Source organism: Serratia sp. YC16, assembly GCF_009707615.1.
Taxonomy (GTDB): Bacteria; Pseudomonadota; Gammaproteobacteria; order Enterobacterales; family Enterobacteriaceae; genus Serratia; species Serratia surfactantfaciens.
Genome location: NZ_WLYN01000004.1, coordinates 229,057 through 342,761, shown reverse-complemented (window position 1 = coordinate 342,761; position 113,705 = coordinate 229,057). Strand labels below are relative to the sequence as shown.

The window sequence follows — 113,705 nt, the reverse complement described above, 5'->3', positions numbered from 1 at the left end:
GCGGGTTTTTCGCTTTCTGGGTTCGCGCTACCCGACCGTACAGGTTCTGATTAATAAAATGCTATCTGAATTATTAAAAATATTACTCAGCTAATAAATCTCTCGCAAAAATTCCGTTCCTCCCGTGCATATCCATTAGCCAAAAAGTGAATGCCCTCCTCATTACACGCGGAAGGTGTATTGATCATGCTCAGTCAAATGAGTAGTGGAGGAAAGAGAGGCAGAACAGCAAACGGCATTATTTACGAATAGGCCGTAGTTTTAATAAAAAATAAAGCTAAATATATTGCCTTACATAGAGTAATAACGCAGGTCTATGCACATCCCTGACCAGACAGTTTTTCACTCTGGCTGGAGAGTAGAAATGCATGGAGTTAACCGGGCTCTCCACTTGGTTGCCCTGCGGGTTAAATGCCAGTCACGATGGCCAAACGGATTGTCGGATAGAACTCGCTAGCCTGGTCGCCGTACCAGAATCTTTCGCAGCCGGCTCGAGCAATCACCCTCCCCTGGCAATCGTTGCCCTCATTAGTTAAACAAAAGGTAAACCCAAGAGTTAACGCGAACAATCCATGCCCACGGGTTTATGCAACGGGTGGGTAAAATCTTACTGTTTAGCGCGGTAATAAGGAAAAACCAGGGGAAAAATGCCAGGCTCGACTCCGGTTAACTGGCGCGCCACGCCCCAGCGGAACAAAATCAACCCATTGAATTTATTTAAAAAACAGAAATAAAAACCAATCGATTTTATAATTTCACTTCTGATTTCATATTTTCAAAAAGCACCCGGCTTCTAATATCACGTTATTTCACCTTCCCAGCGCCTATTTTAAGGCTATCCTAAGCAACAAATACCTGATCTCAGAAATGCCAGACGAACGCAGGCTGGCGCATACAGCAGAAAAACAGATGAGTACCCGAACGGTTGACCTCTTCCCCAAGGTTACTGTTTTCATGACGTGATGAATCAGGTTTATCAGATTCTTACTTAAGAATATTAATTAAATACACACGCAAGCTTTCATAGGGATTTTCATGGAAAGAAAACACCCGTAGCCTTTACCTTATGCGCTACCGAATTTTAAACGGACATTTAAAAATACGACATTTTTAACCCGTGCAATTTTTAATCACATTTAATTCGTGAAGTTTACTTATAAGAAAAAGACAGCCTGGTTGCTATGAGCCACCCCATCTGCAGCCGTATTTCTGGGTATTATTCTCATTATACTGGAGCTTATTAATGAATCAGCGTTTGGATATCATCGGTATTGGCCTTGGCCCGTCGAATCTTAGCCTGGCGGCCTTAGGGAGTGAAATAGAGGGATTTACGGGGCAATTCCTTGAACGCAAACCTCATTTCTCTTGGCATCCAGGGATGATCCTGGCGGATTGCAGCATGCAGACCAACTTTTTAAAAGATTTGGTGAGCGCAGTTGCCCCAACCAACCCCTATAGTTTTCTCAACTATCTGGTAAAAAACAGAAAGTTCTACCGATTCCTGACAACGGAACAGCGCACCGCGTCGCGTGAAGAATTCGCCGATTACCTCACCTGGGCCGCGAGCGGAATGGGATCGTTGGCGTTCAATCAAGACGTTCAGCGGGTCGAGTTTGACGATCGGGAACGCCAATTCGTGGTCACGACCTCAAATGCAGTATTCCACGCCAGACACGTAAGCATAGGTATTGGTAAGAAAATAAAGTTGCCGGACTGCGTGACGGCGCAAAACGATCGCTGTTTCCATGCCAGCGAAATGATGCTGCGCAACCCCAACCTGGCAGGCAAACGCGTGGCGATCGTCGGCGGTGGCCAGAGCGGCGCGGATCTGTTCCTGAATATTTTTAAAGGGGAATGGGGGCAGCCGGAACAACTCGACTGGATATCACGGCGCAATAATTACAACGCGCTTGATGAAGCGGCCTTTGCCAACGAATATTTCACGCCTGATTACGTCGAGAGCTTTTACTCGCTCGATAGCGCGGCCAAGCGGCATATGCTGGCCGAGCAGAAGATGACCTCAGACGGCATCACCAGCGAATCGCTGCTGGCCATTTATCGTGCCATGTACCACCGCTTCGATGTATTGCGCGAGAAATTATGGGTGCGCCTGCTGCCCAGCCGTTCGCTAACGGCCTTGAAGCACACGCTGGATAACGCCTACCAACTCGAAACGCACCATCATCTCGATCATGGCCAGGAAGCCTTCAAGGCGGACGTGGTGATCTTTGCTACCGGTTATCAATCGGCGACGCCAGAGTTCCTTGAACCTTTAGCCCACCGTTTATTGACCACTGCCGACGGCGAATACCGCATAGCCCCTGATTTTACCTTTGAGTGGGAAGGCCCTGCGGAGAACTGTTTATTCGCCATGAACGCCAGTATGCATAATCACGGCATTGCCGATCCTCAGTTGAGCCTGATGGCGTGGCGATCGGCTCGCATTCTTAATCGGGCGTTAGATCACCAGCCATTTGATCTGGGAACCACGCCGACCGCCATGCAATGGCGCAGTGAAAGCGTGTTACCCGCGCTTTAAGTCTTAATCATTGTCACTACGCTTTGATGGAATCAGGTATATGAAAAGACAAATCATTAAATTTATTACGAAGAATCTGGCCGTATTGGCCCCCGAATTCAAGGCCAGATTGCTCTACAAAAAGGCATTTGGCAAACCGTTAAACTTACAGGCGCCATCTACCTGGAATGAAAAGATCAACCACCTGAAGTTGAATGGCTATAGTCATAATGCGTTGGTGAAGCAGTGCGCGGATAAATACGCGGTAAGACAGTACATCAAAGATCAAGGGTGCGAAGAGATCCTTAATGAATTGTACTTTGCCTGTGACTCAGTAAGCGATATCCCGTGGGACTCATTGCCGGATAAGTTCGTGATCAAAGGGAATCATGGTTCCGGATATAACCTGATTTGCCAGAATAAAAAATTACTGAATATCAAGAGCGCTGCCAAATTGATCGATGGCTGGATGAGGGATGATTATTGGAAAACCTATGTAGAGCTCAACTACAAAGGAATACAAAAGAAGATCATTGGGGAGAAGTATATCGAATCGGCCAATGGCCACGGACCTGAAGACTATAAGATCTATTGCTTCCGCGGTGTGCCATACTGCACCTTGCTGTGCGTCGGCAGAGAGACTGGGTCGCCAAAATATTACTTCTTTGACAAAGATTTCAAGTTTCTGTGCTACAGCGAAGACTGCCAGGCATTAAACCAGGAACAGATAGACGCTTTCGTAAAACCTGAAGGTTACGACGAGCTGTTTGAGTATGCCGCACGCTTGTCGACGCCCTTCGAGTTTGTTCGCGTTGATTTCTACATTTCCAAAGGTCAGATCATTTTCGGCGAGCTGACCTTTACCCCTTCCGCCGGGTTGGATACGGATATCCTGCCGCCAACCGATGTTTTACTTGGCGAGATGTTGACGTTGCAACAGCACTGATTTTCAGCGGACAGCCGCTGAGGAGAAATACCGGCAGGCATTTTTGCAGCCCGCCAGCCGGTATTGCCTTAAGGATCATCGGGCCGATGATCCCGCCTGTTCCATACCGCCGTTACAGCACAGCTCCCAGCCTCCTGCCCCTCTGCCTGCCCAACACATGATTCAGGAACAATACCTCAGCCAGGCTGCATAACCGCTTGAAAAACAATGGCATTAATACATTAATAAGAATCGTTTACATATTTATAATAAAATGTTCTATATGTATAGGTAGCTATAATATAAGATACCGGAAAGTTTCCCTGGTGTTGTTGTGTGTCTTTGCCCTATTTTATAGGGCTTTTTTCACTGATATTATTGGATAACCTTGTGTTTACATGCCTTCACGCAGATTCTCTTCCTCACAAAAATCATAACCATTTCTAATTAATTTTAACCCCTCTTATTCCTGTACTCGCCAATAATAACAATGGGTTGCTATTAACTCTGCAAAGCGACTGACGGCCCGCTTGTGGGCTTCGGCCGCAATTCGCCGCCGGAATGCCCATCCAAAGGATAGGTTTTTACCGGGCGCGTACGGGTGCTAATATCGACTTTTTCCGAGGATGTTGACCTGCATGTTATTGTCTAACCGGAATTTTATTTCCGCGCTTCTGGCGCTCGCCATCGGCGTTGGGCTGCCGGGCAGCGTGCTGGCCAGGCCCGATCTGGAACGCAAGATCGGCGTTACCGTCGCCGATAGCGATTCAACGGATTACCGCTTCAGCGATCTGCGCTTCGCCTCCGCCGATGGCGAGCGGCATTATCGCATTCGTATCGCTCAGCCGCGTCAGGCGCCTGCGCCTGGTGGCTATCCAACGATTTATTTCCTCGACGGCAATGCGGTGCTAATGGAGCTGAACGCTGCCCTGCTGGCAAAACTGGCGGCGGCGAAGCGGCCACCGGTGCTGGTCATGATCGGCTATGACAACGATCTGCGCATCGATGCCGCCGGCCGTGCCTACGACTATACGCTCCCTCTGCCGGCAAGCATGAAGAAACCGCCGCGGGCCGTGGGAGGCGCAGATGCCTTCTTGCAGTTGATTGAAACGCAGATCAAACCGGCGATCGCCGCCAAAATAGCGATCGATCCGCAGCGACAAACGCTGTGGGGGCACTCCTACGGCGGGCTCTTCGTTCTGCACACGCTATTCACCCGTCCCGCCACCTTCCAGCGCTACATCGCCGTTGAGCCCTCGCTGTGGTGGGGGCAGGGTATGATCCTGCGGGAAGCGCAACAGATGATCGAACGGCGCCCGACGCTGGCGGCAAGTCTGCAATTATGGGTTGGTCTGGCGGAACGCGATCGCGCGGCACCGCCCGGCGTAAAGAACCCCGCGCTGCCGGCGGACGCGACGCATTTGCTGGCCGAACACCTGGCGCCGCTCAACGGCCTTGCCGTCGGCTACCGGGAATGGCCCGCCTTAGGGCATGGTGCCATGCTGGGCGCCACCATCGAGCCGGCGCTGCGCGGCGTCATATCAGAGGACTAAATCAGCGGATCGGCAGGTATCGGCCGCATTTTCATCTGCGACTCATATCTTCTGATAAGAAGAGTGTTTAATATCTGAGACAGAGAGTGGCCAACGTGGAATGGCTGCGGCAAAAACAAAGTGGCTCCCCCGTCGGCAAGTTAGCTTGCTCTATCCGGTGGAGCCATACAGTACTGCAGTTTTCCCGGTGGGGCCCTGGTGAGGCGCAAGATAGGAAAAGATGGTGTAAGCAGGGCATTTCAGCGTTTTAATACCGCCTGTTTCACTATTTTCTTCTCCCTGTGGCAGCTACTATAAGCGCCCTCTCACCTGGCGGAAAAGGGTGAAAACCACCCTTGAAATACATTAATGAAAGTGATATTAGAAGCGGTTAAGGCGAAAACGCCTAGTTCAGTTTTGAATAATTAAATCAGGGAATTATATTAAAAATGAATATTAATATCACCGACAAACCCAACCCGCAGGATGAAGAGTTCGTTATCGACAGTCTGTGGGCTCACAACCATAAAACCCAGCCCGTAGACATTCACCCGTTGTTCATGACCGTTACCGACGACAATCAGCAGATCGTCGGCGGCCTGGTCGCGCGCACCTGGTGGGGCGGCCTGGAAGTGCAGTATCTGTGGGTCGGCGATCAATGCCGCAAAAGCGGTTACGGCCGCCAACTGATGCAGTTGGCCGAAGAAGAAGCCCGCAAACGCGGTTGCCACATGGCCTATGTCGATACCTTCGATTTCCAGGCCAGAGGCTTCTACGAAAAACTGGGCTACCGGGTCTACGGCGAACTGGGCGATTACGCACACCGCCACACCCGCCATTACCTGGCTAAAAGCCTGTAACGCGGCCTGAGCGGCGCAGAGGTAGGTATGGGTTCCTCGCATAAAAATAATGAATCTTATTTTAAGGGTCTCATCACCATGATGGAGCACCTGAGCGAGCCCTGGGGCATCAAAGACCAGCTGTCCCGCCACCTCTATATGAACCGCGCCGCTTATCTCTATACCAATACGCCGCTGAACTTCGACGTCGCCGGTAAATATGACCACGAATTCCCCGCCGACTGGGCCGACTCCGCCGCCGACTTTATCGAGCACGATAAAATGACCGAAGCGGCGCGCGATCGGGTCACGGTCATAGAAACGCACTATTGGTACGGTAAAGACAGCCTGACGCCGTTTATCAGCGAAAAGCTGCCGGTGTACAACGACGACAAACAGGTGATTGGCGTGATCTGGAACGCCAAGCCGATGAACAGCCTGTCGCCGCTCAAGTACATCAACCAGCAAAAGCCCAGCGTATTGACCACCGAGGTCAATAACGAGCTGTTCACCCGCGCTGAACTCGATGTCATTTTCCTTATGCTGCAGCGATTTACGGTGAAAGAGATCGCCAAAATCTATAGCGTCAGCAATAAGACCATCGAAAACCGCATTTATAACATCTACCAGAAGGCCAACGTGCATACTCAGCAGCAATTTGAGGAGTACTGCAAATACGCCAACCTGGATAACTACATACCCGATCGCCTGATAACTAAAGGCATTCAGTTTATTTGAACCGCAAGGAAGATCTCACCGTGATAAAGATCGAAGATTATCCGCTCACCCGGGTGCCGCAGGATAAAAGAGTCTCATTTTTAAGCGTGGCCATCGTGCATATGGGCATGCTGACCGCGCTGGATCAGTTTATGCTCGGCGCCGTGCTCGGCAACTCCATGTCGCTGATTGACGCCTTCACCGCCATTTTCGTCGGCAGCCTGATCTTCGGCGTAGTGACCTACGGCCTGGGGCTGGCGGGCATGCGCGAAGGGATTTCCGGCAGCCTGCTGGCGCGCTGGTGCGGCTTCGGGCGCCTGGGGTCGGTACTGATCGGCGTCGTGGTGGCCGTCAGCCTGCTGGGCTGGTTCGGTATTCAAAACGCCATTTTCGCCAAGTCGCTCGACTTCGCGCTCGGCAATAAGCTGGGCTTCGGCCTGGCCGCCGGGCTCTCGGGCACGCTGCTGACCATCCTGGTGGCGTTCGGCTTCAAGGCGCTGCGCATCGCCGCTCGCATTGCCGTACCGATGTTCATCATGCTGGTGGCCTATATCTCCGTGACGGCGCTTTCCGGCCATAACCTGCAGGAGATCATCCAGCTGGCTCCGCCGGGTGAGCCACTGACCATCAGCGCCGGCATCACCATCGTTGTCGGTGGCGCCATCGTCGCCAGTCTGATGACGCCCGATCTGACCCGTTATTCCAAAAACGGCAAACACGTGCTCGGCGTCACGCTCTTCACCATCATCGCCGGCGAGTTCGTGGTGAACGGCCTGGCTATCCTCATTGCTAAAACGCTGGGCACCGCAGACGTCGTCACCATAATGTCGCAAGCGGCCGGCGGCGCGGGCCTGCTGGTGGTGGTGTTCTCTACCCTGCGCGTCAACGATCTCAACCTGTATTCTTCTTCGCTGGGCATCGTCAACGCGGTGGAAGGCATCACCGGCAAAAAGCTGAAGTACACCTACACCACACTGGTGATCGGCATTCTGGGCACCACGCTCTCGGTGCTGGGTATTCTCGACCGCTTCGTCGATTTCCTGACGGTGCTTGGCGTGGTCTTCCCGCCGATTATCGGCATCATGCTGGTGGACTATTATCTGCTGCGCAGCCACCGCAAAATCCTCGACGAGAGCCGCCGCACGGGCCAACTGCCGAACGAAACGCCGACCATCGGCTGGGCGGCGATCGTCGCCAGCATCGCCGGCGGCGCCGTTGGCCTGGCGACCGAATGGGGCGTACCGACCATCAACTCCCTGGTGGCCGCCAGCCTGCTGTATTGGGTGCTTAAACTGGCCTTCAGCCGGGCGCAAAAACCGCTGGCCTCGCAAAAGTCACTCTGATTGGCAGGCACGCGCGAATGCACTCCTCCGGTACCGGGGAGTGTTTTACGCTTGAAAATACGAATTTCAATGCAGGAGAATGAGCCGCTCGTATCGACAAACGGCTGCGGTGAGGGTCCCTGGTGTCGGTAGCAAGTATCCATCATGCTCAGAGTGTGGAAACGCCCCCTCTGAGCTTTTTATTATAAATAATCGAAGCTTCCGTGTTTTTATCGTAAAGAAAAACTTCAGCTTGCATGAACAGTAGCCCATGAAATCGGTTTTGGTCAACATAAAAGTAAACACAAAATCGGCTTTTGTGTTCACTTTTCCATAAGCAAAACCTAATCAATTGATTTACACGGTTTTATCATGTGCTCGGATAAACCGGATTACGCCGTTAACGTCAATGGGCTAACCAGCTGGAAAAAAACAATAATTACCGTAAATAATCAGTCTGTTACCCTTTAGCCGGCGCCTTTTTATCTGGACAACGCCGATGCGTAAGATATAGTGAAGCCTGCGTAATGTTTGTAAGGACAGCCAATGAAAACCACCAACGCACAGCGCAAAATCAACATCATTAAAAACATTGAATATCTGATGCGTACCCGCGGTGAAACCAAGGCTTCCTTTTCCAACCGCAGCGGCCTGACGCGCACCACCCTCTACAAAATTCTCGACGGAAGAGTGAACAACGTTCAGCAATCCACCGTTAATCGAATTTCCGATTTCTTCGGCGTCTCCTGCGAAGAGATCGAAGACTACGATCTGGAAAAACTCGAGCTGCTCAACGAAACGCTGTCCACCGAAGGCAACAAGAACCCTTCCGCCATTCCGGTGATCCCGCAGTCGCGCTACCTGGCCGTCTCGCAGCGCAAGATCGGGCAACTGGTCACCGAGTTTCCTTTGACTTATTTCTTCGGCGATGAGTCAAACATGTTGGCAATGAAAATAGAGACCGAAATTAAAGGGTCATTTATTCCCGGCGAAGTCATTATCATCAAACGTCCGCCGGTACTGATTTGCGATTCGCCTTTGCTGTATCACTCGGGAAAAAGCGGCTTCTTTGTGGTTGACGACAAAGACAGCGAAAGCATGGACAAACGCCCTCAGGACACCGTGCAATTCCTGGGTTACATCGTTGGAGAAAGGCTATAAATGGAACCGAATCAGAAGTTCAAGCTGTTGGGCTTCACCCGGCATGGCACTATCGCGGCCAATGTTATGGTATTGGCCACCGGCAAAACCATCACCATGGGGCTGAATGAACTGGCCGATAGTGAGATATCAGAAGATTTAAGCCGGCATGAGCTGCAGGCGCTGTACCGCAAACTCTATGGCGACAACAAGCAAAAAACCGCCTACGAACTCAGCGATCGCCATGAACGCTCTTGGTACGCCTATTTGATCATCACCGTTGCGCTCAGCGTGATTTATATTTTCTCAACGCTGTGCGGCGTCAAACCGATCCAAATTCCGGTGCTGAACCTCATCACGCCGCCGGCGATCTTCATCTATCCGCTCACCTTCATCCTGGTGGACATCCTCAACGAGTTCTATGGGCTGCGGCTGGCCAGACGCACCATCATCATCTCGTTTATCGCCAACCTGACCTTCGTCCTCGGCGTTTGGGTAACGACGCTGGTGCCGAGCATTCCGCAGTGGGAGTACAGCGAGACCTACAATGGCATCGTGCACAGCATCATGGCGGTGCTGGTGGCCTCGTCGGCGGCCTATCTGATCTCCGAGAACGTCAACTCCTACCTGCTTTGCAAAATCAAAGAGTTGACCAACTCCCGCTACCTGTTTGTACGCGTGATCACCAGCACCGTCGTGGCGTCGGCCATCGACAGCGTGGTGTTCTGTACGCTGGCGTTCTACAACGTGCTGAGCTGGGATATCATCAAAACCATGATCCTGTCGCAGTTCCTGATCAAGGTGGTTTACGCCCTGCTGGGCGTCGGGCCGATCTACGCCACCCGCAGTCTGTTTAACCGCTACATCAATACCGAACAAGCAAAAGGCAATGAATATGCATATCCAAAAGCAAGATAAGATCACCCATCTTGGCGCCAACTCCGATTATCCGGATCAATATGCTCCCGCATTGCTCGAAGCCTTGCCGCGCGCGCGTGGCCGCGATCTGATCGGCGTCGACGAGCGGCAGCTGCCGTTCAGCGGCTTCGATCTGTGGACCGCCTTCGAGCTGTCCTGGCTCAACGGCAAGGGCAAACCGGTGGTGGGCATCGGCGAGTTTACCTTCCCGCACTCCTCGTCGAACCTGATCGAGTCCAAGTCGTTCAAGCTGTATCTCAACAGTTTCAACCAAACGCGCTTCGACAGCGTGGAACAGGTGAGCGCCGCCATGCAGCAGGATCTGTCGCAGGCGGCCAACGGCCAGGTCACCGTCAAACTCTATCCGGGGCTGGAAGGTTATCCGGCGCAGATCGACCGCCTGCCGGGCATCAACATCGACGATTTGGACATCGCGGTTGACGACTTCACGTTCAAGCCGGAATACCTGTGCGGCGCGGCCGATCAAGGGGAACCGGTAACGGAGACGTTGTCTTCCAACCTGCTGAAGTCCAACTGCCTGGTCACCAATCAACCAGACTGGGGCAGCGTGGTTATCCGCTATGAAGGCCGCAAAATCGATCGCGAAAGCCTGCTGCGCTACCTGATCTCCTTCCGCCAGCACAATGAATTCCACGAGCAGTGCGTCGAACGTATTTTCAACGACATCAAGCAGCACTGCCGCCCGGAAAAACTCAGCGTGTTCGCGCGCTATACCCGCCGCGGTGGCCTGGATATCAACCCCTTCCGCAGCGATTTCGAAACGGCGCCGGCGCTCGGCCGCCTGATCAGACAGTAAGCGTCATCCACCAATGCTCCCGCCAGGGAGCATTGTTTTCCTCGATTTCATCTCCCTGTTATTTTTCGCCATTATCGTCGTCAGCGGCTATCTTCAAAGCACACTGACGGAGATTAACGACGCATGCCTGACCTTTCACGCAGAGACATACTGCGGGCTGCCGCCATCGGATCGGCGTTCTCGCTGCTGCCCGCTTCGATTCGCAAAGCGCTGGCCATTCCCGCCAATAATCGCACCGGCACCCTGCGCGACGTCGAACACGTGGTGATCCTGATGCAGGAGAACCGCTCTTTCGACCACTACTTCGGCACCCTGCCGGGCGTACGCGGCTTCAGCGATCGCTTTACCATCCCACTGCCCGACGGCCGCCACGTCTGGCAGCAACAGGGCGCCGAGCGGCTGGTGCTGCCCTACCACCTGGACAGCAAACGCGGTAACGCCCAGCGCGTCACCGGCACGCCGCACTCATGGGTGGATGAACAGGCCGCCTGGGACCACGGCCGCATGAGCGCCTGGCCGACCTACAAAACGCCGGCCTCGATGGGCTACTATCGCCAGCATGAGCTGCCGTTCCAGTTCGCGCTGGCCAACGCCTTCACCCTGTGCGACGCCTATCACTGCGCCATCCACGCCGGCACCAATACCAATCGGCTGTTCCACTGGACCGGCACCAACGGCCCGTCCGCCGCCGACGTGGCGGTGGTGGTCAACGAATGGGACAGCCCCGGCCCGGCAGAGATCGGCTACCAGTGGACAACCTATCCGGAACGGTTGGAGGCGAGCGGCGTCAGTTGGAAGGTGTATCAATTCCTGCCCGACAACTTTACCGACAACCCGTTGGCGGGCTTCCGCCAGTACCGCGCCGCCAGCATTCAGGTGGGCAACCCGGCGCGGCCGCCGAAAGACTTCAACGCCTTCGTGCCCTATCGCGACGAGCTCAACGCAAGCGCACCGCTATACAAAGGCAACGGCAACACCCTGCCCGCCGCCAGCGGCAACGATCTGGACGCCATGCTGGCCGGGTTCCGCGCCGACGTGCAGCAAGGCAAACTGCCGCAGGTCAGCTGGATCATCGCGCCGGCGGCCTATTCGGAACACCCCGATCCCTCCAGCCCGGTGCAGGGCGGCTGGTTCACGCAAGAGATCCTCAACGCGCTGACCGATAACCCGGAGGTATGGAGCAAAACCGTCCTGCTGGTCAACTACGACGAAAACGACGGCTTTTTCGATCACATGCCCTCGCCTTCCGCGCCGTCGCTGCGTGAAGACGGCAGCTTCGCCGGTAAATCGACGGTGCCGTTCGACACCGAGATCTTCCAGCACGTGGCGCCGCCCGGCTCGGAGGATCAGCCACCGCCGGACGGCCGCATCTATGGCCCCGGCCCGCGGGTGCCGATGCTGGTTCTGTCGCCCTGGAGCCGCGGCGGCTGGGTCAACTCGCAGGTCTTCGATCACACCTCGGTGCTGCAATTTCTGGAGAAGCGCTTTCAGGTGCATGAACCCAACATCAGCGCCTGGCGCCGCGCGGTGTGCGGCGATCTCACCTCGGCGTTCAACTTTGTCGACCCTAACGGCGAAGCATTGCCGAGCCTGCCCGCCACCAGCCGTCGCGCCGCCGACGGCCTGCGTCAACGCCAGGAGCAGCTGCCGCAGGTGCCGCTGCCGTCGCCCGCCCACCAGCGTTTGCCGCATCAACGCCGCCTGGCGCGCCCTTCTCGCGCATTGCCCTACCAGCTGCACGTCGAAGCCGCCGTCGCGGCCGAGCAGCGGCGCGTCACGCTGAATCTGTTCAATACCGGCGAGCAGGGGGCGGTGTTTCACGTTTACGATCGGCGAGATCTGGCACAGATCCCGCGCCGCTACACCGTCGAGGCCGGCAAAGCGGTCAGCGACGACTGGCAGACGGCGGATGAGTACCATCTGTGGCTGCTCGGCCCCAACGGTTTTCATCGTGAACTGCGCGGCGCCCTGAGCCGGCCGCAGCCGGAAGTGCGTTTGCGCCCGGCGGGGCGCAGCCTGCAGCTGCAGTTGAACAACCCGGGCACCGAAGCGATAGCGGTCACCCTCGAACGCTGCCCCTATACGCAGCAGGGCCCGTGGCACATCACGCTGCCAGCGGGCGGCAGCCACCAGCAAACGTTTGACGCCCGCGCCAGCGGCGGTTGGTATGACCTTACGCTGCAAAGCCCCGGCTGGCTGCGCCGCCTGGCGGGCCGGTTGGAAGACGGCGAACACAGCGTCAGCGACCCGCTGATGGGCCAGGAGTAGCCACTATCGGCATCAAGGGTGTTCAAAAAGCGAAAGGATATCGCTTATCATTGCGCTCTCGTTCCTCGCCGATTACTCAAGGATCTCCATGTCCGCTGTTCTTATCGCCAAAGCCGGCCGCTGGCTGGCCGCCTGCATTCTGCTGTTGGCCGGCGCCGCTCAGGCCGCGCCGATCGTCGTCACCGATGTCGCCGGCCGTCAGGTCACTCTGCCGCAACCGGCCAAACGCGTTATCCTGGCCGATGCCCGTGCGCTGTTGGCGCTCAATATTCTGCATCCGCAGGAACCGCTGAAAAACATCATCGCCTGGGACAACTCGCTGAAGGTCAAAGCACCGGATCTGGTGGAGGCCTACGCAAAAAAATTCCCGCAGGTCATGCAGATCCCCACCTTCGACAACCCCTACACCAGCGATTTCAGCGTAGAAAGCGCGGTGGTGCGCCAACCGGATCTGGTCATTTTCGACATCGGTCTGCTGAGCAAATTGAAGGACAGTGGCGTACTGACCCAGCTGGAAAAAGTCGGTATTCCGGTGCTGATCATCGATTTTCGCCAGCAGCCGTTGACCAACACCGTCGCCAGCATGCAGCTGCTGGGTAAAGTGTTTGATGAACAGCCCAACGCCGACGCCTTTATTCAGCTTTATCAGCAACGGCTCGACTTGGTGCGCCAACGGGTCGCCACGCTGAAACCGGAGCAGCGCCCCAGCGTCTTCATCGAACGCAGCGCCGGCATCAAAGGCGAGCAGTGCTGCAACACTTTCGGCAAAGGCAGTTTCGGGCAGTTTATCGAGACCGCCGGCGGCGACAATATCGGCAGCAAGCTGTTTTCCGACATGGGCGGTGAAGTGAACGTCGAGCAGGTGATCGGCAGCAACCCGGATTTCTATCTGCTGACCGGCGCCGACTGGAGCCGTGGTCATCGCGGCACGCTGGCGGTGCCGCTGGGCTACACCACCGATATGGCCACCAGCCAAAAGAAACTGGCGCATCTGCTGGATCGCACCGGCATTAACGTACTGAAAGCGGTGAAAGAAAAACGCGTGATGGCGATTTACCATCAATTTTACGACACGCCGCTCAACTTTATCGCCGTTGAGGCAATCGCCAAATTCCTGCACCCAGCGCTGTTTAAAGATATTGATCCGCAAGCGGATATCGAAATGGTCCACCAGAAATTCACCGCGCTGGATTACAGCGGCGTCTTCTGGCTTACGCCGCAATAATGTCCGTTCAGGGCCCACCAACCGGGCCCTGACACCCCGCCCGCGCCACATCGTTACCCGCTTAACTATCCCGTAACAATTCTATTTACTTGCCAATAATTATCATTAAGATTGTCTTTTCTAAAAAAACACATCCGGGTCTGAAACTCTTAAGGCATTATTATGTCACCTCTTTTTCGGCTTTCTTTGCTGACGGCCTCCATCGCCGTCGCACTCCCTGTCCTTGCTGCTGATAACTCATCTCAAAACGATGCCGACACCGTGACCGTCGTCGGCAACTGGCTGGACAACCCTGATACCAGTTCGGTGCTGCTTAACCATCCCGGCGCGCGCTCCATCGTCACTCAGCAGCAGATGCATGAACAGGGCGATCAAACCATCGCCGACAGCCTGCGCGGCGTGCCCGGCGTGCAGGTGCGCGACAGCAACGGCACCGGCGGCAGCGACATTTCGCTCAACGTCGGCGTGCGCGGCCTGACCTCTCGCCTTTCTCCGCGATCCACCATTCTGATGGACGGCGTTCCATTGGCGGTTGCGCCTTACGGCCAGCCTCAGCTGTCGATGGCGCCGCTGTCGATCGGCAATCTGCAATCGGTTGACGTGGTGCGCGGCGGCGGTGCGGTGCGTTACGGGCCGCAAAACGTTGGCGGCGTGATCAACTTCGTCACCCGCGACATTCCCAAACAGTTTGGCGGCACCGCCAGCGTACAGACCCAGGGCGCCAGCCACGGCGGCCTGAAAACCCTGACCAGCGCCTCGGTGGGCGGCACCGCAGATAACGGCCTCGGCGCCGAGCTGCTCTACTCCGGCCTGCACGGTCAGGGCTACCGCGACAATAACGACAACACCGACATCGACGATTTCATGCTGAAAACGCGTTATGCGTTCACCGATCGCGACGAACTGCTGGCCAATTTTCACTACTACGACGCCAAAGCCGGCATGCCGGGCGGGCTGAGCAAAGCGCAATACGCGCAGAACCCGTTCCAGTCCACGCGGCCGTGGGATCAGTTCGAAGGCCGCCGCAAGGATATGTCGTTCAAATACAAGCATCAGGAAGACGACAAACAGTTCGAAGTGCTGACCTACTTCACCGACAGCTACCGCGGCAGCAACATCGAATCGGAAGGCACCGGCAAAAACGCCGGATTGCGGCGCATGGTGTCCTATCCGCGCCACTATTCGACCTGGGCGATCGAACCGAGCTATTCACAGCTGTTTCGCTTCTGGGATATGGCGCACGAGATCACCCTCGGCTACCGCTACCTGAATGAAACCATGGATGAAAAGGCGTCGCGTTCGGCCTGGTATAACCCGGCGAACGTCGGCGCCACGCCGGATACCCCGGACTATTACCAGCACACCTCCGGCGGCACCGCAGCCAACGCGTTCTACATCGACGACACCATCAACGTCGGCAACTGGACGGTCACGCCTGGCCTGCGCTACGAAAGCATCCGCACTCACGTGGACGATTCGTTCAACAACATCAGCCGCGAGAAAAGCTACAGCGAACCGCTGCCGTCATTGAACGTGATGTATCATCTGTCCGACGCCTGGAAACTGTTCGCCAACGCCAATACTTCGTTCGGCAGCATGCAGTATTTCCAACTGACCAAAGGCGGTAACGGCAACCAGCCGGCGCCGGGGCTGACGGCGGAAAAAGCGCACACCTATGAGTTCGGCACCCGCTACGACGATACCGTGGTCAAGGCCGAGGCCACGCTGTTCTACATCGATTTCGATAACCAGCTGCAGTACATCAGCAACGACGTGGGCTGGACAAATATGGGCGCTACCAAGCACAAAGGCATCGAGCTGGCGCTCAGCTACGATCTCAGCGAGCTGAATCGCGCGCTCGACGGCGCCAGCGTCTACACCAGCTATACCTACACCAAGGCCAGCACCGACAAGGGCGATTTCGCCGGTAAAGACCTGCCGTTCTACTCGCGTCAGGTGTATACCGTCGGCACGCGCTACGCCACCGGCAACTGGGTGTGGAATCTGGACGGCTACGCGCAGTCCAAACAGCACTCGCCGGGCACCGGGCCGGAGTACATCACGCAGGAGAGCGCCGACGGCCAGTTTGGCGATATCGCCGGTTACATGGTGTGGAACATGCGCGGGGAATATAATTTCGGGCCGCAGCTGTCGAACCTGACGCTGGGTGCCGGGGTGAAAAACCTGTTCGATCAGCGCTACTTCACCCGCTCCAACGACAACAACTTCGGCAAATACGTCGGCGAACCGCGCACTTTCTTCGTGCAGGGCTCGATCGCGTTCTGATACCGAGGCCCCCAACGGGGCCTCGGTATCACCGACAGTAAAGGCGAAACAGGCGCGCCAGGTGCGCGCCCATCGGCGTCAGGGTGGTGTCCTTGCGTTGGATCAGATAAAACGTCGCCTTCGGCAGGCTCTCTTCCAGCTCGAGCGGCACCAAATGCTTGCCCAGAATCGGATCGGAGATCACGTCCACCGACAGAATGCTGACAAAATCGCTCTGCGCCACCAGGCTGGTACAGGCCATAAAGGTCTCGCAGGTCACACTGATCGACGGCGCCATGCCCAAGTCCCCGAACAGATCGTGCAATAGCCGGTAATAGCTGCCTTTCGGCGTCGGCATGGTCCAGTCGCAGTGCTGCAGCTGTTTCAGCGAGGTCGCCTCCTCCATCGGATGCCCTTTGCGCACCACCACCCGATACTCTTTTTCCATCAGCCGTTCGTACTGCAGCTCGTTATCGAGGCTGCTGGGATAGTAGGTATTGACGGTAAAATCCAGCTCGCCCTGGCGCAGTTCAGGGATCATCGACACCAGCTGCCCCTCGACGATCCGCACCTTCACGTTGGGATACTCACGGTGAAACTGGGTGACCACCTGCGGCATCACGGTGCGCGCGATGCTGCCGCCAACGCCGATATTTACCGTACCGCCCGCCAACCCCAACCGCTGCTGAATGTCTTCCTGCGCCACCCGCAGCTCTTCGAGGATCAGGCTGGCATGCTGGAAAAAGTTATCGCCGCAGTCGGTCAATACCACCCCCTGACTGCGGCGAATAAACAGCTTGGCGCCCAGCACCTCTTCCAGTTCCTGAATGGCCTTGGTCAGCGCAGGCTGGGAAAGGCGTGAGGTACGACTGGCGGCGCGGATGCTGCCCTGGCGGCTAACGTCCACAAATGCACGTAATTGGTGCAATTTTATCGAGGCTGGCATAGGCGAAAGGCGATAACCGTTATTTATCAATAGCAAGATATTGGCATCTTATTTAGCCAGATTCCATTGTGTACATTCGGAAAAAACATAATAAATAACCAAATTCTTATTTCGCTTAATTAAGCGCATTTTCTGCGCCAATAAGCGCCATTCACGGCAGTTAGTAACCAAATGCACCTTTTTCTTTGCAATAGCTTCACCGTCTGATTTCAGTTCAGAGCATAACTGCTGCCTGGAGCGATCCAGCGCGCGATAACTTATGAGATATCACTATGACTAATTCGCTTTCGATGTTGGTGGCCGATTTGTACCCGCAATTGCAGGCCTGGCGCCGCGACTTCCATCGCTATGCCGAGTCCGGCTGGTTTGAGTTCCGCACCGCCACCCTGGTGGCGGAAGAACTCGATCGGCTGGGTTATCACCTGCAGCTGGGCCGCGAGGTCATCAAGGCAGAGGCGCGCATGGGGCTGCCCTCTCCCGCCGAGCTGGAAGCGCAGGAACAGCGCGCCCGCAATCAGGGGGCGTTGGAGAAATGGCTGCCGCACTTTTCCGGCGGCTTCGCCGGCATCGTCGCAACGCTCGATACCGGCCGTCCCGGCCCTACCATCGCCTACCGCGTGGATATGGACGCCCTCGATCTCAACGAATTGCTGGAGCCCGAACATTTGCCGTTTCGTGAAGGCTTCGCCTCTTGCAACAGCGGCATGATGCATGCATGCGGTCATGACGGCCATACCACCATCGGCCTGGGGCTGGCGCACGTGTTCAAAAGCCTGGAACCCCAGCTTAGCGGCACCGTCAAACTGATCTTCCAGCCGGCGGAAGAAGGCACTCGCGGCGCTAAATCGATGGTAGAGGCCGGCGTGGTGGACGACGTCGATTTCTTCACCGCGGTGCATATCGGCACCGGCGTGCCAGCCGGTGAGCTGGTGTGCGGCAGCGACAGCTTTATGGCCACCAGCAAGCTGGACGTCACCTTTCGCGGCGTCGCCTCGCACGCCGGCGCCAAGCCGGAAGACGGTCGCAACGCGCTGCTGGCAGCGGCGCAGGCTGCGCTGGGGCTTTACGCCATCCCGCGCCACAGCGAAGGCAGCTCGCGCATCAATGTCGGCGTGCTGCAGGCCGGCACCGGCCGCAACGTGATCGCCGATCGGGCGTTTATGAAGGTAGAAACGCGCGGCGCCACCAATGAGATCAACGCGTTCGTTTATCAACAGGCGCTGAACGCCATCGAAGGTGCCGCCAGGATGCACGGCGTCGCCTGCGATATCGCGCTGATGGGCGCGGCGCAGAGCAGCAAACCGACCCAACCGTGGGTGGATTACATCCGCCGCCAGGCGCAGCAGATAACCGAGCTGGCCTCGGTGGTCGATCGCCGCGAACAGGCCGCCGGCTCAGAAGACGCCACCTACATGATGGAACGGGTGAAATCGCACGGCGGCCAGGCCTCATACGTCATTTTCGGCACCGAGCTGAGCGCCGGACACCATAACGAAAAATTTGACTTCAACGAGCAGGTGATGGTGGTGGCGGTGAAAACGCTGGCGTCGCTGGCGCTGAACCTGCCGACATTCGGGAGCGAAGCATGAGCAATCCACAACGGCAGGCATTTATCGGCGACTACATTGACCAACGCCAACCCCGCTTCAGCGCGCTGAGCGACGCGATTTGGGACCATCCGGAAACGCGCTTCAACGAGACCTATTCCGCCACGCTGCTGGCCGATGCGCTGGAGCAGGAAGGCTTTTCGGTTGAACGCGGCGTGGGCGACATCGAGACGGCGTTTATCGCCAGCTACGGCAGCGGCCACCCGGTCATCGCGCTGCTGGGCGAGTACGACGCGCTGGCCGGGCTGAGCCAGCAGGCCGGTTGCGCCACGCCGCAGCCGCTGGTGGAAAACGGCAACGGTCATGGCTGCGGCCACAACCTGCTGGGCACCGCGGCGCTGGCCGGCGCCTTCGCCGCCAAGGCGTGGATGCAGCAGAACCGGCTGACCGGCACCCTGCGCTTCTACGGCTGCCCGGGCGAAGAAGGCGGCTCCGGCAAAACCTTTATGGTGCGCGAAGGCCTGTTCGACGACGTCGACGCCGCCCTCACCTGGCACCCGGAAGGCTTCAGCGGCATGTTCAATACCAGCACGCTGGCCAACATTCAGGCGGCGTTTCACTTCAAGGGCGTCGCCGCCCATGCCGCCAACTCGCCGCACCTGGGGCGCAGCGCGCTGGACGCGGTGACGCTGATGAATACCGGCGCCAACTTCCTGCGCGAACATATCGTGCAGGAAGCGCGGCTGCACTACGCGGTCACCAACACCGGCGGCAGCTCGCCCAACGTGGTGCAGGCCGACGCCGAAGTGTTGTACCTGATCCGCGCGCCGCAGCTCGATCAGGCGCAAGACATTTACCAACGGGTGATCAACATCGCCAAGGGCGCAGCGCTGATGACTGACACCCAGATGGAGGTGCGCTTCGATAAAGCCTGCTCCAATTATGTGCCGAACCGCAGTCTGGAACGGGCGATGTATCAAAACCTGTGCGATTTCGGTCTGCCCGAGTACAGCGACGCCGAACGCCGCTTCGCCAAGGAAATCCGCCAGACGCTGAGCCGCGACGATCTGCGCAACGCCAAACTCAATATTGCCCGCACCGGCGGCGCGGCCGGGCGCGAGTGGGTGCAACTGCTGGGAGATAAGGTGCTGATGGACGAGGTCGCGCCTTATGTGGAATCCGACGACCTGCTGTACGGCTCTACCGACGTTGGCGACGTGAGCTGGGTGGCGCCGACCGCCCAATGCTTCAGTCCCTGTTTCGCACTCGGCACTCCGCTGCACACCTGGCAACTGGTGGCGCAGGGCCGCACCGCTATCGCCCATAAGGGCATGTGCCTGGCCGGCAAGGTGATGGCGGCGACCGCCATCGATCTGCTGAGCGACAGCGCCCTGCTGGCGCGCTGCCGCAGCGAGTTCGAGCGCCAACGCGCCGAACAGCCGTACCGCTGCCCAATCCCGCAGGAGGTGCAACCATCGCCATTGAAATAACATGAACAGACAGGGCCCGGGCAATCGGGCCAATAAACATAATTATAAATAAATCAAATAATAACAATCACACAACAGAGCAAACACAGAGGGTAAAATCATGAGTGAGGCCACAACGCCAATCAATAAAAGCCCCGGACGCATTTTTTACTGGGTGGAACGCATCGGCAATAAGATCCCCAATCCGTTTCTCCTGTTCGTCTATTTGATCATGGTGCTTATGCTAGCCACCGCACTGTTTTCCTGGCTCGACGTGGCGGTGAAAAACCCGGCCACCGGCGAACTCATCAAGGTAAATAACCTGATGAGCGTGGCGGGCATGCAATGGATATTCCCCAACATCATCCATAACTTCAGCAGCTTTGCGCCGCTGGGGGCTATTTTGGCGCTGGTGATAGGCGCCGGCCTGGCAGAAAAGGTCGGCCTGCTGCAGGCGCTGATGTACAAAATGGCCTCGCGCGTCAGCGCCCGCTACGCCAGCTATATGGTGCTGTTTATCGCCTTCTTCAGCCATATATCATCGGACGCCGCGCTGGTGGTGATGCCGCCGCTTGGCGCGCTGATGTTTATCGCGGTGGGCCGACACCCGATAGCCGGGCTGCTGGCGGCGATCGCCGGCGTCGCCTCCGGCTTTACCGCCAACCTGTTGATCGTCACCACCGACGTATTGCTTTCCGGCATCAGCACCGAAGCCACCAAGGCGGTGGACGGCGCGGTTCACGTCAGCGTGATCGACAACTGGTACTTTATGGCCACCTCCGTGATCGTGCTGACCATCGCCGGCGCGCTGCTCACCGACAAGTTTATCGAACCCCGACTGCCGAAGTGGCAAGGCAGCGCCGAAGACAAAATCGCAGCGCTGACCCCGCTGCAGAACCGGGGGCTAATGATGAGCGGCATCGCCGCGCTGGTGTTTATCGCCATCATCGCCGCCCTGGTGGTGCCGGAGGCCGCGCCGCTGCGCGATCCGCACACCGGTTCGGTGATCCCTTCCCCGTTCATCAAGGGCATTGTGCCGATCATCATCCTGTTCTTCTTCACCGTCGCCATTACCTATGGCGTGGTCACCAAACAGATCCGGCGGCCGGACGATATTCCCCACCACTTGCTCGATCCGATGAAAAGCATGGCGGGTTTTATCGTGATGGTGTTTCCGCTGTCGCAGTTCGTGGCGTTCTTTAACTGGAGCAACATGGGCAAGTTTATGGCCGTCGGCCTGACCGACATGCTGGAAGCCGCCGGCATGAGCGGCGCACCGGCGTTTCTCGGCCTGATGTTCCTCTCCGCCTTCCTGTGCATGTTCATCGCCAGCGGCTCGGCGATCTGGTCGATTCTGGCGCCGATCTTCGTGCCGATGTTTATGCTGCTCGGTTTTCACCCGGCATTCGCCCAGATGATCTTTCGCATCGCCGACTCTGCGGTGTTGCCGCTGGCGCCAATGTCGCCGTTCCTGCCGCTGTTCCTCGGCTTCCTGCAGCGCTACCGCAAAGACGCGCAGCTCGGCACCTATTACGTGCTGATCCTGCCCTATCCTTTGGTGTTCTTCAGCGTGTGGATTTTGCTGCTGCTGGCCTGGTATGCGCTTGGGTTGCCAATCGGCCCCGGCGTCTACCCGAAGATGGGCTAAGCCACCCCGTTATCTCGCCCCGCGCCGGTTCGCGGGGCAGACTCCCTTCCCCAGGCCAAGCAGAAAGATTGATCTTCCTCACCCTCCAAACACCTTAACGCATTATTTCATTGCCTTGCTAAACCGGTTCTTCTATTTTAGCAACCCATCTAACAAGGACAAAAACAGGGATTATGCATGATGAATCGCGTATGGGTACTGGGCGACGCCGTGATCGACCTGGTGCCGGAAAATGCCAACGGCTATCTCAAATGCCCCGGTGGCGCGCCGGCTAACGTGGCGGTAGGTATCGCCCGCCTCGGTGGCGACAGCGCCTTTATCGGCCGGGTGGGGCAAGACAGCTTCGGCGCCTTTTTGCAGCAGGTGCTAAGCGATGAAGGGGTGGATATCGGCCATATGCGGCCGGATCCCGAACATCACACCTCCACGGTCGTGGTGGATCTCGATCAGCAGGGTGAGCGTTCATTCACGTTTATGGTGCAGCCCAGCGCCGATCTGTTTTTGCAGCCCGACGATCTGCCGGTTTTCCAACAGGGGGAATGGCTGCACCTCTGCTCCATCGCGCTCTCTCAGGAACCCAGCCGCAGCGCGGCCTTTGCCGCGATGGAACGCATCCGGGCGGCCGGTGGCCGGGTCAGTTTCGATCCCAACATCCGCGAAGAGGTCTGGCGCCAGCCGGAAGCGCTGCGCCCCTGTCTGCAAAAGGCGCTGCTGCTGGCGGACGTGGTGAAACTGTCGCGCGAAGAGCTGGCTTTTATCAGCCATCTTGACGATCTGGAGAACGCCATTCGCTGGATGATGCAAACCTATCCGCTGCGCCTGCTGCTGGTAACGCTGGGCGGCGATGGCGTCTGCGTACACGATGGGCATCGTCTGCGCCATTTCCCCGCGCCGCCTGTCGTGCCGGTAGATACCACCGGCGCCGGCGATGCCTTCGTCGCCGGGCTGTTAGCGGCGCTGGCACGTCTTCACGAATTGCCGCAAGAAGCACAATGGTCGGCGATCATCGCCCAGGCTCAGGCCTGCGGCGCGCTGGCCACCACCGCCAAAGGCGCCATGACCGCCCTGCCCTGCGCCGACGAGTTGGCTGCTTTCCTGCGTTGACTCTCTGCGTCCACGGCGCTCTCCTTAGCGCCGTGGTCTTTTAGCCCACGATTTGCGTACTCGATCACAATAGCTGAATCGGGTTAGCAAACTTGATTGCCAGTCCGCTTCTCGATCGCTATCTTTCGCCTTGAAAAACCGGTTTAGCAATTTAGCAAAAAATAATAACAACCCTTCCCGGATGATAGACGATGATGAAAAAACTCAGCTATTTGGCGATAACAACAGGGCTTTTCCTCTCCGCTTCCAACGCAGCGGCCTCGAGCGGCAACAGTATCGAGGCGCGTCTCAACGCGCTGGAGCAACGTCTGGCGCAGGCGGAACGGCGCGCCACACAGGCAGAAACCCGCGCCACGGCGGCTGAACGTCGGGCGCAACAGCTGGAACAGCGCACCGCCAACACCGAAAGGCAAACCGCTCAGGTCGCGCAACGTGCCGCCGCGCCGGAAACGCAATCTCCCTCGACCGGCGCGCTGAAACTGAACGGCTTCAACGATCTGAAGCTGTACGGCGACGTGGAGTTCAATCTGGACGGCGCCAGCCGCAGCGGCCAGTTGACGTCGTTGAAAGGCAGCGATCACAAGGATTGGAAACCCGGCAACAAAGAGCGCTGGGATATCAACGGCCGCATTCTGGTGGGGCTGGACGGCTATCGCCGCAATCCGGGCGGCAACTTTTCCGGCTTCAGCGTCCAGCCGCTGGCGGACATGACCGGCAAAATGAACCTGGACGACGCAGCTTTCTTCTTCGGCAATGAAAAGAACTGGCAAACCAAAATCGGCCGCTTCGAAGCCTACGACATGTTCCCGCTGAATCAGGACACCTTCATTCAATACTCCGGCAATACCGCCAACGATCTGTACGCTGACGGCTTTGGCTATATCTATATGATGAAAGAAGGCCGTGGCCGCAGCAGCAGCGGCGGGAACCTGATGTTGAGCAAATACGCCGGGGATGTCTATTTCGAACTGAACACGCTGGTGGAAGACGGCACTTCGCTGTTCCAGGACAGCAGCTACCACGGCAATGCGCTGGACAATAAGAAAAACGTCGCCTATTTGCGCCCGGTGATCGCCTGGAAGAAAGATGCCTTCAGCATCGCGGCGGCGATGGAAAGCAACGTGGTGAATAATGCCTACGGCTATCAGGACAGCCAGGGCCGCTTCGTCGATCAATCGAAGCGCAACGGCTACGGCATGACCATGAGCTGGAACACCAACGCGGCCGATCCGGATAACGGCATGGTGGCCAACCTGAGCACCGCCTATCTGGATGCGTCAGGCGAGCAAGACTTTACCGCTGGCGTTAACGTGCTGTGGCGGCGCTTCGAACTGGGTTATATCTATGCCCATAACAACATCCAAGAGTTCAATACCGCCGGGATCGCCGCCGATATCCACAATCCGCTCAGCGAGCCGGGCAACTACGACATCCACACCGTTCATGCGTCGTATCAGATACCTAATATTATGAATATGAAGAATTTCAATGTGTATTTAGGCGCCTATGTTTCGCTGCTGGAAGCCAACGCCGAGAACAAGATCGCCAACGGCGACAACGACCAGCGTTACGGCGTGCGCGCCAGATTCAAGTATTTCTTCTGACACCGATTCACGGAATTGCGCCGCAAACTGCACGGCGACATTTTAATTTAGCAAGGGGACAACATGGACATTACCGCAACCGCCAACGCGCTGTTGCCGCTGCTCGGCGGTAAAGAGAACATCGCCAGCGCCGCCCACTGCGCCACGCGCTTACGCCTGGTGCTGGTGGACGACAGCAAGGTGGACAAAGAGGCCATCGGCAAACTGGACGGCGTCAAAGGCTGCTTCAGCAACGCTGGCCAGATCCAGGTGATCTTCGGCACCGGGCTGGTCAACAAGGTGCATGCGGAATTCATCAAGGCGGCAGGCGTCAGCGAATCCAGCAAGGCCGAAGCCGCCGATATCGCGGCGAAAAAACTCAACCCGCTGCAGCGCATCGCCCGCCTGCTGTCGAACATCTTCGTGCCAATCATCCCGGCGATCGTCGCTTCCGGTCTGTTAATGGGGCTGCTCGGCATGGTGAAAACCTACGGCTGGGCCGATGCCGACAGTGCGTTGTTCATCATGCTGGATATGTTCAGCTCGGCGGCGTTCATTATCCTGCCGATTCTGATCGGTTTCACCGCCGCACGCGAATTCGGCGGCAACCCTTATCTGGGCGCCACGCTCGGCGGCATTTTGACACATCCGGCGTTGACCAACGCCTGGGGCGTCGCCGGAGGGTTCCACACCATGAACCTCTTCGGTCTGGAAATCGCCATGATCGGCTATCAGGGCACCGTGTTCCCGGTGCTGCTGACGGTATGGTTCATGAGCCTGTTGGAAAAACGCCTGCGCAAGGTGATCCCCAACGCGCTCGATCTGATCCTGACGCCGTTCCTGACGGTGGTCATCTCAGGCTTTGTCGCCCTGCTGTTTATCGGCCCCGCCGGTCGGGCGCTGGGCGACGGCATCTCCTTCGTGCTCAGCACGCTGATTGTCCATGCGGGGTGGTTCGCCGGGCTGCTGTTCGGCGGTCTCTATTCCGCTATCGTCATCACCGGCATCCACCACAGTTTCCACGCGGTAGAGGCCGGGCTGCTCGGCAACCCCAATATCGGCGTCAACTTCCTGCTGCCGATCTGGTCGATGGCCAACATCGCTCAGGGCGGCGCCTGTCTGGCGGTTTATTTCAAAACCCGCGACGCCAAAATCAAAGCTATTGCGGTACCTTCGGCCTTTTCCGCCATGCTCGGCATCACCGAGGCGGCGCTGTTTGGCATCAACCTGCGCTTCGTGAAACCGTTTCTGGCGGCGCTGGCGGGCGGAGCGCTCGGCGGTGCCTGGGTGGTGGCCAACCATGTCGGCATGAACGCGGTCGGGCTGACGGCGATCCCCGGCATGGCGATCGTGCAGGCCAGTTCTCTGGTCAGCTATATCATTGGTCTGGCGATCGCCTTTGGCAGCGCCTTTGTCCTCTCCCTATTGCTGAAATACAAAACGGACGCGCAATGATGGAAGAACTCAGCTTAATCAAGCAGGCAATGCGGGCGTTAATGAACGGCCAGCCGCTCGCGCGGCGCGATCCGCACCGACCGGACTGGCATCTGGCACCCAGCGTTGGCCTGCTGAACGATCCCAACGGCTTTATCCAGCACAACGGCATTTATCATCTGTTTTATCAGTGGAATCCGCTGGGTTGCGATCACCGCAACAAATGCTGGGGACACTGGCAGTCAGCCGATTTACTGCATTGGGAGCACCAGCCGATCGCCCTGGCGCCCGGCGCCTGTTACGACAGCCACGGCTGTTACTCCGGCTCGGCCGTGGTGGCGGAAGACAAAATCACGCTGATCTACACTGGCAACGTGAAATTCCCAGACGGCTCACGCACCGCCTACCAATGCCTGGCTCAGGAAAGCGAGCGGGGCGAATATCGCAAACTCGGGCCGGTGCTGCCGCTGCCGGAGGGCTACAGCGGTCACGTACGCGATCCGAAAGTGTGGCGTCATCAAAATGACTGGTACATGGTGCTCGGCGCACGTGACTTGCAGGATCGCGGTAAGGTGCTGCTATGTCGTTCCAGCGATCTGCGCGACTGGCAAGCGCTGGGAGAAATCGCCGGTTCCGGCCTGAACGGTCTGAGTGAATTCGGCTACATGTGGGAGTGCCCGGATCTGTTCTCGTTGGACGGTGACGAGGTGTTGATCTGCTGCCCGCAGGGACTGACGCCGCAGCCGGAACGTTACCTCAATCGCTATCAGGCCGGTTATCTGCTCGGCAAGCTGGATTACCAGCAGGCAGCCTTCCGTCACGGCGAATTTCGCGAACTGGACGCCGGCTTCGAGTTTTATGCGCCGCAGACAACGCTGGCGGAAGATGGTCGCCGCCTGATGTTCGGCTGGATGGGCGTACCCGAACAAGATGAAGAAGCCCATCCGACGCGCCTTTACGGCTGGCTCCACACCATGACCTGCCCGCGCGAGCTGTTGCTGCAGCATGGCCGCCTCCACCAGCGCCCGGCACGCGAGCTGCAACAGCTGCGCGGCGAACCAACATGCTGGCAGGGGCGCGCCGATGACGCCCCCGTCTACGCACTGGGCGCGGCAGAGCTGCAATTAACGCCACAGGGCCCGTTCAACGCAACCTTTGGCGACGCGATGACGCTGAACTGGGACGGCGAAAGGCTGCAGCTGACGCGAGCTTCCCTGGCCGACGGCCGGCCGGAGCACCGTTACTGGCGCGGCCCGGTCACGCATCTGCAACTGCTGTTCGATCGTTCCAGCGTGGAGATTTTCATCAATCATGGCGAGGCGGTGATGAGCGCACGCTACTTCCCGGCTGGTGAGCCGCAACTGCGGCTGTGCGGGAGCGCGCCGCTGGCGTTGGAATACTGGCCGCTGACGCCATGCATGCTAGAATGACGCATCCTCCGATGACTTCAGATGGCGTCAGTGAAAAAAAATAAACGCATTACCATCAGTGACATCGCCACGCTGGCCGGGGTGTCGAAATCGACCGCCAGCCTGGTGCTGAACGGCCGCAGCAAGGAATACCGGGTGTCCGACGACACCCGCGATCGCATTCTGGCGCTGGCGCACGAACACCATTATCAGCCCAGCATCCACGCCCGCTCTTTGCGCTCCAACCGCAGCCACACGCTGGGGTTGGTCGTACCGGAGATGACCAACTACGGTTTTGCGGTGATTTCGCGCGAGCTGGAAACGCTATGCCGCGAAGCCGGGCTGCAGCTGTTGATCGCCTGCACCGATGAAAACCCAGCGCAGGAAATGATGGCGGTGAACAGTCTGGTGCAGCGGCATGTGGACGGCTTGATCGTCGCCTCCAGCCAGTTGAACGATGCCGAATACCAGAAGATCAACGCCGGGCTGCCGGTGGTGCAGATGGATCGTCTGATCGCCGGTTCCGAACTGCCGCTGGTGATCACCGATTCGGTCAACTCGACCGCCGACCTGGTGGAAAAGGTCGCGCGCCAACATCCGGACGAGATCTATTTTCTCGGCGGGCAGCCGCGCATTTCGCCGACCCGCGATCGGCTGGCCGGTTTCCAGCTTGGCCTGCAGCGCGCCGGCATAACGTGCAAACCGGAATGGATCATCAACGGCAACTATCATCCCAGCTCAGGTTACGAGATGTTCGCTCAGCTTTGCGCACAGTTGGGGCGGCCGCCCAAAGCGCTGTTTACCGCCGCCTGCGGCCTGTTGGAAGGGGTATTGCGTTATCTGACTCAACATCAGCTGATGGAGAGCGACATCCACCTGTGCAGCTTCGACGATCACTACCTGTTCGACTGCATGACGCTGAAGATCGACACCGTCGCACAGGACTGCCGGGCGTTGGCGCAATATAGCTTCGACCAAGTCACCGCACTGATCGACGAGCGGCCGCTGGAACAGAACGCGCTTTATCTGCCGGGCCGTATCCGCTGGCGCCATGCCGGTTCCCGGGCTTTGTTGGCCGGAGAGTGATATCTCTGAACCAGTAAAAAAGGGCGCCGAAGCGCCCTTTTCTGTTTCATCAGCCCGCTATTTGGCGGCGCCTTCCATGCCCACCAGCCCCACTTTCAGGTAGCCGGCTTTACGCAGGGTGTCCATCACGCTCATCAGCGTTTCATAGTCCACGCTCTTGTCCGCCTGGAAGAAGATGGTGGTTTCTTTGTTCGCCTGAGTGCGTTGATCCAGCACCGAAGTCAGCTGATCGGCATTCACCGGCTGATCGCCGACGTAGAGCTGCTTGTCGGCCTTCACCGACAGGAACACCGGTTTCTCCGGCCGCGGCTGCGGCTTGGCGGAGGAGGCCGGCAGATCGACGCGGATATCTACCGTTGCCAGCGGCGCGGCCACCATAAAGATGATCAACAGCACCAACATGACGTCGATAAACGGCGTTACGTTGATTTCATGCAGTTCGCCGCTGTCGTCCAGATCTTCATTTAAGCGCATCGCCATGACTCACCCCGCCCGCAGTTGGTGTGCGTGCTGTGAGCGCTTGGCTTCCGCCGTCGCGGCCAGATCCAAATCACGGCCCTGCAGCAGCAAGACCTGTGCCGCTACGTCGCCCACCTGGGCGCGATGGCCGCTGATGACGCGAGCGAAGATGTTGTAGATAACGACGGCAGGGATAGCCGCGACCAGACCTAGTGCGGTCGCCAACAGCGCTTCCGCGATGCCCGGCGCCACGACCGCCAGGTTGGTGGTCTGCGAATGGGCGATGCCGATGAAGCTGTTCATGATGCCCCACACGGTACCGAACAGACCGACGAACGGCGAGATGGCGCCGATGGTGGCCAGGAAACCGTTGCCGCGGCCCATGTTGCGGCTGTAGGCCGCTACGCGGCGCTCGAGGCGGAAACCGGTGCGCTCTTTGATGCCGTTGTTGTCGTTGGATTCCGCAGACAGCTCCAGCTCATTTTGCGCGTCGTTCAGCAATACCGCGCTGACGCTCTCCGGTGAGAAGTTTTGCGCCAGTTCGGAGGCTTCATCCAGAGAACGCGCTTCGGCCAGCGTCAGCTGTTCGCGGCGCAGACGGCGCTTGGCGCGCAGCAGTTCGCTGCCCTTGGAGAATAGAATGGTCCAGGTCACGATCGAGGCCAACACCAGGCCGATCATCACCGCTTTCACCACCGCGTCGGCGTGCTGATACATGCCCCAGACGGACAGGTCCATGCCGCGAGTTTCCGGTGGTTGGATCGTTGGTGCCGGGTTCACCGGCGTGATGCTCTCAGGCGCAGCGGCTGCCGGCGCAGGCGCGGTGCTCGGCGCAACGCTTTCGGTAACGGCCGGGTTGGTCGCCGGCGCGGCCTGCGCGCTGCCGGCCAGCCCCACGACCAGCACCATAGAAGCCATCAGGCTGCGGCCAAAGGCCTTGCCCCACTGCGCCCGGCCCTGACCGAACGATCCTTGATTTAAATTCTTGCCAGCCGTTTTCACGCTGTGCCTCCACCCATTACCGATCAAAATTAAGGAATAATTCAGCGTGCGATCATATCAAACCAACCGGGGATTGATAGTAGTTCTCATTATTATTTACCAAATAAACGAGAAAATTTTAGACAGCCTTGCCGCAAAGTGCCAATCCGCGTCCGTTCAGCGCTAAAAGCCCCTTTTATAGGGCGATTTCGTTACTTTTATCCCACAACGGTGCAACAAGACCACGCTGCCGAACGGCGCCTCAGCCGAGGAATGGGCTTCTCTCTTCCCACTCGGCAGAAGGATGACGCGAGAAATGCGTGACCGGCAGCCAATTATAGCCGTTTCTATATCCAGAAGTTAAAACGTCTGGATGGCTATATTAACTCATGCTAACGTAAGGGCTATCGCAAACGGGCACGTGCAGAGCAACCAGAGGTGAGCCAGGTACCATGACGTCAAAACACATCGAAACCACGCTGATCGGCGCCGGCCGCGGCAAACGCTACACCCAGGGCTCCGTCAATCCCGTTACGCAACGCGCCTCTTCCCTGGTCTTCGACTCCGTCGCCGCCAAAAAACACGCCACCGCACAGCGCGCCCACGGCGAGCTGTTTTATGGCCGACGCGGTACCCTGACCCACTTTGCGCTGCAGGATGCGATGGTGGAGCTTGAGGGCGGTGCCGGCTGCGTGCTGTACCCTTGCGGCGCGGCGGCGGTGGCCAATGCGATCCTGTCGTTCGTCGGCGCCGGCGATCACCTGCTGGTCACAGGCTCGGTGTACGAGCCGACCCAGGATTTCTGCACCCATATCCTCGGCCGCATGAACGTCAGCACCACCTATTTCGATCCGCTGATCGGCGCCGACATCGCCAATCTGATCCAACCCAATACTCGCGTGGTGTTCCTTGAGTCCCCCGGTTCCATCACCCTGGAAGTGCAGGATATCCCGGCCATGGTGCAGGCCATTCGCGCCGTGGCGCCGGACGTGGTGATCATGATCGACAACACCTGGGCGGCGGGCGTGCTGTTCAAGGCGCTGGATTTCGACATCGACATTTCTATTCAGGCCGGCACCAAGTACCTGATCGGCCATTCCGATTACATGCTCGGTACCGCCGTCGCCAACGCACGCTGTTGGGACCAACTGCGCGAGTACTCCTATCTGATGGGGCAGATGGTGGATGCCGACACCGCCTACATGGCGAGCCGCGGCCTGCGCACCCTGAGCGTGCGGCTGAAACAGCACGAACGCAGCAGCATCGAGGTAGCCAACTGGCTGGCCGCGCGGCCGGAGGTGGCGACGGTCAATCATCCGGCCCTGCCGAGCTGCAAGGGCCACGAGTTCTACCGCCGCGACTTCAGCGGCTGCAACGGACTGTTCTCTTTCGTGCTGAAGGAACGGCTGGACGATACGCAGTTGGCCGCTTACCTGGACAACTTCAGCCACTTCAGCATGGCCTACTCCTGGGGCGGCTTCGAGTCGCTGATCCTGGCCAACCAACCGGAAGAACTGGAAGCGATCCGCCCGGCGGGCGGCGTCGACTTCTCCGGCACGCTGGTGCGCTTACACATCGGCCTGGAGAACGTCGAAGACCTGATCGCCGATCTGGCCGCCGGTTTCGATCGCCTCAGTGGCGTGCGCTAAGGCGGATTCCGGTAATTTTCTTCGTCTCGTTTAATGTCGGCTTAAGCTATTAGCGGTACACTAACCGGGTAACTGTCAGATACGGTAACCGCCGCATCCTGGAGAACGTGACCCCGGGCGCAACCGGCATGCAACAGGACATAAAATGGATGTATTACGAGAGATTATTCATGCGCTTTGGCAGCAGGACTTTGTCGCCCTCGCCGATCCAAGCGTGATTTGGGTGGTTTACGCCGTGCTTTTCACCACCCTGTTTTTGGAAAACGGACTGCTGCCCGCCTCCTTCCTCCCCGGCGACAGCCTGCTGCTGCTGTCGGGTGCGCTGATCGCCAAAGGCGTGATGGGCTTTGCCCCCACTCTGCTGATTTTGACCGCCGCCGCCGGCCTCGGCTGCTGGCTGAGTTATATCCAGGGCCGCTGGCTGGGCCATACCAGCCTGGTAAAAGGCTGGCTGCTGCAGTTGCCGGCGCAATACCACCAGCGCGCGCACAGCCTGTTCAACCGCCATGGGCTGACGGCGCTGCTGATCGGCCGCTTCCTCGGTTTCGTGCGCACGCTGCTGCCAACCATGGCCGGCATTTCCGGGCTCAATAGCTCGCGCTTTCAGGTGTTCAACTGGCTGAGCGCGGCGATCTGGGTCTGTGCGCTGGTGGGCCTCGGCTACGCTTTCAGCCAAATCCCGCTGGTGAAACGCCACGAAAGTCAGGTGATGACCGGCTTGATGTTGCTGCCGCTGCTGCTGCTGTTCGTCGGCTTATTGGGCGCCATGTTGGTGATCTGGCGCAAGAAGCGCGCCGCCTCGTCTTAAGCCCGGCGCGTTATAGCGCCTTTTCGACCAGCGCCAGGCTGGGGGGCAACTTGCTCACCAGCGTATCCACCGCCAGCCGCACCTTCAGCGGCAGATGGGGCGTGTGCGGCCATACCGCATGCGCTTCAAAGGCCGCACCCGGCCGATCGCGCAGCAAACGCACCAACGCCCCGCTCAGCAGCTGTTCACGCACCAGCCAGCACGGCAGCCAGGCGATACCGAATCCTGCCGTCGCCGCATCCGCAATGGCCTGCAGGTCGTCCATCTGCAGCCGGTTGTTCGGCATCACCTCCTGCGGCTTGCCGCCTTCGTCCAGCACCCGCCAGCTGCGCCGCGCGCCGGCGCGCATGTAGGTCACCGCCTCATGCTGCGCCAACTGCTCGATGTTATGCGGTTCGCCGCGACGCTGCAGATAGGCCGGCGAGGCGCACAGCGCCATGCGGTGATCGCCGATACGCCGCGCCACCAAGCCGCTGCTGTTGGCCAGTGTACCGTTGCGAATCGCCATATCGAAACCGTCCTCAATCAGGTCCACCACCCGATCGCTGAACGACAGCTCCAACTCCAACCCAGGATGCTCGCGCGTCAGTTCGGTCAGCAGCGGCGCAATGCACATGCGGCCAAACAGCACCGGCATCGACACTCGCAGCCGGCCGCTGACCTGTCGTTTTCCCGACTCCAGCAGCGTTTCTGCGCCGCGGATCTCCTCCAGCGCCCGCAGGCAACGCTCGTAGAACAGCGCACCGTCGTCGGTCAGGCTCTGGCTGCGCGTGGTGCGATGAAACAGCCGCACCCCCAGCCGCTGCTCCAACCGGGCGATGGTTTTGCCGACCGCCGAACGCGAAAGATGCAGCCGGCTGGCCGCCACTGCAAAACTGCCCGCCTCCACGGCGATAACGAATACCGAAATGCCGCTCAACCGATCGCTCATGATTTGTCGCTCTGAAAGAAACAATCTGCGGAAATCTTATCGCCACTGGCGAACCTTTATCAACGATATTATCGGCAGGTCTGTTAATCGCTGACTTTGGAGAACATCATGACCAACACCATGCAACGCTGGACGATGAGCGCCCTGGGGCGTGAGCACCTGCAGCTGAGCGCAAGCGCCATCCCACAGCCGGGACCGCACGAAATCAGAGTGAAAGTGAAGGCTATCTCACTCAATTACCGTGACAAACTGATGATAGAAAGCGGCATGGGGCTCACGCTGCCGCAGCCGTTCACTCCTGCCTCGGACATGGCCGGCGAGGTCGATGCCATCGGTCCCGGCGTCAGCCGCTTTCAGCCCGGCGCGCGCGTCATTTCCACCTTCAGCCCCGGTTGGCTCGACGGCGAGCAAAAACCCTACGGCGATGCGCGCCGGGTGCCTTATCACACCCTCGGCGGTTTTTATCAGGGCGTGCTGGCGGAATACGTGATACTGCATGAAGATTGGCTGGTGGCGGCGCCGGCGTCGCTGGACGATGCCCAGGCCAGCACCTTGCCGTGCGCCGGGCTGACCGCCTGGTTCGCACTGGTGGAGCAAGGCAGACTGCGCGCCGGCGACTCGGTATTGGTACAAGGCACCGGCGGCGTGGCGCTGTTCGCGCTGCAGATCGCCAAAGCGCAGGGTGCCGAGGTGTATGTCACTTCCGGCAGCGACGAAAAATTGGCGCGCGCCAAGGCGCTGGGCGCCGACCACGGCATCAATCGTCTGCATGGCGACTGGGTGGAGAAGGTCTATCAGCTGACCCAGGATCGCGGCATCGACCATGTGGTGGATACCGTGGGCGGCACCAATCTCGGCAACTCGGTGCGCGCCGTGGCGGTGGGAGGACGTATCTCGGTAATCGGCATCCTGGAAGGCAGCGAAATCTCCGCCCCCGCCGGCCCATTGCTATTGAAATCCGCAGTGATTCAGGGCATCGGCGTCGGCCACCGCCGCGCGCTGGAAGACCTGGTGCGCGCCGTGGACGCCGTTAAACTGCAGCCGGTGATCGATCAGGTATACCGCTTAGATCAACTGCCCCAGGCGTTGGATCACCTCGATCGCGGGCCGTTCGGCAAGATCGTATTGACCCCATAACTCGCCGCCCGGCGGCGACTCACCCCTCCAGCAGCAGCGGGTTGGCGTCGCGCAGCCGGGCGACTTCGTCGCTCGGCGTCATGCCGAACAGCCGTTTGAACTCGCGGCTGAACTGCGACGCGCTTTCGTAGCCGACGCGGATCGCCGCGGTGCTGGCCTTCAGGCCGTCATGCACCATCAGCAGGCGCGCCTTGTGCAGCCGGTACGACTTCACATACTGCAGCGGCGAAGTGTTGGTCACCGCCTTGAAGTTGTGATGGAACGCCGACACGCTCATATTGACTTCGCCGGCCAGCTGCTCGACGTTGAGATTGTCAGCATACTGATTTTCTATGCGTCGCAGCGCCTTGGCGATCTGGCTGAAGTGGGTATGGCGATTCACCAGTTCCTGCAGCGAGGCGCCGCAGGCGCCGCGCAGCACATAGTAGAGAATCTCCCGTACGATCTGCGGCCCCAGCACCCGGGCGTCGAGCGGATTGGCCATCACGTCCAGCAGACGCTCGGTGGCGCACAGCAACTCTTCCGTCATTTCCGCCAGGTTCACCCCGTTGCTCTCCGCCCGCGGTTGCATCAGGTAGTCGTCGTCGCCGATGTCGATCAGCAAGTCCTGCAGCATTTGGGTATCGATATTGACCGCCAACCCAACCAGCGGCAGTTCCGGGCTGGCGAAGGTTTCGCATTCAAACGGCAGCGGCACCGTCATCAGCAGGTAGTTGCGCGGATCGTATTGGAACTTCTTATTGCCGCAATAACCGACCTTGTGCCCCTGAAAAACGATGACGATCCCCGGTTCATACATCACCGGCTGACGCGGACTGTGGCGATCGACATACAAAATCTTCACCCGCGGCACCGGCGACGACGTGTAGCCATTGCCGCTGGCGATAGCCATCGCCTGGCGCGCCATGCGGCCGCGCAGCGCATCGATTTCAATCACGGAAACACCCTCTTACAGTCAGAACGATTCGGCATAAATAATAATTTAAAACTCTCTATTTCTACAGCGACTTGTAGGAATAGGCAAGAACCCGACAGGAATATGCATTGTGCGTTGCCGCCCGGTTCCTGACAATACGGGCCAAACACCTTTGCGCCGCTTTGGCGCCCGCCTGACAGAAAGAGAGAAATCAGCCATGCAAAACTTCATTCTGCATACCCCAACCAAAATCCTGTTCGGCAAGGAGCAAATTGCCGACGTGGCCGGCCAGATCCCGGCGGACGCACGCATCCTGATCACCTACGGTGGCGGCAGCGTAAAGAAAAACGGCGTGCTGGATCAGGTGCATAGCGCGCTGGCCGGCCGCGACGTGCGGGAGTTCTCCGGCATCGAGCCTAACCCGACCTACGAAACGCTGATGAAAGCGGTCGAGGTGGTGAAAGCGGAAAACATCGATTTCCTGCTGGCGGTCGGCGGCGGTTCAGTGGTTGACGGCACCAAGTTCATCGCCGCCGCCGCCCGCTATACGGCCAGCAGCGACGCCTGGCACATTCTGCAAACCGTCGGCAGCCACATCACCGACGCGGTGCCGATGGGCTGCGTGCTGACGCTGCCGGCCACCGGTTCAGAATCCAACAGCGGTGCCGTGATCACTCGTAAAAGCAGCGGCGACAAGCAGCACTTCTTCTCGCCGCTGGTGCAGCCGCGCTTCGCCGTGCTGGATCCGGTGGTGACCTACTCGCTGCCGCCGCGCCAGGTAGCCAATGGCGTGGTCGACGCCTTCGTACACACCCTGGAACAGTATTTGACCTACCCGGTCGATGCCAAGGTGCAGGATCGTTTCGCCGAAGGCCTGCTGCTGACCCTGCTGGAAGACGGCCCGCGCGCGCTGGCCGAGCCGGAAAACTATGCGGTGCGCGCCAACGTGATGTGGAGCGCCACCATGGCGCTGAACGGCCTGATCGGCGCCGGCGTGCCGCAGGACTGGGCGACTCACATGCTGGGCCACGAGCTGACCGCCATGCACGATCTCGACCATGCGCAAACGCTGGCCATCGTGCTGCCTGAGCTGCTGCACGAGAAGAAAGCGCAGAAGCGCGAAAAACTGCTGCAGTACGCTGAACGCGTCTGGGGCCTGCGCGAAGGCAGCGAAGAGAGCCGCATCGACGGCGCCATCGCCGCCACCCGCGCCTTCTTCGAACAAATGGGCGTGCCGACCCGCATGGCGGATTATGGGCTCGACGGCAGCAGCATTCCGGCGCTGCTCGACAAGCTGCATCAGCACGGCATGACCGCCTTAGGCGAGCACCAGGACATCACCCTGGACGTCAGCCGCCGCATTTACGAAGCAGCTCGTTGATCGCAAAACGGCGATTTTTTGCTAGGCTTTAGTCTCCGTCTGGCATCCTGCGCCCGGCCGATCGCCGGGCGCCTCAATGCGCCGCCGATCGTTTCGTACCACCCGTCTTACCGCTCATTCGCAGGGAGAGCGGGGAGAAAGTCGCCCTCCCGTCACCGCTGAAATTAGGCTGGCAAACCCGGCAACCGCCCATTTTGCCAACTAGAATTTATCTATAGCCGTTTCGGCGCCGCAGGCGCCGCAATCCGTACACAAGGAGAAGCGCATGACAACGCAACAACCCATCATCAAACTCCACGATGGTAATCTGATGCCGCAGTTGGGTCTCGGCGTTTGGCAGGCGAGTATTGAAGAGACCACCCGCGCGGTGAGCAAAGCGCTGGAGATCGGTTACCGCTCCATCGATACCGCCGCGATCTACAAGAACGAGGAAGGCGTGGGCGCCGCGCTGCAGGCCAGCTCGCTGCCGCGCAGCGACCTGTTCATCACCACCAAGCTGTGGAACGACGATCAGGGCGATCCGCTGGCGGCGCTGGAAACCAGCCTGGAAAAACTCAAGCTGGACTATGTGGATCTGTATCTGATCCACTGGCCGCGCCCGCAGCAGGATCAATACGTCTCCGCCTGGCGCGAACTGATCAAGCTGCGCGATCAAGGCTTGGTGAAAAGCATCGGCGTGTGCAACTTCCATACGCCGCACCTACAGCGCCTGCTGGATGAAACCAACGTAGCGCCGGTGGTCAATCAGATCGAACTGCACCCGCTGCTGCAACAGCGCCAGCTGCGCGCCTGGAACGCCACCCATCACATCGCCACCGAATCCTGGAGCCCGCTGGCGCAAGGCGGCGAAGGGGTGTTCGACCAGCCGTTGATCAAGGCGCTGGCCGAAAAATACGAGAAAACGCCGGCGCAGATCGTGGTGCGCTGGCACCTGGACAGCGGCCTCATCGTGATCCCGAAATCGGTCACGCCGTCGCGCATTCGCGAAAACTTCGAGGTGTTTGATTTCAAACTCGATAAGGACGAACTGGGCGAGATCGCCAAACTGGACGTCGGCAACCGCCTCGGGCCGGATCCGGATACCCTGTAATCCCTCCCCAAGCCCTCTTCGCCGAAGAGGGCTTTTCCTTTCCGCGCATTGCTCCCTTCCATTGCCTGACGTTATGATGACAACGTCGGAGACCCCGGCCGCCGGTTAACGCCGTTAAAAAACAGACAAGCACGGAGCACCATGAAACCCTCTTTCTCACACTGGTCACGGCTGGGCATGCTTTGCTTCATGCTGGTGCTGGCGGGCTGCGCCGGCAAGAAACAGCGCGTCAGTTACGATCGCCACGCCTTTGATGGCGCCATCAAAGACGCCGCCAGCGAATACGGCGTGGACGCCAAGCTGATCACCGCCATGATCCAGGTGGAGTCCGGCTTCAACCCCGCCGCCGTCAGCAAGTCCAATGCGATCGGCCTGATGCAGCTGAAAGCCGATACCGCCGGCTGCGACGCCTATCGCTACAAAGGGAAACGCGGCTGCCCGGATGACGATGACCTGCGGGATCCTGACACCAATATCGATCTCGGCGCCGCCTATCTGGCCATCTTGCAAAAACAACAGCTTAAAGGGATCGCCAATCCCGTCACGCTGCGCTACGCCACCATCATCGCCTATGTCAACGGCACCGGCGCGCTGCTGCGCACCTTCTCCAGCAACCGTCAGCAGGCCATCGCGATGATTAACAACCTGTCGCCGGAAGCCTTTAACTGGCACGTGCGCAAATATCATCCCGCACCGCAGGCGCCGCGTCATTTGATGAAAGTGGAAGCCGCTTACGAACGGTTGTGATGAACCAAAGTAAATAAAAAGGAGAACCCGAGGGTTCTCCTTTTTGTTTGCCCGTGAGCCTGGCCGTTACGGCTTGGCCTTGCGAATCGGTTTGCGCGGCGGCCGGTTGGACGGCGTGCGCTGCCGATTGATGTCGGTGTGTTTGGTCAACGCCGGACGGGTATGGCGCTGCAGACGTTTCGCTTCGCGCTGCTCATCGATGCTCGGCGCCGGTACCAGGCAATCGCGACGGCTGCCGATCAGGTGCTTCAGCCCCATCTCTTCCAGCGCGGTGCGGATCAGCGCCCAGTTGGCCGGATCGTGGTAACGCAGCAGCGCCTTATGCAGACGACGCTGGCGATCGCCGCGCGGCACCACCACGTCTTCGCTCTTGTACCCCACCTTGCTCAGCGGGTTTTTGCCGCTGTAGTACATGGTGGTCGAGTTGGCCATCGGCGATGGATAGAAGTTCTGCACCTGATCGAGGCGGAAACGGTTCTTCTTCAGCCACAGCGCCAGGTTCACCATGTCTTCATCACGGGTGCCCGGATGCGAAGAGATGAAGTACGGGATCAGGTACTGCTCTTTGCCCGCCTGCTTCGAGTAGTGATCAAACAGCTGTTTGAAGCGATCGTAGCTGCCCATGCCCGGCTTCATCATTTTCGACAGCGGGCCTTCTTCGGTGTGCTCCGGCGCGATCTTCAGGTAGCCACCGACGTGGTGGGTCGCCAGCTCTTTGATATAGCGCGGATCTTCCACCGCCAGATCGTAACGCACCCCGGAGGCGATCAGGATCTTCTTGATGCCCTCCAGCGAACGCGCGCGGCGATACAGCTTGATGGTCGGCTCGTGGTTGGTATCCATGTAGGTGCAGATCTCCGGATACACGCACGAGGCGCGGCGGCAGGTCTGTTCGGCGCGCGGGTTGGTGCAGCGCAGCATATACATGTTGGCGGTCGGGCCGCCCAGATCGGAGATCACGCCGGTAAAGCCCGGCACCTTGTCGCGGATCTCTTCAATTTCGCGAATGATCGAATCTTCTGAACGGCTCTGGATGATGCGCCCTTCGTGCTCGGTGATCGAACAGAACGAACAGCCGCCGTAGCAGCCGCGCATGATGTTCACCGAGAAGCGGATCATGTCGTAGGCCGGAATGCGATCCTGACCATAGGACGGATGCGGCACGCGCTGATAAGGCAGGGCGAAGACACTGTCCATCTCCGGCGTGGTCAACGGGATCGCCGGCGGGTTGATCCACACATAGCGATCGCCGTGCTTTTGCATCAGCGCGCGGGCGCAGCCCGGGTTGGTTTCATGGTGCAAAATGCGCGAGGTGTGCGCATACAGCACCTTGTCGCCCTTCACTTTCTCGAAGGACGGCAGCAGCACGTAGGTCTTCTCCCACGGCTTCGGCTTGGCGGCGCGCACGGTGATCGGTTTGGCTTCCGGCTCTGCCGGCTTGGCGCCGTCGGCGCAAGGCAGGTCGTCACCGTACGGGTTTGGGATAGGCTCAATGCGACCCGGCTTGTCGAGGCGGGTGGAATCCACGCCGCTCCAGCCCGGCAGCGCTTCTTTACGCATCACCGCAGTATTGCGGATATCGTGGATATCGCCGATCTTCTCGCCGGCGGCCAGGCGATGCGCCACTTCCACCAGCGGGCGTTCACCGTTGCCGTAGATCAGCATGTCGGCCTTGGAATCCACCAGCACCGAGCGGCGCACGGTATCCGACCAGTAATCGTAGTGGGCGATGCGGCGCAGGCTGGCTTCGATGCCGCCCAGCACGATCGGCACGTCTTTGTATGCTTCTTTACAGCGCTGGCTGTAGACCAGGGTCGCGCGATCCGGGCGCTTGCCGCTGACGTTGCCGGCGGTGTAGGCGTCGTCATGGCGCAGTTTGCGATCAGCGGTGTAGCGGTTGATCATCGAGTCCATGTTGCCGGCGGTGATGCCGAAGAACAGGTTCGGTTTGCCCAGCCGCATGAAGTCTTCTTTGTTGCTCCAGTCCGGCTGCGCGATGATGCCGACGCGGAAGCCCTGCGCTTCCAGCATGCGGCCGATGATCGCCATGCCGAAGCTCGGGTGATCGACATAGGCGTCGCCGCTGATGATGATCACGTCGCAGCTGTCCCAGCCCAGTTGATCCATCTCTGCCCGCGTCATCGGTAAAAACGGCGCGGTGCCAAAACATTCGGCCCAATAGGGCTTATAGGAAAACAGTTCACGATCGGGTTGGATCAGGCTGGTGGTGCTCATTCTGCCGCTCTTTTTACAGGTTAATTAATCGCCGGGCGGCGATTATACGCACTAGTGACAAAAAGAGCATGGTTATTTCGCTAACCGTTCACTTCGAATTCATATACGTCGCTGCGGCACAAAATATCGCTGAACTCCAGCGCCTCCCCCTTGGCGTTACGGCTGGTCTGAGTGATATGCAACAGCGGTGCGCCGCACGGCACGTTCAGCAGTTCGGCGACCTCGTCGCTGCAGGACACCGCCTTCAGCAAAAAGTGTTTATCCTCTGGCACGATGCCGCGCGATTGCCATAACGCATACAGCGAGTGCTCCAGCTGCGCCGGCTCAGGCAGGAAACGCAGCGGGATATAGGTGGTTTCCAGCGAGACCGGGCTGCCGTTCAACAAGCGTAGACGCCGCAGCTTGACCACCTCATCCCCTTCCGTTAATCCCAGCGCCGCCGCGGCCTTGGCCGGCGCGCCGACCCGGGTACGCAGCAGCCAGCGGTTGCTGACGCTGCTGCCGTGACGCAGCGCCTGCGCGGTGAAGCCGCTGTCCTTATCGAGGGAATAGCCGATACGCATCGCCACGCGGGTGCCAACGCCCTGCTGCCGCGAAATCAATCCCTTCTCCTCCAGCAGTTTCATCGCTTTGCTGACGGTGACGCGCGACAGCGTCAAGCCCTCAGCCAGTTGCCGTTCCGCCGGCAAAAACGCCTCAGCCGCCAACACCTGCTGTCTGATCGCGGTTTCTATCGCCGTCGCCAGCTGAATATAGCGCGGCGCCGCCGTTCCCTGCGCCAGATGTTCACGCAACCAGGCCATAAAATCCGTCATTCGCCAACCCTCTTGTCTCGCCATTTGTCCCTGGTTCGCCGTTATCCTATCGCCGGTTCGGCGACAAAGCCCTTCACCATAACTAAAATATCGCTAATGTTTTCAGAGTGACATCACAATTTTTGCTCAATGGACTTTCATTGGATCTAGATCGCGCGTAATCTGTGCTTATTGATGTTGATACATCAATCGCACCAACACCAGGGACCCACTTTAAAAACAATAAAAAACCCGCTGCCGCGCCTAAAGGATACCCTTGATGGTCGGCAGCGGGTATATACTGTCAGCATAAACGCCCTATAATAAGCAACGGAGCTAATGGATAGCTTGCTCACTGCTCATAGCCATATCACAGGATCCCTTTGCGGCGGGCGACACGGATCGATGTCGGCATATAGAAACGTTCCCGCTTCGCCCCCCCGCTGCAGACCCACTCTTTGACTACACTCATTGGCGCCGTGCGGCCGACGTGCCTCACCCGAAAAGACGGGCATCGCCCTCACTTTGACAGACCTGGCGGCATCAGCCGCTATACACTGCGCGGTATCGACACCTGTCCCGACCGCGGGATAGCCAGTGTCAACCGCGCCAACGGAATCGATTTTCAGTCAACTGCGGCGGCCCTCGCGGCCCTGCGCAACAGGGATCATTTGCTATGACCGATATCAATCGCAATGAAGCATGGAAGGTAGAGAGCACCGGTATCGACCGGGTGCCGGACGCAGAGCAAACCGGTAAGCCCATCGAGCTGTTTTGGATCTGGTCGGCAGCCAATATCGGCATTCTCGGCGTGGTGTACGGCGCCATCATCGTCGGCTTCGGCTTGTCATTCCTGCAATCGGTACTCGCCGCACTGGTCGGCGTCGCCAGTTTCGTGCTGGTCGGCCTCACCAGCTTCGCCGGCAAGCGCGGGCGCACCTCTACGTTGACGCTCTCGCGGGTGATTTTCGGCCTGAAGGGCAACGTGGCGCCGACCCTGTTCAGTTGGATCAATCTGATGGGTTGGGAAGCGGTCAACGTGATCACCGGCACCCTGACGCTGGCGGCGCTGTTCGAGGCCTTCGGGCTCGGAACCAGCCACCTGCTGACCGCGCTCAGCCTGCTGCTGTTCGGCGGGCTCACTATCGTTGTCAGCCTACTGGGGCAAAATACCGTGGTCTGGATGCAAAGCTGGTTCAGCCGCATCTTCGGCACCATGACGCTGATCGTGGTGCTGTATATCCTGTTCAATACCGAGTGGAGCCAGGTGCTGGCGCTGCCTTCCGGCAGTTGGTTAACCGGCTTCCTGCCTGCGGTCTCGGTGATCGCCGCCGGCACCGGCATCAGTTGGGCGATCGCCGGCGCCGATTACAGCCGCTATCAAAGCCCGAACTCCTCGAGCAAAAGCATTTTCGCCGCAGTGATGGGCGGTGCCTGCTTGCCGCTGATGCTGCTGATGCTGGCCGGCATCCTGCTTTCCGTGCAGTTGCCCGATCTGGCCAGCGCCGCCAACCCCATCGCGCTAATTGGCTCGGTGTTGCCCGCCTGGATGGCCATTCCTTATCTGCTGGCCGCCACCGCCGGCATCATCACCATCGCGGTGCTCAGCCTGTATTCCGCCAGCCTTAACCTGCTGACCATCGGCGTGCAGGTCAAACAGTGGTTGGCGGTGTCGATCGACGCCGTAGTGGTGCTGGGCATCGCGCTGTATGTGCTGTTCATCTCCGGCGACTTTATGGGGCCGTTCATCTCCTTCCTGGTGTTCTGCGGCGTATTCCTGGCGGCCTGGGAGGCGATTTTCCTGCTCGATTACCTGTGCCTGCGCCGCCACCACGGGTATGATGGCAACGCTTTGTACGGCCTGCATGGCCAGAACCGCGGCGTGCGCAAAGCCCCGCTGTTCTGCTGGTTCCTCGGCGCCCTGTGCGGCCTGCTGGTCACCAAAACCGGTTTTATCGACGGCCCGCTGGCCAAAGGCTTGTTCGCCGATTCCAGCCTGGGGCTGTTTGTGTCGTTTGCGGTGAGTCTGATCGCTTACGGTCTGTACCTGACCCAACGCAGAGAACATCAATGAGTGAGTGGGAAGCTGTAACACCTGTCCTGGTGATTGGGGGCGCGGTCGGCGATCTGGTGATGACGCTGCCGCGCCTGCCGACCAGCGGCGAAGATATCGAAGCCCAGCCGCAGGCGCGGCAAATCGGCGGCTGCGCGTTCAACGTGGCGCGCGCGCTGGTGCACCTCGAGGCGCCGGTGATCAACGGCATGCCGGTCGGCAACGGCGAATGGGGCGCGGCGATCGAAGCCGCTATGGACGAGCTCGGGCTGGAGGTGCTGTTGCGCCACGGCCAGATGGACAACGGCTGGTGCCTGGCGCTGGTGGAACCGAACGGCGAACGCACCTTCATCACGGTTTCCGGTTGTGAAAGCCAGTGGAATAAAGCGCAGCTGGCCACGCTGCCGCTGGCGGAGCACACTCTGATCTACGCCAGCGGTTACGAACTGGCGGGCGAAAGCGGCGAGGCGCTGCGCGAGTGGCTGACGCGTATGCCGTTCGACCAACCGCGCCTGATCGATCCCGGCCCGCGCATCGCTCAGCTCAGCGAAGATTTCTTCGCCATGCTCAGCGACAGCCACACCCTGCTGACGCTCAACCGCGACGAGGTGGCCACGTTGTGCGGCGCCGGCGACGCCGTGGAAGCCGCGCAGCGCTATGCCGCCGCGCGTAATCTGACGCTGATTTGCCGCCTGGATCGCGACGGCGCATGGATCTGCGATGGCCGCACGCCGCCGCTGCACGTTCCCGCCTATCCGGTGGACGTGGTCGATACCATCGGCGCGGGCGATGCCCACTGCGCCGGTTTGCTGGCGGGCCTGTCCGCCGGCTGGCCGCTGCCGCAGGCAGTCGATTTGGCCAACCGGGTCGCCGCCTGCGTGGTAGCCAGCCTCGGCGCAGCCAATCCGCCGAGCCGGCAGCAACTGCAACAGCGCTTCCCTCAGGCCTGACGTTGCCGGGCGCAGCCTGGCTGCGCCCTCTGCCTCACTGCGCCGCCGCCGCGCTCTCCTGCGGCTGGTGGCGGTAGTTGAAGCTCAATGCGAAGACGATCCCCAGCACCAGCGTATACAGCGCAAACACCAACCAGATGCTCTGCCAGTCTTTCACGCCGTCATGGCTGAAGAAGTCCACCACCTCGCCACTGGCTAGCGCCCCCAGATAGGCGCCCAAGCCGTTGACCATGGTCATGAACAGCCCCTGCGCACTGGCGCGGATGCGGTGATCGGCCTCCTTCTCGACGAAAATGGCGCCGGAAATATTGAAGAAGTCGAACGCACAGCCGTAGACGATCATCGACAACAGCAGCAGCACGAAACCAAAGCCGACCGGCGTGCCATAGGCCAGGAACAGGAAGCGCAGCGTCCAGGCCGCCATGCTGATCAACATGACCTGCTTGATGCCGTAACGGCGCAGGAAGAAGGGAATGGTGAGGATAAAGAACACTTCGGAGATCTGCGACAGCGACAGCAGCACCGCCGGATACCGGACGCTAAGGCTGTCCTGATACAGCGGATTGAGCGACAGATCGTGCAGGAACGGATTGCCGAAGGTATTGGTTATCTGCAGCGCCGCGCCAAGCAACATGGCGAACAGGAAAAACAGCGCCATGCGCCGCTGGCGGAACAGCACCAGCGCATCCAATCCCAGCACGCTGACCCAGCTCTTCGACTCGGCCGCGCGGTTGGTCGGGCAGCGCGGCAACGTCAGCGAGTAGGCGGACAGCAGCAGCGAGGCCGCAGATGCCAGATACAGCTGCAGGTTACTGAGCTCGATTTGGCTGAAACCGACCAGCCACATCGCCAGAATGAATCCCACCGTGCCGTACACCCGCACCGGCGGAAAGTCCTTCACCGTGTCAAAGCCGTGTTTCTCCAGGCAGAAATAGGAAATGGCGTTGGAGAGCGCGATGGTCGGCATATAGACCATGGCGTTGAACAGCATCACCCAGAACATCAGCATCGGTTGTTCAACCTGCGCCGCGCAGTACAGCGCCAGCGCCCCGAGCAGGTGGCAAAGCGCATACAGGTAGTTGGCCTTCATCCACCGATCGGCGATGATGCCCGCCAGCCCCGGCATGATCAGCGCCGCGATGCCCTTGGCGCTGTAGACCATCCCCACCTGCATGCCGCTGAAATGCAGCGTGTTGATCATGTAGGAGCCCAGCGTCACCAGCCAGGCACCCCAGATAAAGAACTGCAGGAAAATCATTACCTTCAATCGTGTTTTTATCGCCATCGCCATCACCTTGTTATTATGCTTTCAACGATGATTGGTGCGGCGGGCCCCCTGCAGCCCGCCGCCGGTATGCTTGCGGTCTTACAGCGTTTTGAACAGCTCGCGGATCAGACGCATGAAATCGTCCGCCGCCAGCGCCGCGCAGCTGAGCGTTTGTTCATGGGAGAGCGGGGTATCCGACAGCCCTTCGGCGTAGTTGGTCATCGCGGACACCACCAGCACCTTGAGGCCACAGTGGCGCGCCGTCAGAACTTCCGGCACGATCGACATGCCCACCACGTCACAGCCGAGGGTTTGCATCATGCGGATCTCCGCCGGCGTTTCGAAGTTCGGCCCGGTGTAGGCGGCGAACACCCCTTCCGCCAGCGGGATGCCGGCGCTTTCGGCCACCGCCGCCAACTGGGCGCGCAGATCGCGATCGTAAGCGTTCGCCAGGCTGAAGAAGCGCGGCCCGAAGCGATCGTCATTGGCGCCGACCAGCGGCGATTCCGGCATGAAGTTGATGTGATCGGTAATGGCCACCAGGCTGCCCGGCGCCACCGAGCGGCGCAGCGAACCGGCGGCGTTGGTCGCCAGCAGGAATTCACAGCCCAGCAACTTGAAGGTGCGCACCGCAGTCGTCATCACCTGCATGCCACGCCCTTCATAGAAATGACCGCGCCCTTTCATGCACAATACCGGCACGCCCTCCAGCTTGCCGGCAACCAGTTGCCCGGCGTGGCCGGCGACGCCGCTCACCGGGAAACCTGGCAGCTCCGCGTAATCGATGGTGACGGTTTCGGTCATCACCTCCGCCAGGGCGCCGAGCCCGGAGCCGAGAATCAAGGCCGCCTTCGGCTGGAAACCCGGCAGGCGGGCGCGGACGACATCGGCGCAGGTAAAAGCATCTTCTTGATTAAACATCGTATTCTCTCTTTCAGCGGGGGACAATAATGCCCATAGTAGAGAGCGAGGCATGGCCGAGACCAATACATTCTTGGCGGCCGATTTATTCCATTTACCTATAAGTTGAGCTGCGTCACAGGAGGCGCTACCCCGGATGAACCCGCCCCATGCCCTGCCCGACCCCGGTCGGATTAACTTCCGCCTGCTGCATTATTTCCGCGTGGTGGCGGAAGAGATGAATTTTACTCAGGCGGCGCGGCGGCTGAATATGTCACAGCCGCCGCTCAGCAAGCACATCAAGGAACTGGAAAGCCAGCTCGGGGTAGTGCTGTTCAAACGCACCACCCGCTCCATGACGCTGACGCCGGCCGGCCGCACGCTACTGCGCAACGTCGAACGGCTGCTGGATCAGGCCGACAGCGCGCTGCATCAGGTACAACAAATGGGGCGCGGCGAAGGCGGCCACATGGTGGTCGGCATGGTCGGCACCTCAGCCTGGGGCGGTTTGATCGCGGCGCTGCGGCGCTTCAGCGAGCAGAGCGTCGGCGTCACCTGGTCATTGAACGAGCTGACGCCCAGCCAGCAAATCGCCGCGTTGCAAAAGCGGCATATCGATATCGGGGTATGGCGAGAAGCGCAGCAGCAGACGCTGCCGGGATTGACCTGCCAACGGCTGGCGTGCGAAAGCATCGCCGTGGTGCTGCCGCTCGATCACCCGCTGGCGCAGCAGGAAAATATTCCGCTGGCGGCGCTGCAGAACGACAGCTTCATCGTGCTGCCGCCGCATGAGGCCAGCCTGGGGCTGTATCTGCACAATCTGTGCCTGCAACAGGGATTCCTGCCGGACGTCGCGTATCAGGTTAACGAGCCGCAGACCCTGCTGGCGCTGGTGGCGGAAGGCTGCGGCATTACGCTGCTGCCGGACAGCTACGGCCGCATCCCATGGCCCGGCGTGCGGTTTTGCTCGCTGCAGCACGCGCCTTCGGCGGATCTGTACGCGGTATACCGCACCGACAGCGTTACACCGGTGGTGCAGGCCTTTTTGGAAATGCTGCGGGCGCCGTAAGCGGCCCGCAGAGCAGATTACATCGCCGGCTGCACCATCAGCTGGCCGGCGGTGCCGCGGTCGGCCATCTCCAGCGTCTGGCTGTAATACAGGAACGGGAAGTGTTCGGAGGTGGGTTGGTTGAAATACACCAACAGCTCAACGTCGCCATCGACCCAGACGGTATCCTTCCAGCCGCGATCTTCCGCCATCGGCTGCGCGCCGTTAACGCGTTTGATCAGGAACTGCACGCCCTGAATATGGAACGCCTGCGGCGTATCCGCATGAATGTTCCAGCGTTCCCAGGTGCCTTGCTGCGCCTGCACGTCGATGCGGTTCATGTCCCAAATCGCGCCGTTGATGCCGACGCCACCCTCACCCAGGCGGAAATCGCGGGTGCGGCTGGCGCTGCCGTCCAACAGCTGATCCGCCAGCAGGCGCATCGGCAGGTTGTCGGTCACCAGCGGCAGCAGGCCGGTTGGGCGTAGCGTCAGCACCTGAGTGGACACCAGAATGCTCGACGGTTCGAACAGGCCGCGCAGGCGATCCATGATGCCCGCCGCTTCACCGGCGGTGATGGTCACCTCGTCGCCCTTCGACATGTCGATCAGCACTTCCCGACGTTCCCCCGGCGCCAACGACAGCTGTTGCACCGCGACCGGCGCAGGCAGGAAGCCCTGATCGCTGGCGATCACGTTGAACGGCCGCCCGTCGCTGAGCTGCAGGGTATAACGCCGGGCATTGGAAGCGTTGAGCAAACGCAAACGCACCCAGCCGCGCGACACTTCGACATACGGGTTTTGCACGCCGTTGACCAGCAGCGTATCGCCGACGAAACCGCCCTGCGACGGTGCATCGTATTGCGGCGTGCCGAAGTTATCGAAGCGTTTGTCCTGAATGATCAGCGGGAAATCGTCGACACCGTAGTGGTTGGGCAGCGGCAGCGCTTTGCTGACGGCATCTTCCACCAGCCACAGCCCGGCCAGCCCGTTGTATACGTGCGGCGCCATACGGTTTGGCGTGTTGGCGTGGTACCAGCAGGTGGCCGCCGCCTGGCGAATAGGCAGCACCGGCGACCAGTCAACGTTAGGCGACATCATGCGCGGCGCGCCGCCCATCAGGGTGCCCGGCACCTGCAGACCGCTGATGGTCATCGCCACCGGCTCCTGCAGACGGTTGCTGTAGATCAGTTTGACGTCATCACCGCTGTAAACCCGCACCGTCGGCCCCAGGTACATGCCGTTGATGCCCCACACCGCCGCTTTGCGGTTATCCATAAACGCCCAGTGGGCGCGCTGCAAGGTCAGGAACAGCGGCTGACCGCGGCGAGATTCCAGCAGCGGGGGAATGGGTAACGGGGTCTGCGTTCCGCTCGCCTCAGCCCTCAGCGGCACGGCGCCCGCGCACAGCGCCAGGCCCGATGCCTGTAAAAACTGACGTCGACTGAGTGACATATTTTCTCCATGAAAAGCAATAACTAAACCGTGTGCAAAACCCAAACGCCCGCCAATCAAGATTAGCAGGCGTTCAGGCGTTAACGGCGCTGAACGCCAATTAAAACCCTATTCTTTGAAGCCGGTAGACTCTTATTTTTTTGCGGCGTTGCGCTGGGCGACTTCGGCGTCCAATTCGGCGATTTTCGCCTCCATCAGCTCGCGGCAATGGGCCGCCAGCCCGCGCACGTTTTCTTTGCCGTACTTGCTGGTATCCACCGGCGCCAACATCTCGACGATCACATGACCGTTATTCCAACGGTTAAGATTTATATTACCGCTGGTGGTGGATACGCAGATCGGCACAATCGGCACGCCGGCGGCGATGGCCGCGTGGAACGCGCCGGTTTTAAACGGCATCAGCCCGCGCCCGCGGCTGCGGGTCCCTTCCGGGAACATCCAGATCGAAATGTCTTTCTTCTTGAACTGCTCCGCCACCTGGGCGATGGTGCCGTGCGCCTTGGCGCGATTATCACGATCTATCAGCAGATTACCGGTCAGCCAATACAGCGGGCCGAAAAACGGGATCCACACCAGACTTTTTTTACCGACGGTCACGGTGCGCGGCTGCACGATATTGGAGGCCGTCACCATGTCGTAGTTATTTTGGTGGTTGGCGATATAGATGCAGTTGCCGTTGTTGGCCGCATCGGCCGGCACGCGGGTTTCAACCTTGATGCCGAACAGCGTCGACAGACGGCCGAAAAGATGGCCGAAGGTCGCCACATGGCGAGGGTTGCGCGGGCTGAACAAGCAATAAACAGAACCGAAAATACACACCAGAATACAGAAAAGAGTGGCGAGAACGGCACGCAAAATCAATAACATAACAACCTCATTAGCACACTGCCAACGCAGTTTACTTCGCTGCGCAGATTCCTTTACTCATTATTTGCCGGCAAGGCGGAAAGCACGCCCATGTCGCCTGCATTTCTCGCTATTTTCCCGCCAGGCGGCAGTACGCACAATAATTTTATGCGCAGAAATGTTAACTATTTGGAAAATAAACGCCAGCAAAAATAAATAAGGCGGCCACAGCACGCTGCGACCGCCCGTTAACGCCAGCGCCAACGCTTACTCTTCGCTGTCGCCGCCCGCAGCCCGCACCGGCGCATCCACTTCCACGCGATCGATGCGCTGCAGACCGCGCGGCAGCTGGGTGCCTTTACGGCCGCGTTCCGCACGGAATTTCTGCAGATCTTCAGGACGCAGCGTCAGCTTGCGTTTGCCGACGTGCAGCGTGACGGAGGCCTGCGGCGGCAACACGAACAGCCAGGCCAGTTTGTCTTCGCCGGCCGCGGCCTGCGCCGCCGGAATGGAGACGATCTTGTTGCCCTTGCCCTTCGACAGCTGCGGCAGATCGGCGACCGGGAACATCAGCATGCGCCCGGCGGCGGTGATCGACAGCAGCATGTCGTCTGCGCCGTGGATCTCCATCGGCGGCAGCGCTCTGGCGTTGTCCGGCAGCGTGATCATCACCTTGCCGGCGCGGTTGCGCGCCACCAGATCGTTGAAGGTGCAAACGAAGCCGTAACCGGCGTCGGAGGCCATCAACAGTTTCTGATCGTCGGCCGCCATCAGCACCTGTTCAATGGTGGCGCCCGGCGGCGGCGTCAGCTTGCCGGTCAACGGCTCGCCCTGCCCGCGCGCCGAAGGCAGCGTCATCGGATCGAGCGCATAGCTGCGCCCGGTAGAGTCGATGAACACCACCGGCTGGTTGCTCTTGCCGCGCGCCGCGCCACGGAAGCTGTCGCCGGCCTTGTAGCTCAAACCGCTCGGATCGATATCGTGACCCTTGGCGCTGCGCACCCAGCCCATTTCCGACAGCACGATGGTTACCGGCTCGGACGGCACGAAGTCGTGCTCGCTCATTGCCTTGGCTTCCGCACGCTCGGTCAGCGGCGAACGGCGATCGTCGCCGTAGGTCTGCGCGTCGGCCTGGATCTCTTTCTTAATCAGCGTGTTCAGCTTGCGCTCGGACGCCAGCAGCGCCTGCAGCTGATCGCGCTCTTTCGCCAGCTCATCCTGTTCGCCGCGGATCTTGACCTCTTCCAGCTTGGCCAGGTGACGCAGTTTCAGCTCGAGGATCGCTTCCGCCTGGGTGTCGGAGATGCCGAAACGCTGCATCAGCACTGGCTTCGGTTCATCCTCGCTGCGGATGATGTGGATCACCTCGTCGATGTTGAGGAACGCCACCAGCAAACCTTCGAGGATATGCAGGCGCTTCAGCACCTTCTCGAGGCGGTAGTTCAGGCGGCGGCGCACCGTATCGCGACGGTAGGCCAACCATTCGGTGAGGATCTCCACCAGCCCTTTCACCTGCGGGCGGTTGTCCAGACCGATCATGTTCATATTGATGCGGTAGCTGCGTTCCAGATCGGTAGTGGCGAACAGGTGATTCATCACCTGCTCCAGATCGATGCGGTTGGAGCGCGGCACGATCACCAGACGCGTCGGGTTTTCGTGGTCGGACTCATCGCGCAGATCTTCGACCATCGGCAACTTTTTAGCGCGCATCTGACTGGCGATCTGCTCCAGCACCTTGGCACCGGACACCTGGTGCGGCAAGGCGGTGATCACCGCGCTGCCGTCTTCTTTCTTCCACACGGCGCGCATGCGCACCGAACCGCGGCCGCTCTGGTAGATCTTACGAATTTCATCGCGCGGGGTGATGATCTCGGCTTCGGTCGGGAAGTCCGGCCCCTGCACGAATTCGAGCAGATCGTCGAGTGAAGCGCCCGGCTTGTCGAGCAGCGCCACCGCAGCGGCGGCGACTTCGCGCACGTTATGCGGCGGAATATCGGTCGCCATGCCGACCGCGATGCCGGTGGTGCCGTTCAGCAGGATGTTCGGCAGACGCGCCGGCAGCATCTTCGGCTCTTGCAGCGTACCGTCGAAGTTCGGGATCCAGTCGACCGTGCCCTGACCCAGTTCGGCCAGCAACACTTCGGCGTATTTGGACAGGCGCGATTCGGTATAACGCATCGCCGCGAACGACTTGGGATCGTCCGGCGCACCCCAGTTCCCCTGGCCGTCCACCAGCGGATAGCGGTACGAGAACGGCTGCGCCATCAGCACCATGGCTTCATAACACGCGCTGTCGCCGTGCGGGTGGTATTTACCCAACACGTCGCCCACGGTACGGGCGGATTTTTTGAATTTGGCGCTGTTGTTCAGCCCCAGCTCAGACATGGCGTAGATGATGCGGCGTTGTACCGGCTTCAAACCGTCGCCAATGTACGGCAACGCCCGATCCATGATGACGTACATGGAATAGTTCAGATAGGCGTTTTCAGTGAATGTGTGCAGCGGTAAACGCTCTACACCGTCATGAGTCAGATCACTCATTACTCAATTATCCTCAGACCGTGGCTTGGCAATCCCTTGGACGACAAAAGGCATCGCTTGTCGATTCTGCCCGCGATAGTAACCCATCTGCGGGGTAGCTGTCACAGTTGGCGCAAGGATCGCCGGCGACGGCCGGTTGCGCTATGCGGTTTATGCAAAATTTCGCTCTCTGGCGGCCTGTTTATTGACTGACAGTCAACACTGTTGTGCGCCAGATCGCATTTTTACCTGCGCGGCTAACGATTACACTCATCGCCAGCTAGGTAGTTTCCCCCTTTGCGGCGGGAATCATGCCATATCTTAACTCTGACGGGAGCCGCGAAAGATGAGCAATATCCTGATTATCAACGCTAAAAAGCAATTCGGCCATTCTAACGGCGAACTCAACCAAACCCTGAGCGACGTGGCGGAAAGCTTCCTGCGCGATCTGCAGCACGATGTGCAGGTCACCGTGGTCGACGACGGCTATGACATCGAGGCCGAAGTACAGAAATACCTGTGGGCCGACGCGGTCATCTATCAGATGCCGGGCTGGTGGATGGGCGAGCCCTGGATCCTGAAAAAATACATCGATGAAGTGTTCACCGCCGGTCACGGCAGCCTGTACGCCAGCGACGGCCGCACCCGCACCGACGCCGGTAAAAAATACGGCTCCGGCGGCCTGATCCAGGGCAAGAAATACCTGCTGAGCCTGACCTGGAACGCCCCGCTGGAAGCTTTCACCGATCCCGATCAGTTCTTCCACGGCGTCGGCGTCGATGGCGTTTATCTGCACTTCCACAAAGCCAATCAGTTCCTGGGAATGGAAGCGCTGCCGACCTTTATCTGCAATGACGTGATAAAACAACCGGATATCGAGACGGATATCGCACGTTATCGCGAGCATCTGGCGAAAATTTTTGCTTAACTGAGCCAGAATATCTTCATTAACGAGGCAAGCATGATCACTGTAATTGCAGAAATCAAAGCCAAACCGGGCCACCGCGCCACCGTACTGCAAGCCATTGAAAAATTGGTGCCGCTGGTGCTGGCGGAAGAAGGTTGCGGCGAATATACGCCGATGATCGACAGCAATACCCAAGCCCCCTGGCAGAAGCTGTCGCCGGATTCGGTATTCATGCTGGAGAAATGGGAAAGCATGGCGCATCTGGAAAAACACCTGGCGATTGAGCACATGCTCAAACACCGCGACACCATCAAGGACAGCGTGCTGGGCACCGAGATCTACATTCTGGAAAACGCCCTGTAAACCCCGCCTTATAACGTCTGCGCGTCGATGTGCGCGCTGACGTAGTCAAGAAAACAGGTGATGCGCGCCGCCAATTGCGTATTGCGGTAATAAACGGCATTGATCGGCTGGCGCACGTCCAGCGTCTCCTGTTCCAGCAACGTCACCAGCCGGCCCTCTTCACGATCGCGGCGGGTCATGAAGTCTGCCAGCTGTACGATCCCCTCGCCTCGCAGCGCCAATTGCCGCAGCGTTTCACCGCTGGATGCAGCCAGGGTTGGCGTGATGGTGAAATGTGGCGCCTGGCGATAACGCAACGGCCACTGGTTCAGCGATTCCGGCTGGGTAAAACCCAGCAGGCAATGATGATGCAGCTCATCCACGCTCTGCGGCACACCGCACCGCTGCAGATAAGCCGGGCTGGCGAGAATGCGCAGCCGGCTGGCCCCCAGCGCGCGCGCGTGAATGGTCGAATCACGCAGCACGCCGATGCGAATGGCGATATCCGTGCGTTTTTCCAGCAGATCGATAATCAGGTTGTCGGTGTTCAATTCGAGCGAAATTTGCGGGTAGCGTTCTCTAAATCCGGCCACCATCGGCACGATGACGTGCTCCATGAAAGGCGCGGCCGCGTTGATCCGCAACCGCCCGGCAGGCATTTGCCGGCGCACCGCCATTTGCTCCTCGGCATTTTCCACCGAGCTGATGATCGTACGCGCATGGCTCAGGAAACTCTGCCCCTCTTCGGTCAGCTCTAAGCGACGCGTGGTGCGGCGCATCAGGGTGGTATCGAGCTTGTTCTCCAGGCGGCTGAGCGCGCGGCTGATGCCGGAGGTGGTCTGGCCGAGCTGATCGGCGGCGGAGGTAATGGAGCCGCTGTCGACCACCGAGGTGAACGCCAGCAATTCTTCGAGCGTGATCTTCATGCACTCCGCCCCAGGTTATCGGGCGCCGCATGAACGCCCTGCGGGAAAGCAGGCCCGACGAACCGCCGGGCCAGGGTCAGGCTCAGACCGCCAATTCGGCCATGTCGCCCTTGTCTTGCAGCCAGTTGCGGCGATCTTCCGAGCGCTTCTTGGCCAACAGCATGTCCATCACCGCCAGCGTCTGATCGACGTCATCCTCCGCCACCGTCAGCTGCACCAGACGGCGGGTGTTCGGATCGAGGGTGGTTTCGCGCAGCTGCAGCGGGTTCATCTCGCCCAGGCCTTTAAAGCGCTGGACGTTCGGCTTGCCCTTCTTGCGCTTCAGCTGTTCCAGCACGCCGGCTTTTTCTTCTTCATCCAGCGCGTAGAACACCTCTTTACCGAGATCGATACGGTACAGCGGCGGCATGGCGACATAGACGTGGCCGCCTTTCACCAGCGAACGGAAGTGGCGCACGAACAGCGCGCACAGCAGCGTGGCGATGTGCAAGCCGTCGGAGTCCGCATCCGCCAGAATGCAGATTTTGCCGTAGCGCAGCTGGCTGAGGTCTTCGCTGTCCGGATCGATGCCGATCGCCACGGAAATGTCGTGCACTTCCTGCGAGGCCAGCACTTCGTCCGAGGAGACTTCCCAGGTATTCAGGATCTTGCCCTTCAGCGGCATGATCGCCTGATATTCGCGATCGCGCGCCTGCTTGGCCGATCCGCCCGCCGAGTCCCCTTCCACCAGGAACAGTTCGGTCATGGCCAGATCCTGCGAGGTGCAGTCCGCCAGCTTGCCCGGCAGCGCCGGCCCGCTGGTCAGCTTCTTGCGCACCACTTTCTTGGCGGCGCGCAGACGGCGCTGGGCGCTGGAAATCGCCAGCTCGGCCAGCTGTTCCGCCGCCTGAACGTTCTGGTTCAGCCACAGGCTGAAGGCGTCTTTCACCACGCCGGAAACGAAGGCCGCGCACTGACGCGAGGAGAGACGCTCTTTGGTCTGCCCGGCGAACTGCGGATCCTGCATCTTCACCGACAGCACGTAGGCGCAGCGATCCCAGATATCCTCCGCCGACAGCTTCACGCCGCGCGGCAGAATATTACGGAATTCGCAGAACTCGCGCATCGCGTCCAGCAGCCCCTGACGCAGGCCGTTGACGTGGGTGCCGCCCTGCATGGTCGGGATCAGGTTGACGTAGCTTTCGGTCAGCAGCTCACCGCCTTCCGGCAGCCACAGCAGCGCCCAGTCCACCGCTTCGGTGTCACCGGCGAAGTTGCCGACGAACGGCGCTTCCGGCAGGGTGATCAGGCCGTTGACCGCTTCCATCAGGTAATCGGTCAGGCCGTCCTGGTAACACCAGCGCTGTTCGGTGTTGTTCACCTTGTCGATGAAATAGATCTCGACGCCGGGGCACAGCACCGCTTTGGCTTTCAGCAGGTGAGTCAGGCGCGATACCGAGAAACGCGGGCTGTCGAAGAACTGTTCGTCGGGCCAGAAGTGCACGCTGGTGCCGGTGTTGCGTTTGCCGCAGGTGCCGGTCACCGTCAGATCTTGCACCTTGTCGCCGTTTTCGAAGGCGATGCTGTAAACGTTGCCATCGCGGCGCACGTTGACTTCCACCCGCTTCGACAGGGCGTTGACCACCGAGATGCCAACGCCGTGCAGGCCGCCGGAGAACTGGTAGTTTTTATTCGAGAATTTACCGCCGGCGTGCAGCCGGCACAGGATCAACTCAACCGCCGGCACGCCCTCTTCCGGGTGGATGTCCACCGGCATGCCGCGGCCGTCGTCGATCACTTCCAACGACTGATCGGCGTGCAGAATCACGTCGATGCGCTTGGCGTGGCCGGCCAACGCTTCGTCGACGCTGTTATCGATCACCTCTTGGCCGAGGTGGTTTGGGCGCGTCGTGTCGGTATACATGCCGGGACGACGGCGCACTGGTTCTAGACCGCTGAGTACTTCAATGGCATCAGCGTTATAGCTGGATTGAGTCATCGTTGATTATTTTTTCGTGGTTAAAGGGAGGTGCCGGAACGGTCCGTCAGACCGCGTTTAGCCCTAAAAAATCCACAATCAGGGGGAAGTAGTGCTCGAAACCGACGAAGGCGTGGTTTCCACCCGACTCCACCGTTTGCCGACACGCGGTGTAATACGCCACTGCCTGGCCGTAATCGAGAATTTCATCGCCCGTTTGCTGCAGCAGCCAGATTAAATCCGGCGACTCCAAAGGATCGATCTGCATCACTTTCAGATCGTAAACGTGCCGAGACTCTAACACATATTGCTGGCCGGTGTAGGGGTTCTCGTTGGCGCCGAGGTAGTCGACCAGCAGCTCAAACGGCTTGACCGCCGGGTTGACCACCACCGCCGGCAGCGAAAAACACTGCGACAGCCAGGTGGCGTAATAGCCGCCCAGCGATGAGCCCACCAGCCCGAGCGTTTGCCCGGCGCGTTCCAGCACCAGGTTCTCCAGCATCTCGGCGGCCTCCGCCGGAAACGCCGGCAGCTGCGGCACCAGCATCTCGATATCGGGATGACGCTCGGCCAGCCAGGCCTTGAAGGCCACCGCCTTGGCCGACTGCGGCGAGCTGTTGAAACCGTGCAGGTAGAGCAGTGTCGAAGGCATCAGTATCCATCCGAGTCCATATCGGGGCGGAAGTCGTCGTTTTCCAGGCGGAACACCTGCGTCTCGACGCAGCCGTCCGGCAGCAGATCGAGGTAGCGCCAACCGGGAGAGACGTCGTCGATGGTAAAGTTAGTGCAGTGCGGCTTGAATTGCACGCAGGTGGACGGCGTCGCCAGCAGACGCCGGCCTTGCCATTCCAGATCCAAATCCTGGTGAATGTGCCCGCACACCACGGTGTTCACTTTCGGGTAGCGCAGCAGGATCGCCCCCAGCATATGCGGGTTGCGCAGGCTGTGCTGATCGAGCCAGGTACAGCCGGAAGGCAGCGGATGATGGTGCAACAGCAACAGCGTATAGCGCTCGGGGTGAGCCTGCAGGCAGCGCTCCATCCATTCGAGCTGGTATTCGCTCAATTCGCCGTGCGGTACGCCGAATACCTGGCTGTCCAACATCAGCACCTGCCAGCTGTCGCCCAGCAACACCTGCTTGGAAGGGGCGATGCCGGCGGCGGCCAACGCGTCGACCATAGCCGGTTGAAAATCGTGGTTGCCCGGCAGCCACACGCAGGGAGCCGGCAGTTGCGCAATGCCGGCGGCAAAGTGGCGGTACGCCGCCTGCGAATGATCCTGCGCCAAATCTCCCGTGGCGACGATCAGATCGACATCGCGGCGCTGCGCCTGAATGGCCTCCAGCACCGCGTGATAACTGCGATAGGTATTGATGCCGAGCAGCGTCTCGTGTTCGCCGGCAAAAAGGTGGGTATCTGTTATTTGTAGAATCCTGACCGCGGCCCCACTCGCCACAGGCAGTTTAAACAGGCTTTCCAAATGGTGTCCTTTGTTATTTCAGTCTGTCTAACAAACCGGAACCGCCATCGCTCCATGCGCCAAACAGTAGCGCAGCCAATCAGCAAGAAACTGGTTAATTTGATGCTTTTCGTCGCGTTGATGCAACTTTTTATTAGGATAATCATAACGCGCTTTAAAGCGGTAGATCTGCTGGCTGGAACACACTTCCGCAACCATGGCGTCATGGTATAACCGCACCGTCATCGCGGGCAGGCTCCAGTAGCTGACCGCCGGAAAAATCTGCTCGATCTCCACCAGCGACGTGTAACGCGTGGACTCAACGATGGTCAAACGATAGCCGGCGCCGTTCACCTGATAAGTTACCGTTTCACCCGCTTCGTCGTTGCGCGGCAGCAAGCGGCGCAATTGCGCGAAGTTGGTTTCGCACAATCTCATCATTTCGGGGAAATCAGGGGTATAGCGCTGTTTCATTAGTTGGCCCACTCTTTTCTCAACGATTCATGGTGCAACGCCAGCCATTGCAATGCAATCACTGATGCGGCGTTATCGATCGCGCCCTCTTCGACCCAACGGTAAGCCTGCTCGCGGCTGACCACGTGGACGCGGATATCTTCATGCTCTTCCGCCAGGCCGTGGATGCCTTCGGCGGTGCCGGCGTCCACCTCGCCGACCATGATCGACAGACGTTCGCTGGTGCCGCCGGGGCTCGCCAGGTAGCTCAGCACCGGTTTGCAACGTCCGACCACCACGCCGGCCTCTTCCTGCGCTTCGCGGCGGCACACGTCTTCGACGCTTTCGCCGGTTTCGATCATACCCGCCACCATTTCCAGCAGCCAGGGCGAATTACTGGTATCGACCGCGGCGATGCGCAGTTGTTCAATCAGCACGACTTCGTCGCGCACCGGATCGTAAGGCAGCAGCACCGCCGCATGGCCGCGCTCGAAAATTTCACGCGTGATTTCAGGACTCATTTCGCCATTGAACAAGCGATGACGGAACCGGTATAAATTGAGTGAAAAAAAACCACGGTACAGCGTCTCGCGTGCAATAATCTCTACATCTTTTTTGTCGAAAGTGACGGGCGACGGCTGCGAACGGTTCATGAACGAATTCTCCTGCGTGAGTATGCCGATAAAATAAACGGTTTTGATGACAGAAACAGCGGGACTGTCCGCCGCGGCTTTATGTTAGGCTGTTTTTCGCCGCCGGATGCGGCACGTTTGTGCGCTCGCATGTAATAGTGGGAAACAATCCGGATTGTCAGCCATAATATCAGCTGCAGTCGACCCAGGCAGTACGTCAAGGTAAATAGGCGGTCTGAAAGGTAAAAGTTGCGCGAGATGGCACATTCAGCCACCTGATGCGCACCGCAGACTCTGCTAGAATCGGCAACTATTTCGTCTATCGTCAGCGCTAACATAGCAATATTGCTGCACAACAAGGAATGCAAATGAAGAAACTGCTCCCCCTTCTTATCGGACTGAGCCTGGGCGGCTTCAGTGCAATGAGCCAGGCAGAGAACCTGCTGCAGGTCTACAAACAGGCCAGGGAAAGTAACCCGGATCTGCGCAAAAGTGCTGCTGACCGCGACGCCGCATTCGAAAAGATCAATGAAGCGCGCAGCCCGCTGCTGCCGCAGCTCGGCCTGAGCGCCGGTTACAACTACAATAACGGCTATCGCGACAGCAACGGCGTCAACAGCAATGTCACCAGCGCTTCGCTCGGCCTGACCCAAACCATTTTCGACATGTCGAAATGGCGCGCGCTGACGCTGCAGGAAAAGACCGCCGGCATCTCCGACGTGACCTTCCAGACGGCGGAACAGCAGCTGATCCTCAATACCGCTACCGCCTATTTCAACGTGCTGAGCGCCATTGACACGCTCTCCTATACCCAGGCGAACAAACAAGCGGTTTACCGTACGTTGGATCAAACCACCCAGCGCTTCAACGTGGGCCTGGTGGCGATCACCGACGTGCAGAACGCCCGTTCCTCCTACGACACCGTGCTGGCGGCCGAAGTCACCGCCCGCAACAACCTGGACAACGCGCTGGAAGCGCTGCGCCAGATCACCGGCACCTTCTATCCGGAGCTGGCCTCGCTGAATACCGATCGCTTCAGCACCCAGCGCCCGGAAGCGGTGAACAACCTGCTGAAAGAAGCGGAAGCGCGCAACCTGAGCCTGCTGTCCGCCCGTCTGAGCCAGGACCTGGCGCGCGAGCAGATCCGCTCTGCGCAGACCGGCTATATGCCAACGGTCAACCTGAATGCGTCGACCGGGATCACCAATACCCGTTACAACGGTTCCGCCACTCACGACACGCTGAGCTCCAGCCGTTACAGCAATTCTGATGCCGGCCAAAACCAGGTGGGCGTTTCGATCAGCCTGCCGCTGTACAGCGGCGGCGCAACCAACTCGCAGGTGGAACAGGCGCAGTACGGCTTTGTCGGCGCCAGCGAGCAGCTGGAAAGCGCCCACCGCGGCGTGGTGCAGACCGTGCGTTCGTCGTTCAACAACGTCAACGCCTCGATCAGCAGCATCAACGCCTACAAACAGGCGGTGATCTCCGCGCAGAGCTCTCTGGATGCGATGGAAGCCGGTTACCAGGTGGGTACCCGCACCATCGTCGACGTGCTGAACGCCACCAGTACCCTGTATAACGCCAAGCAGCAGCTTTCCAGCGCGCGTTATACCTACCTGATCAACCAGTTGAACATCAAGTCGGCGCTCGGCACGCTGAACCAGAACGATCTGCTGACGCTGAACGGCGCACTGGGCAAACCGGTGTCGACCGCGCCTGACGCCGTCGCGCCGCAGAACCGTGCTCAGGACGCCTACGCGGACGGCTATCAGGACAACGCGCCGATGCAACAGGTCGCCGCGCCTGCGCCAACCGCTACCCGCGCTGCCGCACCAGCCGTCAGCCAGCCGCAGCCGGTTCGCAACAGCGGCAACCCATTCCGCAACTGATGCGCGCACGTTGATAAACACGGGGTTCGGCCTGCGCCGCACCCCGTTTTTTTTGCCCTATTTCCCCCGCTTCTGCCCACCGCCTCACAGCCGCCGCTGCGCCAGGTGGTATCATCGTCACTCTCGTTTTCGCAGTCTGGATGAGGTTCGATGGACAACGATTCACGCTGGCAGCGTTTGATTAACGACGGCGAACTGCCGCCGCCACTGCGCCCGACGCAGGCGGTTTACGCCTCCTGGCTGCGCTGCCGCAGCCTGATGCAGCCCGAGGTCTGGCAAGCGCCGCACCGCGCGCAGGGCGCCACCTTCGAATCGATTTATCGCCGCAAGAACGACCTGCTGACGCTCGGCCAGGCGGCGCTGGAAGACGCCTGCGAATACATGGAGCCGCGCCGCTGCCTGCTGATGATCCTCGACGAGAGCGGCTGCATGCTGTGGCGCTGCGGCGACGCCCAAACCTGGGAGCATTTGCAGCAATTGGGGTTCGCCCCCGGCGCTTATTGGGCAGAGGGGCAGATCGGCACCAACGCCCCGGCGCTGGCGGCGGCGGAAGGCCATCCGGTGCGAGTGAGCGGTGAAGAACATGTGCGCCGGGCGCTGCACGGCTGGTCGTTCTGCGCCACGCCGGTTTACGACAACAGCGGCCGTCAGCGCGGCTCGATCGCGTTGGGCTGCCTGCTGGCCGATTGCGCCGCCGGTGATTTGTCGCTGACGCTGGCCATCGCCCGCGAAATCGGCAATTCACTGAACGCCGACGGCCTGCTGGCGGAGTCCAATCGCCATCTGAATCAGCTTTACGGCCTGCTGGACGGCGTGGACGACGGCGTAATGGCCTGGGATCACCGCGGCTACCTGCAATACATCAACCAACGCGCCGCCGGCCTGCTGAAGCTGGACGAACAGCAGAGCCAGGGCAAACCGCTGGCGCAACTGCTGACGCTGCCAGCCCTACTCAAACGCGCCATCGCCGATCAGCAACCGCTGCAACACGTCGAGGTCACCTTCGAAAGTCAGCGGCAGTTTATCGCCGCCTTGCTGACGCTAAAGCCGATTTTCGACGGCGATCGCTGCAGTTTCATCGCCCTGCTGCACCCGCTCGAGCGGTTGCGCCAGTATGTCAGCAGCCAGTTGGGGCGCGTCAGCCACAGCTTCGAGCAGATGCCCTCCGCCTCGCTGGAGATGCGGCGGCTGATCCGTTATGGGCAGCAGGCGGCCAAAGGCCAGCATCCGATCCTGCTGCGCGGGGAGGAAGGCGTCGGCAAAGAGCTGCTCAGCCAGGCCATCCACAACGCCGGCGAACGCGCCGCCGGGCCGTATATCGCCCTCAACTGCCAGCTGCTGCCGCAGGCGCAGGGGCTGCGTGAACTGCTGGGCAGCGACGCCAGCGAAGAAGAGGCCGGTCAGCTCAGCAAATTCGAATTGGCCAACGGCGGCACGCTGTACCTCGAACAGATCGAATACCTGCCGGCGGAGATGCAGTCGGCGCTGCTGCAGGTGCTGAAAACCGGCGTAGTGATCCGCCTCAATTCCAGCCGGGTGATCCCGGTCGATGTGCGGGTGATCGCCGGCAGCGCCGCCGATCTGCCGCTGCTGGTGCAGCAAAACCGCTTCCGCCGCCAGCTGTTTTACAGCCTGCAGGCGTTCGAGATCCAGATCCCACCGCTGCGTCAGCGGCTGAGCGATATTCCGCTGCTGGTCAAACACCATCTGCGCACGCTGGAGCAGCATTTTCAGTGCCGCTTTCGGGTGGATGACGAAGTGATGACCCAGTTGGCGCTCTACCTGTGGCCGGGCAACGATTTGGAACTGAAAGGGGTGGTGGAGCGCGCGGCGATGATCTGCCACGGCCACCACATCCAGCTGGCGGATCTGCCGGCGCACCTGCTCGGCCAGCCGTCGCTGCTGGAGAGCGATCCGCAGCCCGGCGCGCCGCTGTTGACGCTGACGGACATGGAGCGCCAGGCGATCCTCCGCGCGGCGACCGTCAGCCGCGGCCAGCTGACAGAGATGGCGCAGCTGCTGGGCATCGGCCGCACCACCCTGTGGCGGAAGATCAAACAGCACGGGATCGACATCCGCCAATTCAAGCTGCGCGCTTAGTGGCTGAGCTGCAACACCCCGCGCGCGGCGTCCAACATCGCTTTCTGCCCGCTGCGGGTTTTGCTCAGGCAATCCTGCATGCCGACCACCATCGGAATGCCCATCGCCTTCGCCAAAATGGCGCTGTGCGACAGGGCATTGCCGCCGCTCAGGCAGATGCCGAGCACCAGCCGGCGGTCGAGCATCACCACCTCTGAGGGCATCAGCTCGTCCATCACCAGTATCGACGGTTCTGCCAGCGCGATGGCCGGCAGCGCCTGCCCCTCTAGATGGCACAGCGTGCGGCGCAGCATGTCGCGCACGTCCAGTTCGCGCGCCCGCATATAGTCGTCATCCAGCTCGCGGTACTCTTCGGCGATCGCCTCCAGCACCTGTCGCCAGGCCTGCTCGGCGCTGTACAGCTGCTGCGCAATGCGGGTGTAAGCCGCCTGCTGCAGATCCGGGTCGTCCAGCAGCATGCTGTGAGCGCCGAAGATCGCCGCCTGCGGCTTGCCGATCAGCGTGCCGGTGCGCTCCGCCAGCCGGTTCAGATCGCTCAACGTTTGCTGCAGCGCCTCCCGCAGGCGTTGCTGTTCGCCCAACACCTCGTCCGCGCCAATCCGTCGATCGGCGGCTGGCGGCCAGAAACTGCGGGTCTGGAACACCGGCCCGCTGGTGACGCTTTCCGCCACCGGGATGCCATGCAGCGAAGGCTGCTGCCGCTCGGAGACCGTCTCGCCGAAGTGTTGCTCCGCCAGCGCCTTGAACGCCGCCAGCGCTTCGTCCGCCTGCGCGCCGTCGGCGATCAGGCGAATGGTGTCGCCGTGACGCACCTGCAGCAGCGCCAGCTGATTGAGGCTGCGCGGATCGACGCACTGCCCCTGTTTTTCCAGCACCAGCTCGGCCTTGAACGGCGCCAGCGCCTCGACCAGCCGCGCCGCCGGGCGCGCGTGCAGCCCGTGCGGGTTCTGCACCGTCCAGGTTATGCTTTTGCCCTGCGCCAGCGGCAAAGCCGCGTTCTTCGCGGCCGGTGAGCCTTCGCCCAGCTGCGCCTGCTTGGCCTGCAGCGCGCCCTGCGCCTCCGCCACCACCTGCTCCAGCGAAGCGCCGGAGTTGGCGGCCACCACCGCCGCCAGCGTGCCTTCGACCAGCGGCGCGGCGCAAAGCCGCACCTTGGCGGCCAACTCCGGATCCAGCAGATCGAGCGCGGTTTCCGCACTGAGCAGCGCGCTGCCCAAATCCATCAGCACCAGAATGCCATCGCCGTCGGCGACCGATTCAATAGCCTCCATGACCTTGACCGCGTCGGTGCCGATCGGGTGCTCCTCGTCATCCACGCCCGCCGCCAGCGCCAGCTTGCAGCCGTCGCCACGCATCATCTGCCGCGCCAACTGCTCAACGCCGCGCGCCAGCAACGCGCTGTGCGAAACCACCACGATATTAATCATCTCGCCTCCTGCTAACTGCCGGCGACCTCGGCCAGCGTTTTCATCATCAGCATCACCGAAGTGGCGCCGGGATCCTGGTGGCCGATGCTGCGCTCGCCCAGGTAACTGGCCCGCCCCTTGCGCGCCTGCATGGTGATGGTGCTCTCCACCGCCCGCTCGGCGCTGTCGGCGGCGCGCTGCAACGCCTCCGCCACGCTCAGGTTCTGCTGCGCGGACTGACCGAGGCTCGCCACCACCGGCCACCAAACGTCGCACATGGTCTTGTCGCCCGGCTCCGCTTTGCCGCGCATCACCACGCCTTCAACCCCTTCCTGCATCACCTGATGCAGCTCCGTCAGATCCAGGCTTTGCTTGGCGTTCGCCGCCTGCGCCGCGCGGATGAAGAAGGTGCCGAACAGCGGGCCGCTCGCACCGCCTACGCTCGACAGCAGCGTCATGCCGGTGTTTTTCAGGATAAAACCGATGTCTTTGTCCGCCACCGACGGCAGCTTTTCCACCACCTTATTGAAACCGCGGTTCATGTTCAGACCGTGGTCGGCATCGCCGATCTCGGTGTCCAGCTGGGTCAGAAAATCGCGCTCCCGGCTGAACACTTCGCCGCAACGCATCAGCCAATCGACGACCTGTTGTTTGGTCAACGCCATGATTCCTCCTCAGCAACCCCAACGCAGCGCAGGCGTTTTCACCGGCGCATCCCACAAGGACAACAGCTCGTCGTCCACGTTCAACAGCGTGATGGACACGCCTTGCATATCCAGCGAGGTGCAGTAAGCGCCCACCAGGTTGCGTTCGATGATGATGCCCGCCTCGGCGCAACGTTCCGCCAACCGATGGTACACACCGTACAGTTCGGACAGCGGCGTGGCACCCAGGTTGTTGACCAACGCGATCACCCGATCGCCGCGCGTCAGCGGCTGCTTGGTCTGCATCTCGTCGCGCCACTCGCCCTGCTGACGATCCCAGACGCGGATCGTGCGCTGATAGTGACCGTGGTCGATCAGCGTATGGAACATGTCATCCACCGCCGCGTTGAGCGTGGTGAACGGGCGGCGCGCAATGCCCGGCTCGCCGTGAATGCCGACGCCGAACTCCATCTCGTTCTCCGCCAGGGTGAACGACGGCTTGCCGGCGGCGGGGACGGTACAGGCGCCCAGCGCAATGCCGATCGAATGCCCGTGGTTGTTGATGCGATGCCCCAGCGTCACCACGCTGTCCAGGTCGTCGCCGCGCGCCGCTGCGGCGCCCAACAGTTTCTCCATCAGCACGGTGTTGGCCACCCCGCGCCGCCCGGCGGTGAACAGGCTGTCTTTGACCGCCACGTCGTCATCCACCAGCACCGTCGCCACCGCGACGCCGCTGTCGTGCAGCAGCTCGGTGGCGGTTTCGAAGTTGAGCACGTCGCCGGTGTAGTTTTTGATCAGCAGCAATACGCCGGCGCCGCCGTCGATCGCCTGACCGCATTCGTACATTTTATCCGGCGTCGGCGAGGTGAAAATCTCGCCCGGACAGGCGCCGTCGAGCATCCCTTCACCGACGAAACCGCAGTGCATCGGCTCGTGGCCGCTGCCGCCGCCGGACAGGATCGCCACCTTACCCGCCACCGGCGCGTCGGCGCGGGTCACGAACACCGGATCCGCGTGCACCAGCAGCTCGGGATGGGCCTCCGCCAGCCCCTGCAACTGCTCTTCCAACACCGACTCGACCTGATTGATCAGTTTTTTCACGATGGTTTCCTCTGTAAGAACAGGGGCGCGGCGCACCGCGCCCCAAGGGTATCAATGACGCTGCAGCCAGGCGCCGCCCAGCCGATCCGCCGTCAGGATCGCCGCCTGCACGCTGGCGGGGGTGACCTCGAACGGCATGTTGTGAATGGTTTCGCCGGCGGCACAGCTGGCCTCGGCCACCGCCATCATCTTCGCCGTCGCATCGCCGGCGACGCCCATCTGCGCCAGCGTGATCGGCAAGCCGATGCTGTGGCAAAACGCCAGTACGGTCTCAATCTGCGCCATCGGGCTGTTCTGTAGCACCAGCTGCGTCAGGGTGCCGAACGCCACTTTCTCGCCGTGATACAGGTGGTGGCACTCCTCCAGCACCGTGAAGCCGTTGTGAATGGCGTGCGCCGCCGCCAATCCGCTGCTCTCGAAGCCGATGCCGCTCAGGTAAGTATTGGCTTCGATGATGCGTTCCACCGCTTCCGTCACTACGCCGGCCTCGACCGCCAGTTTGGCCTTCACCCCTTCGGCCAGCAGCGTGTCATAACACAGCCGCGCCAGGCTGAGCGCCGCCAGCGTCGATTTGCCGCCGGCCATGCTGGTAGCCTGCGCGTCGAAGCAGGCTTGCGCCTCGAAATAGGTGGAGAGCGCGTCACCCATGCCCGCCACCAGCAGGCGCACCGGCGCTTTGGCGATGATGGCGCTGTCCATCACCACCATGTCCGGGTTGCGCGGGTAAATCAGGTATTCGGCGAATTCGCCCTGTTCGGTGTAAAGAACCGACAGCGCGCTGGTCGGCGCATCGGTGGAGGCGATGGTGGGGATGAGCACCACCGGCAGCCGTTGGTAGTGTGCGACGGCCTTGGCGGTGTCGAGCGTCTTGCCGCCGCCGACACCGATCACGCCGCGGCAACCGTGGGCCTGCAGCTCGCGGCCGAGCCGGTCTATCTCTTTACGGCAGCACTCGCCGTTGAAGCGGGCCGCATGATGCTTCACGCCGTGCTGCTGCAGGCTGCCCATCAGAGTGTCGCCCGCCAGTTGCATCACGAAGTCGTCAGCGATCACGAAATAGTGATCGGCGAGGGATTTGGCGTATTCGCCGACGGCAGCCAACGCATTGGCGCCCTGAATGTATTTGCCTGGTGACTGGATGATTCTCAACATAACCGGATCCTTGTAGGGAATTGGCGATGGTAACGTTCAGATATCAGGTGATGACGCGCCGACTTCGCCGCCGGCTTGTTGTTATGCTTCGACTATGAGCGCCTGCCGTCCGCCTGGCGAGCCTCGCGATTTTTGTTCCATTATGGAACATCATCATAGCGCTAACGTTTCATGATGAAACGCCAACGCGCGTTTTTTCGCCGTGAAAGCGAACTGGCGCACACCCCAACGTATAACTGCGTAAAGAGTGGCTTCTGCGGGCGTTTCAGCTTTAATTTTGACCATGTTTCCCCTATCCTTAGCGCCACTACTGGGAAAGGGCGAAAACAGCCCGCATGATGGGATTGATAACGATGAAACGGACAAAAAACATCAACCAAGAGACGTTCCGCAAATCCTGGCGCAGCTACCGTGTCGCGCCCGTGGCCTTGGCGATCAGCGCCGTCTTTATGCTGGCCGGCTGCGAGAAGAGCGATGAAACGGTCTCCCTGTATCAGAATGCCGATGACTGTTCGCGCGCCAACCCTTCGATGAGCGAGCAGTGCACCACCGCCTACAACAACGCCCTGAAAGAAGCGGCGAAAACCGCGCCTAAATACGCGACCCGCGAGGACTGCGTCGCCGAATTCGGCGAAGCGCAGTGCACTCAGGCGCCGGCCCCGGCGCAGGCCGGCATGGCGGCGGAATCGCAAAGCAGCGGCAGCTTCTGGATGCCGCTGATGGCGGGCTACATGATGGGCCGCCTGATGGGCGGTTCCGGCTTCGCGCAGCAGCCGCTGTTCACCTCCAAGAACGCCGCCAGCCCGGCGAACGGCAAATTTGTCGACGCCAGCGGCAAGAGCTACGGCCCGGCCACCGCCGGCGGCCGCACCATGACGGTGCCGAAAACCGCGATGGCGCCAAAGCCTGCGGTCACCAACACCGTGACCCGCGGCGGCTTCGGCGAGACCGTGGCCAAACAGACCAGCATGCAGCGTAGCAGCGCTACCTCCAACTCCAGCTCTCGCAGCATGGGCGGTTGATGCATGAAACGTATTGCCATTACCGAGCGCCCGGACTGGCGCGAAAAAGCGACCGAGTTCGGTTTCCGTTTCCACACCATGTACGGCGAGCCGTACTGGTGTGAAGACGCCTATTACCAGTTCACGCTGGCGCAGATTGAAGAGATCGAAAGCGCCACCGCCGAGCTGCACCAGATGTGCCTGCAGGTGGTGGAGAAAGTGGTCGCCAGCGACGAGCTGATGGCCAAGTTCTGCATCCCGAAACACACCTGGGAGTTCGTACGCAGCTCCTGGCGCACCAACCAGCCGTCGCTGTATTCGCGTCTCGATCTGGCCTACGACGGCGTCAACCCGCCGAAGCTGCTGGAGAACAACGCCGATACGCCGACCTCACTCTATGAGGCGGCCTTCTTCCAGTGGCTGTGGCTGGAAGACCAGATCAACGCCGGCAAGCTGGATCCGCAATCGGATCAGTACAACAGCCTGCAGGAGAAGCTGATCGAGCGTTTCGCCGAGCTGAAAGCGCACCACGGCTTCGGTCTGCTGCACCTGGCGTGCTGCCAGGACAGCGAAGAAGATCGCGGCACGGTGCAATATCTGCAGGACTGCGCGCAGGAAGCCGGTCTGCCGACCGAATTCCTGTTCATGGAAGACATTGGCCTTGGCGAGAAAGGCCAGTTCACCGATCTGCAGGATCAGGTGATCGGCAACCTGTTCAAGCTCTACCCGTGGGAGTTCATGCTGCGCGAGATGTTCTCCACCAAGCTGGAAGACGCCGGCGTGCGTTGGCTGGAGCCGGCCTGGAAGAGCATCATCTCCAACAAGGCGCTGCTGCCGCTGCTGTGGGAAATGTTCCCGAACCACCCTAACCTGCTGCCGGCTTATTTCGCGCAAGACGATCATCCGCCGATGGATCATTACGTCACCAAGCCGCTGTTCTCACGCGAAGGCGCCAATATCCAGATCGTCGAAAACGGTCAGGAAGTGGCGCGCGTCGATGGGCCGTACGGCGAAGAAGGCATGATCGTGCAGCAGTTCCATCCGCTGCCGAAGTTCGAAGACAGCTACACGCTGATCGGCAGCTGGCTGGTGAACGATCAACCTTGCGGCATCGGCCTGCGCGAAGATCGCGAACTGATCACGCAGGATCTGTCGCGCTTCTATCCGCACACCATCCTCGGCTGATCGCACCGCTGAAGGCAAAAACGCCAGTCAGAGACTGGCGTTTTTTCTTTATCCCACCTGTACCGACAGCATGCTCAGCGCCCCCATTTCGATACCATCGATCGGCACGCTGATGGCCTCTTTTCCATCCCAACCGCCAAGCACATACAGCAACGGCAGATAGTGTTCCGGCGTCGGATTCGACAGCGCCGCCCCCTCATGGCGCATGAAATCCACCAGCGGATGGTTATCGCCCCGATAACGCAGGTTATCCCGGACAAAGTTATTGAATGATTCCGCCCACGGGTAGGCGCTGGTATCGCCCTGCCATTTCACCATGCGCAGGTTGTGCACCACGTTACCGCTGGCGACGATCATCACGCCCTCGTCCCGCAGCGCGGCGAGTTTGCGGCCCAGCTCATAGTGATAGGCCGCCGGCTGTGTGCCGTCGACGCTGAGCTGCACCACCGGAATATCAGCATCGGGATACATTTTGATCAATACGCCCCAGGTACCGTGATCCAATCCCCACTCGCCGAGATCCGCCGTTACCGGCACCGGCGCCAGGATTTGCTGCAGCTGCGCGGCCAGCGTGGGAGAGCCCGGCGCCGGATAGCGGGTATCAAACAGCGCCTGCGGGAACCCCCCGAAGTCGTGAATGGTTTTGGGTTTTTCCATCGCGGTGACCGCAGTGCCGCGGGTGTACCAATGCGCGGAAACCGCCACGATCGCCTTCGGGCGCGGCAATGACTCACCCAACGCACGCCATGCCCGGGTGTAGCGGTTGTCTTCCAGCACGTTCATCGGGCTACCATGGCCCAGGAACAGTGCCGGCATACGAGAGGTGTTCATAGGGGGATCCTTAGTTCAAATTGTGCTATGGCGTTACATTACGCGCTTTGCCGCAGCAACACAGCCGGATAACCGTGATGATGATCTTCAATAAATTTGAATTAAAAAGCGCAAAAATGCACCGACCAACAGAAAGTTAAAAAACACATACTTTTCAATTAATTAATAAATTCTGTGAATACCATGGCATTACTGCCACACAGATCTAATTTGTGAACAATTTATGTATTTTTTGTTAACGCAGTCGATACACTCCTCTTTCAGTCGACAGGGTGTTGGCAGCCCGTCGGCGCTACGGGAATCACGTCTCACCAAGGAGGAATTCATGTTCAGACCCACACTGGCAACCCGCCTGGCGCTTTCCATGACCTTGCTGGCCACCGCAACGGCAGCCGCCGGCGCGGCGGACAAAGCGCAGCTGACGCAGCGCGAAGACCCTTATTTCCTTCAGGCGCAAACTCAGCTGCAACAGCGGCTGAAGCAAACACCAAACACCAACCGCGCCAAAAACGTCATTCTGGTGGTCGGCGACGGCATGGGGTTTTCCACCGTGACCGCCGCTCGCATTTTTGAAGGGCAGCAGCGCGGCGTGGACGGCGAATCCAACGTGCTGGCCTGGGAAGCGTTCCCCTATCTGGCGGCGGCCAAAACCTATTCCGCCGACGCCCAAATCACCGACTCCGCGCCCAGCGCGGTGGCGATGACCACCGGTGTCAAAACCATCAACGATCTGATGGGCCTCAACCATACGGCCGCCCTCAACAATTGCGAAGACCAGCAAACCAAGACCGTCACCACGCTGTGGGAGATGGCCGCAACGCTCGGCATGTCCACCGGCGCCGTGACGACCGCGACCATTACCCACGCCACGCCGGGCGCCACCTATGCCCATATCGCCAACCGCGACTGGGAATCCGACGCCAAAATGCCGGCGGATGCTCTGGCCGCAGGCTGCCGCGACATCGCACGCCAGCTGGTGGAAATGAAATACGGCAACGGCCTGAACGTGGCGATGGGCGGTGGGCGCGCCAACTTCCTGCCCGACGGCGTGAGCGATCCGGAATACCCCGACAAGAAAGGCGCCAGAAAGGATGGCCGCGACCTGACGCAGGCCTGGCTGCAACGCTACGGCGAGCGTGGGCAATACGTATGGAATCAAGCGCAGTTCGACAAAATCGATCCGGCCAAAGTCGACCACCTGCTGGCCCTGTTCGAACCGTCGCACATGAACTTCGAGCACGATCGGCGGCAAGACGCGGCGGGAGAGCCTTCGCTGGCGGAAATGACCGGCAAGGCCATCGATATTTTGGCCAGGAATCCCGAAGGCTACCTGCTGTTGGTGGAGGGCGGACGCATCGATCACGGCAGCCATAACGGTAACGCCTACCGCACGCTGAGCGACGCGGTCGCGCTGAACGAAGCGGTGAAAACCATCGTCGACAAGGTCAATCTGGACGAGACCCTGGTGATCGTAACCGGCGATCACAGCCACACGCTGACCATTGCCGGCTATGCCAAGCGAGGCAATCCCATCCTCGGCATTTCCGTCGGCGTCGACGGCAAACCGCGGCTGGGCAGCGACGGCAAGCCTTACACCACCGTCGGCTTCGCCAACGGCCCCGGCGGCACAATCCCATTGACCGAGCGCCCGGCATTGACCATGGAGCAGGCCACTGCGCCCGACTTTATTCAGCCAGCGCTGGTGCCGCTGAAAAGTGAGACGCACGGCGGGGAAGATCTCGGCATCTACGCCATCGGCCCCTGGGCGCATCTGTTTCAGGGTACGGTAGAGGAGAACTACACCTTCCACGTGATGAATTACGCCAGCCGCATCGGCGAACGCCTGTCAAAACAGTAGCCACAAAAAAAAGCCGCGTTGAGCGGCTTTTTTATCGTTGAAAGCGGCCGGCTATCAGCTGGCTTTTTTCTCGTGCGCCTGGCGGTAGGCCACCAGATCTTCGATGGTCAGCACCACCATGTCGTGCTGTTTGGCGAAGGTGATCACTTCCGGCGCATGCGCCATGCTGCCATCGTCGTTGGTCAGTTCACACAGCACGCCAGCAGGTTTGAAGCCGGCCATGGAGACCAGATCGATGGTCGCTTCGGTGTGACCGCGGCGGCTCAGCACGCCGCCCGGCTGCGCGCGCAGCGGGAATACGTGGCCCGGACGGTTCAGGTCGCTCGGCTTGGCGCTGTCTGCCACCGCCGCACGGATGGTGGTCAGGCGATCGGAAGCGGAAACCCCGGTAGTCACGCCCTGCGCCGCTTCGATGGTCACGGTGAAGGCGGTCTGGAACTGGCTGGAGTTGTTGGTCACCATCATCGGCAGCTCAAGCTGCTGACGGCGTTCTTCGGTGATGCACAGGCACACGATACCGCTGCCGTGGCGAATGGTCAGCGCCATCTGCTCAACGGTCATGGTTTCCGCGGCGAAGATCATATCACCTTCGTTTTCACGATTTTCATCATCGAGCACCATCACGCCGCGCCCGTTGCGCAGTGCGTCGATCGCGCGTTCAACGCGTTCTGTCGGCGTGCCGAAGTCTGAAAGTAGCGTCTGATTCATGGTAAAAAACCTCATTAAAAATTATGGATTACCAGAACCAGGGCGATCTTGAGGAGTAGCTAACAATAGCTAAAAAAATAACGCAAGCGGGCGCAAGCCCGGCAGATACCGTTACTCTCTCCCATCCGGACTATAACCGTCGGCCCCGGAATTACACCGGATCTGCTGACCTCTAACCGGCCTTTACAGGCTGGCTGAGCGCTCGCGGGCTTTCACCGTAGAAGGTGATTTACCGCCGGTGGGGACTTTCACCCCGCCCTGAGAATAAGCAGGATGACTATAACGCTAATGGGTAGGCAGGGCAATTGGCAAAAGCACAATTCGGCCACGCACGGCGAATGCGCTTAATGGTTTATCCGGCGGGCAACTCGCATTACACTAAGCGGCAGCTATTAAACTCTGAAAGGGATACGCCATGATTGACCCGAAAAAAATCGAACAAATCGCACGCCAGGTTCATGAGTCCATGCCTAAAGGCGTTCGTGAATTCGGGGAAGACGTTGAGAAAAAAATCCGTCAGGTACTGCAGTCGCAGCTTACCCGCCTGGATTTGGTTAACCGCGAAGAGTTCGACGTACAGACTCAGGTGCTGCTGCGCACCCGCGAGAAGCTGGCGCTGTTGGAACAGCGCATGGCCGAGCTGGAAAGTAAACTGAGCGCGGCGCCGGCGGCCAAACAGGAAGACGAGTAATTCCCGCCAAGGGCGCGCACCGCGCGCCCTTGTTCTTTACGTCGCCCGGCGTTAGCCGCGCCCGTCTTTGATCGCTTTGATGATGTTGGTGGTCGACAGGCCGTCTTCAAAGTTCAGCACTTTGACATCGCCGCCGTTGGCCCACACTTCCGCACTGCCGGCAATCTCTTCCGGTTTGTAATCACCGCCTTTCACCAGCAGATCCGGCAGAATGTCGGCAATCAGACGCTGCGGCGTGTCTTCTTCGAACGGCACCACCCAATCCACCGCTTCCAGCGCGCCCAGCACGATCATGCGATTCTCCAGCGCGTTGACCGGGCGTGTTTCCCCTTTCAAACGCTTGGTCGACGCATCGCTGTTCACCGCCACGATCAGGCGATCGCCCAGTTTGCGAGCGTTGGCCAGATAGGAAACGTGGCCGGCATGCAGAATGTCGAAGATGCCGTTGGTCATCACGACTTTCTCGCCGCGCTGGCGCGCCTGCGCCACGGCGTGTTTCAACTGCGCTTCGGTCATCACGCCAAAACCGGTTTCGGCACGGCCGCGCACCGCGTTTTCCAGCTCGATAGGCGACACGGTGGACGTACCGAGTTTGCCCACCACTACGCCGGCGGCGGCGTTGGCCAGGAAACAGGACTCTTCCAGCGAGTTGCCGGCGGCCAGCGAGGCGGCCAGCACGCCGATCACGGTGTCGCCGGCGCCGGTCACATCGAACACTTCCTGCGCCTGGGTCGGCAAGTGCAGCGGCTCAACGCCAGGCTGCAGCAGCGTCATGCCGTGCTCGGAACGGGTGACCAGCAGCGCCGACAGCTCGAAATCCGCCACCAGCTTCATGCCGCGTTCCACCAGTTCCGCCTCATCCTTGCAATGGCCCACCACCGCTTCAAATTCGGACAGGTTCGGCGTCAGCAGCGTCGCGCCGCGATAGCGTTCAAAATCAGAACCTTTCGGATCGATCAGCACCGGCACTTTGGCGGCGCGCGCCAATTGGATCATGCCCTGCACCTGGCTGAGCGCGCCCTTGGCGTAATCGGACAGCACCAGCGCGCCGATCTGCGGCAGCGCCTGCTGAATGCGCTCCAGCATCGGCTGCGGATCGACGTTGGAGAAGCCTTCTTCGAAATCGAGACGGATCAGCTGCTGGTTACGCGACAGCACGCGCAGCTTGGTGATGGTCGGATGGGTCGGCACCGAGACGAAGTCGCAGCGCACGTTGACTTCATTCAGCTTGGCGCTCAGCGCCCGCGCCGCATCGTCGATGCCGGTCAGGCCCACCAGGCGGGACGTTGCCCCCAGCGAAGCGATGTTCATCGCCACGTTAGCCGCGCCGCCGGGACGCTCTTCGATGGTATCGACCTTGACCACCGGCACCGGGGCTTCCGGTGAAATGCGGCTGGTCGGCCCATACCAATAGCGATCCAACATGACGTCACCGACCACCAGCACACCGGCGCGGCGAAAATCAGGCAGCGTAACTTTCATCCGATAACTCCAAAAAAGAACAAAATTTTAGTGGCGCAGATATTACCACAGACCGCCGGAATACCCGCAAAAAGGTATTAATCCAGCCATTTGGCCCAGCTGACGCGCACCTGCTCACGCTCGGCGGCGAACTGCTCGCTGCCGACCTTGCCGGAATGCTCCTGCAGCGCCAGATGGTGGATCTCGTCGCGCATGGTGACATAGGCCTGGGTCAGCGCGCGCGCCTCCTCTTCCGGCATGATGTCGTAATTGGCCATCAGCTCGAAGATGCGCACGTTGTCCGACCAACGCGTCAGGCGCGGTTCGCCCGGCGCATAGCGTAAGACCAGATATTGGGCGATAAATTCGATGTCGGTAATGCCGCCCTCATCGGTTTTGATATCAAACAGATCGCGCTGTTTGTTGCCGAGATGGTTGCGCATCTTTTCGCGCATCTCGCGCACTTCACGCTTCAGCACCTCCGCATCGCGCGTTTTGCACAGGATCTCGCGCCGGATCGCGTCGAACTGCTGATGCAGCGCCGGATCGCCATGTACGATGCGCGCACGCACCAAGGCCTGATGCTCCCAGGTCCAGGCTTCGTTTTGCTGGTAGTCGGCGAACGCCTCGACGGTGCTGACCAGCATCCCCGCAGCGCCGGAAGGCCGCAGGCGCGCGTCCACTTCATACAGAATGCCGGAGGAGGTGCGGGTGCTGAACAGATGCATCACCCGCTGCGCCAACCGCAGATAGAACTGACGGCCGTCGATGCAGCGATCGCCGTCGGTCATCACCTCCGGCGGGCAATCCAACAGGAACACCAGATCGAGATCGGAACTGTAGCCCAGCTCCCAGCCGCCCAGCTTGCCGTAGCCGATCACCGCAAAGCCGCGCCCTTCGCGCTCCTGCAGATGGGTCGGTTGGCCGTAGCGCGCCACCATGTCGCTCCAGGCCTGTTGCACCACCGCGTCGATGATCGCCTCAGCCAGGTAAGTCAGGTGATCGCTCACTTTCATCACCGGCAGCGCCCCGGCGATATCCGCCGCGGCGATGCGCAGCTGCTGCGCCTGTTTGAATTGGCGCAGCGCCTCCAGCTTTTGCTCTTCGTCGTCTTCCGGCACCCGCAGCAGGTACTGACGCAGCTCGCTGCGATAGGCGTCCAGCGCCACCGGCTGATACAGCGTGGCCGGATCCAGCAGTTCGTCCAGCAACAGCGGGTAACGCGACAGTTGGTTTGCGACCATCGGCGACGCGGCGCACAGGCGGATCAGATGGCTGAGCGCCGCGTGATACTCCACCAGCAGCTCGAGGTAGGTGGTACGGGTGACAATGCTCAGCAGCAGCTGCGCCAGCCGCACCAGCGCGGTCGGCGCGTCCTGCCGTGGGCACACCTCCGCCAGCAGGCGCGGCATCAGCTGATCGAGCACGTCGCGACCGCGCGGGCCGATGGTGCGCTTGTCGACGTCATGGCGGAAATCGGCGATGGTGCGCAGCATCTGTCGGCGCCCCTCTTCATCGAGGTGCGGCGTCAGCGGCGCCAGCTCGTTCTCCTCCAGCGCGTCCTGCCACAGGCTGTGGTAGTGCTGATAGTCGGGATCTTCGCCGACATCCGGGCTATCGTCGCCGATCAGGTCGTCGAACACCGCACGCACCGCCTGCATGTGCGCGTCCAACGCCGCCATCAGCGCCGCCCAATCCGCCAGCCCCATGCCGTAAGCCAGCCGCGCCTGATCGAGCACATCCTGCGGCAACGTCTGGGTTTGCTGATCGCCGATCGCCTGCAGCAGGTTCTCCAACCGCCGCAGGAACAGGTAAGCGGCGCTCAGCGCCCGCACCTGCTCGTTCTCCAGCAGCCCCAGTTCTCCCACCGCCTGCAGCGTCGGCAGCAGCGAACGCCCCTGCAGCGCCGGCTCGCGGCCGCCGCGGATCAGTTGAAACACCTGAGTGATAAACTCGATTTCGCGAATGCCGCCGGCGCCCAGCTTGATGTTATCCTTCAGGCCCCGCCGCCGCACTTCACGGGCGATCATGCCCTTCATGTTGCGCAATGATTGAATGACGCTGAAATCGATATAGCGACGGAACACGAACGGCCGCAGGGTTTTGCGCAGCTCCTGGCTGTAAGCGTCTTCCGCCCCGCCCATCAGGCGCGCCTTCACCATCGCATAACGTTCCCAGTCGCGCCCCTGCTCCTGGTAGTAATCCTCCAGCGCCGCAAAGCTCATCACCAGCGGGCCGCTGTCGCCGAACGGCCGCAGCCGCATATCCACGCGATAGACGAAGCCGTCGATGGTCTGCTGATCCAGCGCTTTGATCAGCCGCTGGCCGAGGCGGGTGAAGAACTGGGCATTGTCCAGCTCGCGCCGCCCGCCCTGGGTTTGGCCGTTTTCCGGGTAGGCGAAGATCAGATCGATATCCGACGAGAAGTTCAGCTCGCCGCCGCCCAGCTTGCCCATGCCGAGGATCAGCAGCGGCTGTGGTTCGCCGGCGGCGTTGCACGGCGTGCCCCACTCGCGGCAACAGGTTTGGTACAGCCAGTCGCGCGCGCTGACGATCAGCGTTTCCGCCAATCCGCTCAGCTGCAGCAGCGTTTCTTCGGTCGAACACAGCCCCTGCGCCTGCGCCCAGGCGATGCGCACCAGCGTTTCGCGGCGAAACAGACGCAGCGTGCGCATCAGCTGCGCTTCATCGCGCACCTCTTCCAGTTCGTCCTGCAGCCAGGCGGCGTAGTGTTGCCACTCGCCGGGCGCCGGCGGCTGTTCGCGCAGCGTCGCCAACCAGGCCGGCTGGGCGAGCAGCGCGTCGCTGACGAAATCGCTCGACGCCAGCACCCACTGCTCTTGCTCGCTAAAGGCGCAGTCTGCGCCGTGAACTTCCTGAAAACGCTGCACAACCTGCTGTGCCTGAGCCTGCAACGCGGCTGAAAGTGGCGACATAGTGTATGACCCGTTCTGCGGCCCACGGCTGGCGGGCCGGCTGGATTAACGAAGCGCGCCGTTTAACCAGAATGGCGCATGCGATAAGGCCTGTTTGCGGCTGGCTTCATACCAGCCCTGGCGGCGCTCGCTCAGCGCCGCCTGCAGCTCGCGCCAGGCGTCGATATAAGGCCCGGTCTGCTCGTCGGGGTAGGCGCCCGACAACAGGATCAGCGCCGCAATCTGACGCGTCAGGCGCGGCAATTGTTCCTGATATTCATCTTCGTTCAGCGTACGGCTGAAGGCTTCTTTCAGCTCCGCGCCGCTGCGCCCCAGCATGATATCGCTGAAGCGTTTGAAAGAACCGTCCAGCTTGGCCTGCGCTTTGGCGTCGATAAACGGCCGCCAGGCGCCGCTCACCAGCCATGATGTGAGTGCCAACTTACATTGTAGATAAGCGGCGCTGTAGCACAGGCTCTCGGGTTGCGCGGCTTTGTCCGCCAACAGCGGTTCGAGTTCGGTCAGGCGGGCGCGCAGATCGGCGCTGGCCTTGCGCGGCACCAGGCCGCCGAAGATCACCAACGCCTGGCGGATCGTGCCGACCGCCTCGATGACCGCAGCGCGCGCCTGCGCATCGCCGCGCAGCCACAGCTCTTCATGATACTGCCAGTGGCTGAGCGCCAGCTCGAAGGCGGCGATCATTCCCTGCTCCACGGTCGCCTTCGCCGCCGGCTTCAGCACCCGCAGCGGGCGCACCTCTCGCGGTGGATTACCCTGCGCCAGATGGTAGCCGCGCGCCGCCTTGCTCAGGCTGCCCTGCCGCAGCCCGCCATGCGCCGCCAGCTCGCCGGCCAACGCCAGCAGATCGGCGGTGTTGCCGTTCAGCAGCTCCAGTTCGATCTCGCTCAGGGCTTCGCTGAGATCGCCGGCGCGCACCTCACCCTGATCCAGGCCAATCTCGATCTCGCTTTGGCCGTAAGTAACCACCCACTTTTCACGAGCGAAGTCGGTACGGAACAGCGGCTGCAACGCCTGTTGCAGCGCCGTGATATCGCAATCCTGCGGCCAGATGTCGGCAGGGAACTGCGCCAACGCCAGCTGCGGCTCGGCGATAGCGACGTTGTATTCCGGGCGCTGATGCAGGCCGGCCACCACTTTACCGGCGGTTTTGATGGTCATTTCATAGCGATCGTCAAAACCGCGAATGCGCAGCCCCATATCGTGACTGCGCAAGAAGTTGTCGGCCGTTTCGAAGTAAATGTTGGTCAGCTTTTGCGGCGCGGAATGCTGATGCGGCCAGGCGGCGAGCCATTGCGGCAACGCGGCCACCGCTTCTGGCGCGGCGATGAATTTCAGTTCAATTTCAACGGTCATAATTCTTTAACACCAATAAGTTACGCATTCACGTCTGTTTCAGCGCGGCGCGCTCGGTCCGCCGCATGCTGCCCAATGACGCACAGTTGCCATTATCTTACCGCGATTTCCGGCGCCTTAACCCTGCTGACTGTAGAAAAAACCTGTTACGTTATAAAACGCTGCGCAACTCACAGAATCAGCCACAGTAAGATAGTTCTCATTCCGGTTTTGGCGTTGCGTCGTCAGACTGAACGCTCTACTATCGTTCCATAAATTCACCCAGAAACGATGAACTAATGCAGAAATTACGCCTGATTTGCCTTGCCGCGCTGAGCTTCAGCATCACTTGGGCCGCACATGCCGAAGATAAACGCTATATCTCCGATGAGTTAAGCACTTACGTCCATAGCGGCCCAGGTAATCAGTACCGTATTGTCGGCACTCTGAACGCCGGTGAAGAAGTCACCCTGCTGAGCGTCAACGACAGCACCAACTACGGCCAAATCCGCGATCCGAAAGGCCGCACCACCTGGATCCCGCTCGATCAGCTCAGCCAGACGCCAAGCCTGCGCACCCGCGTGCCGGAGCTGGAACAACAGGTGAAAACCCTGACCGACAAGCTGGCCAACATCGATAACACCTGGAACCAGCGCACCTCGGAAATGCAGGAAAAAGTCGCGGGCAGCGACAGCACCATCAGCAGCCTGCAGAAGGAAAACCAGGATCTGAAAAACCAGCTGGTGGTCGCGCAGAAGAAGGTGAACGCCGTTAACCTGCAGCTCGACGACAAACAGCGCACCATTATCCTGCAGTGGTTCATGTACGGCGGCGGCGTCGCCGGCGTCGGTTTGCTGCTGGGCCTACTGTTGCCGCACCTGATCCCTCGCCGCAAAAACAACAATCGCTGGATGAACTGATCTCAGTATCGTTCAGTTTGAGTATGGGCGCCTGCGGGCGCCCTTTTCATTGGTGCCGACATCCCACGGTCAATTCATGTAATCTGATAGACAGAGCCTTACACGATATTCAGGAGTCAACAGTGCAGATTTATCTGGTCGGCGGCGCCGTTCGCGACAGCCTGCTCAACATTCCGGTGGTCGATCATGATTGGGTGGTGGTGGGCGCCACGCCGGCAGAGCTGCTGGCGTTGGGCTACCAGCAGGTCGGCAAAGATTTTCCGGTGTTCCTCAATCCCGATACTCACGAGGAGTATGCGCTGGCGCGCACCGAGCGCAAATCCGGCCAGGGATACACCGGCTTTACCTGCTATGCCGCGCCGGACGTGACGCTGGAAGAAGATCTGCTGCGGCGCGATCTGACCCTCAACGCCATCGCCCGTTCCGCCGATGGGGAGCTGATTGACCCTTATGGCGGCGTGGCCGATCTGCAGGCGCGCGTGCTGCGCCACGTTTCCGACGCTTTCGGCGAGGATCCGCTGCGCGTACTGCGCGTGGCGCGCTTCAATGCCCGCTTCGCCCATCTGGGTTTTCGCATCGCCGACGAAACGCTGGCTTTGATGCGCCAGATGGCGCACAGCGGTGAACTGGCCGCGCTGACCGCCGAACGCGTCTGGAAGGAAACCGAAAAGGCGCTGCAGAGCCAGAGCCCGCAGGTCTATTTTCAGGTCCTGCGCGACTGCGGGGCGCTGGTGGTGCTGTTCCCGGAAATCGACGCGCTGTTCGGCGTGCCGGCCCCCGCCAAGTGGCACCCGGAGATCGATACCGGCGTACATACGCTGATGGCGTTGGCGATCGCCGCCCGCCTCACTCCCGAGGTGGACGTGCGCTTCGCCACCCTGTGTCATGACCTCGGCAAGGGCTTGACGCCAAAAGAGTTCTGGCCGCATCACCACGGCCACGGCCCGGCGGGCGTGCGGCTGGTCGAAGCGCTGTGCCAACGGCTGCGGGTGCCCAACCCGGTGCGCGATCTGAGCAAGCTGGTGGCGGAGTACCATGATTTGATCCACACCGTGAACAAGCTGCGGCCGGAGACCCTGTTGAAGTTGTTCGACGCCATCGACGTCTGGCGCAAGCCGCAGCGGCTGGAGCAGATGATCCTGACCAGCGAAGCGGACGCGCGCGGCCGCACCGGCTTTGAGGAGAACCCTTATCCGCAGGGCGACTATCTGCGCCAGGCGTATCAGGTAGCGAACGCGGTATCGATCAAAGAGGTGGTGGCCAGCGGGCTGCAGGGCACCGCGATCCGCGACGAGCTGAAACGCCGCCGCCAACAGGCGCTGGCCGAGTGGAAACGCAGCCAAACCATCATCAACGATCAGGCATAAAAAAACCCCGCTGAGCGGGGTTTTTTCCTGGCATAGAGGCTTACAGGAACACCATGTAAACCACGGCCGCCACGATAAAACGGTAGATGGCGAACGGCACGAACGAGATGCGTTTGATCAGCGACAGGAAGGTCTTGATCGCAATCAACGCCACCACGAAGGCGGTGATGAAGCCGACGGCGAACATCGGCAGATCGCCCCAGGTCAGGAAGTGCAGGCTCTTGTACAGATCCAGGCCGCTGGCGCCGATCATCATCGGCACCGCCAGGATGAAGGAGAACTCGGAGGCCGCATAGCGGTTCACGCCCACCAGCATGCCGCCGGCGATGGTGGAACCCGAACGGGAGAAGCCCGGCCACAGCGCCAGACACTGGAAGCAGCCGATCATGAACGCCTGGCGGTAGGTGATGTCATCCAGCCCTTCCGCGCTCGGTTTCTTCGGCTTCAACCATTCCGCCGCCAGCAGCAGCAGGCCGCCGACCACCAACGCGTACATCACGTTTTTCGGCGCAAACAGCGACTTGATGAAATCATGGAAGGCCAGGCCCAGCACCACCGCCGGGATCATCGCCAGCAGGATGTGCCCCAGCTTCAACTGACCGCTGGTTTTGCCTTCATGCTCCACCGGCTTGCCGCCGAAATGAATGCCGATCAGGCCGAACAACCGGCGCCAGAACATCACCACCACGGCCAGGATTGACCCCAGCTGGATAATCACTTCAAAGGTTTTGGCTTTGTCGCCGGTAAAGCCCAGCCACTCGCCGACGATGATCATATGCCCGGTGGAAGACACCGGCAGAAACTCGGTTAATCCCTCGACAACCCCAAGAACAAACGCAATAAACAATGAATGCATGTCTGCCATGTGCTTCGCTCACCCCATAAAATAACGGCTATCACATAAAAAAGCGGCAATGTTTAAAGACAATGCCGCTAAAACAATTCTCAGGATTAAGACCAGGTTAACGGCCTTTCGTTGCAAGCAAATGACATAAAATCATGCGGGACGAGTGCCGCGCTCAATGATCACGCCGACCCGGCTGGCATGTGCTACAGCGCCCGGTTTGCTGACCTTAATACGGACCCAGGGGGAATTGAAGCGCTGAAGCAAAATTTCAGATATTTCCTCCGCCACTCGTTCCACCAGCGCAAAACGGTTCGACTCCACGTGCTGGATCACGGCGTCGCTGACGTCGGCATAGCTCAGACAGTCAGTTACGTCGTCGCTGGCGGCGGCCGGCCGGTTATCCCAGCCCATTTCGATATCGAACACCAGCTTCTGACGAATGCCCTGTTCCCACTCATAAACGCCAATGGTGGTAATTACGGTAAGCTCTTCAATAAATACGATATCCATCACGTCATTCTCTGTTTTTGGCCTTGCCGGATACCACTTCCAGCGGAATGTGCGTATTATCCATAGATGTTGCGAGTAAAACGACCATTATTAAACGGAACCGCGTTATGAGTGCTACCGCGCTTGGCATGATTATCTTCGCGTATCTGTGCGGCTCGATTTCCAGTGCGATCCTGGTTTGCCGGATCGCCAGGCTGCCGGATCCGCGTGAGCATGGCTCAGGAAATCCCGGGGCGACCAACGTCCTGCGCATCGGCGGCCGGCTGGCGGCGGCGGCGGTGCTGGTGTTCGATATTCTGAAAGGGATGTTGCCGGTCTGGCTGGCCTATAAACTCGATGTGCCGCCGCTGTACCTCGGCCTGACGGCGATCGCCGCCTGTCTGGGGCACATCTATCCGGTGTTCTTCCACTTCCGCGGCGGCAAAGGCGTGGCGACGGCGTTTGGCGCCATCGCGCCTATCGGTTGGGATCTGACCGGCCTGATGACCGGCACCTGGCTGCTGACGGTGCTGCTCAGCGGCTACTCTTCGCTCGGCGCCATCGTCAGCGCGCTGATCGCCCCGTTCTACGTCTGGTGGTTCAAACCGCAGTTCACCTTCCCGGTGGCGATGCTCTCCTGTCTGATCCTGATGCGGCATCACGACAATATTCAGCGCCTGTGGCGCGGGCAGGAAGGCAAGATTTGGGGCAAGTTCCGCAAGAAGAAAAACGCGGCGGATAACGGCGACCAGCCGAAAGACGAATAGCAGAAGGGCCGGATGATCCGGCCCTTTTTTTATACCGCAGGCAGTTCCGCCAGCGGCCAGCGCGGCCGCACCGAAACGCTCAGCTCCGGGTTGGCGCCGCTCTTCAGGCGCACCATGCCGGCATAGGCGATCATCGCGCCGTTGTCGGTGCAAAATTCCGGACGGGCATAGAACACTTCCCCGCCGCGCTTGTGCATCATCTCCGCCAGTTTGGCGCGCAGCGTGCGGTTTGCGCTCACGCCGCCGGCCATCACCAACCGTTTGAAACCGGTCTGCTCCAGCGCGCGTTTGCATTTGATCGCCAACGTATCCACCACCGCATCCTCGAAGGCGCGGGCGATGTCGGCGCGCGTCTGATCGTCGTCGCCGTTGGAGCGAATGGTGTTGGCGGCGAAGGTTTTCAGGCCGGAGAAGCTGAAGTCCAGCCCAGGGCGATCGGTCATCGGCCGCGGGAATGTGAAACGCCCCGCCGTGCCCTGCTGCGCCATCTTCGACAGCATCGGCCCGCCGGGGTAATCCAGGCCGAGCAGCTTGGCGGTTTTGTCGAACGCTTCGCCGGCGGCGTCGTCGATCGATTCGCCCAGCAGTTCATACTCACCGATGCCGGTGACGCTGATCAGCTGAGTGTGGCCGCCGGAGACCAGCAGCGCGACGAACGGAAACGCCGGCGGGTTATCTTCCAGCATCGGCGCCAGCAGGTGGCCTTCCATATGGTGCACCGGCACCGCCGGCACGTTCCAGGCGAACGCCAGCGCGCGCCCGACGGTAGCGCCGACCAGCAGCGCCCCCACCAGGCCCGGCCCGGCGGTATAAGCCACGCCGTCGATGTCGGCCGGGGTCAGGTTGGCCTCTTTCAGCGCCGCCTGAATCAGCGGCACGGTTTTGCGCACGTGATCGCGGGAAGCCAGTTCCGGCACCACGCCGCCGTAGTCGGCGTGCAGCTTCACCTGGCTGTATAATTGGTTGGCCAACAAACCGGTTTGATCGTCATACACTGCAATTCCGGTTTCATCGCAGGACGTTTCTATACCCAGTACTCGCATTACATTTCCCATCATTCACGTGCGGCCGCCAGTCTACCACATTCCGCCGCATTTACCGCCGGCGCAACGCATCTTGTCACCGGCTCGCGCCTATGTTGATGATTCATCCAGAAAATGCCCGCGCGATTAAACACGAGCATTTTTTTCTGATTAGTCTATAATCAGCGCCCGGTGCAAAATTGCGCACGTTGCGGCAGAGCGACGCGGGTTTCAATTTGCTGTGATGCTTTACAAAGCAGCATCCATTGGAGTAAAATTCCGCACCATTTTGAAAAGGCTGGCGCTTGGCCAGCAGCAAACCGAATTTTATTGAGGTGAGAGGCACATGCCGGTAATTAAAGTACGTGAAAACGAGCCATTTGACGTTGCTCTGCGTCGTTTCAAACGCTCTTGCGAAAAAGCGGGTGTTTTAGCTGAAGTTCGTCGTCGTGAGTTTTATGAAAAACCAACTACCGAACGTAAACGCGCTAAAGCTTCTGCTGTGAAACGTCACGCGAAGAAACTGGCTCGCGAAAACGCACGCCGCACTCGTCTGTATTAATTCTTCGGGGGCAACCCCACCGCGTGAATTTCTGATTTTCAAAATCGCGCAGACCGAGTAGTTGCATACGAAGGCCGTGCTTTCCGAAAGGAATGCGCGGCTTGTTCTCGTTTATAGGCTAATGAAGTAAGGGCTTATGGCTGGACGAATTCCGCGCGTATTTATCAATGACTTGCTGGCTCGCACCGACATCGTCGATTTGATCGACGCCCGCGTGAAGCTCAAGAAGCAAGGCAAGAACTACCACGCGTGCTGTCCGTTCCACCACGAAAAGACGCCTTCATTTACCGTTAATGGCGAAAAGCAGTTTTATCACTGTTTTGGATGTGGTGCGCACGGCAACGCCGTCGACTTTTTGATGAATTACGACCGACTCGAGTTTGTCGAAACCATCGAAGAGCTGGCGACCATGCACGGGCTGGAAGTGCCTTACGAAGCAGGCACCGGGCCAACCCAGATCGAACGCCATCAGCGCCAGAGCCTGTACCAACTGATGGAACAGCTCAGCGCGTTCTATCAACAGTCACTGCAGCAGTCCTCCGGGGCGCCGGCGCGCAACTATTTGCAGCAGCGCGGATTAAGTGACGACGTTATTCGCCATTTCGCCATCGGCTTCGCGCCGGCGGGATGGGACAACGCCCTGAAGCGTTTCGGCCGCGACGCCGACTCGCGCCGCGCATTGAACGATGCCGGCATGCTGGTGACTAACGATCAGGGGCGTTCGTACGACCGTTTCCGCGAACGGGTGATGTTCCCCATCCGCGACAAGCGCGGGCGCGTGATCGCCTTCGGCGGCCGCGTATTGGGCGACGGCATGCCGAAGTACCTGAACTCGCCGGAAACCGAAGTTTTCCATAAGGGCCGCCAGCTGTACGGCCTGTATGAAGCACAGCAGAACCACCCTACCCTGCAGCGGCTGCTGGTGGTGGAAGGGTATATGGACGTGGTGGCGTTGGCGCAATTCGGCATCGATTATGCCGTCGCCTCGCTCGGAACCTCGACGACGGCTGAACACATTCAGCTGCTGTTCCGCGCCACCGACAACGTCGTCTGCTGTTACGACGGCGACCGCGCCGGCCGTGAAGCGGCCTGGCGAGCGCTGGAAACCGCGCTGCCGTACCTGAACGACGGGCGCCAGCTGCGGTTCATGTTTTTACCCGACGGTGAAGACCCGGACACGCTGGTGCGCAAAGAAGGCAAAGAAGCCTTCGAGCAGCGAATGGAGCAGGCGCAACCGCTGTCCACGTTCCTGTTCGAAAGCCTGCTGCCGCAGGTGGATCTGAGCAGCCCGGACGGGCGCGCCAAGCTGAGCACGCTGGCGCTGCCGCTGATTACTCAGGTGCCGGGCGAAACGTTGCGCTTGTACCTGCGCCAGGAGCTCGGCAACAAGCTGGGGCTGCTGGACGACAGCCAGCTCGACAAGCTGATGCCCAAGCAGGCTGAAAATGCGAATCCTTATCAGGCGCCCCAGCTAAAACGCACAACCATGCGTATACTGATAGGGTTACTGGTGCAAAATCCGCAGTTGGCTACACTTATCCCTTCGCTGGAAGGGTTGGAGCAGACCAAACAGGCGGGATTGCCGCTGTTCGTCGAACTGGTGCAGACCTGTTTGGCGCAGCCGGGCCTGACTACCGGGCAATTGCTGGAGCTGTATCGCGACAACAAATTCAGCCAGCAGCTTGAAACCTTGGCGACATGGAACCATATGATCGTTGAGGACATGGTCGAACAGACCTTTTTGGATACGTTGGCCAGCCTGTACGACTCGGTGCTCGAGCAACGGCTGGAAACGCTGATCGCCCAGGCCAGAACGCGCGGCCTGAGCCCGGAGGAACGTGAAGAAGTCCGTTCTCTCAACCAGGTTTTAGCGAAGAAAAACTGAATACCAAACGGCTTAAGTGCCGATAATTGCGAGGGCAGAGCCCTGCACAGTGCCGCCATAGTGGGCCGCGGCGATAACGAAAACGCCCCAAATGCTATTGTTGGCGGTTTCGCCGACCGACACCAACCTAAATACTCTGAAGTGTGGATACCGTCTTATGGAGCAAAACCCGCAGTCACAGCTGAAGCTACTTGTCACCCGTGGTAAGGAGCAAGGCTATCTGACCTATGCTGAGGTCAATGACCATCTGCCGGAAGATATCGTCGACTCCGATCAGATCGAAGACATCATCCAGATGATTAACGACATGGGCATCCAGGTGATGGAAGAAGCACCGGACGCCGATGACCTGCTGCTCGCCGAAAACTCGAACAGCACGGACGAAGATGCGGAAGAAGCCGCCGCACAGGTTCTGTCCAGCGTGGAATCCGAAATCGGCCGCACCACCGACCCGGTGCGCATGTACATGCGCGAAATGGGTACCGTCGAACTGCTGACGCGCGAAGGCGAAATCGACATCGCCAAGCGCATCGAAGACGGCATCAACCAGGTTCAGTGCTCGGTTGCCGAATACCCGGAAGCCATCACCTATCTGCTTGAGCAGTACGATCGTGTCGAAGCGGGCGAAGCGCGCCTGTCCGACCTGATCACCGGCTTCGTCGATCCTAACGCGGAAGAGGACATCGCCCCAACCGCCACCCACATCGGTTCTGAACTGTCGAGCGAAGAGCAAGACGACGACGACGAAGATGAGGACGCCGAAGACGACGATACCGAAGACGACAACAGCATCGATCCTGAGCTGGCGCGTCAGAAGTTCGCCGAGCTGCGCGATCAGTACGAAGCAACCCGTCAGATGATCAAGAAAAACGGCCGCAGCCATGCCAGCGCCGCGGACGAGATCCTGAAGCTGTCTGAAGTGTTCAAGCAGTTCCGCCTGGTGCCGAAACAGTTCGACTTCCTGGTCAACAGCATGCGCACCATGATGGACCGCGTTCGCACCCAGGAACGCATCATCATGAAGCTGTGCGTTGAACAGTGCAAAATGCCGAAGAAAAACTTCGTCACCCTGTTCGCCGGCAACGAAACCAGCGATTCCTGGTTTGAAGCCGCGCTGGCGATGGCCAAGCCATGGTCGGAAAAGCTGAAAGACGTTGCTGAAGACGTGCAGCGCAGCCTGCAGAAACTGCGTCAGATCGAAGAAGAAACCGGCCTGACCATCGAGCAGGTCAAAGACATCAACCGTCGCATGTCGATCGGTGAAGCGAAAGCTCGCCGCGCGAAGAAAGAGATGGTTGAGGCCAACCTGCGTCTGGTTATTTCTATCGCCAAGAAATACACCAACCGCGGCCTGCAGTTCCTGGATCTGATCCAGGAAGGCAACATCGGCCTGATGAAAGCGGTAGACAAGTTCGAATACCGCCGCGGTTACAAGTTCTCGACGTACGCCACCTGGTGGATCCGTCAGGCTATCACCCGCTCCATCGCCGACCAGGCGCGCACCATCCGTATTCCGGTGCATATGATTGAGACCATCAACAAGCTCAACCGTATTTCGCGCCAGATGCTGCAAGAGATGGGCCGCGAGCCGACGCCGGAAGAGCTGGCCGAGCGCATGCTGATGCCGGAAGACAAGATCCGCAAGGTGCTGAAGATCGCCAAAGAGCCAATCTCGATGGAAACACCGATCGGCGACGACGAAGATTCGCATCTGGGCGACTTCATCGAGGATACCACCCTCGAGCTGCCGCTGGACTCCGCGACCTCGGAAAGCCTGCGTTCCGCCACCCACGACGTGCTGGCCGGCCTGACCGCGCGCGAAGCGAAAGTGCTGCGCATGCGTTTCGGTATCGACATGAACACCGACCACACGCTGGAAGAGGTAGGCAAGCAGTTTGACGTTACCCGTGAGCGTATTCGTCAGATCGAAGCCAAGGCGCTGCGCAAGCTGCGTCACCCAAGCCGCTCCGAAGTGTTGCGCAGCTTCCTGGACGACTAAGTCCGGCTGCCGCATCAAAAACAAAAAACCCCGGCCTGCCGGGGTTTTTTTATGCCTCAGAACATGCTGTTGCCACTGGCGGTCTTCTCCGGCACCGGCTGCGTCACGTCCCAGTGCTCGACGATTTTTCCGGCGCTGTCGAGACGGAAGATATCGACGATCGCCGCCGTCTTGCCGGCCTCGCGTCCGCTGACCTCCACATGCAGGATCACGTAGTCGCCGTCGACGAACGCCTGTTTAATCTCGCTGTGCGAGTTGGGGTAACGCGTTTTCAGCAGCTCGACAAATTGACGAAATCCCTCCACGCCGTCTTGGGCATTGGGGTTATGCTGCTTGTACTGCTCACCCAAAAACGGCCGCGCCGCCGCAAAATCCTTGTTGTTGAGCCCCTGCCGATAAAACTCCAGCACGTTCTGCTGGTTGCGCACTTCCTGCGGCGAATGCCCCGCCTGCGCGGCGCCGGTCACCAACAGCAGCGCCATCAAACAGCCTTTCATCATCGATGTCATCGCACACTCCCTTATGTCATTGCAGCGCCAGGAACAGCTCACGATAGCTGGCGGTAAGCTGCTCCAGCGTGGCGCGGTTCAATCCGCTGGGGTTGGGCAATACCCACACCTCGGTTTCCCCCAGCATCATCACCTGCTTGCCCCAGGGCGCGTTTTTCACCCCGAAGGCGGTGGTGAACGCCTGCTTGCCCAGAATCGCCAGCGCACGCGGCTGATAGCGCAGGATCTTCTCTTGCAGCGCCTCGCCACCGCTGCGCAGCTCATCGCGCGACAGCTCGCTGGCTGCCACCGTCGGGCGCGCCACCAGTGCGGTAATACCGCAGCCGTTGTCCTTCAGCTGTTGCCACTGCTCCGGCGCCAGCTGGCTCGCGGTAAAGCCGGCCTGATGGATCACCTTCCAGAAGCGGTTGCTGCCGTTGGCGAAAGGATAGCCCTGATGGGCGGAAGAAAGGCCGGGATTGATGCCGCAAAACACCACCCGCAGGTTGGGCGCCAGAAGTTCCATGAGTATCGTGAGTCCATTGCAGGGATTTACTGCGGTTATCGCAAAATCCGCCAGCAATTACAACAGGCTAGAACTGCGCAGAAAAGCAACATACGGGCGGGTAACAGTAGACCGATGCTTAAGGATTCCCTATAATCTCGCGGCTTGGCCCCTTAGCTCAGTGGTTAGAGCAGGCGACTCATAATCGCTTGGTCGTTGGTTCAACCCCAACAGGGGCCACCAAATTTTTGTTTTAAAATCATATAAAAAAGCCACTCTGACGAGTGGCTTTTTTATTTAATAGAACCTCATTGGCAGCAAAATGGCAGCAGAATTTTTACTGCCTCCAATAAAAAAACCCCCGAGGCGGGTTTCTTGTTAGAAATTCATGTGGCCTTGACCACTGTTTAATGGGTGTGGCGGAGCGTGATCGATTAGTCCAGGGGTGTAGTGGCATAGTAAATTTGGCCACCTGATTAAAGGTGATACCCTCACCTCAACACACAACAGGTGACTTAATGAACAAGAAAACCAAACGTACATTCACCCCAGAGTTCAGGCTGGAATGTGCACAGCTGATTGTTGATAAGGGCTACTCATATCGACAAGCCAGTGAAGCGATGAATGTCGGTTCTACCACGCTTGAGAGCTGGGTGCGCCAGCTCAGGCGAGAGCGTCAGGGAATTACGCCCTCTGCAACACCCATTACTGCAGAGCAGCAACGTATTCGCGAGCTGGAAAAGCAGGTTCGCCGCCTGGAGGAACAGAATACGATATTAAAAAAGGCTACCGCACTCTTGATGTCCGACTCGCTGAACGGTTCACGATAGTCGCCAGACTGAGTGACAGCCATACGGTTATCAGCCTTTGTTCTGCTCTGGGAATACACCGCAGTAGTTACCGGTACTGGCGAAAACGAAGCGATACGGTTAATCCGGCGCGTGTCAGGCTGTACAGCGAAATACGACGGGCGTGGAACCAGAGCCGGGGCTCTGCGGGGGCGCGCACTATAGCTGAGATGCTGGTCCAAAATGGCGTCCCGATGAGCCGCTATCGTGCCGGGCGTATGATGAAATATCTGAACCTGAGCAGTTGTCAGCCCGGAAAACATCAGTACAAAAATGCTCGTCAGGTGCATACCTGCCTGCCGAATCTGCTCGAGCGTCAGTTCACTGTACCGGAGCCAGACCGGGTATGGTGCGGAGATATTAAGTATATCTGGGCAGGAAATCGCTGGTGCTATCTGGCGGTTGTTATGGATCTTTTTGCCCGCAGGGTTATCGGCTGGAGTCTGTCAGCACATGCCGATACCGCACTGATAAGCAGTGCCCTGCGGATGGCCCATGAAACGCGTGGTCAACCGCGTGATGTCATGTTCCATAGCGACCAGGGAAGCCAGTATACAGGCCTTAAATATCAACAACTTCTCTGGCGTTACAGAATAAACCAAAGCGTCAGTCGGCGGGGAAACTGCTGGGATAACAGCCCGATGGAACGCTTCTTCCGCAGTCTGAAAACAGAATGGGTGCCGACGGATGGTTACGCAGGTAGGGACGAGGCCCGGCAGCAAATTAATGATTACATATTGAACTACTACAATAGCGTCAGACCACACCACTATAACGGAGGGCTGACGCCGGAAGAGACCGAGAACAGGTATCATTTTTACTGTAAAACCGTGGCCAGTATTACTTGACCACTACAAACATCCGCCAGGCAATGAAAAGCGCCAAAGGTCCGGGTAACTTCCGCAACCTGTTTATGTACTCGCCCAACGGCAAAAAGGACGGGATTCAAATCATCCCACTGTCAGAAGTCGCGGCAAAGGATGAGTTTCTGAATATCAAGAACGTAAGCCGTGATGACATGATGGCGGCACATCGAGTGCCGCCGCAGATGATGGGAATTATGCCGAATAATGTGGGGGAGTTTGGGGATGTGGAGAAAGCGGCAAATGTGTTTGTACGGAATGAGCTTATTCCATTACAGAAAAGAATGGACGAGATTAATAATTGGCTCGGGGATAAAATAATAAAATTCGACTCATATTCATTAGATTAACATCATAAAAGTGGGCTCCGTAAAAACTGCGGAGCCACTTTTACCTACTCAACCTCACTATAATAAATTTCCCACTGATCATTCATCCCTACGACTTGCTTTTCTTCGTATGTATATTGTACTTTGTCAATTTCAATTACCGTGGAACTCCCCTCAATAAATTCCATATCGCTAGGATTGAATACAACTAAATTTTTCCCTTCACCAACAGTGCTTGAAAACTGTATGCCATCATACCCTTCCTTTCTTATGCAGTCAGATATGAGTTGCGAAACACTATACCTTCCCTCCAAAGAGGGTGGTGTAGCGGTATTATAAATACTTGCCATTTTAGCGTAAGGAATCATTCTCAATAAAGCATCGCCACTTTCGATAAAGTCTAATAAATTTGGGTGTGAAAAATCGAATACTTTTAAAGCTCGTGATACGCTAAATTTACCTAAAGAAACTACATCTGTAGGATGAGGTCTCACCTCAGCAATAGCGGTATAGCTGTCAGTCGCGCAATATAAGTATGAAACACCTACCCTATTAGCTCTTCCTGATGTAGCCTTGAGAGGGGGAACAGAACCTATTTCTTTATTTTTGTATGGAACGAATATTTTCTTACCTTCACGATTATAATCTTCATGAGTTTTTTTATAACCAGCAGTCCCTACACGAGCACGATAAACTACAGAACAACCCTCAATTATTTTGGCAAATGAATTACCATAGTCTTTAATGATATCCCTCAATTCATTTTCAAACTCATGATAATTTGCCTCCACAAGTTTCTTAGACAACCCTTCAATAAATGGATGAGGTGAGTTAACAATTGACATAAGCGGCATATTCATCATGCCATCTTGATCATACCCAGAGTGTATATTAATCTCACCATCAGTTTCGAACCCCATACTCCATACTTCACTATCAAGATCAGTAAATGCAACACTTTGATTTTGGACATCCTTGTTAAATATATAATCCTCCGCTAATAAAAATCCTGTGAAATAATCACCACCAATATGAGTATTATAGTGAACTTCATCAAAGTTATAACGTAAGATAGCTTTTAGCAAATTTCGAACTTCTGGCGAATCAGTATCTAGGCATTTTGTAACATCATTACAAAACACACAAGTGTTGTTGTCAGTTTGAAGACGAACATGATTTTTAACGTTTGGTTCGATGATATGGTTTTCGCAGATAAACATTATTTTTCCCAATTGAGGTTTTGAAAAGTTAATTATTGCCGTTTAGGACTGCGCGCGCAATCGTATCCCCACCACACCTGCCCGCTTTATGTAGTGGTTTTCATGCACCTGCATGACATAAGCAAAAGCCCGCCATTTCTTGCTGGCCTCAGCTAAAACGATCCGCAAACGATCATGCGGATTCATGCGGATTCATGCGGATTCATGCGGCATAGTCATGCAAAGCTTACTTTGGACAACGACTCCCATCCAAAAAGATAACTTTCTTCAATCTAGGTTAAATATTCGCATTGGCTCATGCCAATGCGAATATTTTATTCATCATAGTGCTCCAGTTTCGCTTTTGCTAAACGTCCATGTAAGTGATTTACAAAATGTAAGTTACTCAAAATCAGACTCATAACACACTTCAACTGCATCCAACTCATAAAATAGATAAAGAAAATCCCGATATACTTGAATAACTCTTTATTAGCATTATATACAGGTAAGGCATGAAACATTGCCTTAACCAAAAAGAAAATGAGAATTCCTGCCATTACAAAAGCAGATGTAATAATTGTATAAACTAGCTTTTCGATTCTTGGTGAGTCATGCTCATTTTTTATATAACTGATATCATCTTTAACGATACTATTCATTGCGTTAGGATATAAAAACCCAACCCATAAACCAACGATGGTAAATATAGATGCAGAAATATTAATAAGTACACCTAAAATATCTTTTGCATCATTATAAGAAAAACTCTTGAACGAAAAATAGCTTATAACGCAGCACAAAACAACAGCAACAAAATTTATTGCCTGCTGTTTCGCAACTGTTATTATCAAACCTTCCGTTTCTGTCATATCAACCTTCCGCTATCTTTTTTGTGGATGCAGCTTCAGATTCATTAATAGATGCTTCCTCAGCATATTTTACTTCACTGATTAAATCATCACGAATTTTATTTATCTCATCCATTAAAAAACGCGCTGAGTAATGCTCAAATCCGTCCGAATCATGAAGAGGGAGCTTAGTCCTTGCTACATAGGTACTGAGCCAAACCGGATTAGCACGATCAGCCAGTAAAAAACCAACATCCCATTCAGATTCTTCACCTCGCATTGAGAAAAGATTTCTAAGCTCATCAGATGATGGCGCACCATCAATTTTAACCTCAATTCTTCGAGGTTGTTTCAAAACAGGAGGTGCCCCAATAAGCTTATTCCGTTTATCTTCTCCAACAAGAGACGCTAAAGCTACGCTTGTTAGTTTCAATAATGGCTGCCTTGCGTCCTTCTGATTTACTACTGTCGTATCCTTTATCAAGGTGTGCGTAATTTTATGCCTCAACCTTTCAAAATTTTCCTCTGCCGCCTTCAATTTTGTTTCCTCCAAAACAAACTTGAATATACAGTTTATCTCTTTCTTACCATCTTTATATTGAAACTTAGTATTGTAGACATCCACACAACGACCAGGAGTCTTGGCTGACTCGAATGTACGCTTAGATTTAGTTCTTTTACCTAACTTGCTATTATTATTAACATGTTGAAGGAAATACTGTGCAAACAGATAAGTGTCAGCGAAAGAATGAGGAAATCTAATTGATGCTATTTTGTTCAGCTCGGGAATGATCCAATAATAGCAAGGTTCACCCCATATTATTTTATCTTCGCCATGTTCTCTGCCAGCCCTGACTGTTCCTTTGCTATCACCAGTAACTTTCGAACCAACCTTGATACCATGTATTCCGTTACCGTTTCCAACTTCACGGTATAAAACAATTACTGCATCTTTAGTCTTACTATCTCTAACCAGACCTCGACTGTAAACTCGTGTTCGCAGAGGTTGCTCTTCCTTATTCCATGGCAAAGTCTGCTCAAAATTTTTATCTTTGAGCCAATCCTCGAGATCATCCAAAACACCCAAAAGATCGCCAAATTTGTAATCAAGCTCTTCGGGTTTATTCTTCAAACGATAAAAACCGCATGCTGTAATATCAAAGAAGGTAATTGAGCCGTTGTCCACTGAAACTCCTTTTTGCCAAAGCAACCAACAAGTTGTTTTTTAACGTATACCATCAGAATCCTCCATAAACTTCAAGTTACTTATGATAAACAACAAAGCGCTCTTATGTTGTCGCTCTGACCATAATTCCATGTGAACAAAGCACTTACGGTAGCGTTTTCAATCACTTTCTTACTGCCCATGACTAACGCCTCGCAAGGCTCGTTGTTCAACCTTGCGGACGGTAAAAGCCAGTTTTATCATCCGCAACGTTCTCTAATGCAACCAGCTGTCGTCTTCCCAAACCTGCTGCATGATTTCCATCACTCGCTTTTTGTCTTCATCAAGCTTTAAGCCGCTCAGCTCAACACCGTTTGCCGATCCTTTGCGAATACGAATCGCTGTTTTTGGGTAAATAGGTTGCAGATTGCGGTTAAGCTCAGCTTCCAGAGCGTCCAGTGTTGCCTGGCTAATCTTCTGCTCTTTATCGATCATTATTTCAATGCGCATACAGACCCCATTAACTGGTGACGTCCATGGACCGGCTGTATTCATGGCTGCGGATTTTCGCCATGAGTTCGTCAGTCAGCTCTGATACCCACTGGATAGCCAGTCGCTTTTCTTCGTCACTGCACTCACTAGCCGCTACAAGCTTAATAAAAAAATCAATGCGCTGGAGCTTCAACGACTCCAAAAGATAATCCTGCATCTTCCCTCCTATCACGACCACGGATACACAATACCTGTATTTACATCCACTGCTTATATGTACAGCATACCCCTGATATTCAAATGTAAAATATTTTTTATCCGTCAATGAGAACACTCTGACGCAGGTCGTTAAGAGCATGAATTGTTAAAGTCTTGCGGTCAGTACCATTGATGCCATTTGTCATCTTCCTGCAGCCGGTGGTTACGGTAAAAAATACGCAGCCCGGCACCTGACGGAATTCCGCCGCCGCGCAGAAGCAGGTCAATCTCAGATGTACTACCTTCAAACCCTCTGGCAGTCAGCTCTGCCTCAAGCTGCAGGCGCTGCTGCTCCGAAATACTCTGTATGTATGCTTTTTTCCGCTTCGGTTTTACCAGTCTCAACCTGGCTGTCAGCTCCCGCCGTTCCTTCTGGCCCATATTGTGGAGATATTCCTGCAGCTCCTTCTCATCCATGGTTTTAATATCGGGTACCCCCCCCTGATTTGTTCGGATTTTCAACAGGAGGACAGTTATTGCCACGAGTCCAAGGGGCGCAAGCGCCCTGGTCGGCTGCCGCCTCCTGAACGTCAACGGCCTTACGAACCTTTTTCCACTTTATCGCGTGCGTGCAAATCTTGCTCTCTACAATCGGGGACCAGATGCCATAGATACGGATACCGTGATCGCCGTAGGCGCTCGGTTCGTCGTTAAGCTCATAAGCCGTGCGGACAAGGTGATGTTTGCGGGGAACCAGTACACCGCCCTGTTTCATGATGTAGGTGGCAAAGCAACCTGCATCCGCAGCTGCCAGTACCGCATCCAGACGCGGATTATCCATTACCGGCGCACCCGCTTTGCGTTCGCCCTGTACTCTCACCGCCTGACCTGCCAGCAAGCGCAGCTCGCGGTATGCCTGACGCCCCGGAACACCAAAGAAACGAAATTGCTGAACACGGTGCAGCGACGCCCAGGCGCTGACATGCTCGGCGCTGTCACGCAGTGATCTGCCGGTTTCTTTGCTGATTTCTTTAGCCAGCCCGCGCCCGTCGATGTTCTTACTGATGTATTTGGCGATGTAGCTTGTCGGCGTGCCCTTGCGCGGGTTGATTAGCTCGGACTTGAAGCGCGGCCCGGTATTGGTGCCCAACTCCTCGCGGTCTTCACGGATGGCAAACTTACGCAGCAGCGCGGTGATGGAGCGACGGTCTTTTTTGCGCATAAAACACAGAAGATGCCAGTGCACGGTGCCGTCATGGTGCGGCTCTGCAACGCGAACGATGTACCAGCGCAGCCCGGCCTTGTGCATGGCCTTGCGGAAAGCGGCGAATGTATCAACCAGATAATCACTGCTCTGCCGGACAGTGGCGCTGGTCCATTTCGGATTAGGTCTGCCATTGTTGAGGGTTGCGTGGAAGCGTGACGGGCAGGTGATGGTATAGAACACCGCGCAGTCTCCGCGCATCTCCGCGATCAGCTCCAGCCCTTTAACACAGGCCATCATTTCATTACGGCGGTGCGCCGGGTTGCTGTTGCTGGCGTTCACCACATCTTCCATGTCCAGCGTGTCACCGTCTTCGTTGACCAGCTCATGCGAGCGGAAGAACTCCAGCGATTTGCGGCGCTGCTCGCGTTTGTGGATCACGGCTTCATAGCTGACATACGGGGACGCTTTCTTGTTGACCAGGCAGACGGCACGCAGTTGCTCCTCCCGCCACTCGCAGCGCATCTGCCACAATTTGCGATACCACCAGTCCGCGCACAGCATGCGCGCCAGCGACGGTGGTATCAGTTCATAAGGCACCGGCTTGCGGCGGCGCTTTTTGCGGCGTAACTTCTCAAAGGCAGGAGGGATGACCTCAAGGCGCATGGCTTCTGCAGCAACCCTTTCCCATGCCTGACGGATTTCTTCTGGTTTAACATCGTCATTGACAAACAGATCACCGCAGGCCGCATCAAGACACATGCTCATATGTGCCGCAACCAGCGTGGAAAGGCGCTTGACCTGATCCTGATTCATTTCAGGCAGTACCAGCAGCCCCTCCAGCCCGTCCTGGCTCGCCATGAACCGAAACGAGGCGGACATTTGGCAGCCCCGCACGCGTTCCAGCCGCTCAATACACGGTCTGATAGTTTCGCGCAGATAGCGGGAATACGCTTTCGGACGTCCCAGGGTATTGAAGTATTTAATCCGCTCCAGCAAAGGCTTGCTGATATGGGCAGGCATGGCGCTTACATCGGCAATAATCACCAAATCGGGATTAACACGCTGCTGTTCGCAGGCCATTTTGGCATGGCTAATCAGCCGATCCTGCTCAATTTCACGCTGGACAGGATCACGGGATTCATTAAAGAAATAGCGTTCCCAAACCTCATCACTCAACGCCTCATGGCGCAGATGCTCCTGCTCGTTATCCGCAGCATACAGAGTGATGAGGTTTGAAAGCGCAGACTCCGGCGCAACTTCCGCCGGGTCCAGATACGGGTTAACCGCTTTTTTTGGGGCATTCCATGGAAAGGCCACGGCGGCCTCATTCGAGCCGCCGGTGGTTTGTGCATGATGTAATGTGAATTTACTCACTGCCACGCCCGCACCTCAGTTTCCACCGAGACATCAGGACCAGACGCTAAATCAACACCAAACCAGCATGCCGATTTTGTGGCAATGATTTCTACTGCAGTTTTACTATCACCGGCAGCCACGCCCATGCTGCGCTTAGCGGTTATACGATGGCGGGTAAAATCACGATAAAGCGAACGGGTCAGAGACGTATCGCTGTTGGACACGATAACCGGATGGCCTTCTGATGCCCTGCGTTCAAGAATAGACGCCAGATGGTACTGATCATCCTCTGTAAAACCTGCTGTGTGATATCCGTTAAATGTGCCGTCATATGGCGGATCACAATAAACAACATCCCCCGTCTGCAGCAGCGCAAGTGTCTCGTCATAGCTGGCGCAGATAAACGTTGCGCGTTTTTCTTTTTCAGCAAATGCGCGTATTTCGTTTTCAGGGAAGTACGGTTTTTTATAATTACCGTAAGGAACATTAAAATAGCCGTTCAAGTTATAGCGACACAGTCCGCGATAACCATAGCGATTTAAATATAAGAAATACAATGCGCGTTCAATTGCGCCACCATTGCGCAAGTTAAACTCCTGTCTCGTCTTATAATATGCTTCTGAATCATTACGGGCTTCAAAAAGATATCGGCCCTCTTTGATGAAGTATTCAACATCATTCTTAATCACCTGATAAAAATTAATCAGGTCTGGATTAATATCCGCGACAAGATAATGAGGATAGTCTGTCGCCATCATCACAGCACAGGAACCCGCGAAAGGTTCAACCAGTCGCTGGCCCGCAGGAAGGTGTTTAATCAGTTCCTGCATTATTGCGGTTTTATTTCCCGCCCATTTCAGGATAGTACTCATACAGCACCGCCTACGTAATGTTTACCTTTCAGCTCCGCAATCTCCTGACAAGTGACACAGCACTGCACACCCGGAATAGCGCGACGGCGAGCTGGCGGGATCGGTGCATCGCAATCAATGCAAAGCACACGAGAAACGCCCGGCGTCCTGTTGCGGGCGGTGTGGATGTGGCGCTGGCGCTCTTCTTCAACGCGTTGCTGTACAAGGTCCATTGAATCTGCCATCAGTGGATCTCCTGAGCTTCGTTCTGAATGTTTTCAGCCGCAATACGCAGCAGCTCCGCCGCTTCAATGTGGTTAAGCTGGCGTGACGTGATATGGCAGGTCAGGCTATCAAGACGGGCAGCCATTGCCGCAGCACGTGCCCTGCGTTCTTCCATGCGTGCATCAGTCAGCATCTGGTTAAGGCCAGCATCATCTGGTCCTGTTTTGGTAATACGGGTTTCAATATTTCGCATTGTTGTTTCTCCTGAATTTGGGCAATAAGAAGCCCGGCGGGTTTACGCCTTTAATTTCGGTTGTGGGTTAATTCGGCATGGCTAGCCGATTTGGAAATAAACTCACCACTGTACGGAAATGGTTCATTGCTTTAATCAGCTCCCGCTTTTCGTCGGTCGTCAGTTCACTAACATTGACGCTATGACGTTCCGCCGGAATCTTTGCCATAAAGAATATTGCGGCTAGTGCGCGTTTATTCTGCTCATGGTTAATATCCCGCTGGTCCCGCATATCGCTAATAAAGCGCTCCAGTTCTGAATCAATATTTAAGCCAAACACTTTTGCCCTTAATTCCGCGATGTGGTTTAACCCATTAAGGCGGAGGCCAGCGCTTAGCGGAACAGTCGCAGCATCGCCTTCAATAGCCATGGTTTCCCCTGCTTTTTAGTAGGCAGTTCGTCCAGCAGCGCATCCTGAGAGCGGCATGGATGCCAGCGCTTGCCATCCTTCCCCATAATCCAGCCATGACCGCAGTGCATTGCAGGACTTTGCTTAACGAGCAGTGATGCAAAAGATGGTTCTTTTGTCAGCATAGCCACCTCAGATCAGACCGAACGAAGCGCCCAGGCCCGTCACGGTATCTACCGCGCTTGCCATCGCCGGATTCGCCTGCAAACGTGCATGCAATGAAACTGCAGTGAGTGCCATAAGGCGCGTAACAGAGTTGATGCTATTGATCACATCGCGGCGGCCTGCACTGGTTTTCACATCACCGGATACTGCGCCTGCAGCTACACGCCCAATCTCCGCAGTTGCACTCATGACGTAATGCGGCAGGTTCTCTTTTGCCACTTCATTCAATGGCACGCACGGCAGGCAATGGATTTGAGCCAGAAAACCGTCAACCAGCGTTGAGTCTTCTGTGATATCAGTCAGCAGCCAGATCTCCGGCGGCGTAAGTTGATGCGGTTGCTCCGGGTTCAGCTTATTGCGCAGCGTCTGGACATTCATTCCTGCGCGTTCTGCCAGCTTCACCATGTTGTGACGCAGCGCGAAAGCCCGGCAGGCTTCATCAAAGTGTGGATGTTTGGAAACGCGATAATCAAACATGTCGTAAGTCCTTTTTTATCCCAAAATGGAACTATCAGGCTTGCATTGTGACTTCGCAGCCCTGAGCCGCTTCCATCGTCAACGCAAACATGTTTATTTCGATTAGGCTGTTAACTCCGGCCTTCTTCCTGATAGGCTGATAGGAAGCCGGTTTTCACGGATCATCTGGCGGGCATAGCTTGGCTTGTAACCGGTACGACGGCAGAACTCATCGAGCGTGATGAATGGCTCAGATACAACGAAATTGATGCTGGGGCGCATTGAAAAATTACTTTTCATGATGCACTATTCCTCAGTTTGTGTTTAAAACTTCACTATTCGGAACTATTCGCAATCATTCCGAAAACCACAAAACCGATAATTGGATCGCATTTTAAATATGCCAAACACAAAAGAAACCCCAAAAGCGATCCAAAAATACAACATATCATCACAAAGTGGCTTTAAGGATGCGATAACTCGCATCCTTAAAGCCTATGGATTCAGTACCAGACAGGCATTGTGCGATCACCTCGGAGTATCTCAGAGCACAATGGCAAACCGCTGGATGCGTGATACTTTTCCTCATGACTGGCTTATTGCATGCCATCTTGATACGGGTGCATCTATGCTTTGGCTAACTACCGGGCAAGGCTCACCCATGCCAAAAGTGGATGGTGATAGTGGATTGCTTTTGCAATTAAAAGAAATCTCAAATGGTTTTTTTTCCTCCACTGAGCAAGTTCGTTACGACGCTCGCCTCATCCCTCAAGACACATCGGCCCCATTTATTGTGAAGTTTGAAAATGCGTTCTATCTAGTGGATGAGTTCACGGGAGAAATCAACGATGGAGTCTGGTTGATCGAAATAGATGGCTTTATGAGTATCAGACAAGTTTATCGTCTTCCTGGCGGACGCTTACGCGTTGAGAACGGCCCCGCATCCTTTGAATGCACCTCATCGGATATTGAGGTTAACGGTAGGGTGATCAGCAAAACAGCATTTACAGAATAAGCGAATACGACTTTATACGGAAATAAGTCGAGGCTACTAGCATGAAAAATTTAATGGCAATCGTAACGTTAGGTTTAGTGTTTTTGGCAACACAGCCATCATATGCTCGCAATTACCCATGCTCTGGGAAAAAAGGTGGCGTCTCACACTGCACATCTAATGGCAAATTTGTTTGCAATGACGGCACTATCAGTAAATCAAAACGAATTTGCTCTAAAAACTGATTATGGCTGTTTCAAAGTTAGCTAATGGTAAATGGCAGGCTCAGGTCTTCCCCAACGGCAGGTATGGGCGGCGCATCCGTCGCCAATTTGCCACCAAGGGCGAAGCCATGGCCTTTGAGCGCCACATTAAGGATCAAGCGCAGGACAAACCCTGGTTAGGAGAAAAAGCTGATAAGAGAAGAGTGACTGACCTTGTTGAAACTTGGTTCAATGCACATGGAGTCACACTCTCTGATGGTCTCAAGCATAAGAGTTCAATGGAATTTGCCTGCTTTGCCATGGGCAACCCTCTTGCTACTGAATTTAACGCTAAGCTTTTTGCAACCTACCGTGAACAACGTTTGAGCGGGAAAATCACACGTTCTGATCGGGTAAAAGCAGTGACTCCCCGCACAGTCAATCTTGAGCTGGCGTATTTCCGAGCCATGTTCAACGAACTAAAAAGGTTGGATGACTGGGACTCACCCAACCCGCTCGAAAACGTAAGAGAATTTAAAATTGATGAAACCGAGCTTGCCTGGCTGACAGTTGATGAAATTAAGCAACTACTTGCTGAGTGCGAAAAAAGCAAAGCGGAAGATTTAGTAACTATCGTAAAAATATGCCTTGCAACCGGCGCTCGATGGGGCGAAGCAGAATCACTAACAGGCAAGCAAATCAGCCCAGGGCTGATCACCTACATCAAAACCAAAGGCAAGAAAAATCGCGCCGTTCCAATAAGTGATGAACTTTACGAAATACTCCCAAAAGTAAGAGCTTCGAAACCAATCTTTACGGGGTGCTATTCTGCTTTTCGCGGGGCTATTAAGCGAGCAGGGATAGAACTACCTGACGGACAGTTGTCACATGTATTACGACATACATTTGCAAGTCACTTTATGATGCGCGGGGGCAACATTTTGGTACTACAGCGTATTCTTGGACACACGGATATTAAGGTAACTATGCGCTATGCTCATTTGGCTCCGGACCACTTATCTGAAGCTATATGCCTTAATCCATTAGCAATAATTAATGATAATTGAGCATAAAAGGAAAATAAAAGTGTACTTTAACAAAAGAAAATACAAAGGCAGCTGTCCTCATTGTGAGGAGGTGATAGAGTATCACGTAACAATTTTTCCTGGTGAAAATGATGACGGAGAAATGGTCTGTACATGCGATGCTTGCGGTGAAGAAATAAGCATTCCGTGCCTCAATCCAGAAGAGTCATATATTATAAGTGGTGCTAAGAAAGATTACGCTCTAGATTACAGTCACGAGGATCCATCTTATCTTACAGAAATAGATACAATATTTGAATATAACGGAGACATATTTAAAGACGCGCCGAGTTATAATTCCAATACAATATCATTGTACAGTTGTGAAACTTGTGATGACAATTTAGAGTTAATAGCTCATCAAAAAATTGATGAAAAATTCAATAACTTTGCTAGTGCAATAAATGATTATACAATAATTGATATCAAAGGTTACGGATTCCTACCTGAAAAAGTACTCGTAGCAATCAATTTTAAGTGCTCTTGCGGAACAGAACATAAAGCGTTATTTTATAAAGACTACAATCACTGTGGCTTCACATCAGACGATTTCTTACTCGCAAACATAACTAATACCCAAGATCTAAATGACAAGATTGATGGCACTCTAACAAAAAGTGACTCACTAGAAATTTTAAAGAAAATAATAGTCAGATGGGAACTTGTCTTTGATAAAACTTATTTAATATTCCCCTATGTTGGCTATTATAAATCCCCTGCTGATAAAACATTAAAGTTGTGGAAGGAAATACTATCACAAAGCCACTCACCTAAATTAAGTATTGTAACCAAGACACAAACCTTAAACAGCTTTAAAAAAGCAGTTACAACTGAATATTTGGATTATAAAACCCTTGAAAGGTTTGACTTTACTCCAAAAGCTATTACTTCGGCTATCAAAAACACAAATTCGCACGCGAAGATATACTGTGGGGTATCGGAAGATTATGTCGAGTCCATTAGCGGCTCCGCAAACATAGCTCAGGGACCGTCAGCAGAACAACTTACCTTCAAAAGATACTATTCTTACTCTGATTTTCACCGCAGATACCTTGCACCATTCAATTTAAAAGAAATACCTGAAGACTTATTTCCATTGAAGTCTACTCATGATTGTCATGTCTTATTTGATGAGGACAACAACTTTAAGTCCCAAAGATTGTACAAAAAACAGCTCTCTCAGTTGCTTGATTGAGGGTTATCAAGAAGTGGCAGCAAAATGGCAGCACATCTAGTCACTATACTTTAAAATCCTCCACTATTCGACGGTACAACACATTGAAAAATTAGTAATTTATTGTTTTATATGAGTTTAACTTGGGACTCATAATCGCTTGGTCGTTGGTTCAAACCCAACAGGGGCCACCAAATTTTAGCTGTTTTCACAGCCTTACAAGCCATCCTGTCCGGGATGGCTTTTTTGTTTCCCGCCGCCGTGCCACACTTCCCTCTCGGCATACCTGATTATTCCGACTCATAAGGATCCCGCATGATCGTCATCTGCGACCACGACAACCTCGACGCCTGGCTGGCGCTGCGCGCGGCGCTGTGGCCATCCAGCTCGCCTGAAGAGCACCGCGCGGAGATGCGCGAAATATTGGCTTCGCCGCACCACACCGCGTTTATGGCGCGGGGGCTGGACGGCGCTTTCATCGGCTTTGCCGAAGTGGCGCTACGCTACGATTACGTCAACGGCTGCGAGTCATCGCCGGTGGCGTTTCTGGAAGGGATCTATACCGTCGAACGCGCCCGCCGCCAGGGCTGGGCCACGCGATTGATCGCACAGGTGCAGGAATGGGCCAAGCAGCAAGGCTGCAGCGAGCTGGCGTCGGATACCGATATCGCCAATCTGGACTCCCAGCGCCTGCATGCCGCGCTGGGCTTTGCCGAAACGGAACGGGTGGTGTTTTACCGCAAAACGCTGGGCTGATCAGGCGGTCTTGCTTTGCCGCTGATGCGCCAGCTGCTCAGCGCGCAGCAGGATCTCCTGCAGATCGTCCTCATCGATATCGAACAGATCCCCCTCCATCAATGCCTCGTGCAGATCGGCACGGGTGATGGAAACCGCATCGATCGGCAGATTGGCCGGTTTGGCCTCCGCCGGCGCCAGCGCGTGCGGATAGCGGCGCCCGGCCAGGTTATTGAACAGAATGGCCAGCGCCGCCAGCAGCACCGAATTCAGCAACACCGGGTACAACACGAAGTGGTAGCCCATCTGATGAATGCCGGGGCCGCCGAGGATAGCGGTCAGCGCCACCGCGCCGCCCGGCGGATGCAGGCAGCGCAGCTTGAACATCAGGCCGATGGCCACCGCCGCCGCCACGCCGCAGGCCAGGCCCGGATCGGGGATCAGCAGGCCGGCGCTGACGCCCACCGTCGCCGCCAGCGCATTGCCGCCGACGATCGACCAGGGCTGCGCCAGCGGGCTGTTGGGCACGCCGAACAGCAACACCGCCGAAGCGCCCATCGGCGCGATAAACCACAGGTTCACCTCACCCAAAATAAAGTGGCTGATCCAGCCGGCGAGCATCAACCCCAAACCGGCGCCAACGCTGGAAATCAGCATTTCTCGCTTGCCCACCGCCAGCGGATGCGGCCACAGGCGCGCACATCCCACTTTCACTCGTTCTATCCACTGCGTCTTCATGTTACCCGGTACGACTCAATTCACTTGTTGGCAACAAATATATCACATTGCGCCAGCGCCGCCGCGCACCCTGCCCTAAAAGAACTTTTGGCCTAACAGATTGATTTTTAGCCTCCCCTCGACAATGATCAATGTTCCCCCCTTAACCCCGAGGAACCGCCGATGTCTCAATCGATCACCGAACTTTATACCGACAGTGAATTTTTCAGCCCGTACGCCATGTCCGCCTTTGTCGTGCTGACGGAAAAAGGCATTCCGTTCACCGTGAAGCCGGTAGACCTGGCGAAAGAGGAGAACAAAGAGGCGGCCTATGCGGCGTTGTCGCTCACCCGCCGGGTGCCGACGCTGGCGATCGGCGAATTTCAGCTCTCGGAGTCTTCGGCGATCGCCGAATATCTGGAAGACATCCACCCGGCTCACGCCGTGTACCCGCGCGACGTAAAGCTGCGCGCCAAGGCGCGCGAAATCCAGGCCTGGCTGCGCAGCGATCTGCTGCCGATCCGCGCAGAGCGCCCAACCGAAGTGGTGTTCAGCAACGGTAAGTTCCCGCCGCTGTCCGAAGCGGCTCAACAGGCCGCGCACAAACTGATCGCCGCCGTGGAAAAGCTATTGAGCCACGGGCAGGATAATCTGTTCAGGGAATGGTGCATCGCCGACACCGATCTGGCGCTGATGCTCAATCGGCTGGTGATGCACGGCGATACGGTGCCGGAGCGCGTTCGCCATTATGCGCACAAGCAGTGGCAGCGCCCTTCGGTGCAGGCCTGGCTGGCGCTGTCGGAAAAGCGGCGCACCTGAGAAAAAAATCGGCGGCCACGACGCCGCCGTTCTCAATGCCGAGAAACAACATCACTGCTTGAGGGAAGGCAAATCACCATCCAGAGGGCAGATAGCCTAACAATGAAGCGATGGCGTACACCGCGCTGGCCAGGTACAGCAACACAATGCTGATCTGCAGCAGCGGGTGCGTGATCCAGTTGCACTGCCAGCGTGGCGTCTGGTCGCCGTGTTTGCGCGCGCCGCGCAGGATCAACATCGGCATGATCGACAGGATCACCCCGCTGAACACCCCGGCAAAGTAGAGCGCGTTGACGAACGACACCAGCCCGCTGTAGGCCAGCGCGAACGGCGGCACCACCACCAGCAACAGCACGCCGAAGCGGCGCAGCGGCAGCTCGTCGTTGCCCAGCCGGAACTTGTCGAAAATATTGGTCAGGAAGCTGCCGCCCAATCCCCAGTACGAGGTCAACATCGCGCACAGCGCGAAGATGTTGGCGGAGAAGAACGCCCACTGCCCCAGCGCCTGGCCCCAGGAAATGGTGGCCACGTCGGAGATGTCATCCAGCCCGCTGAGCGCAATCACCGACATCGGCACCGCCGCCAGCAGAATGAAGGTCACCGCCATGCCGACGATGATCGCCTTCGGCAGCTGTTCCGGCTTGTCGGCAAAGCCGCGCGCCATCTCCGGCACGATGTACTGCGCCGAGAAGCAGAACACCACCACGTTGAACACCGGCACCATATAGCGCCAGTCGCCGTCCAGCAGGTTGCGCATCTGGGTGGTGTCTTTCAGCAGCGTCGCCGCCACCAGCGCGGTCAACATTACCACCATGCCGATGCTGATGAATTTCTCGCCGCGGCCGATCGCTTTCAAACCGAGGTACAGCACGCCGGCGGCGGGTACGAAGAACAGCAGGCTGCCCAGCGCCGGCGAGATGCCGAACAGCGATTGCAGCAGCTTGCCGCTGCCGGTCATATAGGCGGTGAGCGCCCCGACGCTGTTGACGCACACCGAAGCGAACATCAACCAGGCACCCAGCCCGCCGACGTAGCGCTTCGCCAGCCCGCTCAGCTGCAGATGCGCGCGGGTGCGCAGCGTGGATTCAGCGACGTACAGCATGGTGATGGTGGTCAGGCTCCCCACCAGTACCAGCCAGAACAGCAGCGGCAGGAAACCGGCCTTGCTGGAGGCATAGGCAATGGAGAGCACCCCGGCACCGATGTTGGTGCCGACGATCATCGCCACCCCTTCAAGGAAACTTAACGATTTGGCGGGTGCAGGTGCTCGCACCCCGGCGGCAAGCGCCGGAGAAACAGAGATATTATCAGACATGCATCATCCTTTATCGCCCGGCGACGCTGGCCGCCGGGATGGGTTAACGTCCTGACGCTCAACAGCTCACATCGATACACAGGTATTTCAGCTCCAGATATTCATCTATCCCGTAGCGCGATCCTTCACGCCCGAGCCCTGACTGTTTCACGCCGCCGAACGGCGCCACTTCATTGGAAATCAGCCCGGTGTTGATGCCGACCATGCCGTACTCCAGCGCTTCCGGCACGCGCCACTGGCGCGCCGCGTTCTGCGTGAACAGGTAGGCGGCCAGGCCGAATTCGGTGTCGTTGGCCATGGCGATGGCTTCCGCCTCGTCATGGAAACGGAACAGCGGCGCCACCGGCCCGAAGGTCTCCTCTTTGGCGAAGCGCATCTTCTGCGTCACGCCGGTCACCACCGTCGGCTGGAAGAAGGTGCCGCCCAGCGCGTGCGGCTGGCCGCCGGTGGCGATCTGCGCCCCTTTGATCAGCGCGTCATCGATGTGGCTCTGCACCTTCGCCACCGCATCGCTGTCGATCAGCGGTCCCTGGGTGGTGCCTTCGTGGCTGCCGTCGCCGACTTTCAACTGCTCGACCGCCGCCACCAGCTTCTCCGCCAGCCGCTCATAGATGCCATCCTGCACGTAGATGCGGTTGGCGCACACGCAGGTCTGGCCGCTGTTGCGGAACTTGGAGGCCATGATGCCCGCTACCGCCGCGTCCAGATTGGCGTCGTCGAACACGATGACCGGCGCGTTGCCGCCCAGCTCCAACGACAGTTTCTTGATGCTCGGCGCGCACTGCGCCATCAGGATGCGGCCGACCTCGGTCGAACCGGTAAAGCTCAGCTTGCGCACCACCGGGCTGTCGCACAGCACCTTGCCCACCTGCGCCGCTTCGCCGGTCACCACCTGCAACACACCGGCGGGAATGCCGGCATCCTGCGCCAGCTTGGCCAGCGCCAGCGCGGTCAGCNTGCGCCGCTTCGCCGGTCACCACCTGCAACACACCGGCGGGAATGCCGGCATCCTGCGCCAGCTTGGCCAGCGCCAGCGCGGTCAGCGGCGTTTGCTCGGCCGGTTTGACGATGATGGCGCAGCCCGCCGCCAGCGCCGGCGCCACCTTGCGGGTGATCATCGCCGCCGGGAAGTTCCACGGGGTGATGGCCGCGCACACGCCGATCGGCTGCTTCACCACCACCAGGCGCTGCGAAGCCTGCGGCGCCTGCAATACCGCGCCGTCTACCCGCTTGGCCTCTTCGGCGAACCAGGTGATGAACGATGCGGCGTAGGCCACTTCGCCGCGCGCTTCCGCCAGCGATTTGCCCTGCTCGGCGGTCATCAGCTGCGCCAGATCCTCCTGCGCGGCCAACACCTTATCGGCCCAAGCCAGCAGCAGCGCGGAACGCTGCTTGGCGGTCAGCTGTTTCCAGTCGTTTTGCGCCCGCTGCGCCGCCGCGATCGCCTGCTGGGTTTCCTCTTCGCTGACCAGCGGAATGCTGGCCAGTTCGGCGCCGGTGGCCGGGTTGATCACCGCTTCGCGCTTGCCGCTCAGGGCGTCGCACCATTCGCCGTTGATCAGACACTGGCTGCGCAACAGCTCGGGATTGTTCAATTTCATGCCGTTCGCTCCTTAGTGGGCCAGCGCGCGGGACAGGATGCCCATCGCCTTGGTGAACTGATCGTCCGGGATGGTCAGCGGATACAGGAAGCGGATCACGTTGCCGTTCACGCCGCAACTCAGCAGCAGCAGCCCTTCCTCCATCGCCTTCTGCTGCACCTGACGGGTGATATCGGCTGAAGGTTTACCGGTAGCCGGATCGTTGAACTCCACCGCCACCATCGACCCCTGCGCGCGGACATCGGCGATCGCCGGGCTGGTTTTGCGCGCCTGCTGGAGCACTTCCACCAGGTGTTGGCCAAGGCGTTGGGCGCGCTGGCACAGCTGTTCTTCTTCGATCACGTCCAGCACCGCGTGCGCCGCGGCCACCGCCAGCGGGTTACCGGCGTAGGTGCCGCCCAGTCCGCCCGGCGCCGGCGCGTCCATCACCTCGGCGCGCCCCGCCACCGCTGACAGCGGCATGCCGCCCGCCAGGCTTTTCGCCATGGTGATCAAATCGGGCTTAACGCTGTAGTGTTCCATGGCGAACAGCTTGCCGGTACGGGCGAAGCCGGTCTGCACTTCGTCGGCGATCAGCAGGATGCCGTGCTGATCGCACAGCGTGCGCAGCGCCTGCATGAACTCGGCCGGCGCCACGTTGAAGCCGCCCTCGCCCTGCACCGGCTCCAGCACGATCGCCGCCACCTGCTTGGGATCGATATCCGCTTTAAACAGGCGGTCCAGGCTGTTCATCGCGTCTTCAGTGGTCACACCGTACAGCGCGTTCGGGTACTGGCCGTGGAACACCGAACCGGGGAATGGGCCAAAGCCCAGTTTGTAAGGCGCCACTTTGCCGGTCAGCGCCATGGTCATGTAGGTGCGGCCGTGGAAGCCGCCACCGAAGGTGATCAACCCCGGGCGGCCGGTATAAGCGCGGGCGATCTTCACCGCGTTTTCCACCGCTTCCGCGCCGGTGGTGAAGAAGGCGGTTTTACACGGGCCGGCGATCGGCGCGCGCTGGTTGATGCGCTCCGCCAGCGAGACATAGCTTTCGTAAGGAACGATCTGATAGGCGGTGTGAGTGAAGGCCTGCAGCTGCTTTTCAATCGCGGCGATCACCTTCGGGTGACGGTGGCCGGTGTTCAGCACGGCGATCCCCGAGGCGAAGTCGATCACTTCTTTGCCTTCCACATCCCACAGCGTGGCGTTCTCTGCGCGCTCGGCGTAAAAACCACACATCACGCCCACTCCGCGCGGGGTGGCGTCCTGACGGCGTTGGTTCAATTCTGCGTTTTTCATGCTGTTCTCTCCGGTCGGTGCCAGTTACACGTTTCGTTCACATTCGTGAAACAATGCCGTTTATTTACACAGGATGTGGCCCTATAATCGAGTGCCAGTTACGAATAATTGAGGGATCCAATTGCGTTCATTGAGTGGTGATCTGTTGCTGCAGCGCCTCGGCGAACAGCCTGATGACAAGCTGCACAAGCGGCTTTACAACGCAATCCGCACCAGCATTCTCGACGGCAGTCTGCCGCCCTCCAGCCGCCTGCCCGCCTCGCGCGACCTGGCGCAGGAGCTCAGCCTGTCACGCAACACTGTGTTAACCGTTTATGAACAACTGTTGGCGGAAGGCTACGTGTCGGCGCGCGCCGGCAGCGGCACCTTCGTCGCCGAAACGGTGCCGGACAGCTGCTTGTCCACCGGTGGCGCTCCGGCGGACGACAGCGGACAACCGCGGCGCATCGAGCTGTCGGAACGCGGTGCCACGCTGCTGCACCACGCCAGCGCCAGCCCCAAACAGTGGGGGGCGTTCATTCCCGGCGTGCCCGACGTCAACGCCTTTCCCCACCAGCTGTTCAGCAAGATCCAGGCGCGCCTCAGCCGCCGCCCGGCGCCGCAGCGGCTGACCTACAGCAATCAGGGCGGCAGCCCGGAGCTGCAGCATGCGTTGGTGGAGTATTTGCGGGTGGCGCGCTCGGTACGCTGCTCGCCGGAACAGATCCTGATCACCGAGGGCATCCATCAGGCGATCGATCTGGTGACGCGCATGTTGTGCAATCCGGGGGATGACGCCTGGATCGAAGAGCCGGGCTATTGGGGGATCCGCAATATCCTGCGCATCAATGCGCTGAACATCTGCCCGCTGGCGGTGGACGAGGCCGGGCTGGTGCCGCCGGAGCAGCCGGTCAACCCGCCGCGCCTGATCTTTGTCACCCCGTCGCACCAGTACCCGCTCGGTTCGGTGATGAGCCTGGCGCGCCGCCAACGGCTGCTGGCGCTGGCGCGCAATGCCGGCGGCTGGATCGTCGAGGACGACTACGACAGCGAATTCCGCTTTTCCGGCCAACCGATCCCGGCATTGCAGGGGCTGGAAGCCGACGCGCCGGTGATCTACATAGGCACCTTCAGCAAAACGCTCTACCCGGCGCTGCGCCTCGGCTATGTGGTGTTGCCGCCGCCGCTGGTGCAGGCGCTGAAAACCGCCCACGCCGAGCTGTACCGCGGCGGGCACCTGTTGATCCAGAGCGCGCTGGCGGAGTTTATTCAGGAGGGGCACTACACTGCGCACATCCGCCGCATGCGATTGCTGTACGCCCGGCGGCGCGCCTTCCTGACCGGGTTGATCGAACAGCACCTCGGCAAGCAGGCGCTCAGCGAGTTCAACAGCAACGCCGGCTTGCATCTGATCCTCAACCTGCCGGATGAGGCCGACGACGTGGCGATCGCCGCCGCCGCCGGCGCGCGCGGGGTGTTGGTGCGGCCGCTGTCGCGCTATTACATGCTGCCCAACCGCCGACGCGGCCTGCTGATGGGCTTCGCCTGCGTGCCGGAAGAGCAAATGGCCGCCGCCTTCACCCAGCTGCTGGCGTGCATCAACGCCCCGCACTAGGTCAGAGCGCCGCCCGCCTGCCTCACCAGGCCTGCAGTCGCCAACCGTCCGCCCGTAGGTGCAGGCGATGCGTCGGCCGCAGCGCCTGCAGGAAGTCCTCGTCATGCGACACCACCAGCATCGCGCCGGGGAAATCCGCCAGGGCGGTTTCGATCGCCAGCGACGACGCCAGATCCAGATGGTTGGTCGGTTCGTCCAGCAACAGCAGCTGCGCCGGTTGTCGCCGCCACAGCGCGCAGGCCAGCGCCGCCTTCAAACGCTCACCGCCGCTGAGCGAGCCCAGCGGCAACGCGATGCGGTCCGCACCGAGCTGCAGCTGCGCCAGACGGGTGCGCAACGCGCCTTCCGCCAACGGCGAATCCTGCAGCCCCAGATGTTCCATCACCGACAGGCTCGGGTCGAGCTGCGACAGGGTTTGATCGAGGTAGGCCGCCGACAGCGGGCAATGACAATGGCCGGAAAGCGCCGTCAGCTGGCCGAGAACGGTCTTCAGCAGGGTGGATTTGCCGCAGCCGTTGGGGCCGGTCAACGCCACGCGCATTGGGCCGTCGAGCCGCAAATCCAACGGCGGCGCGCTGACGAACG

100 protein-coding genes, 1 tRNA gene, 4 pseudogenes and 1 riboswitch (1 of these 106 running past the window's edge) are annotated in these 113,705 nt (G+C 58.4%); of the genes and pseudogenes, 52 read left to right on the top strand and 53 right to left on the bottom strand.

Features of this window, described 5'->3' with window-relative positions; genetic code table 11:
- Positions 1 to 1,243 precede the first annotated feature (1,243 nt).
- From GKN89_RS15900 to GKN89_RS15845, 12 genes are all read left to right on the top strand, one after another.
- Positions 1,244 to 2,539, top strand: a complete 1,296-nt coding sequence (locus tag GKN89_RS15900) for a lysine N(6)-hydroxylase/L-ornithine N(5)-oxygenase family protein (protein ID WP_063918748.1) — start codon at positions 1,244 to 1,246, stop codon at positions 2,537 to 2,539.
- Between the two features lie 40 nt (positions 2,540 to 2,579).
- Positions 2,580 to 3,464, top strand: coding sequence for an ATP-grasp fold amidoligase family protein (locus tag GKN89_RS15895; RefSeq protein ID WP_063918747.1), 885 nt, complete (start codon positions 2,580 to 2,582; stop codon positions 3,462 to 3,464).
- A 617-nt stretch (positions 3,465 to 4,081) separates the two neighbouring features.
- A complete protein-coding gene (locus GKN89_RS15890) occupies positions 4,082 to 4,996 on the top strand; it encodes an alpha/beta hydrolase (RefSeq protein ID WP_154747328.1) in 915 nt (304 codons plus the stop codon).
- Between the two features lie 428 nt (positions 4,997 to 5,424).
- Entirely contained in the window at positions 5,425 to 5,835 is a 411-nt protein-coding gene (locus GKN89_RS15885; protein WP_154747327.1) for a GNAT family N-acetyltransferase, read from the top strand.
- 27 nt (positions 5,836 to 5,862) lie between these two features.
- Entirely contained in the window at positions 5,863 to 6,552 is a 690-nt protein-coding gene (locus tag GKN89_RS15880; protein ID WP_019453030.1) for a PAS and helix-turn-helix domain-containing protein, read from the top strand.
- Positions 6,553 to 6,572: 20 nt separating this feature from the next.
- The gene (locus GKN89_RS15875; protein WP_025160095.1) at positions 6,573 to 7,874 is read left to right on the top strand and encodes a cytosine permease; all 1,302 of its coding nucleotides are present in this window, start codon (positions 6,573 to 6,575) and stop codon (positions 7,872 to 7,874) included.
- Positions 7,875 to 8,399: 525 nt separating this feature from the next.
- The gene (locus GKN89_RS15870) at positions 8,400 to 9,014 is read left to right on the top strand and encodes a helix-turn-helix transcriptional regulator (RefSeq protein WP_004937341.1); all 615 of its coding nucleotides are present in this window, start codon (positions 8,400 to 8,402) and stop codon (positions 9,012 to 9,014) included.
- On the top strand, positions 9,015 to 9,911 hold the full coding sequence (locus GKN89_RS15865; RefSeq protein ID WP_019453032.1) for a queuosine precursor transporter: 897 nt from the start codon (positions 9,015 to 9,017) through the stop codon (positions 9,909 to 9,911).
- Positions 9,889 to 10,728 (top strand): NADPH-dependent 7-cyano-7-deazaguanine reductase QueF, encoded by an 840-nt coding sequence (gene queF / locus GKN89_RS15860; RefSeq protein ID WP_019453033.1) that lies wholly within the window; start codon positions 9,889 to 9,891, stop codon positions 10,726 to 10,728. The genes GKN89_RS15865 and queF overlap by 23 nt, the downstream gene beginning before the upstream one ends.
- Positions 10,729 to 10,851: 123 nt before the next feature.
- Positions 10,852 to 12,996 (top strand): phosphocholine-specific phospholipase C, encoded by a 2,145-nt coding sequence (locus GKN89_RS15855; protein WP_154747326.1) that lies wholly within the window; start codon positions 10,852 to 10,854, stop codon positions 12,994 to 12,996.
- Between the two features lie 88 nt (positions 12,997 to 13,084).
- Positions 13,085 to 14,221, top strand: coding sequence for an ABC transporter substrate-binding protein (locus GKN89_RS15850; RefSeq protein WP_019453035.1), 1,137 nt, complete (start codon positions 13,085 to 13,087; stop codon positions 14,219 to 14,221).
- Positions 14,222 to 14,383: 162 nt separating this feature from the next.
- Positions 14,384 to 16,507, top strand: a complete 2,124-nt coding sequence (locus tag GKN89_RS15845) for a TonB-dependent siderophore receptor (protein WP_025160096.1) — start codon at positions 14,384 to 14,386, stop codon at positions 16,505 to 16,507.
- Between the two features lie 28 nt (positions 16,508 to 16,535).
- Here the strand turns inward: GKN89_RS15845 and GKN89_RS15840 are convergent, their stop codons facing one another.
- Positions 16,536 to 17,432, bottom strand: coding sequence for a LysR family transcriptional regulator (locus tag GKN89_RS15840; protein ID WP_025160097.1), 897 nt, complete (start codon positions 17,430 to 17,432; stop codon positions 16,536 to 16,538).
- 272 nt (positions 17,433 to 17,704) lie between these two features.
- Between GKN89_RS15840 and GKN89_RS15835 the strand changes: the two genes are divergently transcribed.
- The 8 genes from GKN89_RS15835 (at position 17,705) to GKN89_RS15800 (ending at position 28,712) form a co-directional block, all read left to right on the top strand.
- Positions 17,705 to 19,021: a M20 family metallo-hydrolase gene (locus GKN89_RS15835; protein WP_154747325.1), complete on the top strand. Its 1,317-nt coding sequence runs from the start codon at positions 17,705 to 17,707 to the stop codon at positions 19,019 to 19,021.
- A complete protein-coding gene (locus GKN89_RS15830) occupies positions 19,018 to 20,469 on the top strand; it encodes a M20 family metallopeptidase (protein WP_154747324.1) in 1,452 nt (483 codons plus the stop codon). The genes GKN89_RS15835 and GKN89_RS15830 overlap by 4 nt, the downstream gene beginning before the upstream one ends.
- 100 nt (positions 20,470 to 20,569) lie before the next feature.
- Entirely contained in the window at positions 20,570 to 22,096 is a 1,527-nt protein-coding gene (gene abgT, locus GKN89_RS15825; RefSeq protein ID WP_019453040.1) for a p-aminobenzoyl-glutamate transporter, read from the top strand.
- Positions 22,097 to 22,273: 177 nt separating this feature from the next.
- On the top strand, positions 22,274 to 23,200 hold the full coding sequence (locus tag GKN89_RS15820; RefSeq protein WP_154747323.1) for an aminoimidazole riboside kinase: 927 nt from the start codon (positions 22,274 to 22,276) through the stop codon (positions 23,198 to 23,200).
- Positions 23,201 to 23,394: 194 nt separating this feature from the next.
- Positions 23,395 to 24,804: a carbohydrate porin gene (locus tag GKN89_RS15815; protein WP_063918755.1), complete on the top strand. Its 1,410-nt coding sequence runs from the start codon at positions 23,395 to 23,397 to the stop codon at positions 24,802 to 24,804.
- A gap of 63 nt (positions 24,805 to 24,867) precedes the next feature.
- The gene (locus tag GKN89_RS15810) at positions 24,868 to 26,238 is read left to right on the top strand and encodes a sucrose-specific PTS transporter subunit IIBC (protein WP_063918739.1); all 1,371 of its coding nucleotides are present in this window, start codon (positions 24,868 to 24,870) and stop codon (positions 26,236 to 26,238) included.
- A complete protein-coding gene (locus GKN89_RS15805) occupies positions 26,238 to 27,647 on the top strand; it encodes a sucrose-6-phosphate hydrolase (protein ID WP_063918738.1) in 1,410 nt (469 codons plus the stop codon). Before GKN89_RS15810 ends, GKN89_RS15805 begins: the two co-directional genes overlap by 1 nt.
- A gap of 21 nt (positions 27,648 to 27,668) precedes the next feature.
- The gene (locus GKN89_RS15800; protein WP_154747322.1) at positions 27,669 to 28,712 is read left to right on the top strand and encodes a LacI family DNA-binding transcriptional regulator; all 1,044 of its coding nucleotides are present in this window, start codon (positions 27,669 to 27,671) and stop codon (positions 28,710 to 28,712) included.
- A gap of 57 nt (positions 28,713 to 28,769) precedes the next feature.
- On the opposite strand, the gene exbD is transcribed toward GKN89_RS15800, so the two are convergent.
- Together exbD and exbB are read right to left on the bottom strand one after the other, a co-directional pair.
- Positions 28,770 to 29,192: a TonB system transport protein ExbD gene (gene exbD, locus GKN89_RS15795; RefSeq protein WP_004937307.1), complete on the bottom strand. Its 423-nt coding sequence runs from the start codon at positions 29,190 to 29,192 to the stop codon at positions 28,770 to 28,772.
- A 3-nt stretch (positions 29,193 to 29,195) separates the two neighbouring features.
- Positions 29,196 to 30,173: a tol-pal system-associated acyl-CoA thioesterase gene (exbB, locus tag GKN89_RS15790; RefSeq protein ID WP_019453041.1), complete on the bottom strand. Its 978-nt coding sequence runs from the start codon at positions 30,171 to 30,173 to the stop codon at positions 29,196 to 29,198.
- 431 nt (positions 30,174 to 30,604) lie between these two features.
- Here exbB and metC point away from each other — a divergent pair, with 431 nt between their 5' ends.
- Together metC and GKN89_RS15780 are read left to right on the top strand one after the other, a co-directional pair.
- Positions 30,605 to 31,801 carry a cystathionine beta-lyase gene (gene metC / locus GKN89_RS15785; protein WP_019453042.1) on the top strand — a complete coding sequence of 399 codons (1,197 nt, stop codon included), beginning with the start codon at positions 30,605 to 30,607 and terminating at the stop codon, positions 31,799 to 31,801.
- A gap of 145 nt (positions 31,802 to 31,946) precedes the next feature.
- Positions 31,947 to 32,609: a DedA family protein gene (locus GKN89_RS15780; RefSeq protein ID WP_019453043.1), complete on the top strand. Its 663-nt coding sequence runs from the start codon at positions 31,947 to 31,949 to the stop codon at positions 32,607 to 32,609.
- 10 nt (positions 32,610 to 32,619) lie between these two features.
- Here GKN89_RS15780 and GKN89_RS15775 read toward each other — a convergent pair whose 3' ends face one another.
- Complete coding sequence (locus GKN89_RS15775; RefSeq protein WP_154747320.1) at positions 32,620 to 33,540, bottom strand: LysR family transcriptional regulator; 921 nt, start codon at positions 33,538 to 33,540, stop codon at positions 32,620 to 32,622.
- Positions 33,541 to 33,648: 108 nt separating this feature from the next.
- On the opposite strand from GKN89_RS15775, the gene GKN89_RS15770 reads away from it, so the two are divergent.
- On the top strand, positions 33,649 to 34,677 hold the full coding sequence (locus GKN89_RS15770; RefSeq protein ID WP_063918735.1) for an NAD(P)-dependent alcohol dehydrogenase: 1,029 nt from the start codon (positions 33,649 to 33,651) through the stop codon (positions 34,675 to 34,677).
- 19 nt (positions 34,678 to 34,696) lie between these two features.
- On the opposite strand, the gene GKN89_RS15765 is transcribed toward GKN89_RS15770, so the two are convergent.
- Positions 34,697 to 35,584: an AraC family transcriptional regulator gene (locus GKN89_RS15765; protein ID WP_154747344.1), complete on the bottom strand. Its 888-nt coding sequence runs from the start codon at positions 35,582 to 35,584 to the stop codon at positions 34,697 to 34,699.
- A 226-nt stretch (positions 35,585 to 35,810) separates the two neighbouring features.
- Between GKN89_RS15765 and yqhD the strand changes: the two genes are divergently transcribed.
- The 3 genes from yqhD (at position 35,811) to GKN89_RS15750 (ending at position 38,811) form a co-directional block, all read left to right on the top strand.
- Positions 35,811 to 36,974, top strand: coding sequence for an alcohol dehydrogenase (gene yqhD, locus GKN89_RS15760; RefSeq protein WP_154747319.1), 1,164 nt, complete (start codon positions 35,811 to 35,813; stop codon positions 36,972 to 36,974).
- A 265-nt stretch (positions 36,975 to 37,239) separates the two neighbouring features.
- A complete protein-coding gene (dkgA, locus tag GKN89_RS15755; RefSeq protein ID WP_019453048.1) occupies positions 37,240 to 38,064 on the top strand; it encodes a 2,5-didehydrogluconate reductase DkgA in 825 nt (274 codons plus the stop codon).
- A gap of 141 nt (positions 38,065 to 38,205) precedes the next feature.
- Positions 38,206 to 38,811, top strand: coding sequence for a transglycosylase SLT domain-containing protein (locus GKN89_RS15750; RefSeq protein ID WP_154747318.1), 606 nt, complete (start codon positions 38,206 to 38,208; stop codon positions 38,809 to 38,811).
- A gap of 66 nt (positions 38,812 to 38,877) precedes the next feature.
- On the opposite strand, the gene GKN89_RS15745 is transcribed toward GKN89_RS15750, so the two are convergent.
- Together GKN89_RS15745 and GKN89_RS15740 are read right to left on the bottom strand one after the other, a co-directional pair.
- Entirely contained in the window at positions 38,878 to 41,046 is a 2,169-nt protein-coding gene (locus GKN89_RS15745) for a YgiQ family radical SAM protein (protein ID WP_019453050.1), read from the bottom strand.
- An 80-nt stretch (positions 41,047 to 41,126) separates the two neighbouring features.
- On the bottom strand, positions 41,127 to 41,861 hold the full coding sequence (locus GKN89_RS15740) for a GntR family transcriptional regulator (RefSeq protein WP_074055063.1): 735 nt from the start codon (positions 41,859 to 41,861) through the stop codon (positions 41,127 to 41,129).
- 655 nt (positions 41,862 to 42,516) lie between these two features.
- Here GKN89_RS15740 and GKN89_RS15735 point away from each other — a divergent pair.
- Both GKN89_RS15735 and GKN89_RS15730 read left to right on the top strand, forming a co-directional pair.
- Positions 42,517 to 43,914 carry a cytosine permease gene (locus GKN89_RS15735; protein ID WP_154747317.1) on the top strand — a complete coding sequence of 466 codons (1,398 nt, stop codon included), beginning with the start codon at positions 42,517 to 42,519 and terminating at the stop codon, positions 43,912 to 43,914.
- The gene (locus GKN89_RS15730) at positions 43,911 to 44,843 is read left to right on the top strand and encodes a PfkB family carbohydrate kinase (protein ID WP_154747316.1); all 933 of its coding nucleotides are present in this window, start codon (positions 43,911 to 43,913) and stop codon (positions 44,841 to 44,843) included. Before GKN89_RS15735 ends, GKN89_RS15730 begins: the two co-directional genes overlap by 4 nt.
- A gap of 34 nt (positions 44,844 to 44,877) precedes the next feature.
- On the opposite strand, the gene GKN89_RS15725 is transcribed toward GKN89_RS15730, so the two are convergent.
- A complete protein-coding gene (locus GKN89_RS15725; RefSeq protein WP_074055137.1) occupies positions 44,878 to 46,128 on the bottom strand; it encodes a nucleoside permease in 1,251 nt (416 codons plus the stop codon).
- 81 nt (positions 46,129 to 46,209) lie between these two features.
- Positions 46,210 to 47,031: a xanthosine phosphorylase gene (gene xapA / locus GKN89_RS15720; RefSeq protein WP_063918732.1), complete on the bottom strand. Its 822-nt coding sequence runs from the start codon at positions 47,029 to 47,031 to the stop codon at positions 46,210 to 46,212.
- A gap of 136 nt (positions 47,032 to 47,167) precedes the next feature.
- Here xapA and GKN89_RS15715 point away from each other — a divergent pair, with 136 nt between their 5' ends.
- Positions 47,168 to 48,079, top strand: coding sequence for a LysR family transcriptional regulator (locus tag GKN89_RS15715; RefSeq protein ID WP_154747315.1), 912 nt, complete (start codon positions 47,168 to 47,170; stop codon positions 48,077 to 48,079).
- Positions 48,080 to 48,096: 17 nt separating this feature from the next.
- Here the strand turns inward: GKN89_RS15715 and ftsP are convergent, their stop codons facing one another.
- The 4 genes from ftsP to parC form a co-directional block, all read right to left on the bottom strand.
- Positions 48,097 to 49,512, bottom strand: coding sequence for a cell division protein FtsP (gene ftsP, locus GKN89_RS15710; protein ID WP_019453057.1), 1,416 nt, complete (start codon positions 49,510 to 49,512; stop codon positions 48,097 to 48,099).
- Positions 49,513 to 49,644: 132 nt separating this feature from the next.
- On the bottom strand, positions 49,645 to 50,379 hold the full coding sequence (locus tag GKN89_RS15705) for a 1-acylglycerol-3-phosphate O-acyltransferase (RefSeq protein WP_154747314.1): 735 nt from the start codon (positions 50,377 to 50,379) through the stop codon (positions 49,645 to 49,647).
- 60 nt (positions 50,380 to 50,439) lie between these two features.
- Positions 50,440 to 50,622 (bottom strand): hypothetical protein, encoded by a 183-nt coding sequence (locus GKN89_RS15700; protein WP_154747313.1) that lies wholly within the window; start codon positions 50,620 to 50,622, stop codon positions 50,440 to 50,442.
- A gap of 3 nt (positions 50,623 to 50,625) precedes the next feature.
- Complete coding sequence (parC, locus tag GKN89_RS15695; protein WP_019453059.1) at positions 50,626 to 52,899, bottom strand: DNA topoisomerase IV subunit A; 2,274 nt, start codon at positions 52,897 to 52,899, stop codon at positions 50,626 to 50,628.
- Positions 52,900 to 53,224: 325 nt separating this feature from the next.
- Between parC and GKN89_RS15690 the strand changes: the two genes are divergently transcribed.
- Positions 53,225 to 53,806, top strand: coding sequence for an NAD(P)H-dependent oxidoreductase (locus GKN89_RS15690; RefSeq protein WP_019453060.1), 582 nt, complete (start codon positions 53,225 to 53,227; stop codon positions 53,804 to 53,806).
- Positions 53,807 to 53,839: 33 nt separating this feature from the next.
- Positions 53,840 to 54,148, top strand: a complete 309-nt coding sequence (locus GKN89_RS15685; RefSeq protein WP_019453061.1) for a putative quinol monooxygenase — start codon at positions 53,840 to 53,842, stop codon at positions 54,146 to 54,148.
- A gap of 8 nt (positions 54,149 to 54,156) precedes the next feature.
- Here the strand turns inward: GKN89_RS15685 and GKN89_RS15680 are convergent, their stop codons facing one another.
- The 6 genes from GKN89_RS15680 to nudF all read right to left on the bottom strand — a co-directional run bounded on the left by GKN89_RS15680 (position 54,157) and on the right by nudF (position 59,574).
- On the bottom strand, positions 54,157 to 55,053 hold the full coding sequence (locus GKN89_RS15680) for a LysR substrate-binding domain-containing protein (RefSeq protein ID WP_019453062.1): 897 nt from the start codon (positions 55,051 to 55,053) through the stop codon (positions 54,157 to 54,159).
- Between the two features lie 82 nt (positions 55,054 to 55,135).
- Entirely contained in the window at positions 55,136 to 57,031 is a 1,896-nt protein-coding gene (gene parE, locus GKN89_RS15675) for a DNA topoisomerase IV subunit B (RefSeq protein WP_004937254.1), read from the bottom strand.
- Between the two features lie 46 nt (positions 57,032 to 57,077).
- A complete protein-coding gene (gene yqiA / locus GKN89_RS15670) occupies positions 57,078 to 57,662 on the bottom strand; it encodes an esterase YqiA (protein ID WP_154747312.1) in 585 nt (194 codons plus the stop codon).
- A complete protein-coding gene (gene cpdA, locus GKN89_RS15665) occupies positions 57,662 to 58,489 on the bottom strand; it encodes a 3',5'-cyclic-AMP phosphodiesterase (RefSeq protein WP_154747311.1) in 828 nt (275 codons plus the stop codon). The genes yqiA and cpdA overlap by 1 nt, the downstream gene beginning before the upstream one ends.
- 27 nt (positions 58,490 to 58,516) lie before the next feature.
- The gene (locus GKN89_RS15660) at positions 58,517 to 58,942 is read right to left on the bottom strand and encodes a DUF1249 family protein (protein ID WP_004937244.1); all 426 of its coding nucleotides are present in this window, start codon (positions 58,940 to 58,942) and stop codon (positions 58,517 to 58,519) included.
- A complete protein-coding gene (nudF, locus tag GKN89_RS15655) occupies positions 58,942 to 59,574 on the bottom strand; it encodes an ADP-ribose diphosphatase (RefSeq protein WP_004937242.1) in 633 nt (210 codons plus the stop codon). The genes GKN89_RS15660 and nudF overlap by 1 nt, the downstream gene beginning before the upstream one ends.
- 347 nt (positions 59,575 to 59,921) lie before the next feature.
- On the opposite strand from nudF, the gene tolC reads away from it, so the two are divergent.
- Both tolC and dhaR read left to right on the top strand, forming a co-directional pair.
- Complete coding sequence (gene tolC / locus GKN89_RS15650; RefSeq protein WP_154747310.1) at positions 59,922 to 61,442, top strand: outer membrane channel protein TolC; 1,521 nt, start codon at positions 59,922 to 59,924, stop codon at positions 61,440 to 61,442.
- 150 nt (positions 61,443 to 61,592) lie between these two features.
- Positions 61,593 to 63,542 carry a dihydroxyacetone kinase operon transcriptional regulator DhaR gene (gene dhaR, locus GKN89_RS15645; RefSeq protein ID WP_154747309.1) on the top strand — a complete coding sequence of 650 codons (1,950 nt, stop codon included), beginning with the start codon at positions 61,593 to 61,595 and terminating at the stop codon, positions 63,540 to 63,542.
- Here dhaR and dhaM read toward each other — a convergent pair.
- Genes dhaM through GKN89_RS15625 form a run of 4 tightly spaced genes read right to left on the bottom strand, consistent with a single transcriptional unit; the run spans position 63,539 to position 67,845 of the window.
- Positions 63,539 to 64,969 (bottom strand): dihydroxyacetone kinase phosphoryl donor subunit DhaM, encoded by a 1,431-nt coding sequence (dhaM, locus tag GKN89_RS15640; protein ID WP_154747308.1) that lies wholly within the window; start codon positions 64,967 to 64,969, stop codon positions 63,539 to 63,541. The genes dhaR and dhaM overlap by 4 nt on opposite strands.
- Before the next feature lie 11 nt (positions 64,970 to 64,980).
- Positions 64,981 to 65,613, bottom strand: coding sequence for a dihydroxyacetone kinase subunit DhaL (dhaL, locus tag GKN89_RS15635; RefSeq protein ID WP_154747307.1), 633 nt, complete (start codon positions 65,611 to 65,613; stop codon positions 64,981 to 64,983).
- Between the two features lie 9 nt (positions 65,614 to 65,622).
- Entirely contained in the window at positions 65,623 to 66,693 is a 1,071-nt protein-coding gene (dhaK, locus tag GKN89_RS15630) for a dihydroxyacetone kinase subunit DhaK (RefSeq protein WP_019453070.1), read from the bottom strand.
- A gap of 51 nt (positions 66,694 to 66,744) precedes the next feature.
- On the bottom strand, positions 66,745 to 67,845 hold the full coding sequence (locus tag GKN89_RS15625; RefSeq protein ID WP_154747306.1) for a glycerol dehydrogenase: 1,101 nt from the start codon (positions 67,843 to 67,845) through the stop codon (positions 66,745 to 66,747).
- A gap of 353 nt (positions 67,846 to 68,198) precedes the next feature.
- Between GKN89_RS15625 and GKN89_RS15620 the strand changes: the two genes are divergently transcribed.
- Together GKN89_RS15620 and GKN89_RS15615 are read left to right on the top strand one after the other, a co-directional pair.
- Positions 68,199 to 68,867, top strand: a complete 669-nt coding sequence (locus GKN89_RS15620) for a DUF1190 family protein (protein WP_019453072.1) — start codon at positions 68,199 to 68,201, stop codon at positions 68,865 to 68,867.
- Positions 68,868 to 68,870: 3 nt separating this feature from the next.
- Positions 68,871 to 70,031 carry a glutathionylspermidine synthase family protein gene (locus tag GKN89_RS15615; RefSeq protein ID WP_019453073.1) on the top strand — a complete coding sequence of 387 codons (1,161 nt, stop codon included), beginning with the start codon at positions 68,871 to 68,873 and terminating at the stop codon, positions 70,029 to 70,031.
- A gap of 48 nt (positions 70,032 to 70,079) precedes the next feature.
- Here GKN89_RS15615 and ygiD read toward each other — a convergent pair whose 3' ends face one another.
- A complete protein-coding gene (ygiD, locus tag GKN89_RS15610; protein ID WP_063918725.1) occupies positions 70,080 to 70,862 on the bottom strand; it encodes a 4,5-DOPA dioxygenase extradiol in 783 nt (260 codons plus the stop codon).
- Between the two features lie 325 nt (positions 70,863 to 71,187).
- Between ygiD and GKN89_RS15605 the strand changes: the two genes are divergently transcribed.
- On the top strand, positions 71,188 to 72,720 hold the full coding sequence (locus tag GKN89_RS15605) for an alkaline phosphatase (RefSeq protein ID WP_154747305.1): 1,533 nt from the start codon (positions 71,188 to 71,190) through the stop codon (positions 72,718 to 72,720).
- Between the two features lie 54 nt (positions 72,721 to 72,774).
- Here the strand turns inward: GKN89_RS15605 and ribB are convergent, their stop codons facing one another.
- The gene (gene ribB / locus GKN89_RS15600; RefSeq protein ID WP_004937218.1) at positions 72,775 to 73,428 is read right to left on the bottom strand and encodes a 3,4-dihydroxy-2-butanone-4-phosphate synthase; all 654 of its coding nucleotides are present in this window, start codon (positions 73,426 to 73,428) and stop codon (positions 72,775 to 72,777) included.
- 109 nt (positions 73,429 to 73,537) lie between these two features.
- Positions 73,538 to 73,698, bottom strand: a riboswitch (FMN riboswitch).
- A 145-nt stretch (positions 73,699 to 73,843) separates the two neighbouring features.
- On the opposite strand from ribB, the gene GKN89_RS15595 reads away from it, so the two are divergent.
- Positions 73,844 to 74,119 carry an accessory factor UbiK family protein gene (locus GKN89_RS15595; protein WP_004937216.1) on the top strand — a complete coding sequence of 92 codons (276 nt, stop codon included), beginning with the start codon at positions 73,844 to 73,846 and terminating at the stop codon, positions 74,117 to 74,119.
- 51 nt (positions 74,120 to 74,170) lie between these two features.
- On the opposite strand, the gene hldE is transcribed toward GKN89_RS15595, so the two are convergent.
- From hldE to GKN89_RS15580, 3 genes are all read right to left on the bottom strand, one after another.
- Positions 74,171 to 75,601 carry a bifunctional D-glycero-beta-D-manno-heptose-7-phosphate kinase/D-glycero-beta-D-manno-heptose 1-phosphate adenylyltransferase HldE gene (hldE, locus tag GKN89_RS15590; RefSeq protein WP_019453075.1) on the bottom strand — a complete coding sequence of 477 codons (1,431 nt, stop codon included), beginning with the start codon at positions 75,599 to 75,601 and terminating at the stop codon, positions 74,171 to 74,173.
- Between the two features lie 77 nt (positions 75,602 to 75,678).
- On the bottom strand, positions 75,679 to 78,516 hold the full coding sequence (gene glnE, locus GKN89_RS15585) for a bifunctional [glutamate--ammonia ligase]-adenylyl-L-tyrosine phosphorylase/[glutamate--ammonia-ligase] adenylyltransferase (protein ID WP_063918723.1): 2,838 nt from the start codon (positions 78,514 to 78,516) through the stop codon (positions 75,679 to 75,681).
- Between the two features lie 45 nt (positions 78,517 to 78,561).
- Positions 78,562 to 79,869, bottom strand: a complete 1,308-nt coding sequence (locus GKN89_RS15580; protein WP_154747304.1) for an inorganic triphosphatase — start codon at positions 79,867 to 79,869, stop codon at positions 78,562 to 78,564.
- Between the two features lie 278 nt (positions 79,870 to 80,147).
- Between GKN89_RS15580 and GKN89_RS15575 the strand changes: the two genes are divergently transcribed.
- Entirely contained in the window at positions 80,148 to 80,768 is a 621-nt protein-coding gene (locus tag GKN89_RS15575) for a TIGR04211 family SH3 domain-containing protein (protein WP_019453078.1), read from the top strand.
- 122 nt (positions 80,769 to 80,890) lie between these two features.
- A complete protein-coding gene (locus GKN89_RS15570) occupies positions 80,891 to 82,135 on the top strand; it encodes a multifunctional CCA addition/repair protein (protein WP_370520215.1) in 1,245 nt (414 codons plus the stop codon).
- A gap of 40 nt (positions 82,136 to 82,175) precedes the next feature.
- On the opposite strand, the gene bacA is transcribed toward GKN89_RS15570, so the two are convergent.
- Positions 82,176 to 83,000 (bottom strand): undecaprenyl-diphosphate phosphatase, encoded by an 825-nt coding sequence (bacA, locus tag GKN89_RS15565; RefSeq protein WP_025160107.1) that lies wholly within the window; start codon positions 82,998 to 83,000, stop codon positions 82,176 to 82,178.
- 132 nt (positions 83,001 to 83,132) lie between these two features.
- Positions 83,133 to 83,492 (bottom strand): bifunctional dihydroneopterin aldolase/7,8-dihydroneopterin epimerase, encoded by a 360-nt coding sequence (folB, locus tag GKN89_RS15560; RefSeq protein WP_019453081.1) that lies wholly within the window; start codon positions 83,490 to 83,492, stop codon positions 83,133 to 83,135.
- A 107-nt stretch (positions 83,493 to 83,599) separates the two neighbouring features.
- Here folB and plsY point away from each other — a divergent pair, with 107 nt between their 5' ends.
- The gene (plsY, locus tag GKN89_RS15555) at positions 83,600 to 84,238 is read left to right on the top strand and encodes a glycerol-3-phosphate 1-O-acyltransferase PlsY (protein WP_025160108.1); all 639 of its coding nucleotides are present in this window, start codon (positions 83,600 to 83,602) and stop codon (positions 84,236 to 84,238) included.
- A gap of 29 nt (positions 84,239 to 84,267) precedes the next feature.
- Here the strand turns inward: plsY and tsaD are convergent, their stop codons facing one another.
- Positions 84,268 to 85,281: a tRNA (adenosine(37)-N6)-threonylcarbamoyltransferase complex transferase subunit TsaD gene (tsaD, locus tag GKN89_RS15550; RefSeq protein ID WP_025160109.1), complete on the bottom strand. Its 1,014-nt coding sequence runs from the start codon at positions 85,279 to 85,281 to the stop codon at positions 84,268 to 84,270.
- A 325-nt stretch (positions 85,282 to 85,606) separates the two neighbouring features.
- Between tsaD and rpsU the strand changes: the two genes are divergently transcribed.
- The 3 genes from rpsU (at position 85,607) to rpoD (ending at position 89,706) form a co-directional block, all read left to right on the top strand.
- Positions 85,607 to 85,822 (top strand): 30S ribosomal protein S21, encoded by a 216-nt coding sequence (rpsU, locus tag GKN89_RS15545; protein WP_001144069.1) that lies wholly within the window; start codon positions 85,607 to 85,609, stop codon positions 85,820 to 85,822.
- A 136-nt stretch (positions 85,823 to 85,958) separates the two neighbouring features.
- On the top strand, positions 85,959 to 87,707 hold the full coding sequence (gene dnaG / locus GKN89_RS15540) for a DNA primase (protein ID WP_019453084.1): 1,749 nt from the start codon (positions 85,959 to 85,961) through the stop codon (positions 87,705 to 87,707).
- 157 nt (positions 87,708 to 87,864) lie between these two features.
- A complete protein-coding gene (gene rpoD / locus GKN89_RS15535; protein ID WP_019453085.1) occupies positions 87,865 to 89,706 on the top strand; it encodes an RNA polymerase sigma factor RpoD in 1,842 nt (613 codons plus the stop codon).
- Between the two features lie 56 nt (positions 89,707 to 89,762).
- Here the strand turns inward: rpoD and GKN89_RS15530 are convergent, their stop codons facing one another.
- On the bottom strand, positions 89,763 to 90,215 hold the full coding sequence (locus GKN89_RS15530) for a nuclear transport factor 2 family protein (protein WP_019453086.1): 453 nt from the start codon (positions 90,213 to 90,215) through the stop codon (positions 89,763 to 89,765).
- Between the two features lie 16 nt (positions 90,216 to 90,231).
- Entirely contained in the window at positions 90,232 to 90,720 is a 489-nt protein-coding gene (gene mug, locus GKN89_RS15525; protein WP_019453087.1) for a G/U mismatch-specific DNA glycosylase, read from the bottom strand.
- Between the two features lie 146 nt (positions 90,721 to 90,866).
- On the opposite strand from mug, the gene GKN89_RS15520 reads away from it, so the two are divergent.
- The 3 genes and pseudogenes from GKN89_RS15520 to GKN89_RS15510 form a co-directional block, all read left to right on the top strand.
- Positions 90,867 to 90,942 (top strand) — tRNA-Ile (locus GKN89_RS15520).
- Positions 90,943 to 91,181: 239 nt separating this feature from the next.
- Positions 91,182 to 92,395, top strand: a protein-coding gene (locus GKN89_RS15515; protein WP_370520213.1) for an IS3 family transposase whose coding sequence is annotated in 2 segments (ribosomal slippage) — positions 91,182 to 91,476 and positions 91,476 to 92,395 — 1,215 coding nt in all. Because the reading frame shifts where the segments join, the coding sequence is not laid out codon by codon here.
- An 8-nt stretch (positions 92,396 to 92,403) separates the two neighbouring features.
- Positions 92,404 to 92,760, top strand: a pseudogene (locus GKN89_RS15510) (Presumed portal vertex protein); the annotation flags it as partial.
- Between the two features lie 44 nt (positions 92,761 to 92,804).
- Here the strand turns inward: GKN89_RS15510 and GKN89_RS15505 are convergent.
- From GKN89_RS15505 to GKN89_RS15445, 14 genes and pseudogenes are all read right to left on the bottom strand, one after another.
- Entirely contained in the window at positions 92,805 to 93,959 is a 1,155-nt protein-coding gene (locus tag GKN89_RS15505; protein WP_154747302.1) for an RES family NAD+ phosphorylase, read from the bottom strand.
- Positions 93,960 to 94,001: 42 nt separating this feature from the next.
- Entirely contained in the window at positions 94,002 to 94,145 is a 144-nt protein-coding gene (locus tag GKN89_RS24310) for a hypothetical protein (RefSeq protein WP_195934015.1), read from the bottom strand.
- Positions 94,146 to 94,273: 128 nt separating this feature from the next.
- Positions 94,274 to 94,810 (bottom strand): hypothetical protein, encoded by a 537-nt coding sequence (locus tag GKN89_RS15500; RefSeq protein ID WP_154747301.1) that lies wholly within the window; start codon positions 94,808 to 94,810, stop codon positions 94,274 to 94,276.
- 1 nt (position 94,811) lies between these two features.
- Positions 94,812 to 95,975, bottom strand: coding sequence for a hypothetical protein (locus GKN89_RS15495; RefSeq protein ID WP_370520212.1), 1,164 nt, complete (start codon positions 95,973 to 95,975; stop codon positions 94,812 to 94,814).
- 255 nt (positions 95,976 to 96,230) lie between these two features.
- Positions 96,231 to 96,464 (bottom strand): DinI-like family protein, encoded by a 234-nt coding sequence (locus GKN89_RS15490; protein WP_154747299.1) that lies wholly within the window; start codon positions 96,462 to 96,464, stop codon positions 96,231 to 96,233.
- Positions 96,465 to 96,474: 10 nt separating this feature from the next.
- Positions 96,475 to 96,663: a hypothetical protein gene (locus GKN89_RS15485; RefSeq protein WP_001154444.1), complete on the bottom strand. Its 189-nt coding sequence runs from the start codon at positions 96,661 to 96,663 to the stop codon at positions 96,475 to 96,477.
- 161 nt (positions 96,664 to 96,824) lie between these two features.
- Positions 96,825 to 99,231: pseudogene (locus GKN89_RS15480) on the bottom strand (replication endonuclease).
- Positions 99,222 to 100,079 carry a DNA adenine methylase gene (locus tag GKN89_RS15475; protein WP_154747298.1) on the bottom strand — a complete coding sequence of 286 codons (858 nt, stop codon included), beginning with the start codon at positions 100,077 to 100,079 and terminating at the stop codon, positions 99,222 to 99,224. The pseudogene GKN89_RS15480 and the gene GKN89_RS15475 overlap by 10 nt, the downstream one beginning before the upstream one ends.
- Entirely contained in the window at positions 100,076 to 100,303 is a 228-nt protein-coding gene (locus GKN89_RS15470; protein ID WP_016150819.1) for a TraR/DksA family transcriptional regulator, read from the bottom strand. The genes GKN89_RS15475 and GKN89_RS15470 overlap by 4 nt, the downstream gene beginning before the upstream one ends.
- Entirely contained in the window at positions 100,303 to 100,536 is a 234-nt protein-coding gene (locus tag GKN89_RS15465; RefSeq protein WP_154747297.1) for a DUF2732 family protein, read from the bottom strand. Before GKN89_RS15465 ends, GKN89_RS15470 begins: the two co-directional genes overlap by 1 nt.
- Before the next feature lie 67 nt (positions 100,537 to 100,603).
- Entirely contained in the window at positions 100,604 to 100,945 is a 342-nt protein-coding gene (locus GKN89_RS15460; RefSeq protein ID WP_000963480.1) for a DUF5347 family protein, read from the bottom strand.
- The gene (locus GKN89_RS15455; protein ID WP_154747296.1) at positions 100,909 to 101,109 is read right to left on the bottom strand and encodes a phage filamentation protein Fil family protein; all 201 of its coding nucleotides are present in this window, start codon (positions 101,107 to 101,109) and stop codon (positions 100,909 to 100,911) included. Before GKN89_RS15455 ends, GKN89_RS15460 begins: the two co-directional genes overlap by 37 nt.
- Before the next feature lie 7 nt (positions 101,110 to 101,116).
- A complete protein-coding gene (locus GKN89_RS15450; protein ID WP_154747295.1) occupies positions 101,117 to 101,626 on the bottom strand; it encodes a phage regulatory CII family protein in 510 nt (169 codons plus the stop codon).
- Between the two features lie 34 nt (positions 101,627 to 101,660).
- Positions 101,661 to 101,905, bottom strand: a pseudogene (locus tag GKN89_RS15445) (regulator).
- Positions 101,906 to 102,005: 100 nt separating this feature from the next.
- Between GKN89_RS15445 and GKN89_RS15440 the strand changes: the two are divergent.
- From GKN89_RS15440 to aac(6'), 4 genes are all read left to right on the top strand, one after another.
- Positions 102,006 to 102,620: a phage repressor protein CI gene (locus tag GKN89_RS15440; RefSeq protein ID WP_154747341.1), complete on the top strand. Its 615-nt coding sequence runs from the start codon at positions 102,006 to 102,008 to the stop codon at positions 102,618 to 102,620.
- Between the two features lie 226 nt (positions 102,621 to 102,846).
- Complete coding sequence (locus GKN89_RS15435; protein WP_154747294.1) at positions 102,847 to 103,869, top strand: tyrosine-type recombinase/integrase; 1,023 nt, start codon at positions 102,847 to 102,849, stop codon at positions 103,867 to 103,869.
- Positions 103,870 to 103,888: 19 nt separating this feature from the next.
- Positions 103,889 to 105,082 carry a hypothetical protein gene (locus tag GKN89_RS15430; protein WP_154747293.1) on the top strand — a complete coding sequence of 398 codons (1,194 nt, stop codon included), beginning with the start codon at positions 103,889 to 103,891 and terminating at the stop codon, positions 105,080 to 105,082.
- Between the two features lie 294 nt (positions 105,083 to 105,376).
- Positions 105,377 to 105,817 (top strand): aminoglycoside 6'-N-acetyltransferase, encoded by a 441-nt coding sequence (gene aac(6'), locus GKN89_RS15425; protein ID WP_063918717.1) that lies wholly within the window; start codon positions 105,377 to 105,379, stop codon positions 105,815 to 105,817.
- On the opposite strand, the gene GKN89_RS15420 is transcribed toward aac(6'), so the two are convergent.
- Positions 105,818 to 106,534 (bottom strand): HPP family protein, encoded by a 717-nt coding sequence (locus GKN89_RS15420; protein WP_049270431.1) that lies wholly within the window; start codon positions 106,532 to 106,534, stop codon positions 105,818 to 105,820.
- Positions 106,535 to 106,696: 162 nt separating this feature from the next.
- Here GKN89_RS15420 and yfcF point away from each other — a divergent pair, with 162 nt between their 5' ends.
- Entirely contained in the window at positions 106,697 to 107,332 is a 636-nt protein-coding gene (yfcF, locus tag GKN89_RS15415; protein ID WP_019453093.1) for a glutathione transferase, read from the top strand.
- A gap of 73 nt (positions 107,333 to 107,405) precedes the next feature.
- On the opposite strand, the gene GKN89_RS15410 is transcribed toward yfcF, so the two are convergent.
- The 4 genes and pseudogenes from GKN89_RS15410 to GKN89_RS15400 all read right to left on the bottom strand — a co-directional run bounded on the left by GKN89_RS15410 (position 107,406) and on the right by GKN89_RS15400 (position 111,526).
- Positions 107,406 to 108,647 (bottom strand): amino acid permease, encoded by a 1,242-nt coding sequence (locus tag GKN89_RS15410; RefSeq protein WP_025160112.1) that lies wholly within the window; start codon positions 108,645 to 108,647, stop codon positions 107,406 to 107,408.
- A gap of 58 nt (positions 108,648 to 108,705) precedes the next feature.
- On the bottom strand, positions 108,706 to 109,560 hold the full coding sequence (locus GKN89_RS24540) for an aldehyde dehydrogenase family protein (RefSeq protein WP_370520216.1): 855 nt from the start codon (positions 109,558 to 109,560) through the stop codon (positions 108,706 to 108,708).
- Positions 109,561 to 109,768: 208 nt separating this feature from the next.
- Positions 109,769 to 110,248 (bottom strand): annotated as a pseudogene (locus GKN89_RS24535) (aldehyde dehydrogenase family protein); the annotation flags it as partial.
- Between the two features lie 12 nt (positions 110,249 to 110,260).
- Positions 110,261 to 111,526, bottom strand: a complete 1,266-nt coding sequence (locus GKN89_RS15400) for a 4-aminobutyrate--2-oxoglutarate transaminase (RefSeq protein ID WP_074055030.1) — start codon at positions 111,524 to 111,526, stop codon at positions 110,261 to 110,263.
- A gap of 121 nt (positions 111,527 to 111,647) precedes the next feature.
- Here GKN89_RS15400 and GKN89_RS15395 point away from each other — a divergent pair, with 121 nt between their 5' ends.
- Positions 111,648 to 113,120 (top strand): PLP-dependent aminotransferase family protein, encoded by a 1,473-nt coding sequence (locus tag GKN89_RS15395; protein ID WP_074055029.1) that lies wholly within the window; start codon positions 111,648 to 111,650, stop codon positions 113,118 to 113,120.
- Between the two features lie 22 nt (positions 113,121 to 113,142).
- Here GKN89_RS15395 and GKN89_RS15390 read toward each other — a convergent pair whose 3' ends face one another.
- A protein-coding gene (locus GKN89_RS15390; RefSeq protein WP_154747292.1) for an ABC-F family ATP-binding cassette domain-containing protein crosses the window boundary here: on the bottom strand, positions 113,143 to 113,705 show its final stretch. It continues 1,057 nt past the right edge of the window; 563 of the gene's 1,620 nt are visible here — the last part of the coding sequence; the start codon falls outside the window, past its right edge; the stop codon is at positions 113,143 to 113,145.

Bases quoted from the DNA above. Each gene is read 5' to 3' on its own strand.
- GKN89_RS15900 (WP_063918748.1), top strand. From the start codon at position 1,244: ATGAATCAGCGTTTGGATATCATCGGTATTGGCCTTGGCCCGTCGAAT.
- GKN89_RS15895 (WP_063918747.1), top strand. From the start codon at position 2,580: ATGAAAAGACAAATCATTAAATTTATTACGAAGAATCTGGCCGTATTG.
- GKN89_RS15890 (WP_154747328.1), top strand. From the start codon at position 4,082: ATGTTATTGTCTAACCGGAATTTTATTTCCGCGCTTCTGGCGCTCGCC.
- GKN89_RS15885 (WP_154747327.1), top strand. From the start codon at position 5,425: ATGAATATTAATATCACCGACAAACCCAACCCGCAGGATGAAGAGTTC.
- GKN89_RS15880 (WP_019453030.1), top strand. From the start codon at position 5,863: ATGGGTTCCTCGCATAAAAATAATGAATCTTATTTTAAGGGTCTCATC.
- GKN89_RS15870 (WP_004937341.1), top strand. From the start codon at position 8,400: ATGAAAACCACCAACGCACAGCGCAAAATCAACATCATTAAAAACATT.
- GKN89_RS15865 (WP_019453032.1), top strand. From the start codon at position 9,015: ATGGAACCGAATCAGAAGTTCAAGCTGTTGGGCTTCACCCGGCATGGC.
- queF (WP_019453033.1), top strand. From the start codon at position 9,889: ATGCATATCCAAAAGCAAGATAAGATCACCCATCTTGGCGCCAACTCC.
- GKN89_RS15855 (WP_154747326.1), top strand. From the start codon at position 10,852: ATGCCTGACCTTTCACGCAGAGACATACTGCGGGCTGCCGCCATCGGA.
- GKN89_RS15850 (WP_019453035.1), top strand. From the start codon at position 13,085: ATGTCCGCTGTTCTTATCGCCAAAGCCGGCCGCTGGCTGGCCGCCTGC.
- GKN89_RS15845 (WP_025160096.1), top strand. From the start codon at position 14,384: ATGTCACCTCTTTTTCGGCTTTCTTTGCTGACGGCCTCCATCGCCGTC.
- GKN89_RS15840 (WP_025160097.1), bottom strand. From the start codon at position 17,432: ATGCCAGCCTCGATAAAATTGCACCAATTACGTGCATTTGTGGACGTT.
- GKN89_RS15835 (WP_154747325.1), top strand. From the start codon at position 17,705: ATGACTAATTCGCTTTCGATGTTGGTGGCCGATTTGTACCCGCAATTG.
- GKN89_RS15830 (WP_154747324.1), top strand. From the start codon at position 19,018: ATGAGCAATCCACAACGGCAGGCATTTATCGGCGACTACATTGACCAA.
- abgT (WP_019453040.1), top strand. From the start codon at position 20,570: ATGAGTGAGGCCACAACGCCAATCAATAAAAGCCCCGGACGCATTTTT.
- GKN89_RS15820 (WP_154747323.1), top strand. From the start codon at position 22,274: ATGATGAATCGCGTATGGGTACTGGGCGACGCCGTGATCGACCTGGTG.
- GKN89_RS15815 (WP_063918755.1), top strand. From the start codon at position 23,395: ATGAAAAAACTCAGCTATTTGGCGATAACAACAGGGCTTTTCCTCTCC.
- GKN89_RS15810 (WP_063918739.1), top strand. From the start codon at position 24,868: ATGGACATTACCGCAACCGCCAACGCGCTGTTGCCGCTGCTCGGCGGT.
- GKN89_RS15805 (WP_063918738.1), top strand. From the start codon at position 26,238: ATGGAAGAACTCAGCTTAATCAAGCAGGCAATGCGGGCGTTAATGAAC.
- GKN89_RS15800 (WP_154747322.1), top strand. From the start codon at position 27,669: ATGGCGTCAGTGAAAAAAAATAAACGCATTACCATCAGTGACATCGCC.
- exbD (WP_004937307.1), bottom strand. From the start codon at position 29,192: ATGGCGATGCGCTTAAATGAAGATCTGGACGACAGCGGCGAACTGCAT.
- metC (WP_019453042.1), top strand. From the start codon at position 30,605: ATGACGTCAAAACACATCGAAACCACGCTGATCGGCGCCGGCCGCGGC.
- GKN89_RS15780 (WP_019453043.1), top strand. From the start codon at position 31,947: ATGGATGTATTACGAGAGATTATTCATGCGCTTTGGCAGCAGGACTTT.
- GKN89_RS15775 (WP_154747320.1), bottom strand. From the start codon at position 33,540: ATGAGCGATCGGTTGAGCGGCATTTCGGTATTCGTTATCGCCGTGGAG.
- GKN89_RS15770 (WP_063918735.1), top strand. From the start codon at position 33,649: ATGACCAACACCATGCAACGCTGGACGATGAGCGCCCTGGGGCGTGAG.
- GKN89_RS15765 (WP_154747344.1), bottom strand. From the start codon at position 35,584: ATGGCGCGCCAGGCGATGGCTATCGCCAGCGGCAATGGCTACACGTCG.
- yqhD (WP_154747319.1), top strand. From the start codon at position 35,811: ATGCAAAACTTCATTCTGCATACCCCAACCAAAATCCTGTTCGGCAAG.
- dkgA (WP_019453048.1), top strand. From the start codon at position 37,240: ATGACAACGCAACAACCCATCATCAAACTCCACGATGGTAATCTGATG.
- GKN89_RS15750 (WP_154747318.1), top strand. From the start codon at position 38,206: ATGAAACCCTCTTTCTCACACTGGTCACGGCTGGGCATGCTTTGCTTC.
- GKN89_RS15745 (WP_019453050.1), bottom strand. From the start codon at position 41,046: ATGAGCACCACCAGCCTGATCCAACCCGATCGTGAACTGTTTTCCTAT.
- GKN89_RS15740 (WP_074055063.1), bottom strand. From the start codon at position 41,861: ATGACGGATTTTATGGCCTGGTTGCGTGAACATCTGGCGCAGGGAACG.
- GKN89_RS15735 (WP_154747317.1), top strand. From the start codon at position 42,517: ATGACCGATATCAATCGCAATGAAGCATGGAAGGTAGAGAGCACCGGT.
- GKN89_RS15730 (WP_154747316.1), top strand. From the start codon at position 43,911: ATGAGTGAGTGGGAAGCTGTAACACCTGTCCTGGTGATTGGGGGCGCG.
- GKN89_RS15725 (WP_074055137.1), bottom strand. From the start codon at position 46,128: ATGGCGATAAAAACACGATTGAAGGTAATGATTTTCCTGCAGTTCTTT.
- xapA (WP_063918732.1), bottom strand. From the start codon at position 47,031: ATGTTTAATCAAGAAGATGCTTTTACCTGCGCCGATGTCGTCCGCGCC.
- GKN89_RS15715 (WP_154747315.1), top strand. From the start codon at position 47,168: ATGAACCCGCCCCATGCCCTGCCCGACCCCGGTCGGATTAACTTCCGC.
- ftsP (WP_019453057.1), bottom strand. From the start codon at position 49,512: ATGTCACTCAGTCGACGTCAGTTTTTACAGGCATCGGGCCTGGCGCTG.
- GKN89_RS15705 (WP_154747314.1), bottom strand. From the start codon at position 50,379: ATGTTATTGATTTTGCGTGCCGTTCTCGCCACTCTTTTCTGTATTCTG.
- parC (WP_019453059.1), bottom strand. From the start codon at position 52,899: ATGAGTGATCTGACTCATGACGGTGTAGAGCGTTTACCGCTGCACACA.
- GKN89_RS15690 (WP_019453060.1), top strand. From the start codon at position 53,225: ATGAGCAATATCCTGATTATCAACGCTAAAAAGCAATTCGGCCATTCT.
- GKN89_RS15685 (WP_019453061.1), top strand. From the start codon at position 53,840: ATGATCACTGTAATTGCAGAAATCAAAGCCAAACCGGGCCACCGCGCC.
- GKN89_RS15680 (WP_019453062.1), bottom strand. From the start codon at position 55,053: ATGAAGATCACGCTCGAAGAATTGCTGGCGTTCACCTCGGTGGTCGAC.
- parE (WP_004937254.1), bottom strand. From the start codon at position 57,031: ATGACTCAATCCAGCTATAACGCTGATGCCATTGAAGTACTCAGCGGT.
- yqiA (WP_154747312.1), bottom strand. From the start codon at position 57,662: ATGCCTTCGACACTGCTCTACCTGCACGGTTTCAACAGCTCGCCGCAG.
- GKN89_RS15660 (WP_004937244.1), bottom strand. From the start codon at position 58,942: ATGAAACAGCGCTATACCCCTGATTTCCCCGAAATGATGAGATTGTGC.
- nudF (WP_004937242.1), bottom strand. From the start codon at position 59,574: ATGAACCGTTCGCAGCCGTCGCCCGTCACTTTCGACAAAAAAGATGTA.
- tolC (WP_154747310.1), top strand. From the start codon at position 59,922: ATGAAGAAACTGCTCCCCCTTCTTATCGGACTGAGCCTGGGCGGCTTC.
- dhaR (WP_154747309.1), top strand. From the start codon at position 61,593: ATGGACAACGATTCACGCTGGCAGCGTTTGATTAACGACGGCGAACTG.
- dhaM (WP_154747308.1), bottom strand. From the start codon at position 64,969: ATGATTAATATCGTGGTGGTTTCGCACAGCGCGTTGCTGGCGCGCGGC.
- dhaL (WP_154747307.1), bottom strand. From the start codon at position 65,613: ATGGCGTTGACCAAACAACAGGTCGTCGATTGGCTGATGCGTTGCGGC.
- GKN89_RS15625 (WP_154747306.1), bottom strand. From the start codon at position 67,845: ATGTTGAGAATCATCCAGTCACCAGGCAAATACATTCAGGGCGCCAAT.
- GKN89_RS15620 (WP_019453072.1), top strand. From the start codon at position 68,199: ATGAAACGGACAAAAAACATCAACCAAGAGACGTTCCGCAAATCCTGG.
- GKN89_RS15615 (WP_019453073.1), top strand. From the start codon at position 68,871: ATGAAACGTATTGCCATTACCGAGCGCCCGGACTGGCGCGAAAAAGCG.
- ygiD (WP_063918725.1), bottom strand. From the start codon at position 70,862: ATGAACACCTCTCGTATGCCGGCACTGTTCCTGGGCCATGGTAGCCCG.
- GKN89_RS15605 (WP_154747305.1), top strand. From the start codon at position 71,188: ATGTTCAGACCCACACTGGCAACCCGCCTGGCGCTTTCCATGACCTTG.
- ribB (WP_004937218.1), bottom strand. From the start codon at position 73,428: ATGAATCAGACGCTACTTTCAGACTTCGGCACGCCGACAGAACGCGTT.
- GKN89_RS15595 (WP_004937216.1), top strand. From the start codon at position 73,844: ATGATTGACCCGAAAAAAATCGAACAAATCGCACGCCAGGTTCATGAG.
- hldE (WP_019453075.1), bottom strand. From the start codon at position 75,601: ATGAAAGTTACGCTGCCTGATTTTCGCCGCGCCGGTGTGCTGGTGGTC.
- glnE (WP_063918723.1), bottom strand. From the start codon at position 78,516: ATGTCGCCACTTTCAGCCGCGTTGCAGGCTCAGGCACAGCAGGTTGTG.
- GKN89_RS15580 (WP_154747304.1), bottom strand. From the start codon at position 79,869: ATGACCGTTGAAATTGAACTGAAATTCATCGCCGCGCCAGAAGCGGTG.
- GKN89_RS15575 (WP_019453078.1), top strand. From the start codon at position 80,148: ATGCAGAAATTACGCCTGATTTGCCTTGCCGCGCTGAGCTTCAGCATC.
- bacA (WP_025160107.1), bottom strand. From the start codon at position 83,000: ATGGCAGACATGCATTCATTGTTTATTGCGTTTGTTCTTGGGGTTGTC.
- folB (WP_019453081.1), bottom strand. From the start codon at position 83,492: ATGGATATCGTATTTATTGAAGAGCTTACCGTAATTACCACCATTGGC.
- plsY (WP_025160108.1), top strand. From the start codon at position 83,600: ATGAGTGCTACCGCGCTTGGCATGATTATCTTCGCGTATCTGTGCGGC.
- tsaD (WP_025160109.1), bottom strand. From the start codon at position 85,281: ATGCGAGTACTGGGTATAGAAACGTCCTGCGATGAAACCGGAATTGCA.
- rpsU (WP_001144069.1), top strand. From the start codon at position 85,607: ATGCCGGTAATTAAAGTACGTGAAAACGAGCCATTTGACGTTGCTCTG.
- dnaG (WP_019453084.1), top strand. From the start codon at position 85,959: ATGGCTGGACGAATTCCGCGCGTATTTATCAATGACTTGCTGGCTCGC.
- rpoD (WP_019453085.1), top strand. From the start codon at position 87,865: ATGGAGCAAAACCCGCAGTCACAGCTGAAGCTACTTGTCACCCGTGGT.
- GKN89_RS15530 (WP_019453086.1), bottom strand. From the start codon at position 90,215: ATGACATCGATGATGAAAGGCTGTTTGATGGCGCTGCTGTTGGTGACC.
- mug (WP_019453087.1), bottom strand. From the start codon at position 90,720: ATGGAACTTCTGGCGCCCAACCTGCGGGTGGTGTTTTGCGGCATCAAT.
- GKN89_RS15505 (WP_154747302.1), bottom strand. From the start codon at position 93,959: ATGTTTATCTGCGAAAACCATATCATCGAACCAAACGTTAAAAATCAT.
- GKN89_RS24310 (WP_195934015.1), bottom strand. From the start codon at position 94,145: ATGAATCCGCATGATCGTTTGCGGATCGTTTTAGCTGAGGCCAGCAAG.
- GKN89_RS15500 (WP_154747301.1), bottom strand. From the start codon at position 94,810: ATGACAGAAACGGAAGGTTTGATAATAACAGTTGCGAAACAGCAGGCA.
- GKN89_RS15490 (WP_154747299.1), bottom strand. From the start codon at position 96,464: ATGCGCATTGAAATAATGATCGATAAAGAGCAGAAGATTAGCCAGGCA.
- GKN89_RS15485 (WP_001154444.1), bottom strand. From the start codon at position 96,663: ATGCAGGATTATCTTTTGGAGTCGTTGAAGCTCCAGCGCATTGATTTT.
- GKN89_RS15475 (WP_154747298.1), bottom strand. From the start codon at position 100,079: ATGAGTACTATCCTGAAATGGGCGGGAAATAAAACCGCAATAATGCAG.
- GKN89_RS15470 (WP_016150819.1), bottom strand. From the start codon at position 100,303: ATGGCAGATTCAATGGACCTTGTACAGCAACGCGTTGAAGAAGAGCGC.
- GKN89_RS15465 (WP_154747297.1), bottom strand. From the start codon at position 100,536: ATGCGAAATATTGAAACCCGTATTACCAAAACAGGACCAGATGATGCT.
- GKN89_RS15460 (WP_000963480.1), bottom strand. From the start codon at position 100,945: ATGGCTATTGAAGGCGATGCTGCGACTGTTCCGCTAAGCGCTGGCCTC.
- GKN89_RS15455 (WP_154747296.1), bottom strand. From the start codon at position 101,109: ATGCTGACAAAAGAACCATCTTTTGCATCACTGCTCGTTAAGCAAAGT.
- GKN89_RS15450 (WP_154747295.1), bottom strand. From the start codon at position 101,626: ATGTTTGATTATCGCGTTTCCAAACATCCACACTTTGATGAAGCCTGC.
- GKN89_RS15440 (WP_154747341.1), top strand. From the start codon at position 102,006: ATGCCAAACACAAAAGAAACCCCAAAAGCGATCCAAAAATACAACATA.
- GKN89_RS15435 (WP_154747294.1), top strand. From the start codon at position 102,847: ATGGCTGTTTCAAAGTTAGCTAATGGTAAATGGCAGGCTCAGGTCTTC.
- GKN89_RS15420 (WP_049270431.1), bottom strand. From the start codon at position 106,534: ATGAAGACGCAGTGGATAGAACGAGTGAAAGTGGGATGTGCGCGCCTG.
- yfcF (WP_019453093.1), top strand. From the start codon at position 106,697: ATGTCTCAATCGATCACCGAACTTTATACCGACAGTGAATTTTTCAGC.
- GKN89_RS15410 (WP_025160112.1), bottom strand. From the start codon at position 108,647: ATGTCTGATAATATCTCTGTTTCTCCGGCGCTTGCCGCCGGGGTGCGA.
- GKN89_RS15400 (WP_074055030.1), bottom strand. From the start codon at position 111,526: ATGAAAAACGCAGAATTGAACCAACGCCGTCAGGACGCCACCCCGCGC.